Raw genomic sequence first — 82,475 nt, 5'->3', positions numbered from 1 at the left:
GTGACGCGTTGAGCTGACTGGTACTAATCGCTCGATTGGCTTGATTGCTCTCATGATCACTGTCCGTGATCATTTTTAAGTTGGCCTCAGACGCCGGCGGGAACGTCCGTTCCCTTGGCTGTTCGCCGAATGATCGGCGGCGGCCGGTCGGCCTTGCGGAACCTGACGGTTCCGGGGGGCGCCAACTTTGACAAGAAAGACCTTTGACCTTGGAGCTGCAAAGTTCCGGGTGGGGCCCCTGGCCCCCTTGCCTGCTGTTTGTCCTTCGCCGGTCCGGTGATTTGAGCGAGGAGCTAAAGAACCCGATCCCATCTCGAACTCGGCCGTTAAACTCCTCAGCGCCGATGGTACTGTGTCTCAAGACCCGGGAGAGTAGGTCATTGCCGGGCCTGCCAAGGACAAACACAAACAAGCCTCTTTACAATCTCAACGCATCTCGCGGCGCTTCTTCATCAAGGGCGCCGCGTTTGCATTTGTAAGCGACCGCTTGCAGCTGCAGAGTTCGCCTTCAAAGCCTGCTTTGAAGGCCATCATTGACGCGGGGTGGAGCAGCCCGGTAGCTCGTCAGGCTCATAACCTGAAGGTCACAGGTTCAAATCCTGTCCCCGCAACCAACACACAAAACCCCTGGACGCACCAAGCGCCAGGGGTTTTTGCTTGTCGAGCACCAGTCAATCAGAAACAGGGAAAACGGCCCCCACCAGAGCCGTAGACGAAGACAGAATTCCCGCTAGAGTGGGGCAGAGCCGTATCAGAAACGGTCTATCCTTCACGAGGGGAGTACATGTTCATGACAATGACACGCCGCGACTTGGCCAAGACGGGCCTCGGACTGGGTGCTGCAGTGGCTCTGGGCCGGAGCGCTTTCGCCCAGGCACCGGCTTTCTTCCGTATTGGCACGGGTGGGACGGCCGGTACGTACTACCCGGTCGGCGGGCTAATCGCCAATGCCATATCCAATCCGCCTCGCCTCGTCCTGACGGCCCAGGCTTCCAATGGCTCAGTGGCCAATGTGAACTCCATCGCCTCGGGGGCTCTCGAATCCGGCTTCAGTCAGGCTGATGTGGCCTATTGGGCCTATAGCGGAACGGGCCTGTTCGAAGGCAAAGGCAAGATGGAGGATCTCCGACTTCTTGCCAATCTGTATCCTGAAAGCATTCACCTCGTGGCGGCGAAGTCCGCCAACATCAAATCCGTGGCCGATCTCAAGGGCAAGCGCGTCTCCCTCGACGAGCCGGGCTCGGGCACGCTGGTCGACGCCCGGATCATCCTCTCCGGCTGGGGATTGAAGGAGACGGACGTGAAGGCCGACTTCCTGAAGCCCAACCAGGCAGCGGAGCGCATGCGCGACGGTGGCCTCGACGCTTTCTTCTTCGTCGGCGGCTATCCCACGAGCGCCATCACGGAACTCGCCGCGACGGGCGGAGGCGTTGAGATCGTGCCATTGTCGGGAGCCGAGGCTGACGCGATCCGCAAGCAGTACAGCTTCTTCGCAGCCGACGAGATCCCGGGCGGCACCTACAAGGATGTCGGCGCGGTCAAGACGCTCGCGGTGGGGGCCCAGTGGATCACTTCGGCGAAAGTCCCGGAGGCTGTTGTCTACGATGTTGTGAAAGGCCTGTGGAGCGACAAGACCCGCGGCGCGCTGGATGCCGGACATGCCAAGGGCAAGCTGATCCGCAAGGAAAGCGCGCTCGCCGGCGCCGGCATCCCGGTGCATCCGGGCGCAGAGCGCTTCTACAAGGAAGCCGGTCTCCTCAAGAGCTGACCGACGACAGCCTAATTTCCAGCCTCCCGCGACAGCCGCCGCGGGAGGCGCTTTGTTTTTTCCCTGCGAGAATGCCATGACCGCCACCCCCGCCGACATGATCATCGAGAGCCGCAGCCTCGAGGAGAAGTTCGATCCAGAGATGCGCTTCAGGCCCTTGCCGACGGGGACCGCATGGCTTGTCGCGGGCCTGCTTCTCGCCCTCTCGTTCTTCCACTACTACACGGCGGGCTTCGGATTGCTGCGCGAGGCGACCCATCGCGGCATCCACATGGCCTTTGTGCTCGGCCTGATCTTCCTCGTCTTCTCGGCCTCGAAGAAGGATTATGAGCGGATCGCCCCGTCGAACTGGTGGCGGCCGGGCAGCATTTCCCTTGTCGATTGGGGGCTCACCATCGCGGCAGCCGTCGCCAGCCTCTACGTTCCATGGATTTTCAACGAGCTGGCGTTCCGCGTCGGCAATCCGTCAACGACCGACGTGGTCATGGGCACGATCCTGATTGTCGTGCTGCTGGAGGCAACGCGCCGCTCGGTCGGCTGGCCGCTGCCGGTCATCTCGATCTTCGTGATGCTCTATGCGTATTTCGGGCCGTCCATGCCGGGCATTCTGCAGCATCCCGGCGCGTCGTGGTCCAACATCGTCAACCACCTCTACCTGACGAGCCAGGGCATCTATGGCATCGCCCTGGGAGTTGTTGCCACTTACGTCTTCCACTATGTGCTCTTCGGTGTGCTGGCGACGCGGGTGGGGCTGGGCAAGCTGTTCATCGATCTCGCCACCGTTGTCGCGGGACGCTTTGCGGGCGGGCCCGCGAAGGTCTCGATCTTCGGCTCCGCCCTGTTCGGGATGATCTCCGGCTCCTCCATCGCCAACACCGTGACGGTGGGTTCGCTGACGATCCCGGCCATGATCCGGGTTGGCTACCAGCGCCATTTCGCGGCGGCCGTCGAATCGGCGGCTTCCACCGGCGGTCAGATCACGCCGCCGATCATGGGCGCGGCCGCGTTCCTGATGGTCGAGTTCCTCAACGTTTCCTACCAGACCGTGATCCTGGCCGCGATCGTGCCGGCGTGCATGCATTTCTTCGGTGTGTTCATGCAGGTCCATCTCGAGGCCAAGCGCGCCGGCCTGAAGGGCTTGCCGGCGGAGGAACTGCCGAACGCTGCCAAGGTCATCCGTGAGGGATGGCAGACGATCATGCCGCTGGCGGTTCTGCTGATCGTGCTGTTCTCCGGATTTACGCCTTATCTCGCGGCCTTCTGGGGCATCACCGCCTGCCTCGTCGTCGGCGCCTCGCGGGTGCCAGCTATCACCCTTGGCTTCCTCGCTGCCGTCATTGCAGGCATCGCCCTAGGCGTGCTCACGCAGCTCATCTTCGTGGGACTGGTGCTCGCGTTCGTGCTGGCGCTCCTCGTCTATACCTATCTCAGGAGCGAAGCCGGCAAGGCGGTGGTGTTCGACCTGATCGACGCCTTCGTGGTGGGGGCGAAATACGCCATCGGCGTGGGCGCGGCCGCGGCCACGGTCGGCATCATCGTCGGCATCGTCACGCTCACGGGGGTAGGCTTCAAGATCTCCTTCATCGTCACGTCGTTTGCGGCTCAATTGGCGCAAGGGTTCATGGATCTGGTGCCGGCTGGCCTTGCCGACCTGAACGCCATGACGCTGTTCTTCACCCTGCTGATGACGGCCATCGTCTGCATCCTGCTGGGCTGCGGCGTGCCGACGACGGCGAACTACATCATCATGGTGACGGTCGCGGCGCCGGCGCTCGGTCTTCTCGGCGTCCAGCCGCTCGTGGCGCATTTCTTCGTGTTCTATTACGGGGTGCTCGCCGACATCACGCCTCCGGTGGCGCTGGCGGCCTATGCGGGTGCCAGCATGGCGGGGGCCGATCCGTTCAAGACCGGCAACACGGCTTTCCGCCTCGGGCTCGGCAAGGTGCTGGTGCCGTTCGTCTTCGTCTACGGTCCCGCCATGCTGATCGTCACGCCCGAGTTCACGTGGCCCGGTTTCTTCTTCGTCACAGGCGGCGCCGTCATCGGCATCATGTTCCTGTCGGCAGCCTTTGCCGGTTTTGGGCTCACTGTGATGCGGACCTGGGAGCGCTGGCTCATCGGCCTGGCGGCTCTGCCCATTATTGCTCCCGATCCGGAAACAACCCTGATCGGCCTTGCCATGGCGGCTCCGGTCGTCGTGTCCCAGATCCTCAAGGCTCGAACAGCCATTGTGCCGAAGCCCGCCTGAAGGTGACGGGCGTTGCTGCGTACCCTTGCTCTTTGGAGAACCTGAACCATTCGGCGGCGCTCCCGTTGTTCTTGGCTTGGTTCAATGATCGCAGGAGGGCCGCATGGTCGATTACCGGAAACTGTTGGATGCATTCATCGGAGCCATCGGCCGCCCCGATCAGCAGAATCCGGGGCAACCGGCTCAAGGAGGCGTGCGGCAGCAGGTCGAGAGGAGCGTAACCCAGGTCACCGGTCAGTCGCCCGATCAGCTCCTGCAGAAGGCCAAGGATTTCGCCACCCAGCATCCGGGCCTGACCCAGACGGCTCTCGTCGGCTTGGCCGGTCTCCTGTTCAGGGGGCGCAAGAAGAGCAAGCTGACGGGCAATCTGGTCAAGCTCGGTGGTCTCGCGGTGATCGGCGGCCTAGCCTACAAGGCCTATCAGAACCAGCAATCGGTCAAAGGCATCGCCGGCGGGGCAGGTGCCACGGCCATCCCGACCATGGGCGGAGTACAGGCTGCTGCGGTGGAGACGCCTGCATCCCAGCCGGACGAAGGGGTCGCGGAGTCGGCCCTCAGCGTGCCGGAAACCTCGCGCTTCCATCCGGTGTCGCAGACCGAGGATGATGCGCTCCTCTTCCTGCGCACCATGGTGGCGGCTGCGGCGGCCGACGGGCAGATCGACGATGCGGAGCGGTCGCGAATCACCAAGGGACTGATGGAGGCAGGCATCGATCCGGATGCCACCCGTTGGCTCGATACCGAGATGGCCTCTCCCGCCGACGTGGACGAGCTTGCCGCCAATGTGAATGATCCGGAAAAGGCCGCTCAGGTGTACTCGGCCGCCAGAATCGCCATCGATCCCGACACGATCCAGGAGCGCGAGTTCCTGAACCAGCTGGCCGAGGCGCTCGATCTCGATTCGGTTGTGAGATCCCAGATCGACAACACGGCAGGCGCGCTGAGCTGAGGCGCCTATAGCGGCGCGGTTTTCCCCAAGGGCTTGATGCTCTGGTACTTCATGGTGCTCTGTGCTCCGCCTCTTTCGTCATAGCGCTTGGCCAGAATGAAGCCGAGCTCAGGCGAGTAGAGATCCGTGTGCTCGGACGTGACCTTGCCTGTTGCGTTGAGGTAGCGGTTGCGAACGATCAGCACATTGTAAGAGCAGGTGCCGAGCTGCATCTGCTCCTGGCCTGTGACCGTCAGCTCGAGCGAAATCAGGGCCCCCACCTTGTCGGGCTGAGCCGGCGCATAGGTGAGGGCACGGCGGGCTTTCAGCTCAAGCGGAAAGACCGTGCGTATGTCGGACACGGGAATGTTGATGCTGCGGGCCGTGTCATCAAAGCGGCTTATGGGGAAGAAGCCCCGGTAGTAGATCACATTCTGTGTCTTCCCGCCGGGATAGGAATTCACCACGTGGACAAAATTATCTGACGAAGGCCGAACTTCGGCTCTCGTGCCCTGGCGCTCCAGGATAAAGCCGAGCTTCGCCGTCTGGGCGTTGGGACAGTCGTCGGCATAGGCCGGACCGGCAAGCTTGGCCGAGATGATCAGGAGGAGGGCAAGTCGAAGCATCGTTTTTTCATGGAGCGGAGTAGGGGGCTCCAAACGCGAAGCCATTGAGACTTGCAATAGCATAACAAGTCGTCGCCTGCCAGAAGAGGATGCGGGACCTCCTCGGAAAGGCTTGACGGGAAGTTTCTCGTGAGGCGAGGACGACTTTTGTCAAAGGGATGGTTGATCTCGGCCGCCGCTCCGGATCAAATACCCGTCAATTCGGTCACCGATCCAAAAGGACATCAAGAATGGCTGAGAGGCCTCACCGTCGTACTCCCGATCAGCTTCGCTCACGGCTCTGGTTCGACAATCCGGACAATCCGGGCATGACCGCGCTGTATCTGGAGCGCTACCTGAACTTCGGCCTCACGGGCAAGGAGCTGCAGGGCAAGAAGCCGATCATCGGCATCGCACAGACCGGGTCTGATCTGTCGCCCTGCAACCGGCACCACCTGGATCTCGCCAAGCGCGTGCGCGACGGCATCACGGCGGCCGGCGGCGTCGCCTTCGAGTTCCCGTGCCATCCGATTCAGGAGACCGGCAAGCGCCCGACCGCCTGCCTCGACCGAAACCTCGCCTATCTCTCCCTCGTCGAGGTGCTCTACGGCTATCCGCTTGACGGCGTCGTCCTGCTCACCGGCTGCGACAAGACCATGCCGGCTTGCCTGATGGCAGCGGCGACGGTGAACATTCCTGCGATCTCGCTCAATGTCGGGCCAATGCTGAACGGCTGGCACCAGGGTGAGCGCACCGGCTCCGGCACCATCGTGTGGAAGGCGCGCGAGCGTCATGCGGCAGGCGACATCGATTACCAGCAGTTCATCGACATCGTCGGCTCGTCGGCGCCATCCGTCGGCCATTGCAACACCATGGGCACGGCCTCGACGATGAATGCATTGGCCGAGGCGCTCGGCATGTCCCTGCCGGGTTCGGCGGCGGTGCCTGCGCCTTACCGTGAACGCGGTCAGATGGCCTATGAGACGGGCCGCCGCATCGTCGACATGGTGTGGGAAGACCTGAAGCCCTCCGACATCATGACCCGCGAGGCGTTCGAGAACGCCATCGTGGCCAATGCGGCCATCGGCGGCTCCACCAATGCGCCGGTCCACATCAATGCGATCGCCAAGCATATCGGCGTCCCGCTCGATTGCGACGATTGGGAGCGCATCGGTTTCGAGATCCCGCTGCTCGTGAACGTGCAGCCTGCGGGCGAATATCTCGGCGAAGAGTATTATCGCGCGGGCGGCTTGCCGGCCGTGCTCGCGGAGCTGATCGGCGCGGGCAAGATCCACGAGGATGCGATCACCTGCACCGGCACCACCATCGGCGAGAACTGCCGCGGCAAGCACACCTGGGACCACGACGTGATCCGCTCCTACGACAATCCGTTGAAGGAGAAGGCAGGCTTCCTGAACCTGAAGGGCACGCTGTTCGATTCCGCGATCATGAAGACGAGCGTGATCAGCCCGGAATTCCAGGAGCGTTATCTCAACAACCCGAAGGATCCGAACGCCTTCGAGGGCCGCGTCGTGGTGTTCGACGGCCCGGAGGATTACCATCACCGCATCGACGATGCGTCGCTCAACATCGATGAGCACACGATCCTGATCATGCGCGGCGCTGGTCCTGTGGGCTATCCGGGCGCCGCGGAAGTGGTGAACATGCAGCCGCCGGGCGCACTGATCAAACGCGGTGTTCTCTCGCTGCCCTGCATCGGCGATGGCCGCCAGTCCGGCACATCCGGCACGCCGTCGATCCTCAATGCATCGCCGGAGGCTGCCGTGGGCGGCGGGTTGGCGCTGCTGCAGTCGGGCGACCGCATCCGCATCGATCTCAACAAGCGCACCGCCGACATTCTCCTGTCGCCGGAAGAGCTGGAGAAGCGCCGCGCCGATCTCGAAGCCCGGGGCGGCTATGCCTATCCGGCGAGCCAGACGCCCTGGCAGGAGATCCAGCGCTCCATGGTCGACCAGCTCTCCGAGGGCATGACCCTGAAGCCCGCCGTGAAGTACCAGAAGGTTGCGCAGACCTTCGGCGTGCCGCGCGACAATCACTAGCCAGCAGCGAGGGCAGTCATGAACAGGCTTCAAGGAAAGACCGCCCTCGTCACGGCGGCCGGGCAGGGCATCGGACGCGCCATTGCGGAGGCTTTCCTCCGTGAAGGCGCGACTCTCTGGGCGACGGATCTCGATGTGGCGAAGCTGGAAGGCCTCGAGGGCGCAGAAAAGCGCAGGCTCGACGTGCTCTCGAACGCAGGGGTCGAACAGCTCGTCACAGAGGCCGGATCCTTCGACATCCTCGTCAATGCGGCGGGGTTCGTGCATCACGGCACGATCCTCGAATGCTCCGACAAGGACTGGGACTTCTCCTTCGATCTGAACGTGAGGTCCATGCACCGCACGATTCGTGCGGTGCTGCCGGGCATGCTGGAGAAGGGCCGCGGCTCGATCGTCAACATCGCGTCCGGCGCGTCCTCGGTGCGCGGCATTCCCAACCGCTATGTCTACGGCACGACCAAGGCGGCGGTGATCGGCCTCACCAAGGCCGTGGCGGCCGATTTCATCAAGCGCGGCGTCCGGGCCAATGCCATCTGCCCGGGCACGATCCAGTCGCCGTCGCTCGACGAGCGAATCGCCGCTCAGGCCGAGAGCACCGGCCAGAGTGTGGATGTTGTGCGTCAAGCCTTCGTCGACCGGCAGCCCATGGGCAGGCTCGGTACGGCCGAAGAGGTGGCGGCGCTCGCCGTGTATCTCGCATCGGACGAGGCCAGCTACACGACCGGGCATATTCATCTGGTCGATGGTGGGTTCGCGCTCTGAGAAGCAAGCACCTAGCGCCGCATGTGGGACGCTAGACGAGGCGCTGAATTGATGTAACTGTATTCCTTGGATTGACAGGTCAGGAATGCGATGGCGCCTCCAGAGCCCCAGAACAAGCAGCAGCTGATCACGAGTCGGAATACGCCCTCGGATGATCGACAGCTGATCACACGGCGTGCGTTCTTGTTTCTCGCCTATGGCGTACCGGCAGGAATCAATGGGAGCTGGTCGGCTTACATCTTCTCGAAAAGGGGCATTGCCGGATCCATCATCATGGGGTTTTTCGGCGCTCTATTCTGGCCGCTGCTCATGCTGGTCAATCCGCTGTTCCTCACATGGCCATATGGCGGCGGACGCCGCTATCGCAGACGAAGGGGATCGCCAGGCATGCCTCCCGATGTTGCTGTTAAAGGCTTTGTCAGCGTTCTCCTCATCGCAGTGAATTTTATGATACTTGGTCGAGGTATGACCAAGTACAGGGCTTTAGGAGAACGTAAGTCTCTCTAGAGCCCTGTTCCCAATCATAGCTTGATAGAGCAAGCGCTCCTCAAGCCACCTGTGCCTTGTAAGGCGTCTCCGGCACCGGCGTCAGCGGTCCCTTGCCTTCGACCCACGAGACGATGTTGTCGGCCACGAGCTTGCCCATGGCGTTGCGGGTATGGACCGACGCGGACGCGATGTGGGGCAGGAGCACCACGTGCTCCATGTCGATCAGTTCCTGCGGCACGCGCGGCTCATCCTCGTAGACGTCGAGGCCTGCGCTCAGAATCGTCCCGGACCTGAGAGCCTCGATCAGCGCCTGCTCGTCCACGACGGTGCCGCGCGCCACGTTGATCAGCACCCCGTTTGGGCCGAGAGCCTTCAGCACATCCGCATTGATCAGATGGCGGGTCGCGGCGCCCCCGGGCGTGATGACGATGAGCACGTCGCAGGCTTCCGCGAGCCCCACGACAGTCGGGTGATAGGCGTAAGCCACGTCGTCCTGCTGCGTGCGCCCGTGATAGGCGATGCTCACATCGAAACCCGCGAGGCGCCGTGCGATGGCCTTGCCGATGCGCCCGAGCCCGACGATGCCGACCTTGCGGTCACGTAGGGTAGTGGAGAGCGGAAAGGAGGCTTTCAGCCATTGCCCCTCGCGCAGGTAGCGGTCGGCCTGCGGGATCTTGCGCAAGGTCGCGAGCAGCAGGCCGAGGGTGAGGTCGGCCACCTCGTCGTCGAGCACGCCTGGCGTGTTGGTGACCACGATGCCGCGTTTTCCGGCTTCCACCGCATCCACGTTGTCGTAGCCCACGCCGAAGCTTGAGATGATCTCCACGTTCGGCAGCCGGTCGAGGAGCGAGGCCTCGAGGCGGCCGTAGAGGGTGCTGGTGGCAACGCCGCGGATGCGCGGCCCGACCTCCTTCAGAAACGCCTCCTGGTCGGTCTGCTCCCACAGGCGGTGCAGCGTGCAGGCTTTCTCCAGCGTCTCGATGACGATCGGCATCATCGGGGCTGTCATGAGGATGTCGGTGCGGCTCATGGGGTGTCCTGTTGTTGTCTGGGTCAGGGGATGGCGCAGCGTGCGGCGGCACCGCGGCGCAGGGCCTCGTCCATGGTCCTGGCCTGCTGCTGGAGCGAGGTCTTCACATCCTGGGGCAGGTCGAGCCAATGGCAACCGCGCAGGGCCGCCTCCAGGGCATAGAGAGCGTTGAGGTTGACCTGGCGGGGCACCATGAACTTGAGGCGGCGATAGGCCTCGACGGCGCCGATGGAGCGGAGTTCGCCCTCGGTCCGGATGCCAGCCTCCTTCAGCCAGCCCTGCGTGACGGGGCCGATTCCTGGCAGGGTATCGACGCGGGCATCGCTCATGAAGACGTCTCCGGCTGGTTTCGTTTCGCGCGTTCGCGGGAGAGCAAGTAGAGCCCCGATGCGATCACGATTCCAGCCCCGACGAAGGTCCAAGCATCGGGCCAGTCGCCGAACAGGATGTACCCCAGGGCGAGCATCCAGATGATCTGGCTGTAGATGAAGGGCGCCAGGATCGCCGCCGGCGCCCGGGCATGGGCGAGAACGAGGAGCCAATGGCCGAAGGCGCCATAGAAGCCCGTTGTGGCCAGAAGAAACCAGACGAGCGGCGAGGAGGGCGTGGACCAGATCCAGGGCAGGGCGGGCGTCACGAGGACGATGCCGGCGACGCTCGAATACAGCGTCGTGGTGGCAATCGAATCGCTCGAGGCGAGCATCCGGGTCACGATGTTGTAGAAGGCATAAGCCACGGAGCCGGCGAGCGACAGAAGGGCTGCGGGATGCATGGTGCCGAGGCCCGGCCGCGTGATCACGAGGATCCCGACAAAGCCGACGCCGATGGCGGTCAGCCGCTGCCAGCCGATGCGCTCCCCCAGGATGGGGGCTGCCAGCAGCGCCACGAGCAGAGGCGTCGCGAAGATGATGGACTGGGTCTCGACCAGCTGCAGGTATTTCAGGGCGAGGAAATTGCACAGGGTCGAGGCGAGGAGCAGGAAGGAGCGGAGGAGTTGGAGGGGGAGGCGGCGGGTCCTGAGCGCTCCCGGCTGGGTGCGCGGGTTGATGACCATGAACGTGAGCAGGGCCGCCGACATGTAGCGGGCCCACACCGTCACCATGGGATCGACGGATTGGTTCACCCATTTAGCCGTGGCATCAAGGCAGGAGAAGCAGAACAGTGCCGCGCACATGAGGCCGATGCCGATCATGCGGTTCCGGCGCTGGGACACTGGTTTGGTGAGGGACGTGGAAACGATATCGGCCATCGGGAGATGCTAGCTGCAGCTTCTTCCCGATGCGAATACCCACAGCGCACGCCCCTCGTGCTCCGCATACAGGGCTGGTGTCTTGTCAGGCCGTTGCCGCGAGTTCCGGTTCGCTGACTTCCAGGCCTTCGACCTCATCATCCGTGTCGAAGCCGGTCTGGTCGGCTCCCGTGAGCCCGGCAAGGTTCTTGGCGGCCCGGCGCAGGAGCTTGCGCAGGCGCTTGCGGTCCTTGTTGTCGAAGCCCTGGAGCAGCTCGCCCTCGACCTCGTTCCAGAGGTCGTCGATGGCGGCGGCCTTGCGCTTGCCCTCCTTGGTGAGCTTTACGCGCACGACCCGGGCGTCGCCGGGCTCCGTGTGGCGCTCCACCAGCTTGAGGGCGGACAGGCGCGACACGGTCTTGGATGCCGTCGGCGGCCGCACTCGCAGGATGGCGGCCAGTTCGCCCATGGTCATGGGACCGGACGTGCCCAGCGCCTGCAGCACCTGCTCCTGGCCGGCGAAGAGGCCGAGCTCGGAGAGCTTGTCGCCCGTACGGCTCCGATGCAGGCGCGAGGCTTGAACCAGAGCCCATCCGACGCTTTTGATGCTCGGATGCTTGTTGTCGGTATTCATGGTTCCTCGCTGCTGGAAGCGTTGCCTTTGATACCATGACCCCGTCTCATGACGGTACGATGACAAGCCGGCACATTATTAACAGGCTAAGGAAATTCTTGCCTCACCCCTCGTGCCCGAGAGCGCTTTCGTGCCACCGGCGCAGCAGAAGATGGCTGATGCCGGCCAAGAGGAGATAGAGAACGATTCCGGCAGCCGCGAGAAGAACGAGAGCCGCAAAGAGCCGCGGGATGTTGAGGCGGTACTGGCTCTCGATGATGCGATAGGCCAGTCCCGAGCCCGCACCGGCTGAGCCCGCCGCCATCTCGGCCACCACGGCGCCGATGAGCGAGAGCCCGCCGGCGATCCGCAATCCCGCGAGGAAAGCCGGCAGGGCGGCCGGGCAGCGCAGATACCACAGGGCCTTGAGCTGTGATCGGAGGCGCGCAAAGGGCTTGCGGGATGCAGGCGCGCCGTAGAGCGCGAACAGGTCCATCAGGTTGCGGTCGACCGATTGGAGGCCAAGCATCGTGTTCGAGAGGACCGGAAAGAAGGCAACGAGCCAGGCGCAGGCGAGAACCGCCACGTCCTGCGGCAGGTAGATCAGGAGCAGCGGCGCGATGGCGATGACCGGCGTGACCTGCAGCACGACCGCGAACGGATAGAGCGAGTATTCCACGATTCGCGACAGGCTCAAGACGACCCCCAGGAAAACGCCGCCGAGCACGGCCAGGGCGAGGCCGAGAAGCGTCGTCTTCAGGGTCGTCAGTAATGAGGCCTGCAGGAGCGGCCAGTCGGCCACCATGGTCGTGCCGATGAGGCTCGGAGCCGGCAGGATGTAGGGCGGGATGGCTTGCAGGCGCACGGCGGCTTCCCAGGCTCCGATCGCCGCCGCAAAGATCAGAAGGGGCAGGACAAGCCTCAAGGGATTGGAGGATGCTGCCATTAGGCGCGCTCCTCCGCATCCTGCTCCAGCAGGATCTGCGAGATTTTTCCGCACAGGAACGCATAGCGGGGGCTCGTGCGGAAATCTCGTGTGCGTGGCCCTGGCGTCTCGCCGGCGACCTCCGCAAGGATACGTCCGGGACGCGGGGACATGACCGCGATGCGGCTCGACAGATAGGCGCTCTCATAGACCGAGTGCGTCACGAACATGATCGTGCTACGCAGTTCGTTCTGAAGCTTGAGAAGATCGTCGTTCAGTTTGAAGCGCGTGATCTCGTCGAGGGCCGCGAAGGGTTCGTCCATCAGCAGCAGGCGCGGCTTCAGGGAGAGCGCGCGCGCGATCGACACGCGCATCTTCATGCCGCCAGAGAGTTCACGCGGATAGGCCTTCGCGAAATCCTGCAGGCCGACGAGGGCGAGACTCTCGGCGATGCGCTCCTGCGCGTCCCGCCGCGACAGGCCGCGCAGGCGCAGCGGCAGCCAGACATTATCCGCCACATTCGCCCAGGGCATCAGGGTCGGCTCCTGAAATACGAAACCGATCTCGCTGCGGTGATCCTCATGAGCGGAGCCCGGCCATGTCACGTGCCCTGCGGTCGGTTCGGCCAGTCCGGCGATGAGGCGCAGCACCGTCGATTTTCCGCAGCCGGAGGGGCCGAGGAGCGACAAGAACTCGCCCGTGCGTATATCGAGACCGAAGCCGGACAGCGCCGTCACGCCGTTAGTGAAGACCTTGCTGACGCCATGCAGGGAAACGAGCGTGGATGTGGGCGCGTTCATGAGATGCGGCAGCGCCGTGTGAGCCGACGCCGCACTCCTCTACTTTCTCAAGCTCAAGCCCACGCTCTTGTTCACGAACTGGAGCGTATAGGCTTTGCGGTAGTCGAGATCCGGTTTGAAGAGGCCGGCCTTCACCATCTTGTCGAAGAAGTCTTTCATGCGCGCATCCGTCATGGCGCCGATGCCGAGGGTCTGCGCGTCGCCGGAATCGACGATGCCGTATTCCTTCATCTTGGCGTGGGAATAGACTAGCAGCTCGTCGCTCATCTCCGGGTTGTCGCGCTTGATGAGCTCCCTGGCTTTCGTGTTGTCACCATAGAGATAAGTGTACCAGCCGATGGTCGAGGCATCGACGAAGCGCTGCACGAGATCGGGGTTCTTCTCCACCACCTCGCGGCGCGTCTCGACCGTGGTGGAATAGGTGCTGAAGCCGTGATCGGCGAGCAGGAACACGTTGGGCTTGAAGCCTGCGGCCTTCTCGATGGTGAGAGGCTCGGAGGTGACATAGCCCTGCTGCACCGCTCGCCTGTTGGCGATGAAGGGAGCAGGATTGAAGCCATAGGGCTTCACCTGCTCGTCCCTGAAGCCGTGCTCGGCCTTCATCCACTGGAAGAAGGTGGCGGCCGCATCCTTGGAGAGCAGGATGTCGTTGGATGTCTTCAGATCCGCGAAGGTGTCGAGCCCCTGGCCGGGATGGCTCATGAGCACCTGTGGCTCCTTCTGGAAATGGGCCGCCACCACGACGGTGGGAATATCCTTCTCCACCGCCGAGAAGGCCTGGATCATGCTGCCGCCCATATAGAAGTCGAGCTTGCCGACGGTCATGAGCATGCGGTTGCTAGCGCGCGGGCCGCCCGGCACGATGGTGACCTTCAAGCCATACTTCTCGTAAGTGCCGTCGGCGAGCGCCTGGTAGTAGCCGCCGTGTTCGCCTTGCGCGAGCCAGTTGGTGCCGAAGGTCACCTCGGTGAGCGGCTGCGCCAGGGCGTTCCCGCTCCAGCAGGCTGCAAGCGCTCCCATGATCCAGGCGTTCAGGTTCATCGGCACCCACCTTCCGCTGGGCAAGGTCAACGGCCAGCTTTCCGAGGCACAGCTTCTGCGCGGTTCAGCTGTGCTTGGCAAGGGTGGTTGTCATCCCCGGCGAGCGAAGCGAGGGAAGGGGATCCACTCACACGCTCAGTACTATGGATTCCCTTCCCCTCCGCTACGCTCCGGCCGGGAATGACACCGAGGGAATCACTCCACGAACCAGGGGTAAGTCCAGGTCTCGGTCAGGGCCCGGTTGCCGGCCCGCAGGAAGGCGCGCAAATCCGTCGACTGGCCCGGCTCCAGCCGCACGTCGATAGCGGCGCGGAAGCCTTCGATGTGAGGGTTGGGCATGAGGAAGGTGTTGGTGATCTGGCCCGTGGACGTGGAGGGGACCAGCTGCACCTGATCCGGAGCGCTGAGGTAATAGGGCAGGTTGCCTCCCGCGAAATCGACGATGAAGCGGCGATGCCGGGGGTCGCTCGGCGCGTTCGACCCGCTGGCGCGCGGCGGCGTCTGGAAGGTGTTCACCGCCTTGCCGCCCGGGTGCATGGCGCCGATCGCGGCCGCAGCCCGCAGACGATAGGAGATCACGACCTCCTGACCCGGCTCGTAGGGCCGATTCGGCTGCCAATAGGCGACGATGTTGTCCTGGGTCTCGTCCGCGGTCGGAATCTCGACCAGCTCGACCCAACCCTCGCCCCATTGCCCGACGGGCTCGACCCAGTAGCCAGGCCGCTGGTGGTAGTGCGCCTCCAGATCCTGATAGTGCTCGAACACCCGGTCGCGCTGCATCAGGCCGAAACCGCGCGGATTGTTGTCGCTGAAGGACGAGATCGTCTTCTTGGCGGGATTGCGGATGGGGCGCCAGATCCATTCGCCGGCGCCCGAATGGATGAGAAGGCCATCCGAATCGTGCAGCTCCAACCGGAAATCATCAGTGGGCTTCCGGTCGTTCTCGCCTCCGAAATACATGGAGGTGAGGGGAGCCAGGCCCACATTGGTGAGAGGCTGGCGCGGGAAGAGCGTGGCCGTGACGTCGATCGTCGTTTCCTTCGACGGATAGATGTCGAACCGGTAGGCTCCGGCGACCGACGGGCTGTCGAGAAGGGCGAAGATCACCGCACGGTCGTCGTTGGGCTTCGGCATCTCGACCCAGAACTCGCGGAAATGCGGGAACTCCTCCGCCTGGCCGCCCTCCACGTTGATCGCAAGCCCCCGGGCCGAGAGCCCGTATTTCTGGTCGACTCCGAGGAAGCGGAAATAGCTCGCGCCCAGGAAGGCGATGAGCTCGTCCATCACCTTCGGGTCGTTGAGCGGGTAGTGCAGCCGGAAGCCGGCAAAGCCGAGATTGACGGGGAGGGGCCGCTCGATCTTGTTGCGGCCGTAATCGAACAGCTCCCGCTGGTAGGGCACCGGATTCGGCACGCCGTCGCGGATGATGTTCACCGTCACCGGACGCGGGTAGAGGAAGCCGAGATGGAAGAGCTGCATCCGGAACGGCCCATTGCCCGAGGCGAGCAGGGCCCGGTCAGGCCGAAAGCGGATGTCGCGGTAATCGTCGAAGCTGAGCCGGTTCAGGGGCTCCGGCAGCTGGGAGGGCGGTGCCTCGAAAGGAGCCATCGACAGCTCCCGCGCCCGGCGCACCACATCCTCGTAGCGGAACGGGTTGGGCTGCGGCACTCCATTCTGCTGCTGCGCTGAAGCTTGGCTTGATGCGGACAGCGCCGTGGCTGCGAGCAGGCTTTGCAGGAGAGTGCGGCGGGACAGGTTCATCATGGCGGTGGAGCGGTTCTCGTCTTGGAAAAGGCGGGGCTCTGGAGCCCGGGATATGGGGCTTTACCCCTCATCCGTGTAGCTCGGCCGCTTAATGGAGGCTGAATGGTGATGCGGGCAAGACACAGCTCCCAGCAGGGTTAAAAAAATTCCCCGGAGGGCGTCAAAAACTCTTGTGGTCCGGGGCGAATATGCTTATCTCCCGCTTGCCCAATTTCGCACGTGCCTGTGGTCGTGTGTCGGTTGGTGGGCATCCGGACAAGAGGCCGGACAGCCGCCCGAGAGCGCTCTAGCTCTCGATACCCCTAACCGGCAGCCGGAGGCGAAAACCGGCGCACCTCGTTCTCAACGGGGGACGCGACTTAAAGCAACGACGAACGGGCTTTTTTGGTCTCGTTGGCCCTCCAAAGGTCAACACCGAAGAGGCTTGTTTATCATTGCCAGGCGTGCGGATGGAGTATCCCCATCCAATCCAAGGCAGCATCTCCGGGTGAAGAGCCCATCGCGCTTGTCGTGTCTCCATCGCACGAAGCGGGATGCCATCTTCCCTCGCTGACGCCGGACGGCAGGAAACCCTGATCGTCTGAATTTCAATCCGGAGGCTCCACAAGACCTCCATTGAACCTTTGGTGGGGAGAGCGCCATGACTCAGCGCATCCGTGAATTTCTGCGCAACCGACGTGAGGATGGCCCGTGCGTGGTCGTCGACCTTGAGGTCGTGCGCGACAACTACTCGAAGTTTGCCCGTGCGCTCCCCGACACGCGTGTGTTCTACGCCGTGAAGGCGAATCCGGAGCCGCAGGTGCTCAAGCTCCTGGCCGAGCTCGGCTCGTGCTTCGACACGGCCTCCGTGGTCGAGATCCAGCTTGCGCTGGATGCCGGCGCCACGCCCGACCGCATCTCGTTCGGCAACACGATCAAGAAGGAGCGCGACATCGTTCGTGCGCTCGAGCTTGGCGTGCGCCTCTATGCGGTCGATTGCGAGGTCGAGGTCGAGAAGATCGCCCGCGCTGCAGAGACGGCTGGCATTGAGGCCTCTGACGTGAAGGTGTTCTGCCGCATCCTGTGCGATGGCGCCGGCGCCGAGTGGCCGCTCTCCCGCAAGTTCGGCTGCGTGCCCGAGATGGCCGTGGACGTGCTGGAGCATGCCTATCGTCAGGGCCTCGAGGCTTACGGCGTGTCGTTCCACGTGGGCTCGCAGCAGCGCAACACGGAGGCCTGGGATCAGGCTCTGGGTTCGGCTTCCGCGATCTTCCGTGAATGCGCGCATCGCGGCATCCACCTGTCGATGGTCAACCTCGGCGGCGGTTTCCCGACGAAGTACCTGAAGACGGTCCCGATGGTCGAAGCCTATGGCGAGTCGATCTTCCGGGCGCTGTCGAAGCACTTCGGCAACCGCATCCCGGAGACGATCATCGAGCCGGGTCGCGGCATGGTCGGCAACGCCGGCATGATCGAGGCAGAGGTCGTCCTGATCTCGAAGAAGAGCCAGGACGAGGACGAGGTGCGTTGGGTCTATCTCGACATCGGCAAGTTCGGCGGTCTCGCCGAGACGATGGACGAGTCGATCCGCTACCCGATCCTCAGCGAGCGCGACCACGACCGCAAGGTGCCGTGCGTGCTCGCCGGTCCGACCTGCGACTCGGCCGACGTGCTCTACGAGAAGGAGCCTTATCCGCTCCCTGTCTCGTTGGAGATCGGCGACAAGGTGCTGATCGAAGGCACGGGCGCCTACACGACCACCTACTCGGCGGTCGCGTTCAACGGCTTCCCGCCGCTGAAGTCCTACGTGATCTAACTCACGTCCCGCCTGTCCCGCGAAATGGGGCAGGCACCAACCTCAAAGAAGTTGTCCCGGACGGCCGGCTTAAGGCTTTAAGGACGCATCGGATAACCACAAAACCGGTATCCACTTTTGCGTCCGATGCTGCGAGCCGGTGCGAGGGCTGTCGCTCACCCCACGTATTGGGAGGCCACGGCCATGATCACGATTCGCGAAGAAACCTTCCACGATGTCGACGCGCGCGAGGCGTTGCTCGATGCCTGCTTCGGACCTGCACGGTTCCAGAAGACCTGCGAGCGCCTGCGCGAGGGCAGGCTGCCGGCCGACGGCCTGTCGCTGGTCATCGACCGCGATGGCGAGATCATCGGCACGGTGCGCCTGTGGCATGTCTCGGCCGGTCCGAACCGCTCCGCCCTGATGCTCGGCCCCATCGCCATCGATCCGTCCGTGCAGAGCCTCGGTCTCGGCGGCAAGCTCATGCGCGAGGCGCTCAAGCGTGCAGGCCGGTTGGGCCACAAGGCGGTGCTGCTGGTGGGCGATGCGCCCTATTACGAGCGCTTCGGCTTCTCCACGCAGAAGACCGGCTCGCTGTGGCTGCCCGGTCCTTACGAGCGCGACCGTTTTCTCGCGCTGGAGCTTGAACAGGGCTCTCTCGACAATGCACGCGGTCTCGTTTCCGCGACGGGCGCATTCGAGCAGAAGCCCGATCTCGGCGCTCTCGTGGCCGCTGCCGCGCAAGGTGCCTGGAACGGCATGCACCTAACCCAGTAAGCCTTACCCTTCCGAGGGCCGCAACCGTGCGGCCCTCGGGTTCGGCAGCACGAAAGTGATGGCGGCGGCTGCGGTCATGTAGGCGGCAAAGCCGAGGCAGATTGCCTCCAGGCTAATTCCGGCATCGAACAGCACGCCGATGGCGCCGGGAGTTGCGGCTGATGCCACCACCATGATGGCGCCCGCAAGCGCGCGGATCTTGCCCAAATGCGTGGTGCCGAACAGTTCCGCCAGAACGGCTGCGATCACCACGTTGGTGCAGCCCGAGGTGAGGCCGATCAACCCGAAGAACACGAGCGGCAGGAACGGTGCGTCGAACAACGCGAGCGTGAGCGACGCTGCCGTCATGCCGGCGAGATAGAAGTGGCTGAGCCGCACCGCTCCGAATCGGTCCACGAAGCTGCCCGCCGACATGGCGACGACCACGGAGACCAGGGCGAAGAGCGTGATGCTGCTTGCCAGAAGCTCCAAAGACCAGCCCTTCACTTCGGCAATGAAGCGCTGGTGGAAGAAATAGGCCGTCATGATGGCCGGGTAGCCGATCATGGTGGGAATGAGCGCGAGAAAGCGCCAGTCGCGCAAGGTGTCGCTCCAGCGCGGCCCCGCTTCGCCGGCAATCTTCTTGCGCGCGGCGGCGCCGAGGTCTGGATTCTTGCGTCCGATGAGCAGCCCGGCGAGCCAGCCGAGCCCAAGGGCCACGATGATGGCAAAGGCGGCGATGCGCCAGGTGCCGGTCCAGTCGACAGCTGCAATCAGCGTGATGGCAGCAGCCGGAAAGAGTGCTTCGCCCGCCGGGAAGCCCAGGGCCGCGACGCCGAGCGCTCTTCCGCGTACACCTTCGTCGAGGCGGGCAGTGCTCATCACACCTGCATGGCTCAGCATGCCCTGGCCGAAGAGGCGCAGGGCGAACAGGCTCAGGCCCAGCACGATCACGTTGGGAGCCAGCGACAGGCTGAGCGCTGCCGCCGCGAGGCCCAGCATGGCCGTGGTGGCGTAAAGCCGGATATCGACCCGGTCGATGACGCTGCCGACCCAGATCATCAGCAGACCCGAGGACAGGGTCGCCAAAGAATAGATGGAGCCAAAGGCGCCATGGGTCAGCCCAAAGGCATTGCGGATGTCGGGACCCGACAGAGAGATGAAGAAGGTCTGGCCGAAGGAGGACAGGAAGGTCAGGGCGAAGCCCAGGCTGATCACGCGCCCATGGCGCATGAGAAGGTCGTGAAATTTCATCAGTTACGGTCAGCCAGAAGATGCCAAGGCCGGCCATCATGAAGCCTTGTTGCGCGATGTCGAGGGCGAAATCCGCATGGCTGTAATGACGTCTGTCACGCTGCCTTCGTGGTCCTCAGGGGAAATTGCCCTTCGATCCGCATCTGGACCCCTGGGCATTGACCCCGGGGGCTCCGCAATCCTAGATGCGGCCAAATCCGCCATCCGGCGTTACCCATTTTCCATCGCTGCTTTCGTGAAGGAGACAGACCCGATGACCACTTGGCCCGTTCACGGCCGCATCAGCGGCCCCATTGTCATGATCGGCTTCGGCTCGATCGGCCAGGGCACCCTGCCGCTCATCGAACGCCACTTCGAGTATGACAAGAGCCGCTTCGTGGTCATCGATCCGCAGGAGAAGCACAAGGAACTCCTCGACGAGCGCGGCATCCGGTTCATCCAGCAGGCTGTGACCAAGGACAATTACCGCGAGCTGCTCACCCCGCTGCTCACGGCCGGCGGCGGGCAGGGCTTCTGCGTCAACCTCTCGGTGGACACGTCCTCGGTCGACATCATGGAGCTGTGCCGTTCCCTCGACTGCTTCTACATCGACACCGTGAACGAGCCGTGGGCCGGGTTCTATTTCGACAAGAGCAAGGGGCCGGAATCGCGCACGAACTTCGCGCTCCGCGAGATCACCATGGACGCGCGCAAGCGCAATCCGGGCGGCACCACGGCAGTGTCCTGCTGCGGCGCCAATCCGGGCATGGTGTCCTGGTTCGTCAAGCAGGCGCTGGTGAACGTCGCGGGCGACCTCGGCATTGCTTATGACGAGCCGAAGAGCCGCGAAGACTGGGCGCGCTTGGCGCAGCAGGTGGGCGTGAAGGGCATCCACATCGCCGAGCGCGACACGCAGCGCGCCAAGTCCGAGAAGCCCATGGGCGTCTTCGTGAACACCTGGTCGGTGGACGGCTTCGTGTCGGAGGGCCTGCAGCCGGCCGAACTCGGCTGGGGCACGCACGAACAATGGATGCCGGAGAATGCCGGCACGCTCGGACCGGATGCGCAGGCGATCTACCTGCTCCAGCCCGGCGCCAATACCCGGGTGCGCACCTGGTGCCCGACGCCCGGTCCGCAATACGGCTTCCTGGTCACGCACAACGAGTCGATCTCGATCTCGGATTATTACACCGTGCGCGACAACGGGAAGGCCGTGTACCGCCCGACCTGCCACTACGCCTATCATCCCTGCAACGAGGCTGTGCTCTCGCTGCACGAGATGTTCGGCAGCGCCGGCAAGTTCCAGGAGGAGCAGCACATCCTCGACGAGAACGAGATCGTGGACGGCGTCGACGAGCTCGGCGTGCTGCTCTACGGCCACGGCAAGAACGCCTATTGGTACGGCTCGCAGCTTTCCATCGAGGAAACCCGTCGCGTGGCGCCTTACCAGAACGCCACCGGCCTCCAGGTGACCTCCGCGGTGCTCGCCGGCATGGTTTGGGCTCTGGAGAACCCGAATGCCGGCATCGTCGAGGCCGACGAGATGGACTTCCGCCGCTGCCTCGAGGTGCAGCTGCCCTATCTTGGCCCGGTGAACGGTTATTATACCGATTGGACCCCGCTCACCGACCGTCCCGGCTTCTTCCCGGAGGACATCGATTCGTCCGATCCGTGGCAGTTCCGGAACGTTCTGGTGCGGTAAGGATCAACATCCTGGCCGGCCTTGAGCCGGCCAGGATCGATATAGAGCACGCCCGCATGCCCCATTTCGACGAATTCTACGCCAGCAAGCTCCGTGGCGGCCTCGGCGTCACCGATGCCGATTCCGTGCTCGACCTGCGCGGAGCCTCGCGGGAGAAGGCGGCTGCCTCGATCCAGGATATGCTGGAGCGCAGCCGCTTCGCTCAGGCCAAGGCGGTGGCCATTCGGCTCGATCCGCCCCCGGAGGGCGGGGGCGAGACGCTGTTCCAGCCGGTCGGCAAGGCGCTGCTCGAGGCCAAGAAGCGTGGCTGGATCGACCGGCTGCAGACCCTGCCGGCGCAGGACGGCCTGGGCTTCTATGTGGTTCTGTCCGGCAAACCGGAGCGGGAGGCCTGAAGGCCCTCAGACCTGAACCGGGTTCTGCGGCCGGCAACGGCGCCGAAACAGGCTGCGCAGGAAGCCCGCCAGTAGAAGCAGTCCGCCCCAGACGGCGATGAAGCCGGCGGCTGCGGAAAGGATGCCTTCCTCGGTAACCGGCAGGGCCGGCTCGAAGTCGCGGGAGACGGCTTCCATGATGTCCGTATCGCCGTCGCGGACCATCAGGGCGACGCGGGAAAAGGAGCCGGCCTCCAGCATCGCCATGTGATGGGATTCAAGTCGGCCCAGGCGCTCTACATTGGCCTGCATGGCCGCGCCCTGGCGGCTGACGAAATCGTCTGAGTTGGAGCGCAGGCGCGCGATCGCGCTCTCCCGCGTCTCGCCGCTCGCTTGCGCATCCCCGTCGAAGCGGGTGATCACCTGCCGCAGTTCGTCGATCGCGCCGCCGAGACGCTGACGATATTGCTGGGCGAATTCCGGCCCCTGCGAGGCGGTGACGCCGCCGAGCAGGCCCAGGCCGAAAGCGATGATGCGGACGATCCGGGACAAGCCTGGCCTCCTCAGCCTTTAAGAGCGGCGAGGATATCCTGTTCCACGACCTCGTCGAGGGGCTTGGGGACCTTCAGAGCGCGTGTCTTCTGCCCCGGCTCCATCACGAGGATGACCGTCTCGAGACCGGGGCAGCCGGGATCGTTGCAGGCGATCTCGTTGACCGCGAAAGCCATATCCGGCGAGCCCCGAAGGGCCGAGCGGGCGAGTTCCTTCACCCGGTCGATGGCTTGCTTGTCAGGATTGGGCAGACCGAATGTTCCCCGCATGAAGGCGCCGAAGAGAGCCACCGGCGACCTCATGCGGGCAGGGTCAGGATGCCGGCCTGCCCGTCCTCGCACCCGAAGGCGAGGCGGCGGCCCCCCTTGTCCCAGGCCATGGCCGTGATGCCGCTCTCCTTGACGGCCGGGCGTACCAGAAGCTCGGAGGCATCGTTGAGGCGGATCAGCAGGATGCAGCCGTCCTCGTAGCCCACCGCCAGCACATAGGTGTTCGGGTGGAAAGCCACCCGGCTGACCTTGGCCGGTCTGACGCCACATTCCCGGGGCGCCTTGCCCATGGGGCCTTCCTTCGACTCGAAGGGCCAGATGATGGCGGCTTCCGCCCCGGAGGTGGCGAGCCATTTCCCGTCGCCGGACCAGGCGAAGGAGCGCGTCTTCGACGGATAGCCGCTCATGCGCATGTGCCCCTTGTCGGGGATGAGCCGCCAGCCGTGGAGCGCGTTCTCCTGCATGGAGGTCACCACGAAGCGGGCATCCGGCGACCAGGTGACGTCGATGTGCGAGCCCTTCCATTCGAGCCCCTCGGGCTTCGCCTCCACGTTGGGAAACCACAGGGTGGCGCCGTTGTAATGCGAGATCGCCAGTCGGTAGCCCTTGGGCGCGAAGGCAAGGCCGCGCGCGCTGGAGGGAACCTCGAGACTCTTCTCCCGTCCCTTGTCGTCCCGGGCGATGACGCGCTTGCCGGCCGCATAGGCGAAGGCGCCCCCCGCATTGACGGCGAGGGCGTCGATCCAGGCGCCTTTGCTTTCCGCCAGGGTCTTGGTGGAGCCGTCAGCCCCCGTGACGGCCACACGGCCGTCGTCACCGCCGGTGACGAAGCGTTCGCCATCGCAGGCTCCGGCCAGAATCCCCGCATCCGGATGCGCCTCGACGCGATGGGGCTCGCCGTCCTTCGCCAGCACCACGCCGCCGTCGCCAAGGCCGAGGGCCAGCGTGCCCTTCATCCAGCCGATGGCCGTCACATGCGCGCCCGCATTCAAGGGCAGCACGCTTTGCGTCAGGGATGGAGCGGTTCCTGCAGTCATTGAGCAATTCCTTCAGATGGCTGCCCATAGCACAAATCGGCAAAACGGGAGAAAGATCGTCGTGACGCCGGGGCCGGCAGGGTAGATGGCCGGAAGAGCTAAGACCTTTGCCCCTTAGACCCGGCGGGACGCCGGACCCATGATGCGCGTTCTTAAATCATGAGCAACATTATGCGGATCTTACCTCTGATCACCCTTACGATCGCGATCACCATCCCCGTGGGCCTTGCCGCCCAGGAGCAGGGCGACGCCAAATCGGCGAGGGAGGTTCTGAAGGCTGCCTGCGAAAGGGACGCCCGCCTGACCTACAGGACCGGCGTCAGGACGCTTCCTGAGGTTCGCGAGCAGATGATGGCTGCCCGCAAAACCTATGTCAGGGACTGCTTGGCGAAAGCGAGTGCCGCCGCCAGCTGAGCCGCAAACCCTCGTCGAACCTTCCCGCTTCCCTCACACCACGCAGGCGAGGAAGCCTTCGCGGATCGCTTTCTCGTTCAGGTCGCGGCCGATGAACACGACCTTGGAGGTGTGCTTCTCGCCCGGCTTCCACTCGCCCTGCACGTCGCCGTCCAGGATCATGTGAACGCCCTGGAACACGAAGCGCTTCGGCTCGTCCGGGAAGGCAACAATACCCTTGCAGCGCAGGATGTTCGGGCCCTCGACCTGGGTCAGGTTCGAGATCCACGGCATGAACTTCTCCGGGTCGACCTCGCCATCGTGGTGCACGGCGACGGACTGCATCTCCTCGTCGTGATGATGGTGGTGGCCCTCTTCCAGGAAGCTGGGCTCGATCTCCATGATGCGGTCGAGATCGAAGGCCTTGCGGTCGAGCACCTCGGAGATGGGGATCGCCGCGTTCTGCGTGCGATGGAGCTTGGCGTAGGGATTGATGGCGCGGATGCGGGCCTCGACCTCCGTAAGCTCCTGCTCGGACACGAGATCGATCTTGTTGAGGATGATCACGTCCGCGAACGCGATCTGGTTCTTGGCTTCGGGCGCATCCTTGAGCCGGTCGGACAGCCACTTGGCATCGGCCACCGTCACTACCGCATCGAGGCGGGCGGCGTCGGAGACGTCCTGGTCCATGAAGAAGGTCTGGGCGACGGGGGCCGGATCGGCAAGGCCCGTGGTCTCGACGATGATGGCGTCGAACTTTCCTTTTCGCTTCATCAGCCCGTCGAGGATGCGGATCAGGTCGCCGCGCACGGTGCAGCAGATGCACCCGTTGTTCATCTCGAACACTTCCTCATCGGCGCCGACAACGAGCTCGTTGTCGATGCCGATCTCGCCGAACTCGTTGACGATCACGGCATATTTCTTGCCGTGCTGCTCGGTGAGGATGCGGTTGAGAAGGGTGGTCTTGCCGGCGCCGAGATAGCCTGTGAGGACGGTGACGGGGATCTTGTCGGTCATCGCGTTCATCCGCAACGTTCATCCTCCCCTTGAGGGGGAGGATCGGCCGAACAGGCCGAGGTGGGGTGGTGGCACGAACACCGGGAGGTCGAGTTTCCACCCCACCCCGCTCGCGATGCTCGCGACCCTCCCCCATGCAAGCCGGGTGTTCCCGGTTTGCACAGCTAGTCGGATCTTGGGAACACCCAAGATCCGTGGGAGGGTAGGAAACAGTCAGCTCGACAAAGCCGCGCTGAAAGCCCTTATATTGTGTCGCATCATGTCAATGTAAGTACCGGCCGGGCCGCTGGGCTCGGACAGGGCGTCGGAATAGACCTGGGACCCGACTTTCGCGCCGGTCTCCTTGGCGATGCGCTCCATGAGGCGGGCATCGGAGACGTTCTCCACGAAGACGGCGGCGATTGTCTCGCGCTTGATCTGCTGGATGATCCGGGCCACGTCCTTGGCCGAGGCCTCGGACTCGGTGGAGACGCCCTGGGGCGACACGAAGTCGATGCCGTAGGCCGCCTCGAAATAGCGGAAGGCATCGTGGGAGGTGATGATCCGGCGGCGCTCGGCGGGAATGCGCGCCACCAGGTTCTTCACCTCTGCTTCCAGTTGGTCGAGCTGCTTGAGATAGGCGCTCGCATTGGCCTCGTAGGTGCCCTTGCCCGGCGCATCGGCGGCGATCAGCGCATCCCGGATGTTGGCCACATAGATCTTGGCATTGCCGATGCTCTGCCAGGCGTGCGGATCGGAGCTGCCGTGATCGTGATGATGGCCGTGGCCGCTTTCCTCACCCTTCAGCGGCGTCACACCCTTGGCGGCTTCGACCCTTGCAGCCTTCGTGCCCGAGGATTTGACGAGCCGGTCGATCCAGCCTTCGAACTTGAGTCCATTGGTGAGGACGACCTTCGCTTCCGTCAGGCGGCGCCCATCTGCCGGTGTCGGCGAATAGACATGGGCATCGCCGTTCGGGCCGACGAGGGTCACCAGTTCGATGCGCTCACCGCCGATGTTGCGCACCATGTCGCCGAGGATCGAGAAGGTGGCGACGACCTTCAGCTTCTCGGCCGTCTGAGCGGCTGCGGGAAGCGCGGACGCGGCAAGGGTGAGGCATCCTGCCAGCAGGGACACGGCAGTTCTTCTCGTCAGCATGGGTCGATCCTTTTGAGAGGTCAGGCTTCCAGATGCCGGCCGGGCCAGGCGAGCCACAGAAGGCCGCCTTCGCGGCCGAGCACGAGGGAAACGACGTAGATGGCGCCGGCCGAGAGGATGATCGCCGGACCGGCGGGCAGTTCCGCATGGAAGGAGAGCAGCAGGCCGCTGAATCCTGAGACGATGCCGACCGCGATGGAGACGATCATCATCATGGTGATGTCGCTGGTCCAGAAGCGGGAGGCGGCCGCCGGCAGCATCATCATCCCCACCGCCAGCAGGGTCCCGAGCGCATGAAAGCCGCCGACCAGGTTCATGACCACGAGGCCGAGAAAGATCAGGTGCGTGGGCGTGCCGGAGCGGCTCACCGAGCGCAGGAAGATCGGGTCCACGCATTCGAGCACGAGCGGGCGGTAGAGCACCGCCAGCGCTAGCACGGTGGCGGTCGAGATGGAAGCGAGCAGCAGAAGCGTGCTGTCGTCGAGCGCCAGGACCGTGCCGAAGAGCACGTGCAGCAGGTCCACGTTCGAGCCGCGCAGGGACACGATGGTAACGCCGAGCGCCAGGGAGAGGAGGTAGAAGGCCGCGAGCGACGCGTCTTCCTTGAGCGCCGTGAAGCGCGAGACGAGGCCCGCCGCGACCGCCACGATCACGCCCGCGAACAAGCCGCCGACCGTCATGGCCGGCAGGGAGAGGCCGGCGAGCAGATAGCCCACGGCGGCGCCCGGCAGGATGGCGTGGGCCATGGCGTCCCCGGTGAGGCTCATGCGCCGCAGCATCAGGAAGACGCCGACCGGTCCACCGCCCAAGGCAATGGCGATCACGCCCACGAGGGCGCGCTGCATGAATTCGAATTCGGCGAAAGGCGCGTAGAGCAGGTCGAGCATGGGAGCGGACGGTCTTAGGCGGCGCTGCGGTGGCACACATCCGCATGGGGATCGTGCGCCTCGACCATGCGCCGGGCCCTCAGGAGATTCTCCGGGCTCAAGACCTCGCCGGTCTCACCCCAGGCCACAGGCTCGCGGGCGATGAGCAGGGTCTGCGGGAAGGTGCGGCGGACCATGTCGAGATCGTGCAGCACGGCCACGACCGTGCGGGACTCGTCATGCCAGCGGCGGACGAGAGCGAGCAGGTCGGCGGTGGTCTTGGCATCGATGGCCGTGAAGGGCTCGTCCAGCAGGATCACCGGAGCATCCTGGAGCAGGAGGCGTGCGAACAGCGCTCGCTGCATCTGCCCGCCCGACAAGGTGGAAATAGGACGGCGCTCGAAGCCGATCAGGCCCACGGCCGCCAGCGCCTCTTCGATTCTGGTGCGGTCGCGGCGCGAGATGCCGCCGAACAGGCCGGAGCGGGTCCAGAGGCCCATGGCCACGAGATCGTAGACGGAGAGCGGGAACGACCGGTCGATCTCGGCGGCTTGAGGCAGGTAGGCGATGCCCGAGGCGGGGCCCTTGAGGCGGATATGGCCGTCAAGCGGCTTGAGCGTCCCGACGATGCCTTTGAGCAGGGTGGACTTGCCGGCTCCGTTCGGCCCGACCACGGCCATGAGGCTGCCGGCCGGGATCTCTCCATCGAGGTGATGCACGGCGGGCCTGCGGCCATAACCGAGGGTGACTTCATCGAACCGGACGACAGTGGATGCTAAAGTCATGCGCTACCCCATCACGCCGAGAACCATCAGCCACAAGCCCGCCAGGACGACGGAGGTTCCAGCCAATCGCTGCCCGACCGAGAGGCGCAGGAGCGAGAAGGTCGGAGCAGCCGCGACTGCCCGATGTGCGTGGGCATGCGTGTGGCTGTGATGGTGATGGCCATGTGACATGACCTCCTACATAAACCCATCCGCGTGCGATTTCCAGAGGCGTATAGTATTTTATACGCCCCCTTCAACAGCATGGCTTTGCAGGGTTAATCCGAGCGCATCGTGCGGCCCGCTCGGTCCGCGCTCAACGATGCTCTCTTGAAGGAGGAGGCATCGGATGAGTTCCAAAACTGCAAATCCACTTTTGGGTCCGATGCCTTAGAAAGCTGGATGGTACTGGTACAGCCAGGTCTCGCTCAGGACCTCGTTCTCGTTGCGCAGGTAGCAGCGCATCTCCACCGGTTCGGTTCCGGTCACGGTCAGGTCGAATTGGGTGCGCCAATGGCCGGGCACGTTGTTCGGGACCGCCTCGGTGAGGATGTTCGAGAACTCGCCCCGGGAGGCGGTGAGCACGGGCCGGGGGATCACCCCGCTCGGCAGCCGGGTCAGGGGCTGGCCGATGAACTCCACCATGAATTTGCGCACGCCCTTCGGCCGGTCGGTGCCGGCCTGGCCGCCATTGCCGAAACGGGTGGCGATCACCCGGGCGAGCGGCGTCGGATAGGGCTCCTCCGCCGACCAGTGCATGCGGTAGCGCAGTTCGAGCGCCTGACCGGCCCGGACCGGGTCGGCCGGCACCCACATGGCCACGATGTTGTCATGGATCTCGTCGTCGGTCGGGATCTCCACGAGCTGGATGGAGCCACGGCCCCAGGTGCCCTGCGGCTCGATCCAGAGAGAGGGGCGCCGGTCGTAATAAACGCCGTCGAGATAATGATCGAAGTTCCGGTCGCGCTGGAGCAGGCCGAAGCCCTTCGGGTTCTCGTCGGCAAAGGCCGAGGTGATGGTGCGCGGCGGGTTGTTGAGGGGTCGCCAGATGCGCTCGCCGGTGCCGGTCAACAGGGCCAGACCGTCCGAGTCGTGGATCTCCGGGCGCCAGTCCACCGCTGTAGTCTTGGCCTTCTCCGAGTACCAGTACATGGAGGTGAGCGGCGCGAGGCCTAACCGGCTCACGTCCTGGCGCATGTAGACCGCGCTGTCGATGTCCATGATGATCGCGGAGGCCCGCTGCATCACGAAGCGGTAGGCGCCGGCGACGCTCGGACCGTCGAGGAGCGCGTAGACCGTGACCGTGTTCGAGCCTGCTTGAGGCGTCTCGAAATAGACGTGGGTGAAGTCGGGGAACTCCTCGTTCTTGCCGAACACCGCCACGTCGACCGCAAGACCACGGGCGGAGAGGCCATACTGGTAGAGCTCGCCGATGGCGCGGAAATAGGAGGCGCCGAGGAAGGCCACCCAGTCGTTCTTCTTCCAGTCGAGCTTGCCGGTGCGGGCCTCCTGGAAGCGGAAGCCGGCAAAGCCGGAATTGTCGGGGAGCTTCCGGCCGGGCGAATCCGCCGGCATGTCGAAGTAGTCGCTGTCGTAGACGATCTCGCGGGCCTGTCCCCCCTCGACCACGTGCATGCGCACCGGCTTCTGGAAGAAGCGGCCCATGTGGAAGAAGGTGACCGGGAACTCGCTGGGGCCGTTGGCCCAGAGTGCCAGATCGGTCTTGAACCGGATCTTGCCGTGGGCGTCATAGTCGATCTGGTAGAGTACATCCGAGGAGGGGCTCGGTGGCGCCACGTAGGGAGAGCGCGCCATGTCCTGCGCCCGCTTCTTCAATTCCTCGAACGAGAAGGGGGCAGGGGCTCCCATCTTCAGGCCCTGCTGCGCCAGGGCGGGGGCGGAAAAGCCCTGGGCGGCCAGGGCGGCCGTGGCGGTTGCGGTCTGGAGGAACTGGCGGCGATTGATCATGGATGAGCGCATGGCTTTTTGTGAAGGGACGCACCCCTACCGACCAAGGTGGCAGGATTAAGTCCCTCTTAGCCTCTTGAGAATTCTTCGTCAGCGGTCAAAGTAGCCCCACACACAGGCACAGCGATGACTGGGCCGTAAATTAGGGAGTACGCTATGCATCGAACAATCATGCGCCGCCTCATCGGCGCTGCGGCCGCCGCCGCGCTGGCCGGAGCCAGCATCCCGGCCCAAGCCCAGGATTTCATCAACGTCCTGACCGGCGGCACCTCCGGCGTCTATTACCCGCTGGGCGTCGCGCTCTCCAAGGTCTTCACCGACAAGGTGCAGGGCTCCCGTCCGTCGGTCCAGGCCACCAAGGCGTCCGTCGAGAACCTCACCCTGCTGCAGCAGGGCAAGGGCGAGATCGGCTTCACCCTCGGCGACAGCCTCGCCATGGGCTGGGCCGGCGACGAGGAGGCCGGCTTCAAAGCTAAGCAGGACAAGCTGCGCGGCATCACGGCGATCTATCCCAACTACATCCAGATCGTGGCCACGCAGGAATCCGGCATCAAGTCGCTGGCTGATCTCAAGGGCAAGCGCCTCTCCGTCGGCGCGCCGAAATCCGGCACCGAGCTCAACGCCCGGGCGATCCTCCAGGGCGCGGGCCTGTCCTACAAGGATCTCGGCAAGGTCGAGTATCTGCCCTTCGGCGAGTCGGTCGAGCTCATGAAGAACCGCCAGCTCGACGCCACCCTGCAATCGGCCGGCCTCGGCGTGTCCTCGATCCGCGATCTCGCCACCTCGGTGCCGATCGTCGTGGTGGAAATCCCGGCGGCTGTCGTGGAGAAGGTCGGCACGCCCTACATCAAGGCGACGATCCCGGCCAACACCTATGGCGGCCAGACCGCTGCCGTGCAGACGGCGGCCGTCGTGAACTACCTCGTCACCCATTCCGGCGTGAAGGATGAGACCGTCTACCAGATGACCAAGGCGATCTATGACAGCCTGCCGGATCTGGCCGCAGCGCACGCCGCCGCCAAGGACATCAAGCTGGAAAGCGCACTCTCCGGCATGCCGGTCCCTATGCATCCGGGCGCGCAGCGCTACTTCGACGAGAAGGGCGTGAAGAAGCAGGGCTCGTAACCTGCGCCTTCATTGACAATCAAGCCGGGGCAGGTGAACTGCTCCGGCTTTTTCGTGACAAGAAGAACAATCGGTGAGGAGCCGCAGATGAGCCAGGGCGTCAACACTTCCGAGCTCGCGCAGATGGAAGCGCCATCCGAATCCGTGAACCCGGAACACGGTTTGCCGGAAAGCTTCGGCGAAGGCTTCCTCGGCAGGCTCCTGTTCTGGATTGCGGTCTCCTTCTCCACGTTCCAGATCATCACCTCTTTCGGCATTCCCCTCGACCAGCCCTTCATCGCGTCTTTAAGCCTTACGCATCTTTTCGCCGTCACCATGGTGGCCTGGGCCGCATGGCTGATCGGGCTCGCGGTGCGCCGGCGCAGCATCGTCGATGGCGCCATGGCCTGGGTTGCCGTTGCCGTGGCGTTCGGGCTGGTGCTCTGGTTCGGAGGCAGCATGCCGAGCCAGGTGGTGCGCACCATCCATGTGGGCTTCCTGTGCCTCGTGGCCGGCGCGATGATCGCCAACCACCGCTCCGGCTCGTCGTCCTTACGCGCCGTTGGCTGGATCGTCGGCATCGCCAGCTTCCTGGTGGGGCTCTATCATTGGGCGAATTACGAGGAGTTGCTCGTTCGCGCCGGCGATCTCACCACGCTCGACCTCGTCGTCGGCATCGCGGCGCTCGCCATCCTCATCTATCTCGTCTGGCGCGTAATGGGTCCGGCCCTTCCGATCGTCGCGGGCCTGTTCCTGTCCTACTGCCTATTCGGCAATTACCTGCCGGCGCCTCTCGATCATCGCGGCTACTCTCTCGAGCAGGTGATCGAGCACATGTCGTTCGGAACGGAAGGCATCTACGGCACGCCGACGCTGGTGTCTGCCACCTACATCTTCCTGTTCATCCTGTTCGGCGCCTTCATGGAAAAGGCCGGCGTCATCGATTTCTTCAACGATATCTCGATGGCGGTGTTCGGCGACAAGCAGGGCGGCCCCGGCAAGGTCTGCGTGGCGTCGTCTGCGCTCATGGGCACCGTCTCGGGCTCCGGCGTTGCCAATGTCGTGGCCTCGGGCCAGTTCACGATCCCGCTCATGAAGCGCTTCGGCTTCAAGTCCGCCTTCGCCGGCGGCGTCGAGGCGACCTCGTCGATGGGCGGCCAGATCATGCCGCCGGTCATGGGTGCGGTTGCCTTCATCATGGCCGAGACCATCGACGTGCCATACTCGAAGATCGTCGAGGCGGCGATCATTCCGGCCATCCTCTATTTCGCAGCCTGCTATCTCGCGGTGCATCTGGAGGCCGGCAAGAGCCATCTGAGAGGCCTGCCGAAATCCGAGCTGCCGAATGCCTGGACGGAGATGAAGAAGAAGTGGTTCCTCCTCGCCCCGCTCGGCGTGCTCGTCTACCTGCTCTTTGCTGGTTACACGCCCCTTTTCGCCGGCGCGGTCGGCCTGTCGCTCACCGTCGCGCTGATCCTCGGCACCGCCATCGCGGCGGGCTTCGGCACGCCGGCCTTGCGCATCGCGTTCTGGATCGGGCTTGCCCTGGTGGCTGCCTATTCCCTGGCCTCGACCGTGACGCTCGTCGTGCTGGTTGTTGCGGCGCTCTCGCTTTGGAACGCGTTCACGGGACGCGGACGCACGACCTTGCAGGCTTGCATCGACGCCATGGCGGACGGCGCGCGTCAGGCGCTTCCCGTAGGCCTCGCCTGCGCGGTGGTGGGCATCGTGATCGGCACCATGACGCTGACAGGCCTCGGCACCATCGTGGGCACCTGGATGATCTCCATCGGCAAGGAAAACATTTTTGCCGCGCTCGTGCTCACCATGATCTTCAGCCTGATCCTCGGCATGGGCATCCCGACGATCCCGAACTACATCATCACATCGTCGCTGGCGGCTCCCATCCTGCTGCAGCTCGATGTGCCGCTCATCGTCTCGCACATGTTCGTGTTCTACTTCGGCATCATGGCGGACCTGACGCCGCCGGTGGCGCTGGCCGCTTTCGCGGCAGCCCCCATGGCGAAGGAGTCCGGCCTCAAGATCGGCATCCAGGCGGTGAAGATCGCGCTGCCGGGCTTCGTCATTCCCTACATGGCCGTCTATGACCCGACCCTGATGCTGCAGCCGGTGCCGGGCCTGGAGGGAGCGGGCTACTGGCTTGCGGTGGTCTATATCGTGGTGAAGGCCTCGCTCGCCATGGTGCTCTGGGGCGTGGCCTCCGTGGGCTACTTCCTGAAGCCTCTGGCCTGGTGGGAGCGGATCTGGGCGGCTGTGGCCGCGGGCTTCCTCGTGGCGGCGATCCCGCTCACCGACGAGATCGGCTTCGTGCTCTCGGCTCTCTTCGTCGGATATCACGTCTGGCAGACGCGCCGGGTCGCCACGCCCGCCGTCAGCTGATGATCTGCCTCCTGGCCGGCTCCGCGATTGCGCCCCTCCTAGCGGGCGCAATCACCCTGGCCTGGACCCATTCGGTCGAGAAGATCGTCTGGGAGGAGGATTGGCGCTCAGGTCCTGCGGGTTTGGAACTCGTCGAGGCGCGGGTGCGCGGCTCAGGCGCCGGGATGGAGCCGCCTCCGGATGCAAGGCTTAAGAATGGCGTCTGGTTATGGAAGCCGAACCTGCCGCCGCAAGCCCAGGTGGTCATGCGCCGCTCGGGAGCCACGGCGGACTGGCGGATCTGCAAGGCGGGCGAGTGCCGTCCCATGGATGCCTATGTGCCGGCGGCAGCCGACCCCATCGTGATGAAGGTGTGCGAGGGCATTCGACAGCCCTGACAAACACCGCCCTTATCCTGAGAAGCAGACGCAGCCTGCGTCTCGAAGGAGGGTTCAGTGCTCTCTGGAACCTCCTTCGAGACGGTCGCTCCGCAACCTCCTCAGGATGAGGCTCTTGGGATGGATTTTCCCGAATGTTGATTAAGCGCGACCGGTCAGAGGCTCGACGGCCACGCAGCGGCGCCAGAGGTTCGCCAGGATGTAGAGGGCAAACAGGCTGAACAGGGCCATGAGGGCATAGCCCACGTAGTCGCCGAGTTCGAACAGCCCAGCAATGGCCCAGCCGGCGGCGATCGCGACGCCGAAGACTTCCGCCCCCACCAGGATCATGATGCTCATGATGGTGATCACGTTGCGCCAGTTGGTGCTTTTCGCCTGAGCCACTGCTGCCTCACTCCATTCCTTGCACAGGGGACTACCCTAAACGCCCCCTCGGGTGCAAGCTCTGCCCGAATCTCATTCTGTCGCGCCCTACATTCAAGAGCCCATGCCCGAAACCCCCGTCTTCTCGACAGCCGCCGTGGCGGCTCCCCACAATCTCGCCTCCGAGACCGGTCAGACCATCCTGGCCGCGGGCGGTAACGCTATCGAGGCCATGGTCGCCATGGCGGCAACCGTCGCGGTGGTCTACCCGCACATGAACGGCATTGGCGGAGACGGGTTCTGGCTCGTGCGCGAGCCCAAGGGGCGCATCCATGCCCTCGACGCCTCAGGACCCGCTGGCTCGCTCGCAACCATCAAGAGCTACCGGGAGAAAGGCTATGATGCCATCCCGCCGCGCGGACCGGATGCGGCGCTGACCGTGGCCGGGGCCGTCAGCGGTTGGGGCCTCGCGCTCGAACTGTCCCGGGCCCTCGGCGGGCAGCTGCCGCTCGATCTGCTGCTTGGAGATGCCATCAGCCACGCCCGCGATGGATACCCGGTCTCCCGCTCCGAGGAGCGGTTCGTGACCGGCGAGGAAGCCGCCCTCTATGAGGTTCCCGGTTTTGCCGAGGCCTTTCTGGTGGAGGGCAAGAGAGCGCCGGAGGGCACGCTGAGGCGGACGCCGCGCCTCGCCGACACCCTGGAGCGGCTCTCCCATGCAGGCCTTGCCGATTTCTATCGGGGCGATGTGGGGCGGGAGATCGCCCTCGACCTGGAGCGGATCGGCAGCCCCATCACCCGCAAGGATCTCGAGACCTATCGCGCCCGCGTGGTGGAGCCTCTGTCCGTCCGGCTGAAGAGTTCGACGATCTACAACCTGCCGCCGCCGAGCCAGGGATTGGCCACCCTGCTGATCCTCGGCATGGTCGAGCGCCTCAAGGATCTCCGGGGCGAGACGCCTGAACGCCACCATGCCCTCATCGAGGCCGCAAAGCGCGCCTTCTCCCTCCGTGACCGGGTGGTGGCCGATCCGCGCAACCTCGCCCATGACCCGGCCTCCTTCCTGACGCCTCAGGCGTTGGAAAAGGAGGCTGCCCTCATCGACATGAAGCGGGCCGCCGCCTTTCCCCTGCCGCGCCCGATCGAAGGGGACACGATCTGGATGGGCGCCATCGACCGTGACGGGCTTGCCGTGTCCTATATCCAGTCCGTGTTCTGGGCCTATGGCTCCGGCTGCCTGCTCCCGGCGACGGGGGTCCTCTGGCACAATCGCGGCACGGCGTTCTCGCTCGATCCTGCGAGCCGCAACCGGCTGGAGCCCGGCCACCGGCCGCTCCACTCCCTCAATCCGGCCATGGCGGTGTTCGACGATGGACGAGTGCTGTCCTTCGGGGCCATGGGCGGCGAAACCCAACCGCAGTTCCTCAGCCAGATCTTTTCGCGCTACGCAGAGGCCGGCATGGGGCTGGCGGACGCGGTTGAAGCACCCCGCTGGCTGCTCGATGCGAAGCCGCGCGAGCGCGAGGCCGTGCTGAAGGTGGAGAGCCATTTCGACCCCGGCCTGATCCGCGGCCTCTCACGGCTCGGCCATCGGATCGAGGAGGTGGACGAGGCTTATTCCGGACGCTTCGGCCATGCGGGCATGCTGGTGAGGCACCCCCGCAATGGACGCGTCGAGGCCATGCACGATCCGCGCTCCGATGGCGGAGCGCTGGGGCTCTAGCCGGTCGTCCAGAGGCCGTAGAGAAGGCTGAGGCCCAGCACCAGCACGAAGGCGGCGGCGAGCAGTTCCAACCCCGCAATGGCGATGGCGCCTGCGGCTCCGCGGCCGCCCGCGAGCTTAAGGGCCATGGCCTTGAAGAAGACCGCGAGCGCCGCGATGGCGCTGGTGGTCAGCGCCGTGCCGAGCGCCATGGCGAAGGTCGCCGCGATGCCGGCGGCGAACAGGCCCTGGGACAGGGCGAAGACCAGGACGATGAGGGCGCCTGCGCAGGGGCGGATGCCGGCGGCAATCGCCACGCCCGCCATGTCGCGCCAGCGTGTGAGACGGCTGAGCTCTTCAGGAGGCGGCAGGTGGGCGTGATCGCAATTCTCCTGCACCGGGGCGAAGGGATTGCGCGCAAGCGCCAGGACGCCCAGAACCTTACCGGCCTTGCGCCAGGTTATGACGGCGCCGAGCAGGGCGACCGCAACGAAGCTCGCCAACTCCACGTTCAGGGCAAGTTTGTTCATGGTGGAGGCGGTGGCGCGCAGAACGAGGCTCACGAGCGACACGATGCCGATGGCCACCAGCGCCTGCACCAGGGCAGCCGCCAGACTCAGGAGGAAGCCTTTGCGCAGCGCCTTTTCGTCGGCCACCAGATAGGCCGAGATCACGCCCTTGCCATGGCCGGGGCCGGCAGCGTGGAAGATGCCATAGGCGAAGCCGACGAGCAGAAGAGGGAGAAAGGCCGAGCCGTTTTCCTTCAGCTCCCGCACGCTGGCTCTCAGGCTCCCATAGAAGTCGGATTGAACCGACAGGATCCAGGCACCGATGCTGCCGGAGGGCGTCGCTTCCCGCAGGCCCATGCCGAACGGATTGCGCGGCGGCGGTTTGCTCACCGGACCGAGCCACAGGCCGATCAACCCCATTACGGCGGCCACGATTGCGATGGCTGCCAGCATGATACCGAGGCGCCGCCACAGCAGCACCCGTCCAGTGCTCGGAAGGGCAGGGGCGTCGGAGGTCAGGGACATGCGATGATGGCCCTGTTGGAATATTCGATGCCGATATCCTGCGGCTGGATGGCGCCCTCGTCCTGCAGGATTTGCTGCATGGTGGAATCAAGCGGCTTGGCCTTGGCGATACTGGTTACACAGCCCTGGGGCGCATTGGCCAGCGAGATGGCCGCCTGGCCTTCCGTCAGGCTGAAATAGACGAAGAAGGTCGGGTCCTCGATCTCGATGGACACGGCGCCCGAGGGCGCCACCGGCGCCTTGAGGGGCAGGAGGAAGGACATGGACACTTGCGTCTTCTCCATGCTCATCCGGGCCTCCCGCGGCGCGTCGAAGGTCTGGGGCTTGCCGCGCGCCTTCAGCACCGTGAAATAGTCGAATTCGTTGAGGGAGGCGGCGTTCTCGTCGGCGAGCTCCTGCAGCTCTTCCGGCGCCAGCTTCCCGTCGTTGTTCTTGTCCAAACCTTGCGTGACATAAGCCGTGTAAGCCTCGTCGAAGGTCCAGTGGTGGCGAACGCCCGTCACCCGTCCGTCGGGGGCGAAGACAACCTCCGCCTTGGCGGTGATCCACACATGCGGATGCGCGAGGGCCGGCGCGGACAGGCCCAAACACAGGGCCGTCAGGGCGGATTTCAGACCGAGATGGCGTGTCATGTGGTGACTCTGGAACAGCGACGCTCCCGGCGAAGGCCGGTGATGAGAGGCGATATGAGCGTTGTATGGTTAACAGAGGCGAAACAAAGGCGTGACCGAGGGAGCTCGATTGACGGGCTTCGGCATTTATGTCAGCATTACTGACATATTCCATAAAAACGAGACCGGATTACCGGCAGCGGGGCCAAGCCCCAGGAGGAACACGGATCATGGCCGAAGGTTCTGGCGCGCTTCGTCACGTGACGCTCGACGACAAGTACGATCTTTCCAAGGATCACGTCTTTATTACCGGAACGCAGGCCGTCATCCGCATGCTGCTGATGCAGCGCGAGCGCGACCGGCTGGCCGGCCTCAACACTGCTGGCCTCGTGTCCGGCTATCGCGGCTCGCCCATCGGCGGTCTCGACCAGAACCTGTGGCGCGCCCGCAAGTGGCTGGATCAGTCCAATATCGTGTTCCAGCCCGGCCTCAACGAGGAACTTGCCGCCACGGCCATCTGGGGGGCGCAGCAGGCGGAGGTTCGTGGCGAAGGCAAGTATGACGGCGTCTTCGGCCTCTGGTACGGCAAAGGCCCGGGCGTCGACCGCTCCGGCGACGTGTTCCGGCATGCCAACATGGCCGGCTCCTCGCAACATGGCGGCGTGCTGGCGCTCATGGGCGATGATCACACGGCCGAATCCTCCACTGTCGCGCACCAGTCCGAGTTCCACTTCGTCGACGTGATGATGCCGATCCTGAACCCGGCAGGCGTTCAGGAGATCCTCGATTACGGCCTCTACGGATACGCCATGAGCCGCTTTTCCGGAACATGGGTTGCCTTCAAATGCGTGAAGGACAACATCGAATCGACTTCCTCCGTCGATGCATCGCTCGACCGCGTGAAGATCATCATCCCTGACGATTTCACGATGCCGCCGGGCGGCCTCAATATCCGCAACCGCGACGGCGTGCTCGACCAGGAGGCGCGGCTTCAGGACTTCAAGCGCGACGCCATGCTGGCCTTCGTGCGGGCCAACAACCTCAACCGCATCGTGCTCTCCGGCGGCCGCAATCCGAAGATCGGCATCATCACGGTGGGCAAGTCCTATCTCGACGTGCGCCAGGCTCTCGACGAGCTCGGCCTCGACGAGGTGAGGGCCAACGACATGGGCCTGCGCCTCTACAAGGTCGCCTGCCCTTGGCCGCTGTCTCAAGCCGAGCTGGTGGATTTCGCCCGCGGCCTCGACAAGGTGATTGTGGTCGAAGAGAAGCGCTCCCTCATCGAGGTCCAGCTGCGCGAAGAACTTTACGGCACCGCCAATCAGCCGGTCTGCATCGGCAAGAAGGACGAGGAGGGCCGCTGGCTCTTCCCCGTGAAAGGCGCGCTCGATCCCAACGACATCGCCATTGCCATCGGCGAGCGCCTGCTCGCCTACCACAACAACGACGACCTGCGCGGCCGCGTAGCGCGGCTTCGCCATGCGCAGGAGGTGCTCATCGCCACCAGCGACGTCGCAACCCGCACGCCGCATTTCTGCGCCGGCTGTCCGCATAACTCCTCCACGAAGGTGCCCGAGGGCATGCGCGCCTATGCGGGCATCGGCTGCCACTACATGGTGCAGTGGATGGACCGCTCGACGGAGGGCTTCACCCAGATGGGCGGCGAGGGCGCGAACTGGATCGGCGAGTCGCCGTTCTCCAAGCGCGGACACGTGTTCCAGAATCTCGGTGACGGCACCTACAACCATTCCGGCGTTCTGGCCCTGCGCTGGTCGATCCACACCAAGACCAACGTCACCTACAAGATCCTCTTCAACGACGCGGTTGCCATGACCGGCGGGCAGAAGCATGAGGGCGGGCTTACCGTCGACATGATCGCCCGCCAGGTGCGAGAAGAGGGCGTCGAGCGCATCGCCCTCGTGACCGACGAACCGCACAAATACCCGACGGAGATCCGCTGGCCGGCTGGCATGACGATTCATCACCGCAGTGAGCTGGAGGCCGTGCAGCGCCAGCTCGCCGAAGTGCCCGGCGTGTCGGTGATGGTCTACGACCAGACCTGCGCCTCGGAGAAGCGCCGACGCCGCAAGCGCGGCGAGTTCCCGGACCCTGACAAGCGCGTCATCATCAACGATCTCGTGTGCGAAGCCTGCGGCGATTGCTCGGTGCAGTCTAACTGCGTGGCCGTGCAGCCGGTGGAGACGGAGTTCGGCCGCAAGCGCCAGATCGACCAGTCGAACTGCAACAAGGACTTCTCCTGCGTGAACGGCTTCTGCCCGTCCTTCGTGACGGTGCACGGCGCCAAGGTGAAGAAAGCCGTGCCGGAGACCGTCTCGACGGAGGGCATGACGTTCAAGCCGCTGCCCGATCCGGTGATCCCCGCCATCGACCGCACCTTCAACGTCATCGTGACCGGTGTTGGCGGTACGGGTGTCGTGACCATCGGGGCGATCCTCGGCATGGCGGCGCATCTCGAGGGCAAGGGTCTGGGCATGATCGACATGGCCGGCCTCGCCCAGAAGGGCGGAGCGGTCTACAGCCACGTGCGCCTTGCCAACAATCAGGACGACATCCACGCCATCCGCGTGAGCGCGGAGTCAGCCCATCTCGTCCTCGGCTGCGATCTCGTGGTGACCGGCACCAAGAAGGTGCTGGCCGCCGTGAAGGAGGGTCAGACCGCGCTCGTGGTGAACACCGCGGAGGTAATGCCGGGCGACTTCACCCGCAACGCCGACTTCTCCCTGCCGACGGAGCGCCTCAAGCGCGCCATCAGGTCGGCGGCAGGCCAGGAGGGCGTGTCCTTCGTGGATGCAACGGCCATTGCCACCGCGCTTCTCGGCAATGCGATCGCGGCCAACATGTTCATGCTGGGCTATGCCTACCAGACCGGCCGCGTTCCGCTCTCGGGCGCTGCCATCGAAAAGGCCATTGAGCTCAACGGCGAAGCGGTGAAGATGAATCTCGCTGCCTTCACCTGGGGCCGCCGCGCGGCCGCCGAGCCGGAGGTGATCGCCGCCATGATCGGCGAGCTGAAGGCGCCGACGGAATCGCGCAAGCTGTCCGAGACCCTGGATGAGGTGATCGAGCGTCGTGTGACCTTCCTGTCCGGGTATCAAAGCAGGCGCTATGCCCGGCGCTACAGCAATCTCGTCGAGCGCGTGCGCGCGGCAGAGGACAAAGCTGTGCCTGGCTCGACGGCGCTCACCGATGCGGTGGCGCGCTCGCTGTTCAAGCTCATGGCGTACAAGGATGAGTACGAGGTGGCGCGTCTCTACACGAACGGTCACTTCGAGAAGCAGGTCGCCTCTGCCTTCGAGGGTGAGAACCTGCGCTACGAGTTCCACATGGCGCCGCCCGTTCTCGCCAAGAAGGATCCGGTCACCGGCCTGCCGCGCAAGATGAGCTTCGGGCCGTGGATGCTCAAGGCCATGGGGGTTCTGGCGAAGTTCAAGCCGCTGCGCGGCACGCCGCTCGACGTGTTCGGCTACACCCACGAGCGCCGCACCGAGCGCGGGCTCATCCGCGAGTTCGAGGGACGGATCGAGGAGATCGTGGCGAAGCTCAATGCGGGCAACCACGCCACGGCCATCGGGCTCGCCGGCATCCCGCAGAAGATCCGCGGTTTCGGTCACATCAAGGAACGGAACTTGAAAGCCGCGAAGGCGGAAGAGGCCGATCTGCTGGCCAAGTTCCGCGCCGACCCGCAGCCGATGGCTGTTGCAGCGGAGTAACCTGAAACGTCATCCCGGACGGCGTCAGCCGATCCGGGATCGTCCTCAGAATATGGCGCGTGCCTCCCTCTCCCTGAGGGAGAGGGGTGGGGTGAGGGGTTACAGGTTCATCCGGAAACGGCGTAACCCCTCACCCGCGCCTGAAGGCGCGACCTCTCCCACCGGGAGAGGTGAAGGGAGCCACACTCGTCCTGCGATCCCGGATCTGCGCTACGCTTCGTCCGGGATGACGCGGTTGGTGGGGTTGTTCAGCCTCGTCCCTGACTCACCTCGACGAAGCTCTTTGCGACTGTCTGTACGTTCGCCTCGTTGAGACCCGCCACGCACATGCGGCCCGAGCCCACGAGGTAAACTCCATCCCGCTCGCGCAGGGTCGTGACCTGCTGCTCGTTCAACCCCGTGTAGCTGAACATCCCGCGCTGGTTCGTGAGGAAGCCCACGTCCACCTCGTTCGACAGGGAGCGGATCTCGTCGGCGAGGCGCTTGCGCATGGAATCCATGCGGGTGCGCATGGTCTCGACGTCGCGGGTCCATTGCGCGCGCAGGTCGTCATTGCCGAGCACCGTGGCGACAAGCAGGCCCGCGGTCATCGGCGGGCTCGAATAGCTGCGGCGCACCGCGAGCTTGAGCTGCCCCAACACGCGCTCGGCCTCGTCGCTGTCGCGACACACGACGCTGAGGCCCCCGCAACGCTCGCCATAGAGCGAAAAATTCTTCGAGAAGGAATTGGCCACGAGGCAGCTGGCGCGCTCCGCATAGCGGCGCACGAACGCGGCATCCTCGTCGAGGCCGGTGCCGAAGCCCTGATAGGCCATGTCGAACACCACGATGTGACCCTTGGCGACCAGCACGTCCGTGACGGCCGCCTGCTGGCGCTCGTCGAGGTCGACGCCGGTCGGGTTGTGGCAGACGGGCTGGATCACCACGATGGAGCCGGCCTGTGCGGCCTCAAGGGCTTGCACCATGTCGTCGAAATCGACTGAGCGGCTGGTGCGGTTCCAATACGGGTAGGTTGCCGTCTTGAAGCCGGCCCGCTGGAACAGGCCGTGATGGTTGTCCCAGGTCGGGTCGCTGACGAAAACGGTGCGGCCGGGGCAGTGCTTGGCGAGAAAGTCGGCCGCGATGCCCACGGCTCCCGTGCCGCCGAGGGTCTGGATGGTCGCGATGCGCTTGCCGGCAAGCGCGGGATGCTTGTCGCCGAAGATGAGCGTCTGCACGCCCTCGCGGTAAGCGGCATGGCCTTCCATCGGCAGATAGGGACGCTCCGCGAAGCCGTTGCGCTCATGGGCAGCCCGCACGGAACCCAGCACCGGGAGGCGCCCCTGCTCGTCGGTGTAGACGCCGATGCTGAGGTTCACCTTCTCAGGGCGTGGATCGGTCTTGAAGCTGTCATTGAGAGACAGGATCGGGTCGCCCGCGAAGGCTTCCACCCGGCCGAACAGGGATTCCGTCATGCTGATCTCCAAGCCTGTCGCGGCAGCCTGCCTGCGACGCATCGTCGGTGCCGCGAGACCTAGCCCCTGTGAGGGGCACTCGGCAAGGTGCTTCGTGGCTTCTCACGCATCCAGCCGCCAATCGATCGGCTCGAGGCCCTTCTCCGCCAGCCAGGCATTGGCGCGACTGAAGGGCTTCGTGCCGCGGAAGTCGTTGAGGCGATTGAGCGGAGAGGGATGTCCGGCTTCGATCACGAGATGCTTCGCCCGGTCCACGAGCGCCGCGCGCTTGCGGGCTGGGCCGCCCCAGAGCAGGAACACGACGGCGGGCTGCTGCTGCGAGATGGCCGTGATGGCCTGATCGACCAGGGCCGACCAGCCGAACTTCATGTGGGCTCCCGATTTGCCAGCCTCCACCGTCAGCGCCGTGTTGATGAGCAGCAAGCCCTGCTTGGCCCATTTCGAGAGGTCGCCCGATGTGGGCATCGGCACGTCCAGATCCTCCGCCATCTCGCGCAGGATCGTCCTTAAGGAAGCGGGCAGCCGCCGCGATCCGCGATAGGAGAAGGCGAGCCCATGGGAATCGCCCGGCGTGGGGTAGGGGTCCTGACCGAGGACAACCACCTTGACCTTCTCCAGGGGCGTGAGGCTGATGCTGGTGAACACGGCCTCCGGGGGGGGCAGCACCTCGCCGCCCGAAGCAATCACCGCATCGACCTTGGCCGCAACCACCTCGGCGCTCCCATCCTGGAAGAAGGGCAGGCTGAGCCACCCATCGGTTTGGAGTTTGGCGCGGAACTCGGAAAGAGCTTGGCTGATGGGGCCGGTCATGGAGCGTTCATGCCTTTCTTTGAAGTCGAGGCGCCGACCCTATGCCGGCTAAAGGATGTGGCGGGATCGGTCAAAAAGCCGTCAGGAATGACTTCCGTAGGAGCATCGACAGGATGTTACTTCTGTGACACGTTCCCGGTCTAGGCTCCACGCCTCCCATCGTGGATCCCACCTGCTACGAGGACTTTGCATGATGCTTCAGAGCCGCCCTTCCGCCGCCCTGCGCGCCGGCTTTCTTGGACTATCCCTGCTGCTGTCGGGCACGGCCCTGGCGCAGGAGGCCGTGACGATCCGCTTCGTCCATACCAACGACATCGATCGGATGAGCGCCGAGAAGGGCCGCGGCGGCTTTGCCCGCTTGGCCACGGTCGTCAAGGAGGAGAAGGCGAAGGGCAATGCCTTCTTCATCCATGCAGGCGACACGATCTCGCCCTCGCTCCTCTCGGGCTTCGACAAGGGTGCCCATATCATCGACATCCTGAACCGGATGGGCGTCGACGCCATGGCGCCGGGCAACCATGAGTTCGATCTCGGCGACGCGGCCTTCCGCGCCCGCATGGCCGAGGCCAAGTTCGACGTGCTCGCCACCAACATCGTGGACGGCAACGGCCTGCCGGCCAACACCAAGGCCGACAAGATGGTCGAGGTTCAGGGCGTGAAGATCGGCTTCTTCGGCCTCACCACCGAGACAACGCCGATCGAGTCGAGCCCCGGCACGATCAAGTTCTCCCCCACCGTCGATACCGCCCGCGCGAAGGCCAAGGAACTGCGCGAGAAGGGTGCCGACATCGTGGTTGCCATTGCCCACACACCGCTGGCCGTGGACATGATCATTGCACGGTCGGCCGGGGTGGACGTGGTTATCGGCGGTCACGACGAACACCTGCTCGCCTTCTACGACGGCAAGGTCGTCCTGGCGGAATCCGAGTCCCAGGCCAACTTCGTCAGCATTGTCGAACTCTCCGTGACCAAGGCCACGAAGGACGGCAAAACCACCGTGACCTGGTCGCCGAACTTCCGCATCGTCGATACGGTCAACGTAAAGCCTGACGCCGACATTGAGGCCGTGGTGAAGGGCTACGAAGACAAGCTCTCCAAGGAGCTGGATGTCGAGATCGGCGTGACGGAGACGGCCCTCGACAGCCGCCGCGCGACGGTGCGCGGAGGCGAGGCCGCCATGGGCAACCTGATCACCGATGCCCTCAAGGCTGCCGTCGGGGCCGATGTGGCTCTCACCAACGGCGGCGGCATCCGGGCGGACAAGCAGTACCAGGCCGGCCAGAAGCTGACCCGTCGCGACATCCTGTCGGAAATGCCCTTCGGCAACACCACCGTGCTGCTCGAGGTTACCGGCGCGCAGATCAAGGATGCCCTCGAGAGCGGCGTCAGCCAGGTCCGCGAGCTCGGCGGCCGCTTCCCGCAGGTCTCCGGCATCGTGGCCGAGGTGGATCTGAAGGAGCCGGTCGGCAGCCGCGTGAAGTCGGTCCAGATCAACGGCCAGCCGCTCGACCCGGCCAAAACCTACAAGCTCGCCACCAACGACTTCGTCGGCCGCGGCGGCGACGGCTATCGCTCGTTCGTCGGCGCCAAGTCGCTCATCGACGTCTCGGCCAGCCAGCTGATGGCGACCCAGGTCATCGATTACGTAGCCAAAGCCGGCAAGGTGGCGCCGAAGGTCGAGGGACGCATCGTCCTGCGCTGATCCAAGGGATTTTCCATCCTAAGGCCGGGCTCCAAGGGGCCCGGCTTTTTTTATGGCTGGCGGAGGCGGCGCGACGTCCGGGCGCATCCCGCTTGCGCCTGAGGCAGGATAGGTCGCACTCCCCTGGTCAACGGGAGGGCGAGACGTAAATTCCCACTCCATTGATGGCATTTGCTGTGCCATCCTGCCCACGCAACGCCGAATCTCAACCATCAAAGCGGCCTTTCCTTGCAGTTTCACGCGCCCTCAGAATCGGTCAGCCTGTCGCAGAAGCGCCGCCGTCGTTCTCTTGCGCGCGGTCGGCTGACCCTTGCCATGGGGCTGTTCGGGGTTGCCTTCATCCTGCTGACCTTCGGCTACATCGCCTGGGAACAGCGCACTCGCCTCATCCAGCGCAACGAGGACGACCTTCGGAACGCAGCCTTCTTCCTGGCCGATCACACCGCAAGGCTCATGGAGGTCACCGACCTGACCCTGAAGCAGGCCACGGCGCTCATGCAGGGGCAGAGCTGGGACCAGGTGGAAGCATCGCAGCCGCTCTGGCGGCAGATCCGTGCCGTCGATGAAGCTCTGCCTTACATCGACGGTGTCTGGCTCAACGATCCGAGCGGGCGCCTTCGACTGACATCCGCTCAGTTTCCGACTCCGGAGTCGAATGCCTCCGGACGCGACGCTTTCGCCGTGCAGGTGAACGGAGATCAGGGCTTGTTTGTGGGCGAGCCGATCCTCGGACGCGTCACGAAGGTTCCGACCTTCATGATCAGCCGCCGCCTGCAAGGCGACGATGGGGCCTTCAGCGGCATTGCGTCCGTGACCGTAACCCTGTCGTATTTCTACGATTACTGGTCCAAGGTGCGGTTGCCCCGTGGGAGCCGGGTTGTGCTCATGCGGGGCTCGGACGCGGAGGTGATCGCCCAGCATCCTCCACCGCCGGACGGGCTGTCGTTCGCGCCGATCGACAAATCCGCTTTCGATGCGGCTTCGCGCACCGCCTCCCAGGCGGGCCTCTATTCCTTCATGAGCATGGGCCGCGAGCGCGTGGGAGCCTACCGCCAGGTCGGCGGGATGCCGCTCTACATCAATGTGAGCATGCCGCAGGATGCCTATTGGACGCCCTGGTTCGTCCAGACGCGGCTCTACGGCGCCTTCGCCCTTGTGGCTCTGCTGGCCCTTCTTGCCCTCACGGCCCTGGCCTCGCAGCAGTTCCACGAGCAGGCGGCGAATGCGGCTCTCCTCGAGAGGCAGGTTGCCCTGCGCACCCATGAGCTGCGGACCGAGAGCGCGGCCCTGGAGGTTCTCAACCGGACCGGCAGCGCTCTTGCAGCGGAACTCGATCTGGACCGCATCATTGAAAGCGTGGTCGGTGCCGGTGTCGAGCTGACCAACGCACAGGCAGGAGCCTTCTTCTGCGGTGCCGCTCAGGGCGGAAAGGCCCATTACAGCAAGTTTGCCTTCGAGGGTCTGGACGAGGCCTTCGCGGCCCTGGACATCCGGGCCATCTGTGCGCCAGCCTTTACGGAAGGCAAGACAGTCCGCCTGGACAACATCGCCGTCGAGCAAGGCTATGACGGCACACCCTTCACGGCGGACGCCACGCTGGACCGCCCCGTGCTTCGCAGCCTCATGGCGGTTCCCGTGCTGCTGCGGAATGGCGAGACCCATGGTGTTCTCGTGTTCGGCCACCAGAGGCCCGGGGAGTTCACCCAGCGGTCCGAGCGTCTGCTCGCGGGTCTCACGTCACAGGCCGCCATCGCGCTTGAGAACAGCCGCCTCTACCGCAATGCCCAGAACGAGATCGAAGAGCGCAAGCAGGCCCAGACCCAGCAATCCCTGCTGATCCGCGAGCTTCATCACCGGGTGAAGAACACGCTCGCCACCGTTCAGGCCGTGGTGGGCGCGACCGCGCGCTCGGCTCTGAACATCGACGATTTCTATCAGGCCTTCGTGGGGCGCATCATCTCGCTCGCCAACACCCATTCCCTGCTGACCGAGGCCGTCTGGCAGACTGCGTCCCTGCGCGAGATCCTGGAGAAGGAGCTGCGCCCCTACAACGATGTGAGGGGCCAGCGGATCTCCCTGAACGGGCCTGCGGTCGAGCTGCCCTCGGATGCGGCCGTGCCCATCGGCATGGCGATCCACGAACTGACCACCAACGCGGCCAAGTACGGCGCCTTGTCGGCGTCCCGCGGCAAGGTGTTCGTCTCCTGGCAGGTGGAAGCGGCCGAGGAGGGCACAAGGCTCAAGCTGGTCTGGGAGGAAACCGGAGGCCCCGAGGTCTCCGCTCCAACCAGGCAGGGCTTCGGCTCACGTCTGCTGCACCGGGTGCTGGCAACACAGCTCAATGCCAAGGTGGACATGGATTTCCGGCCGGAAGGCCTTAAGGTGGCTCTCGACACCGTTCTCAAGCACGAGCCCAACAAGGGCCCGGCGCTCTAAAGCATCGATCCCAAAAGTGGACTTGCACTTTTGGGATCGAACCCGATGCTCTAGACGTGTTCGTTTCCTGCAAACGCGGCTTGCGGCCGAGCGCGTCAATGTGATGGCGGTTTCGGTTGGCGGATTGGCCTGAAACTCTTATCTAGGCGGCATCAAAGGGCGGAATTCGGGATGAACTCCGCGGCCAGGGGCTTTTCTTATGAACGAGACCGTCAATCTGAACGATCTGCGCCAGGGCGTCCGCCCGGTGGACCACCCACCCGTGAGGGCCGGGCGGATCGGCGTGCTTCTGATGAATCTGGGCACCCCCGAGGGCACCAGTTACTGGCCCATGCGCCGCTATCTGAAGGAGTTCCTCTCCGACCGTCGCGTGATCGAAACCCCGCGCCTTCTGTGGTGGCCGATCCTCAACCTGATCATCCTGACCAAGCGCCCCGGTCCCAAGGGCCGCGACTACGCGTCGATCTGGAACAACGACCGCGACGAGGGTCCGCTCAAGACCATCACCCGCAACCAGGCGGAGAAGGTCACGCAGCATCTGAAGAGCATCGCGGGCGACAGGATCACGGTCGACTGGGCCATGCGCTATGGCAAGCCCGAGGTCCGCGAGCGCATCCAGGCGCTCCTCGACCAGGGCTGCGACCGCATCCTCCTGGTGCCGCTCTATCCGCAATATGCCGCCGCCACCTCGGCCACCGCCTGCGATCAGGCTTTCCGGGCCCTGATGGACATGCGCTGGCAGCCGAGCGTGCGCGTCTCGCCGCCCTACCACGATGACCCGGTCTATATCGATTCCGTGGTCTCCTCCATGAAGAAGGAGCTGGCGAAGCTCCCCTTCGAGCCCGAGGTCGTCCTCGTCTCCTTCCATGGCGTGCCGAAGGAATACCTGCTGAAAGGCGACCCCTATCACTGCCAATGCGTGAAGACCTGGCGCCTGATGCGCGAGGCCTTCGGCTGGTCGCCCGACCGGTTCCGCATGAGCTTCCAGTCCCGGTTCGGCACGGCGGAATGGCTTCAGCCCTATACGGACAAGACCGTGGAGGCGCTCGCGAAGAGCGGCGTGAAGCGCATGGCCATCGTGGCCCCTGGCTTCTCGGCGGATTGCCTGGAGACCCTGGAAGAACTCGACGGCGAGAACCGCGAGATTTTCATGCACAACGGCGGCGAGCAATTCGCCTATCTGCCCTGCCTCAACGACAGCGACGACGGCATGCGCGTCATCAACCACATTGTGGAGCGCGAGCTTCAGGGTTGGCTCTAGGACTCCAAGCCTGTTTGGGATAGCGTGAGCCCTCTGCAACGACGTTGCCTGGGGGACTCATGCTGGTGGGTGGTTTCGACATCTTCGTCATCGTTCTGGTGCTGGTCGTTATCGTGACGATCGCCATGGGCATCCGGACGGTTCCGCAGGGCTATGCCTATACCGTGGAGCGGTTCGGGCGCTACTCGCGCACGCTCACCCCCGGCCTTGGCTTGATCGTGCCGTATATCGACCAGATCGGCAAAAAGGTGAATGTCATGGAGCAGGTGCTCGACATTCCGAGCCAGGAGGCCTTCACCCGGGACAATGCAGGCGTTACCATCGATGCTGCCGCGTTCTATCAGATCCTCGACCCGGCCCGTGCTTCTTACGAAGTCTCGGACATGAACCAGGCCCTGCTGGTTCTGACCATGACCAACATCCGCACGGTGGTCGGCTCCATGGATCTCGACCAGCTGCTGTCTCATCGCGACGAGATCAACGAGCGGCTCCTGCGCGTGATGGATGCCGCAGCCTCCCCCTGGGGCGCCAAGGTCACGCGCGTCGAGATCAAGGACATCCTCCCGCCGCAGGACTTGGCCGGCGCCATGGCGCGTCAGATGAAGGCCGAGCGCGAGAAGCGCGCCGCGGTGCTCGAAGCGGAAGGCCTGCGCCAGGCGGAAATCCTGCGTGCCGAGGGCCAGAAGCAGTCGCAGATCCTGGCCGCCGAGGGCCGCAAGGAAGCGGCGTTCCGCGATGCGGAGGCCCGCGAGAGGCAGGCCGAAGCCGAGGCGAAGGCCACCGGCATGGTCAGCGAAGCCATCACCAAGGGCGATCTGGCGGCGGCGAACTTCATCGTGGCGGAGAAATACATCGATGCCATTCGCGCCCTCGCATCGGCCCCCAACCAGAAGGTCGTGATCGTGCCCATCGAGGCGGCAGGTCTCGCCGGGACGCTGGGCGGCATCGCGGAACTCACCAAGTCGGTGTTCGGCGAGGGTGGAGCGGGTCTCAACAAGCCGGCGCGCAGCGTTCCCAAGATAACGGGAGGAGGCGAGCGCTCATGATCCAGGACGCGTTCATCAGCCTCGGCGCCTGGGCCTGGATCATCCTCGGCGTGCTCCTGATCGGGGTCGAGCTGCTGGCGCCGGGAGCGTTCTTCCTCTGGCTCGGATTGGCAGCCATTGCCACGGGATTGATCGATGCGGTGCTGGACCTCTCCTGGCAGGCCTCGGCCCTGCTCTTCGCGCTGCTCTGCGTGGCGGCGGTGATCGTGGGACGAGCTATTACCCGGTCCAAAACACGGGACGAGCCTCAGGCCGAGACGCTCAACCGGCGCGGCCAGTCCCTCGTGGGCCGGGTGTTCACCCTTGAAGCGCCCATCAAGGATGGGGAAGGCCGCATCCGGGTCGATGACAGCTCCTGGCGCGTGACGGGCGCCGACCGCTTCGCCGGCGCCAAGGTGCGCGTGGTGCGGATCGAGGGCTCGACCTTAGTCGTCGACGATCCCTGATCAGGCTGCGCCCGCGCGCAGCAGGTCGAGGTAGTGCACCAAGCCGACGGGCCGGCTGTTCTCGACCACGATCAGGGCCGTGATCCGGGAGGCTTCTTCCATCTCGAGAGCGCTGGCCACGAGGGCATCCGGCGCGATGGTGCGCGGCGTCTTCGTCATGATGGCCGTGACCGGCAGAGTCGCGAGATCGGGCCTCAGGTTACGGCGCAGGTCGCCGTCCGTGACGATGCCGGCGAGGGTGCCGTCGCCGTTCACCACGATCACTGCACCGAACCCCTTGCGGCCGATCTCCTCGATGGCTTCGCCCATGCGGGCCTCGACGCCGACCACCGGCAGGCGCTCGTCCTTATGCATGATCTCGCGCACGAGCTTGAGCCGCGCCCCGAGCTTTCCGCCCGGATGGAAGACCCGGAAATTGTCGGCCGTGAACCCGCGCCGTTCCAGCAGGGCGACGGCCAGGGCATCGCCCAGCGCCAACTGAACGGTCGTCGAGGTGGTGGGCGCCAGCCCGTTGGGGCAGGCTTCCTTCGCCTTCGGCAGGGTCAGACAGATGTCGGCGGCGCGCCCCAGGGTCGACTCTGCATTGGACGTCAAGGCGATCAGGGGAACCCGGAAGCGCCGCGAATAACCGATGATATCGGCAAGCTCCGCCGTCTCTCCCGACCATGACAGGGCGATGATCACGTCGTCGGTTTGGATCATGCCCAGATCGCCGTGGCTCGCCTCCGCCGGGTGGACGTAATGGGCCGGGGTACCGGTCGATGCGAAGGTGGCGGTCATCTTGCGGCCCACATGGCCGGACTTGCCCATGCCGGTGACGATCACCCGGCCCTTGGCAGCGGCAATGGTCTCAACGGCCGCCGTGAAGAAGGAGCCGAGGCCGTTGCCGATGGCCTCCATCAGGATCGTCAGACCGTCGCGCTCGGTCTCGAGCGTGCGCAGGGCCGACTGGACCGCCTGATCGGGCGAGTGGGGTGCTGGTTTTGCAAGTGCCATGGCCGCCCTTTAGCATAGGCGGGCGGCCATACGGAACCCTTTGGCGGAAACCCGATGCCGCTTACTTCTGCCGCAGCAGCGCTTCGATTTCTCGGCGGAACTCAGCCGAAAGCTCCTCGCGCTCCAGGGCATAGGCCACGTTGGCCATGAGGAAGCCGATCTTAGAGCCCGTGTCGTAGGTCTTGCCCTGGTACTTCATGCCGAAGAAGGGCTGCTCCTTCATCAGGCGGATCATGGAGTCGGTCAGCTGGATCTCGTTGCCGGCGCCGCGCTCCTGGGTGGAGAGCAGGTCGAAAACCTGGGGCTGCAGAATGTAGCGGCCGGAGATGATGTAGTTCGACGGGGCCGTGCCCTTCGGGGGCTTTTCCACCATGCCGGTGATCTCGAAAGTCTGGCCGAATTCCTGGCCCACCGACACGATGCCGTATTGGTGGGTCTGGTCCTCGGGCACCTCTTCCACGGCGATGATGTTGCCGCCGTGCTTGTCATAGGCTGCGATCATCTGCTCCATGGAGCCGCGGCTGAGCATGTCGGGCAGGATCACCGCGAAGGGCTCGTCGCCCACCAGCTCCCGGGCGCACCAGACCGCATGGCCCAGGCCGAGCGGCTCCTGCTGGCGGGTGAAGCTCGTCTGGCCGGCCTGGGGCTGGTCCTTGGCCAGGATTTCCAGCTCCTTGGTCTTGCCGCGGCCCTCAAGGGTGCGGTTGAGCTCGTAGGCGATGTCGAAATGGTCCTCGATCACGGCCTTGTTGCGGCCGGTGACGAAGATGAAATGCTCGATTCCGGCGGCGCGCGCCTCATCGACCACGTGCTGCACCACGGGACGGTCGACGACGCACAGCATCTCCTTGGGCACGGCCTTGGTGGCGGGCAGAAACCGGGTGCCGAGACCGGCGACGGGCAGGACTGCTTTGCGGATACGCTTCATTGAATGAGCCATGAGTGAGCAGAAAGGTGGATGAGTAATCTAAGACAAGACCCGGAAAAGGAAACCGACAAAGGCCAAGCTTCGGTGACCCATAACGTATCACGTCCTGCCTTGTTTCATCGGCCATGCTTCTTCATTGAAGCTCGGGACCTGAATTGAACCTGAAGCGTTGTGGTTAAGCTGCCGGGCGGAGCAGTTTTTCGGAGATGGACATGGCGGTACTGGTGACAGGCGGCGCGGGCTATATCGGCAGCCACATGGTGCTCGAGCTTCTGGATGCCGGCGAGACCGTAGTCGTGCTCGACAACCTGTCGACGGGCTTCCGCTGGGCCGTGCCGCAGGAGGCTGCCTTCGTCACCGGCGACGTGAGCGACCAGGCCCTCGTGTCCAGTATCATCGACGAGCACGGCATCGACAGCATCCTGCATTTCGCCGCCAAGATCGTGGTGCCGGAATCCGTCACGGACCCGCTGGGCTACTACTTCGGCAACACCGTGAAGACGCGGGCGCTGATCGAGACGGCGGTCCAGAAGGGGATCAGGAACATCGTCTTCTCCTCGACGGCCGCCGTCTATGGCAATGCCGAGGCGCCTTTTCTGACCGAGGACATGCCGCTCGTGCCGATCAACCCTTACGGCCGCAGCAAGCTCATGTCTGAGTGGATGCTCCAGGATGCCCACACGGCCCATGGGCTGCGCTATGCCATCCTGCGCTATTTCAACGTCGCCGGGGCCGACCCCAAGGGACGTTCCGGCCAGTCGACCCCGCAGGCGACGCACCTCATCAAGGTGGCGGCTCAAGCCGCGCTCGGCCAGCGCCCCCATCTCGATGTGTTCGGAACGGATTACGCGACGCCGGACGGCACCTGTGTGCGCGATTACATCCAGGTCAATGACCTCGCCCGGGCGCATCTCGTGGCCCTTCAGCATCTCCGAAATGGCGGCGACTGCACGATCATGAATTGCGGCTATGGCCACGGCGCCTCGGTTCTGGAGGTTGTCGATGTGGTCAAGAAAGTATCGGGAGTGGACTTCGAGGTTCGCCTGAGCCCGCGCCGGCCAGGCGATCCGGCCCAGCTCGTTGCAAAAGTCGATAGAATCCGTGAGCTCGGCTGGACGCCGCAGCACGACGATCTGGAGGCCATCGTCGACCAGGCGCTGCGCTGGGAGCAGGCTCTGGCGGGTCGAAAAGCCGCATAGGAGCCTATCTATAAGGCTAGCTGTCAACCGGCTGTTAACTCTCGTAGTGTCGCAATGGCAGGACGATCTGTCCTGTTTCCGTGAGCGACCCCTATGCGCCAGCTTCTGGTGCGCCGCCTGTCCGGCGCCCTCCTTCTCGGTTTGAGCTTCACCGCCGGTGTGGGGCTCACGGCAGCGCCCGTCCAAGCGCAGGAGGCGTCACAAGCCGCGTTCCAGCGCTTCGTCCAGGGCCTCTGGCCCGAGGCCAAGGCGCGGGGCGTCTCACAGGCTACCTTCAACGAGGCGTTCCGGGGCGTCGAGCCCGACGCCAAGATCATCGCGCTCACCAAAAAGCAATCCGAGTTCGTTCGCCCCATCTGGGACTACATCAACGGCTCCATCTCGAATGAGCGCCTGAAGCGCGGCCGGGACGTGGCCGCCGAGTGGTCGAAGACGCTGGCAGTCGTGGAGAAGACCTACGGCGTTCCGCGCTCCGTGGTGCTCGGCGTCTGGGGCATGGAGACCAATTACGGCAGCTTCACCGGCTCGATCTATGCCATCCGGGCCCTGTCGACCCTGGCCTATACCGGCTATCGCCCCGAGTTCTTCCGGGAGGAGCTGCTCACCGCGCTCCAGATCCTCCAGCAGGGCCACGTGGATCCCTCCCGGATGCTGGGATCCTGGGCCGGCGCCATGGGTCAGACCCAGTTCATGCCCTCGAGCTTCATGAAATACGCCGTCGACGGCAACGGGGACGGGATGCGGGACATCTGGTCCTCTGTTCCCGACGCCATGGCCTCCACGGCCAACTATCTGCGCCAGCAGGGCTGGGAGCCGGGTCTTCCCTGGGGCTTCGAGGTCCAGCTGCCGAAGGGCTTCGACTTCCGCTATCTGAAGCAGAACTTCGCTCAGTGGCAGACCCTGGGCTTACGCCGAATCGACGGCAAGGCCATGCCGCGCGCGGGCGAGGCCACGCTGTTCCTGCCGGGCGGCGCGGGCGGTCCGGCCTTTCTGGTCACCAAGAACTACGACGTGATCAAAACCTACAACTCCTCCGATGCCTATGCCATGGGCGTGGCGCATCTCGGCGACCGCCTCATGGGCGGGCAGCCGATCCAGGCCGCGTGGCCCAAGGAGCCCATGCTGGACAAGGATCAGCGCCAGGAATTGCAGGAGCGCCTGGCCCGTCTCGGTTTCTATGAGGGCAACACCGACGGCAAGTTCGGCTCCAAGACCCGGGACGCCGTTCGGAACTTCCAGCTCCGGCGTGGTTTGATCCCGGATGGCTATGCGGATTATGCTGTGCTGCGCGAACTGCGCGCGACCCGCTGACGGAGCTGCCCTACGGCCGGCTCCACCTCCAGGCTGGTCCTGATTAGGATGGAACCGCCTATGAGAATAGTGCCGATTCTTCACCGTGTGACCCTGACCCTGCTCCTTGTGGCCGGCGGGGTTGATGCAGCGCTGGCGCAATCCGGCTACTACCAGCAGCAGCCGGCCTACCGGGATCAGCGGGCCTATCCCCCCGGCTACTACCCCGGAAAGCTCGTGCAGCCGGCGCAGCCCCAGCCGCAGCAGGGCTTCAGCTTCAGGCGCTTCTTCGGCGCTCAGGAGCCCCCTCCGCCGGCGCGGGCTCCCGTCTCCAGGCCCCGCAGGTCTGCTCCTCCTCCGGCGGCCGTCGCCAAGCAGGAGAAGCCCAAGCTCAATCCGAACACCCATGTGGTGGTGTTCGGCGACGCCCTGGCAGGCTATGCCCGGCAGGGACTCGATGCCCATTTCAGCGACGACCAGGACGTTGCCGTCGTCTCCAAGGTCAGAAACGACACGAACCTCGTTCGCACGGACCCGGCCGACTGGCCCAACTTCATCAGGACAACGCTCGACAGCGGGCAGAAAACCTCCATCGCGGTCGTCATGCTGGGCACGAACGACCGCCAGTCGATCCGGGATGGCGATAACAGCCTGGAGCCCCTGTCCGACCGCTGGAAGGAGCTCTACCGGCAGCGGATCGACGCGATTACGGGCGTTCTGAAGGAACGCAAGGTTCCCTTCGTGTGGATCGGCCTGCCGCCCATGAAGAACAGCAAGATTTCCGACGATCTCGTGGCCATGAACGAGATCTACAAGGAGAGCGTCCAGCGCAACGGCGGCGTCTATGTAGACATCTGGCCGGGCTTCGTGGACGAGGACAACCGCTACACCGATATCGGCCCGGACGTGGATGGGGACCCCACCAAGCTTCGGACCAATGAAGGGGTATTCTTCACCCGGGCCGGCGCGCGGAAAGTGGCCTTCTTCGCCGATACGGAGATCAAGCGGGTCCTGGGCCTGGGCGGAACGGCCACCGCGACCGCGCCTAATCCCGTACAGATCGCGCCTGCCGATGGGGCAGCCGCGCCTACCATTGAGGCGGCACTGCCGCCTCCGCCGGATGCTGCCACTCCGGCTGCGCTGCCGCAGAAGCCGCTCGTCGGGCCGGTCCTGCCGCTCACCCGCCAGGACGTTGCGCCAGGAGGCACCCTCCTGTCGGCGCCGCCGAAGCTGACCGGCGACAATGCCTATTCCGTTCAACGGGCCATGCGGGCCGGGATTGCCCCCAACTCACGCCCCGGCCGGGCGGATGATTTCCGCTGGCCCAATCCATAGGGACGGTCCTGCAACGAAAAGCGGCGGCTCACTTGGGGTGAGCCGCCGCTTTTCGTTTGATGAAAGATTGTGTGCTCAGACCGGCAGAGTGCTGGCGCCCATCAGGAAGGTGTCGATGGACCGGGCGGCCTGACGGCCTTCACGGATCGCCCACACCACCAGCGACTGGCCGCGGCGCATGTCGCCGGCGACAAACACCTTGTCGTTCGAGGTCCTGTAGCTCCTGTCGTCGGCCACCACGTTGCCGCGCCGATCCATGGCGACGCCCGACTGCTCGAGCAGGCCTTCCTTCACCGAGCCGGCGAAGCCGATGGCGATGAAGACGAGGTCGGCCTTCAAGATGAACTCACTGCCCGGGATGGGCTGGCGCTTCTCGTCGACACGGGCGCATTGCACGCCGGAAACGCGGCCCTTCTTTCCGACAACGCCGAGCGTTGCCGCCTGGAACTCGCGCTCCGCGCCTTCGGCCTGGCTGGAGGAGGTGCGCATCTTGGTGGGCCAGTAGGGCCACACCGTCAGCTTGTCCTCCCGCTCCGGCGGCTTGGGGCGGATGTCGAGCTGGGTGACAGAAAGTGCGCCCTGGCGGAACGCGGTGCCAACACAGTCGGAGGCCGTGTCGCCGCCGCCGATCACCACCACATGCTTGCCGCCTGCAAGGATCGGCTCGTCCGTCACGTCCTCACCGTTGACGCGCTGGTTGGACTGCGTGAGATACGGCATCGCATAATAAACGCCTGCCAGATCCTGCCCCGGCAGGTTCGGGTTGCGCGGATCCTCGGCACCGCCGGCGAACAGCACCGCGTCGAACTCGTTGTGAAGCGAGGCGAAGCTGCGGTCGACGCCGATGTTGACGCCGCAATGGAAGATCACGCCCTCGGCTTCCATCTGCTTCACGCGCCGTTCGATGTGATACTTCTCCATCTTGAAGTCCGGGATGCCGTAGCGCAGGAGGCCGCCGGGCTTTGCCTGACGCTCGAACACATGCACCTCATGGCCTGCGCGCGCGAGCTGCTGGGCGGCCGCCATGCCGGCAGGGCCTGAGCCGATCACGGCCACGCGCTTGCCCGTCTGGACTTCCGCCGGCTCCGGCTTCACGAAGCCCATCTCCCAGGCCTTGTCGGCGATGGCCTGTTCAATGGTCTTGATCGTGACCGGCTGGTTTTCGAGGTTGAGCGTGCAGGCTTCCTCGCACGGCGCCGGACAGATGCGGCCCGTGAATTCGGGGAAGTTGTTGGTGGTGTGGAGATTGCGCGCAGCCTCCTCCCAGTCGTCCTGCCAGACCAGATCGTTCCAGTCCGGGATCTGGTTGTGCACCGGGCAGCCCGTCGGCCCGTGGCAGAACGGGATGCCGCAATCCATGCAGCGTCCCGCCTGCTTGCGCAGATCGTTGGTGTCGAGCGGCAGCGTGAACTCGCGGAAGTGGCGCACGCGTTCACCGGCGAGCTGATACTTCTGCTCCTGCCGGTCGTATTCGAGAAAGCCTGTGACCTTGCCCATGGGTTTGCCCCTTACAATCCTTATTCCGCCGCCTGCAGGTTCCGGAGACGATCCATCTCCTGGAGCGCGCGGCGATACTCGACCGGCATGACCTTCACGAACTTGGTGCGGTAGGTCGTCCAGTTGTCGAGGATCTCCTTGGCGCGCGTCGAGCCCGTGTAGGTGTGGTGATTGGTGATGAGCTGCATTAGGCGCTCTTCATCGGGGCCGGACATGTTGGCCATGATGTCGATGCGGCCCTTGGTCTCCAGATCGCCGCCGTGATGGTGGAGGCGGCGCATCAGGTCCTCCTCCTCCTCGACGGGTTCGAGATCGACCATGGAGAGGTTGCAGCGCTTGGTGAACGTGCCGTCCTCGTCGAGCACATAGGCGATGCCGCCGGACATGCCCGCCGCGAAGTTGCGGCCGGTCTGGCCGAGCACCACCACGAGGCCGCCGGTCATGTATTCGCAGCCGTGATCGCCCGTGCCCTCGACCACCGCGATGGCGCCCGAGTTGCGCACGGCGAAGCGCTCGCCCGCCACGCCGCGGAAGTACGCTTCGCCTGCAATTGCCCCGTACATCACCGTGTTGCCGACCACGATGGATTTCTCAGGTAGTGCCTTGGACCGAGTCGAGGGGCTGATGATGATCTTGCCGCCCGACAGGCCCTTGCCGACGTAGTCGTTCGCTTCGCCTTCCAGATTCAGCGTCACGCCCGCCGCCAGCCACGCGCCGAAGCTCTGGCCTGCAGTGCCTTTGAGCTTCACGGTGATTGTGTCGTCGGGCAGCCCCTCATGGCCGTAGCGCTTGGCGACCTCGCCGGAGAGCATGGCACCCACGGTACGGTCGGAGCTTTTCACCTTCGACTCGATGGTGACAGGCTCGCCGCTCTCCAGGGCTGCGCCTGCCTGCGCGATGAACGCGCGGTCGAGCACATCGGCAATCGGGTGAACCTGACGCTCCAGATGGCGGGTTGCCACGTTCGCGGGCACTTCCGGCTTGTGGAAGAGCTTGGTGAAGTCGAGGCCCTTGGCCTTCCAGTGATCGATGGCCTCGTTCTTGTCGAGGAGATCGGACTGGCCGATCAACTCCTCCACTGTGCGGAAGCCCATCTCGGCCATCAGCTCGCGCACTTCCTCGGCGACGAAGAAGAAGTAGTTGATCACGTGCTCCGGCAGGCCCTTGAAGCGCTTGCGCAGCACCGGGTCCTGCGTGGCCACGCCCACCGGGCAGGTGTTGAGATGACACTTGCGCATCATGATGCAGCCGGCTGCAATAAGCGGCGCGGTCGAGAAGCCGTATTCATCGGCACCGAGCAGCGCTGCAATCACCACGTCGCGACCGGTGCGCAGTCCGCCATCGGCCTGGAGCGCCACGCGGCCGCGTAGGCGGTTGAGCACCAGGGTCTGCTGGGTTTCGGCCAAGCCGATCTCCCAGGGCGAGCCCGCATGCTTGAGCGAGGTGAGGGGAGACGCACCCGTGCCGCCCTCGAAGCCCGAGATCGTGATGTGATCGGCGCGCGCCTTGGCGACGCCCGCCGCTACCGTGCCGACGCCCACTTCCGCCACGAGCTTCACCGACACGTCGGCGGAGGGGTTCACGTTCTTCAGGTCGAAGATCAGCTGAGCGAGATCCTCGATGGAATAGATGTCGTGGTGCGGCGGCGGCGAGATGAGGCCGACGCCGGGAGTCGAGTGGCGTACGCGGGCGATCTTCGCATCGACCTTGTGGCCGGGCAGCTGTCCGCCTTCGCCGGGCTTCGCGCCCTGCGCCACCTTGATCTGCATCATGTCGGCATTGACGAGATATTCCGTCGTCACGCCGAAGCGGCCCGAGGCCACCTGCTTGATCGCCGAGCGCTTGGACATGCCGTTTGCAAGCGGACGGAAACGCTCCGGCTCCTCGCCGCCTTCGCCGGTGTTCGACTTGCCGCCGATGGCGTTCATGGCGAGCGCCAGGGTCTCATGCGCCTCCTTCGAGATCGACCCGAACGACATGGCTCCGGTGGAGAAGCGCTTCACGATCTCCTGCGCGGACTCGACTTCGCTCAGCGGCACGGGCGCACGCCCTGTCTCTTCCGCCGCCTTGATGCGGAAGAGGCCGCGAATGGTTTTCAGCTCGTTGTCCTGCTCGTTCACCAGGCGGGCATATTCGCGGTAGCGGTCCTGCGCATTGAGGCGCACGGCATGCTGGAGCGTGGCGACCGTGTCCGGGTTCCAGGCATGCACCTCGCCGCGCGTCCGGTAGGCGTATTCGCCGCCCACATCGAGGGCGTTGCGGTAGATCGGCGCGTCGCCGAACGCGTCGCGGTGACGGCGCACGTTCTCCTCCGCCACCTCGTCCATGCCGATGCCTTCGATGGTGGTGGCTGTGCCGAAAAAGTCGCGGGCCACGAAGTCAGACTTGAGGCCGACCGCGTCGAAGATCTGCGCGCCGCAATAGGACTGGTAGGTGGAGATGCCCATCTTGGACATCACCTTGAGCAGGCCCTTGCCGATGGACTTGATGTAGCGCTTCACCGCCTCGTCCGCGTCCACCTCCTGCGGCAGCTCGCCGGCAGCATGCATGTTAGCGATCGACTCGAACGCGAGATACGGGTTGATCGCCTCCGCGCCGTAGCCGGCCAAGCAGGCGAAGTGATGGATCTCACGCGGCTCGCCGCTCTCGACCACGAGGCCGACTGAGGTGCGAAGCCCTTTTCGGATCAGGTAGTTGTGAACGGCCGCGGTGGCGAGCAGCGCCGGGATCGGGATGCGGTCCGGGCCCACCATGCGGTCGGATAGGATGATGATGTTGTAGCCACCATGCACGGCCGCTTCGGCGCGGTCGCAGAGGCGGTCGACGGCGCCGTCGAGGGCTGATGCGCCGAGCTCCGCGTCATAGGTGATGTCGAGGGTCTTGGTATCGAAACGGTCCTCAAAGTGGCCGATGCAGCGGATCTTCTCCAGGTCCACATTGGTGAGGATCGGCTGGCGCACTTCGAGACGCTTGCGGCGCGAGGTGCCCTCGAGGTCGAGGATGTTCGGGCGCGGGCCGATGAACGACACGAGGCTCATGACGAGCTCCTCGCGGATCGGGTCGATCGGCGGGTTCGTCACCTGGGCGAAGTTCTGCTTGAAATAGGTGTAGAGCAGCTTCGACTTGTCGGAGAGCGCGGAGATCGGCGTGTCCGATCCCATGGAGCCCACCGCCTCCTGGCCGGTGACGGCCATGGGCTGCATGAGGAGCTTGAGATCCTCGGTCGTGTAGCCGAAGGCCTGCTGGCGGTCGAGGAGCGACACGTCGGTGCGCGACTCGCGCGCCTGCACGGGCTTCAGGTCCTCCAGCACGATCTGCGTGCGCTTCAGCCATTCCTTGTAGGGATGCGCGTTCGAGAGCTGCTGCTTGATCTCGTCGTCGGAGACGATGCGGCCTTCCTCCAGATCGATGAGCAGCATCTTGCCCGGCTGGAGGCGCCACTTCTCGACGATCTTCTCTTCCGGGATCGGCAGCACGCCCATCTCGGAGGCGAGCACCACGAGCCCGTCATCGGTCACGAGATAGCGCGCGGGGCGAAGGCCGTTGCGGTCGAGCGTCGCGCCGATCTGCTTGCCGTCCGTGAAGCACACGGCGGCAGGGCCGTCCCACGGCTCCATGAGAGCCGCGTGGTACTCGTAGAATGCGCGCCGGTCGTCGTTCATGAGCGGGTTGCCGGCCCAGGCTTCCGGGATCAGCATCATCATGGCGTGCGAGAGCGTGTAGCCGCCGCGCACCAGGAACTCGAGAGCGTTGTCGAAGCAGGCGGTGTCGGACTGACCTTCGTAAGAGATCGGCCACAGCTTCGAGATGTCATTGCCGAACAGCTCGGAATCGACGGAGGCTTGGCGGGCCGCCATCCAGTTCACGTTGCCGCGCAGCGTGTTGATCTCGCCGTTATGGGCGACCATGCGGTACGGGTGCGCGAGCTGCCAGGTCGGGAAGGTGTTGGTGGCAAAGCGCTGGTGCACGAGGGCGATGGCGCTCTCGAAGCGCGGATCCTGCAGGTCGAGGTAATAGTCGCGCAGCTGCGTGACGAGCACCATGCCCTTGTAGACGATGGTGCGCGATGACAGGCTGACCGGGTAGTAACCCTTCGTGCGCTCGTCCTTCATGTCGTAGACGGCGTTGGAGATGACCTTGCGGGCGATGAACAGGCGGCGCTCGAAGGTCTCGGCGTCGTCCATGCCCTTGCCTTTGCCGACGAAGATCTGCCGGTGCAGGGGCTCGGTGGCCTTCACGCTCTCGCCGAGGTCGCTGGAATCCACCGGCACGTCGCGCCAGCCGAGCACCTGCAGGCCCTCGTCGGTGATCGCCTTGGTGACGATCTCCTCCACGAGCCGGAAGCCCTCCGGGTCGCGGGGCATGAACAAATGGCCGGCGCCGTACTGGCCGGCCTCGGGCAGCCAGATGCCGACCTTGGCGCATTCGGCGGCGAAGAACTTGTGCGGGATCTGAACGAGAATGCCACAGCCGTCACCCATCTTGGGGTCGGCTCCCACCGCGCCGCGATGGTCGAGGTTGTGCAGGATGGCCAACCCCTGCTCGACGATCTCGTGCGACTTGCGGTTCTTCATGTCGGCGATAAAGCCGACACCGCAGGAATCCTGCTCGTTGGAAGGATCGTAGAGGCCTTGGGCTGCGGGCAAACCCGGATCGCGCACGACTTTGACCATATCGGCTGCATTGGCCGTGCGGCTTGGCACTTGGGCTTCCAGGCTCTTGGTCGGCACGTCGCTCATGGCAGATCCTTACATCCGAACGCGTCATCAAGGTTTTTTGGGGCGGCTTTGAGGCCCGCCGGATGATCGGATCGTCCGGAGTGCCCGCCGCTTCTTCGGTCTTGTCGAGGGGTGGGTCCGGCAGGGGAGCCCGCTCCTCGCGGGCATCCTTTGGGCTTGAGTTCAGCCCAGAGTCGCCCGTCCCGCCCGCGTTTTGCGAGCGGCTTTCGTGGTATCTCGTTTCGTTCGCGTCAGGCGAAGCATCAAGAAAACCCCAGGGCGTCAAAGACAGGGTGCAGGCACCCCAAAAGGGACAGTATCGCTGTCCTAATGAAAGCAACCTGCCAGAGTTTGTTGCAGGGCACAAGTGGGTCTGGCGAAATTTTAGACAAAAGTTACAAGGCGGCGACTAGGGATGTAACAAAAGCAGCTTTTCGACCCATCGGGACGCAAGTCTCAGCCGATGGGTCAATGTTCTTGACATGTCGGCAGCCTTCGCCAGGGTGCGCTCCCAAGGAGACAAGAGATGAACTTTGCGAGCGACAACATTGTGGGCGCCAGCGCCCCGGTTCTCCAGGCCATCGTGCAGGCCAATGCCGGAGCCATGACGGCCTATGGAAACGACGAGATCTCGAAGCGGGTGAGGGCACGCTTCAGCGAGATCTTCGAGCGCGAGGTGTCCGTGTTCTTCGCCGCCACCGGCACCGCCGCCAATGCCCTGGCGCTTTCATCCGCCGTGCCGCCCTATGGCCTCTGCGTCTGTCACCGGGAAGCTCACATCATCGACGACGAATGCGGGGCGCCGGAATTCTTCATGCACGGCGCCAAGCTCGCGGGCCTTCCGGGTGTCGGTGCCAAGCTGAAGGCGGACGACGTTGCCGCTTATCTGAACGGCTTGCCCAAGGCCGTGAAGCAGATGCCCCCGAAGGCTCTCTCGATCTCCCAGGTGAGCGAAGGCGGCCTCGTCTACAGCCTCGACGAGTTGGCTGCCCTTAGACAGGTCTGCCGCGAGCATGGCCTGTCCTTCCATATGGACGGCGCGCGCTTCGCCAATGCCCTGGTGGCCCTCGGCTGCACCCCGGCCGAGATGACCTGGAAGCAGGGTGTCGACATCCTCTCCTTCGGCGCCACCAAGAACGGGGGCCTCATGGCCGAGGCCATCGTGGTGTTCAAGCCCGCGCTGGCGGAGGCTTTGGATTACCGTGCCAAGCGGGCAGGCCAGATCATCTCCAAGGGCAGGCTCATCGGAGCACAGTTCGAGGGCTACTTCGCGGACGATCACTGGCTCGCCAACGCCCGCCATGCCAACCGCATGGCAGAGCTTCTGTCGGAGGGGCTGGTGAAGCTCCCCGGCGTGCGCCTTGCCTGGCCGACCGAGGCCAACGAAGTGTTCCCGATCATCCCGCAGGCGCTGGACCAGGCGCTCAAGGCAGCCGGCATCCTCTACAGCCCCTGGACCGAGCTGAGCCTGCCGGAAACGGAGCGGGTTGCAGAGACAGAGGTTCTGATCCGTCTTGTCGCCTCCTGGGCCACAAAAGAAGAGGATGTGCGCAGGCTTCTGGAGATTGCCTCTTCCGGGGTATCGCGTCAGGCCGCGGAGTGATTGCCCTAACCCTGCCGCATTCCCGCGCGAATGATCATTTCAAGAGACCCTTGACCCCCGGGGCAGCCCTCCAGCCCCAGCGGGAATTTACCAAGGACCAGGACTAACAATAAAAAAGCGCCCCGGCATGTACCGGGGCGCTGTTCGTTTAAGCCTTGGTCAGACGTTTAGGCAGCCTTTGCCTCGATGGTCTGAGCGGCATTCGTGGAAATCGGGATGAGCTTCGGCTTCTTGGCCTCGGGCGTCTCGCGCACGAGGTCGAGGTGAAGCAGGCCATGCTCGAGGGCTGCACCCACCACCTGCACGCCATCGGCCAGCTGGAAGCGCCGGTCGAAGCTGCGGGCGGCGATGCCCTGGTGGAGAACGTCGACTTTGCGCTCTTCCGAAGGCTTGCGCTCACCGCGCACGGAGAGGGTGTTTTCCTTCACCTCGACCGTCAGGTCGCGATCGGTGAAGCCGGCAACCGCGATCGAGATGCGATAGGCATTCTCGCCGGTGCGCTCGATGTTGTAGGGCGGGTAGCTCGGGGCCGCATCGACGCCGACCATCTGGTCGAGCATCGAGAACAGACGGTCGAAGCCGACCGTGTTGCGGTACAGGGGAGCAAGATCAAACTGTCGCATGGCATATCCTCCGCTTGAAGCGACATGCAGTCAGGGAAGATCCACCTTCAAAAGGCTGGATCCGGGTTGTCGTGCCGCCGTCATGGCCGGCACGCCCTCGATTTGGGAGCGGATACGGTTGCTTTCAAGAGGGGCGTTTTCTCAGCCCAAGATGCCCTATAAAGAGGTCACGTCTTCGCGTTGGAACCCCGAGTTGGACCCCACTGTGGAATTCATCACCACCCCTGACAATCCCGTACCCGGCGAGCCGAAGCTGGTCAGCGTGACCACCCGCGACGGCATCGCGCTGCGGGCCGCCACCTGGATGCCTGAGACCGAGAAGCCGCAGGGCACGGTCTGCATCCTGCAGGGCAGGGCGGAGTTCATCGAGAAGTATTTCGAGGTGGTGGGCGAGCTCCTCGCCCGCGGCTTTGCCGTCGTGGCCTTCGACTGGCGCGGGCAGGGGCTCTCGGGCCGGCAGGTGAGCAACCCGCGTAAGGGCCATGTCCGGCGCTTCTCCGATTATCGCCACGACCTTGAGGCGATCCGCGACCAGATCCTTGTGCCGCACATGCCCGAGCCGCATTTCGGCCTCGCCCATTCCATGGGCGGAGCCATCGCGCTGAATGCGGCCTATGAGACATGGATCCCCTTCCGCCGCCTCGTGACCACCACGCCGATGATCGCGCTGTGCATCATCAAACGCACCCGCATCTCGGCCTTCTTCGCGCGTTTCCTGCGGCTCTTCGGCATGGGCAAGATGTTCGTGCCCGGCGGGGGCGAGACCTCCATCTCCACCATGCCGTTCAAGGGCAATCGCCTGACGGGAGATCCCGTCCGCTATGGCCGGAACGCCGAGGCCGCCCATGCCATCGGGGTCGGGGCCATCGGGGCGCCCACCGTCGCCTGGATCGACGGGGCCTTCCGGTTCATGAAGCGCTTCGCCGATCCCCGCTATGCCATCAGGATCCGCCTGCCCACGCTGATCGTGGCGGCCGGCGCGGATCCGGTCTGCGCGACGCCGGCGACGGAGCGCTTTGCCTCGCGGCTCAAGGCAGGCCGTGTGATCGTCATCCCAGGTGCCCGCCACGAAATCCTCATGGAGCGGGACGTGATCCGCGAGCAGTTCTGGGCCGCTTTCGATGCGTTCATTCCAGGCACGCCCGATCCGGTCGCACCTGGAAAACGCGATCTGGCGGAGCTAGGGCTAGCGGCTGAGCAGCTCGACCGCGGCGGCGTGGACCCGGCGGTCGCCCGCGGCGACGATGCGCCCGCCCTCGGCGGCGGAGCCGCCGTCCCAGGCGGTGACGATGCCGCCGGCGCCCTCGATGATCGGGATCAGGGCCGCGATGTCGTAAGGCTTTAGCCCCGACTCAACCACAAGGTCGATGTGGCCCGCTGCCAGCATGCAATAGGCATAGCAATCGCAGCCGTAGCGGGCGAGGCGTGCAACGCTCTCCACCCGGTCGTAGGCGCGCAGCTCGTCGCCGGCGAAGATGCGTGGGCTCGTGGTGGAGATCACCGCATCCTTGAGCGAGGCGCAGCGGCGCGCTTTGAGCTTGCGGTCGCCGCCGGGGCCGCGATAGGTCGCGCTGCCGGTGTCGCCGAAGAAGCGCTCGCCCGTGAAGGGCTGGTGCATCATGCCGAAGACCGGCTGCTTCTTGTGGGTCAGGCCGATCAGCGTGCCCCAGGTGGGAAGGCCGGCAATGAAGGCGCGGGTGCCGTCGATGGGATCGAGAACCCAGACGTAATCCGCATCCGGTCGCTCAGCGCCGAATTCCTCGCCGATGATACCGTGGGTAGGAAAGCTGCGCTTGATGAGGTGGCGCATGGTCGCCTCACCGGCCCGGTCGGCCTCCGTGACCGGATCGAAGGCGCCGCCGCGGGACTTGTCTTCTGTTGCGATGGCGGTGCGGAAGAACGGGAGGATCGCCTGGCCTGACTGGGTCGCGAGCTCGTTGACGAATTGCGTGAAGTCGATGAGCGCCATGGCGTCCCAATCCCCTGAAAGAATAATGCGGGCGGCCTTGGCCCGCCTGCGGTGAGCTTTTATCAAGCGCCTGTCGCGCGGCAAGAGAGCGGCGGCGAATAAGGATCGAGAACGCATGGATTTTGCGCCCAAGCCTGGCCCGACCCGCTCCGAAACGGCTCTGCTTCTCATTGCGGCGCTGGTGTCGATCTATGCGGTCAGCCAGTTCCTGCGCAACTCCATCGGGGTCATCGCCAACGATCTGGCGCGGGAACTCAGCCTCTCGGCCACCCAGACGGGGCTTCTCTCCAGCGCGTTCTTCTTCTCCTTCGCGGCCGTGCAGATCCCGATCGGCATCCTGATCGACCGCTATGGCCCCAAGCGCACCATGCTGGCGACGGCCGTGCTGACCGTTCTCGGTACTGTCCTCTTCGCGCTCGCCCCATCGGCCTCCCTTTTGATTGCCGCCCGGGTGTTGATGGGGCTCGGCTGCTCCACCTTCTTCATGGCGCCGCTCGTGATCTATGCGCGGCGCTTTCCGCCGGAGCGCTTTGCCGGGCTCACCAGCCTGCAGATGGGCTTGGCCAATATGGGCACCCTGGCGGCCACGGCACCCCTGGCCGCCTCGGCCGCGGCCTTCGGCTGGCGGTCCTCGTTTCTGGCTGTCGCCGTCCTGACGGTCGCCATCGCCCTCATGATCGTCTTCCTCGTCCCCAAGGATTCAGGAACGGACAGGCCGAAGGAAACCTGGGCCGCCGCGTTCCGGGGCGTGGCGGCTGCCCTGAAGGTGCCGTCCTTCTGGCCGGTCTTCTTCATGCACCTGGCCACCTACGGCTGCTTCGTCTCCGTCATCGGGCTCTGGGCCGGGCCGTGGCTGTCGGACGTGCACGGGGCGGATCTGGCCACCAGGGGGAATGTTCTGCTCCTGGGCGCATCGGCGCAGATCTGCGGCATGCTGCTGTGGGGGGCGATGGATCGGTTCTGGGGGAGCTACAAGAAGCCGGTTATGATCGGCGGCACGGTGACGGTCCTGCTTCTCGCCGTTCTGGTGTTCGTGCCCCTGCCTCAGCCCTGGGCCACGCTCTGGTTCGTGCCCTTCGGCCTCTTCGTCGCCTACACGCCCATTCTCACCAGCCACGGCAAGTCGCTGTTCCCGTCTGCCCTGACGGGGCGGGGCATCACCCTGATGAACATCGGCACGATGGGCGGGGCATTTCTGTCCCAGAGCGTCACCGGCATGCTCATCGACCTGGTGGGGCGCTCGGACCAGGGTCTTTATCGGCCCGAGGGCTACCGCTTCGTCTTCGGAGCTTTGGCGGCAGCCCTTCTGCTCAGCCTGATCTTCTATGTCAGAGCCATCGATCCGCATCCGAGCAGATATGCAACAAAGTCATAACTCGGAGCGAAATTTTGGTTGCAATTTGTGCGCTGCGGCGTAATTATTGCAGTGCGATATGGCGATGGCGTCGCTGTATCGCATGCCCTTCTTGGGCGTTTCCTCCCTAAACTTCGGGCCGCTGGCAACAGTGGCCTTTTTCTTTTTGTGGTCCGGCTTACTCCGCCGCGATGGGCCGGGTGGTCAGTTCCCCCGCGATATCCCCGATCACCTGGGCAAAGGCCTGGGTCAGGTCATCCGCCAGCACCGGAAAGGCGGTCTTTTTCGCCATGCTGCGCTCGTCCATATAGAGCGCGCGGTTGATCTCGATCTGCAGGGCATGCCGTCCGAGGGCGGGCTCGCCGTAATGTTCGGTGATGAAGCCGCCCGCATAGGGCTTGTTGCGCACGACCGTATAGCCGCGCCCCCTGAGGGCCGCCTCCACGAGATCGATCAGCAGGGTGGCGCAACTCGTCCCGTAGCGGTCCCCCAGCACGATATCGGCCTTGACCCCGTCCTCCCGGCTGACGCTGGAGGAGGGCATGGAATGGCAATCGATGAGGATCGCATGGCCGAAGAGCTGCGACGTGCGGCGCACCAGATTCCGCAGGGTGCGGTGATAGGGCTTGTAGAGCCACTCAATCCGGTGAAGGGCCTCGTCCACCGGCAGGCGCGAGCGGTAGATCTCCTGGCCGTCGGCGACGATCCGCGGGATTGTGCCCAAGCCCCCTGCCACCCGCATGGAGCGGGTATTGGCGAAGGACGGCAGGCGCCCGTCGAACATCCGGGAATCGAGCTCGTAAGGCTCCCGGTTCAGGTCGAGAAAAGCCCGTGGAAAATGCGCCGTCATCAGGGGAGCGCCAAGCCCCATCACCGAGGCGAACAATTCATCGACGAAAGCGTCCTCAGACCGCCTCAGCGCAACGGCGTCGAGCCGGGACGAGGCCAGGAAGGAGGCCGGATAGATGGCGCCCGCATGCGGCACATTGAACACGAAGGGGACCGTCTGCATGGCAGGTTCGGTGACGGTGAAGGGAGGATCGAACTCATCGACAATGGCTGGCCGCATCAGGAAATGAACTTGACTATGGTGGAAGAAATGCCGGTCTTCAGGCTAGTGTAAGGCAGCGCCGTCGCCTGTCCATGACAATATCGTATCAGGACCGCGTCGTTCTTTCACGGCTTGTTTACTCCCAGTCCGGCATGAAGGACTGAACCCATTCGCCACGATTCGGGGCTGGCAACCGATGAAGATCCTTCTCGCCGAAGACGACAACGACATGCGCCGCTTCCTCGTGAAGGCGCTGGAGAACGCAGGCTATGACGTGGCCTCGTTCGACAACGGCCTTTCCGCCTATAACAGGCTGCGCGAGGAACCATTCGAACTGCTGCTGACGGACATCGTCATGCCCGAGATGGACGGCATCGAGCTGGCCCGCAAGGCCACGGAGCTCGATCCGGACATCAAGGTGATGTTCATCACGGGCTTCGCCGCCGTCGCGCTCAACCCGGATTCCCAGGCTCCTCGCGATGCGAAGGTCCTGTCGAAGCCGTTCCATCTGCGCGATCTGGTGACCGAGGTCGATAAAATGATGGCGGCCTAAAAAAGGCCTCCCATCAGGCTTGCGCCCGCGCCCGCTTGTGGGTATATCGCCCCCACAGCCGAGACGGGACCTCAAAATCACCGTTTCCCGGGCGCGTAGCTCAGCGGGAGAGCACTACGTTGACATCGTAGGGGTCGCTGGTTCGATCCCAGCCGCGCCCACCATTTTTTCTTTTTTCCGGCCTTCCCGAGAGGCCGCAGGAGACCGGATATGAAGATCCGTAACTCGTTGAAGTCGATCCGCGGCCGTCACCGCGACAACCAGCTGGTTCGTCGCAAGGGCCGGGTCTACATCATCAACAAGACCCAGAAGCGGTACAAGGCTCGTCAGGGCTAAGTTGGCGGGTGCGGCGATGCCGCACACGAGAATCTGAATTGACCGCGCATGCCGGGACCCTAGTATTCCCGGCATGCGCTTTTTCGCGTCTGCCCTGATCCTATCCCTGAGCCTCCTGTCCCCCTCCGTCGGTGCGCAGGAGCCTGCGCGTCCGAAGGATGCTTCGAGGGACGCCCCGAAGGATCAGGCCCAGCCGTCCAAGCCCAATCCCCCGAAGGCATCCAGCCTCGACGAGCTGTTCGAGCGCCTCGGCAAGGCCCAGAGCGAGCGGGAGGCCGCGGGCATCGCGTCCCTGATCGAGCGGCGCTTTTCCCGCTCCGGCTCCGACACCGCCGATCTCCTGCTGAGCCGGGCCGCCGAAGCATTCGGGAAGAAGGACTTCCCTCTCGCCATCGAACTGATCGACCGCGTCCTGGCGCTCCAGCCCAACTGGGCGGAGGCCTGGTACAAGCGCGCTACGGTGTTCTACCAGATCGACGACCCGGTGGGCGCCATGGCGGACCTTCATCGGGCGCTGAAGATCGAGCCCCGGCATTTCAATGCCTGGACGGGCCTGGGCCACATCCTGATGGCCTCCGACGACAAGGCGAGGGCGCTTCTGGCTTACCGGAAGGTGCTGGAGATCAATCCGCAGATGGATGACGTCAAGACCATTGTCACCCGCCTGGCCCCAGAGGTTGACGGCCAGGATCTCTGACCCAGCTTGCGGGGATGACCCTGCTCCTTGTTCTGGCTGCTCCTTTCCTTCTTCTGATCCTGGGAGCCGCCTTCACCTATCTCTATGCCTGGACCATCGAGCGGCGCTTCCCGCCGACCGGCCAGTTCCTGGATGTCGAGGGCTGCAGGCTTCACTACCGGGAGGAGGGCCCCCAGGGTAACCCGTCCCACGGAACCATCGTCATCCTGCACGGCGCCTCCTCGAACCTCGTCGAGTCCATGCTGGGCATGGGAGCGGCGCTCTCGCAGCGTTACCGGGTGATCGCCATCGACCGCCCCGGCCATGGCTGGAGCGACCGAAAGCCCGGCTTGGCCGAGGCCGAGCCGGCCCGGCAGGCGGAACTCATCGCCGGCGCCCTGCGCCAGCTCAACGTCCGCAGCGCGGTGATCGTGGGACATTCCTGGTCAGGAACCATCGTGCCGCATTTCGCCCTCGATCACACCGACGTGGCCGGCGCGATCGTCGTTCTCGCCGGCATCACGACCCCCTGGCCCGGCGGCACCATCGGCTGGTACCGCCGGCTCATCGAGTCCTGGACGAGCTGGCTCTGGTTCCGCACGCTGGCCGTGCCGATCCTGCTCGTGCTCCGGCCCTGGATGAAGAAGAAGACGTTCTGGCCGCAGCGGCCGCCCAAAGGCATCGTGACGAAGGGCTTCATCCCCCTGGCCTTCCGTCCAAGGGCCTACGAGGTCAACATGCAGGACTTCGCCGTAATGTATGACGGCGTTCTCAGGCAGAGCGGGCGCTACAAGGAGATCCGGCTGCCCACATTGGTGATTGCAGGCGATGCGGATGAGATCGTCTGGACGGACCTGCACAGCCGGTGCTTCGCCCGCGAGGTGCCGGGCGCGGAGCTGATCCTGATGCCAGGCATCGGCCACATGCCGCAATATGCGGATCAGCAAACGGTGCTCTGTGCCATCGAAGCTTTGGCTGAACGAACTGCTCCCGCAGCACTCCCAAAAGCCTCCTTGGAGGCTAGCCGATAATCGATTGAGCGCGAGTTTCCCCTGCCCCTTGTGGGGAGGGGCAGGGGTGGGGGGTGTGAGCGCTGGACTGGACCAGCGTGGCGCCAACACCCCCACCTCCAACTCCTCCCCACAAGGGGGAGGAGGGCTTATCGAGCCAAGCTCTCAGACGGTCGAGAAAGTTGCCAAGCGTGTTCTTTAGGCCTGAGCGGCGTGCTCCTGGCTGATGAAAGCGATGCGCACCATGTTGGTGGCGCCCGGCGTGCCGAAGGGCATGCCGGCCACGATGATCACCCGGTCACCGACGTTGGAGAAGCCTTCGCGCACGGCGAACTTGCAGGCGCGGAACGCCATGTCGTCGATGTCGCTGGCATCCTTCGTGCGGATCGAATGCACGCCCCAGACGAGAGCCAGACGACGGGCGGTGTCGATGCTGGGGGTCAGCGCAATCACCGTGGAATTCGGCCGCTCGCGGGCGATGCGGAAGGCCGTCGAGCCCGAGAAGGTCCAGGCGGCCACCGTCTTGAGGTTGAGGGTGTCGGCGATCTGGTGAGAGGCCGCCGCGATGGCGTCCGATCCTGTCGCCTCCGGCTCTGCATTGAGGGTGCGCATGATCGACCAGTAGTTCTGGTCCTGCTCCACCTCTTCCGCAATACGGTTCATGGTGGAAACGGCATCGACCGGGTACTGGCCCGAGGCGCTCTCGGCTGACAGCATCACCGCGTCGGCTCCGTCATAGACGGCTGTCGCCACGTCCGAGACCTCTGCGCGGGTCGGCACCGGGGAGGTGATCATGGATTCCAGCATCTGGGTTGCCACCACCACCGGCTTGCCGAGGCGGCGCGCGGTGCGGATGATGCGCTTCTGGATGCCGGGCACCTTTTCCAGCGGCATCTCGACGCCGAGATCGCCGCGGGCGACCATCACGGCATCGGAAATCTCGATGATCTCGTCGAGGCGGGAGATCGCCTGCGGCTTCTCGAGCTTCGACATCACGAGAGCCCGGCCGCGGGCCACCTTCTTCACCTCGGCCACGTCCTCGGGCCGCTGCACGAAGGACAGCGCGATCCAGTCCACGCCGGCATCGAGCGCCGCTTCAAGGTCGGAGCGGTCCTTCTCGGTCATGGCCGCGACCGGAATCGTGGTGTCGGGCAGGCTCACGCCCTTGCGGTTGGAGATCTTGCCGGCAACCTCGACCGAAGTCGTTGCCGAGCCCTGCTTCACGCTCTTCACGCGAAGCCGCAGCTTTCCGTCATCGATCAGGACCGTATGTCCGGGCTCGAGCGACGAAAGGATCTCCGGATGAGGCAGGTGCACCCGGTCGATGGTGCCGGGGGTCAGATCGGCATCGAGGGTGAAGGACTGGCCCGGCACGAGCATGGCGCCGTCACCCTCGAAGGCGCCGACGCGCAGCTTCGGGCCCTGGAGATCGGCCAGGATCGCGATGGGCCGGTTGAACTTGGCCTCGACGGCGCGGATCATGGCAACCCGCTCCTTCAGCTTCTCGCGCGGCAGATGGCTCATGTTCAGGCGGAACACATCGGCTCCCGCCTCGAACAGCTTCTCGATCATCTCCGAATTCTCGGAAGCCGGGCCTAAGGTTGCGAGGATCTTCGTGCGGCGTGCGCGTCTCATTATGGCTGCCCCCCTGGGCGGTTTGTTTCGGTGAGCTGAATGGTCCAGCTCTTCTGTTCTCCGGTGTCGACTTCGAAGAAGCCGCTGCGATCAAAGCCTCGGGCGAGGCAATCCTCCGTGCCGCGAATCGTGAATTCGCGTTCCCGCGTGCACATGAAGGAGCGGCCGCTCCACTCGCCGCCACGGTCGTAATCGATGGCGTAGACGTAATAGAAGCGCCCGGCGAGCTGGCCCTTCAGCAGGGTCTCGCAGCCACGGGCGGTGAGATTCCACCAGCCCTCCGTCACCCACCCTTGCGCGTCCCGATAGCCGAGCGCGATGCCGACCCGGCTCGAGGTCATGTTGCACAGCCGCAGGTCCGCCTTCGCGGGAGAAGCGGCCATGAGGCACCCGCTCAGGACAAACGCCGCGAGTGCAAGGCTTCGCCGGCAGACAGCAGACGATGGGAGGGTGAAGGCCTTCATGGATTTGGTTTGGTCGAATCGAAAGGAATGAAATCGCACAATGGGTCAAGAACTTTGGCGAATCGTTGTCGGCCAGATGCGCCCCAGGAGCAAGACCTTCGAGCCGGCGGGTGGAAGAATTTGCCGCCTGCATGGCCTCAGCGACACAGGGAGCGGGTTCGAAGGCGGATGTTGCTCCCCGTTCGGGGAGGCTCGGTGCGGCTTAACTGGCCTGCGCTTCGGGTTTTGGGCGAGCCACCCAGATGCCGAACAGGATCAGGGCGCCGCCCAAGGCCTGGACCGGCGTCAGCGCCTCCCCCAGCACGGCCCAGCCGAACACGGCTGCGGCAATCGCCTCCAGGAAAATCACCAGGGACGAGAAGGTCGCCGGCAGCCGTCCGAGCGCGATGGCGAGAAGACCCTGGCCTCCCGCATGGCTGACATAGGACATGGCGAGCAGCGCCGCGATGCCTTGCCCCGTCTGCGGGATCACCCGCGTGTCGAACAGGACGGCGATAACGAGAAGAATGGCCGAGGTGATGAGCCCCGCCTCAAAGGTTATCCGCGCGGCGCCCGCCGTCTTGCGCGCCCGACTGGCGGCCAGGAAATACATGCCGAAGAAGAAGGCCGTGGCGACCCCGTAGAGATCGCCCTCGATCCGGGCCGGATCCGCCTGGAGGCTCTGGCCGATCAGGGCTGCGCCGCCGAGGAGGCAGAGGCCCAAGCCGAGGAACGTGCCTCGCGAGACCCGCTGGCGGAGCACGAGCCAAACGGTCAGCACGACGAAGAGCGGCGCCATGGTGGCAAAGAACGTGGCGTTGGCCACCGTCGTCTTGAGAATCGCCAGGTGCCAGAAGAACAGATCGCCGGCAAAGACGATGCCGCCGAAAATACTGGCCTTGGAAAAGCGAACCCTCGGCGTGCCGGCCGGCGCGCGCCTCTCCTCGATGCGCATCCAGGCATAGAGCAGGGGCAGGCAGAGCGAGACGCGCCAGAAGGCGCTGGCGAAGGGCCCCACATCGGCCGGGGTTCCGCCCATGTCGGCGGAGGCGAAGCGGACGAAGATCGGGGAAATGCCCATGGCCACGGCGCCCAGGCAGAGGGCGGCAAAAGCGGAGGCGAAGCCCGGCTCAAGACGGGCCGTGGTGGATGTCGGGGACATGTGGAACGTGAAAGTGTGTTGCGCGGAAGGTCGCGTTGTCAGGGTTGGAGGGGCAGGATAAGGCTTTTCCTCCGCCGTTCAATCCATCCTGATCCGAAACCCATCTCTTCATGCCTGCTTCCGCCGCACTCAAGCTCGAAGAGCCTTCCCTTGAGGTTCATCCGGTCGAGGTCATTCCCGGTTCCATCGAATCGGGAATCCTGATTCTGTGCGACCATGCCTCTAATGCGGTGCCGCCAGATTTAGGCGACCTCGGCCTGCCGGAAGCCGAGTTCCAGCGCCACATCGCCTATGACATCGGTGCCGCGGCCGTGACCCGCTCGCTGGCCCGACGCCTTGGAGCCCCGGCGCTTCTCACCCAGTTTTCCCGGCTGATCATCGACCCGAACCGGGGACGGGACGATCCGACCCTTGTGATGCGCCTCTCCGATGGCGCGGTGGTGCCGGGCAATGCCCGTGCGGACGAGGCGGAGGTGCAGCGGCGCATCGCCCGCTTTTACGACCCTTATGATCACGCCATTGCGGAGGCGATCCACAGGGCCATGGCGGCCGGCCATCCGCCGGTGATCGTGACGGTCCACAGCTTCACGCCGGTCTGGCGCGGCTGGCCCCGGCCCTGGCATGTGGGCATCCTCTGGGATGCGGACGACCGCTTCGCCAGGCCGCTCCTGGAGGGGCTGCAGGCCGAAGACGGACTCGTCGTCGGCGACAACGAGCCTTATGATGGGGCGCTGGCCGGCGATACAATCGACCGCCATGCGACGGTGCGGGGCCTGGCCAATGCCCTCATCGAGATCCGACAGGACCTGATCGCCTCCGACGAGGGCGCCGAGGAATGGGCCGAGCGCTTCGCCCGGCTGATCGAACCGCTGGCAGACCTGACGGAGCTTCGGGCGCCCCGGATTTTCCGCACCCGCACCCGGGACCGCCTGCGCCAGCATGGAGGATCGAGCCAATGAAGGACATCGACGACAGGACCCGCACGGAGCTGGAGGCGGCCGCCTTCCGCCGGCTGGTCGAGCATCTGCGCGAGCGCACGGACGTTCAGAACATCGACCTCATGAGTCTGGCAGGCTTCTGCCGCAACTGCCTGTCCAACTGGTTGAAGGATGCGGCCGACGAGCGGGGCGTCGCCCTCTCCAAGGAGGACAGCCGGACCCATGTCTATGGCATGCCCTACGAGGAGTGGAAGCTGCGCCATCAGGGCGAGGCGAGTGCGTCCCAGCTCGCGAATTTTGAGAAATCGAAGCCGGGGCATTAAAGCGGCTTCAACCAAATGACCATAACACTGGCACCAACGCCATCAATCAGGGGCTTCATTCATGGATGACGCAGCTTTCAACACCGAATCCGTCGCCGCCGACCAGCTGAAGGCCTTCATCGAGCGCATCGAGCGCCTCGAGGAGGAAAAGGCCGGCATCGCGGGAGACATCAAGGACGTGTACGCCGAGGCCAAGGGCAACGGCTTCGACACCAAGGTCCTGCGCAAGATCATCTCCTTACGCAAGCGCGACTACGCCGAGCGCCAGGAGGAGGAGGCGATCCTCGAGCTCTACATGCAGGCGCTCGGGATGGCGTAGCGCCGTCCTGTCCGTCATAGGACGTTCCAAGGCCCTGCAGCGTGACCTGCGGGGCCTTTGCCATTTCTGGGAGGTACACTCCTGGCTAATCCTCGACCTCATCCTGAGGAGCAGCGCAGCTGCGTCTCGAAGGAGGCTCCAGAGAGCACCGGAGACGCCCTCGTCCTTCGAGACGGATTGCTGGCGCAATCCTCCTCAGAATGAGGGCTTATGGTCTTAGGTATTGTCCGCCAGCATCATGCCCTGCAGGATCTCGACTGTCGCAGCCGGCAGCGGTGTCGAGCGGCGGGTTTCCTTGTCCACCATGACGATGGTGGCTTCCGTCGTGGCGACGAGCCGCCCGTCGTTGAACATGCCCTGGGCCAGGGTGAACGAGCTGCGTCCGACCCTCACCACGCCCGTGCCGATGTCGACCTGGCCTGGCCAGAAGAGCTCCGCCCGGAAATCGATGAGCAGCCGGGCGATGACGAAGCTCCGGCCCTCTGACGCGAGCGGCCTTGCCGGATCGTACATGAAGGCAACCCGCCCGACTTCCGAGAAGGTGGCGAAGACCGCGTTGTTCACATGCCCCTGCCGGTCGAGATCCGCATAGCGGATGTCGGTGGAGGTGCGGCTCGGATAAGCCTCCAGCGGGCGCAGGGCATTCAGGCTGTTCATCGTCCGGTCCTTGTCATGGGGCCATAGAATACGAAACGCTGTGTGGCTCAAGAGAGTGAAGCCTTCTCATCCTCGACGATCTGCCATGCAGCCCGCGCCCTCGCTCCGGGCGTTCCGGTTCTCTATAGATTCCAGGAGATTCGCCGCGGGAGGGATGCATGAAGCGCGCAGCACACGAAGTGACGGAACCTCAGGACGCCGAAGCGCGCCGGAGGATTGCACCTGTCATCTGCTATCCCGTCGAGACCCTGCCGCGGCCCGATCTTGCCGCCTATCAGGCCGCCCGCGACGGTTGGGAGAAGGTGGACGAGGTCGTGGTGCCGCCTCGCGAAGCGCGCTCCTTCCACGTGCCGGCGGGCTCGTTCTTCCGCATCGTCAGCATCGAAGGCCCGCAGGTGGGCGACCTCAATCTCTGGTCGGCCGACGACGTCAACGAGCGCTTCTTCTCGGGCAAGACGCGGGCGCTGCACGGCACGCATCTCTCCACCGGCGATCAGCTCTGGTCGTGCCTGCCATACCTGCGCCCCATGGCGACGATCACCCACGACACCCTCGACTGGTACGGCTTCGATGAATTCGGCGGCTCCGTTCACGACGTGATCGGCACGCGCTGCGACCCCTACACCCACAAGCTCCTCTCAGGCCACGAGTACCACCATTGCTGCCACTCGAACCTGACCCGCGCCCTGAGCGAGCGCCTGGGCAAGCCGAAGCAGGAGGTGGAGCCTGCCGTGCATGACGTGCTCAACGTCTTCATGTGCACGGGCTTCACCCGCGACACAGGGCAGTACTTCATGAAGGCGAGCCCTGTGCGGCCGGGCGACTATCTCGAGTTCTTCGCCGAGATCGATCTTCTGGGCGCGCTCTCCGCCTGTCCGGGCGGCGATTGCAGCGCGGAGCATTCGAGCGACACGGCCGCCTGCCATCCGCTATTGGTGGAGGTCTACAGGCCGAAGGCGGCGCCCTCCGGGTGGTCGTCGCCAGCCCGCAACGGCTACAGCCGCAAGCACGAGGATTGAAACGAAAAGGGCCCCATCGGGGCCCTTTCTTATTGCACCACTTTCAGCGGCTTGACCGCCGGTCCCGTGAACCGGTTCGTCGCCAGATCGGCCACCGGCTTCTTCGAGAAGCCCATATGCAGGCTTGGCTCCGCCGTCATGAGGGCCGTGAGCGCCGTGGCAGGCGGCTCCTTCGCCGCGGCTGCCGGGGCCTTGGGTAAAGCAGCAGGCTGAGGCTTCGCCGGCTTGGTGTCCTTGGGCGTGGAGCCGGTGGTCGCCACCGGGATATCGACTGGAGCCGCTGCTGCAACCTGGATGGGGCGTAGATCCGGGCGCGGCGGAGGCAGGGGAGCCGCGGAGATGGATGCGGTGCTGGTCGTGCCGCGCAGGTCAGCAAGCACCGGGATCGGGTTCGTGGCCGAAAGCGATCCGGGCCGGGCCGGCGGGAGCGGCGCATAGGCCAGGGCGACGGTGCCGCCGAGAGCCTCGATGCCGGTGTCATCCGATTCGGGCCGGCGCGGCGGCATGGGCGCAAAGGCCATGCCCTTGGCAATCGACATCTCCGATGCGCCAGGGACTTGCTGCCAGCCCAGGGCCGGGCCGGATGCAGTCTGGACCGTGCCCGGCGCTCCGGTGATCCGGGGTGGCGGCGCTGGCGGTGGCGTCAGGTCCTCGCGCAGGGCCGGGGCCATGGAGGCCACGACGGCGGGTGCCGGCGGCTCGGGCCGCGGCTGGATCGCCACCGGCGCGCGGCGCGCTGTCGGGGCCGGGCTGCCGTAGGATTGCATGGCTGCGTAGACCGAGGAGTTGGAATCGCTCGCGTAATTGTCCGCAGGCGATGGCTGCTGGCGGGACGCGATGAGCGCCCGGCCCGGCCGCGACGCAACACGGATCTCCTCCGCATCCTCGTCCTCGTCGTCACCACCGCCGAACAGGGTGGCCCAGAAGCTCTTGCGGCGCGGCTGGCTGGCGACGGCCTCTTCCGCATCGGCGTAAGCCGTGTAGCCGGCCACCGTGCCGCCCTTGGCCAGCACCTCGGCGCGGGCGAGCTCATAACCGGCCAGGGGCTGGCCGTCGGCGGGAATATGCACGGTCTTCCCGTCGGGGAAGATGCTGGCGAGCTGCGACCGGGTCATGCGCGGCCAGGCGCGCACGCTGCCCACATCGAGATGGATGAAGGGCGTATAGGCATTGGGATAATAGCCGACGCCGCCGTTCTGGAGCCGCATGCCGATGGCCCGGATACGGGAGGCGGACACGTCGGGCAGGTAGAAGTCCAGCGCCTTGCCCTGCATGTGCTGGCTGTTCTTGGCGACCGCGCTGGAGCGCCGGCGCAGCATCGAATTGGTATGCGGGGAGCGGTAGGCCGAGTTCACGTGAACGGGCGCGTCCGACCCGGCTTCGCGATAGACCTCCCACACCGTATCGAACAGGCGCGGGTCCATGCGGGTCGACTCGGCGCGCCGCCAGTCGCGCAGGAACCAGTTCAACTGCTGCAGGGCGCCCGAGTCGTACTGCCCGTTGCGCCTGAAGGTGACGGTGAGGCTTTCCTTGGTGTTGTTATGGTAGAATGTCAGTGTGCGGGTGTCGCCGTTGGCCACGGCATCCTGCGTGCCGCGCACGCCGCCCACCATGACGGCCAGAAAGGCCGCAAGACCAATGCCGACGCGATGCGCCAGGCGGTCGGTACGCATTACTCTCACTGTGATACTCGTCTTTACCGGGCGGCATCCGTGGATGCAGCGATCCTTATAGTGAAAGGATCTTTGCCGAAGACGGTTACGTTCCCGTTAAGTGAGCGAGGGAAAGCGGCAGAAAAACAGCCAAAACGTCGGGATCATTCGGACAGGTTCAGGGCGGCACGGACCTTGCGGTCGAGGCCATAGATATCCTCGAAGCGCTTCATCTCGCCCTTCTCGTCAACCGAGAGGGTGAAGTAGGTCAGGTGCACGGGCAGGGGATCCGTGAGGTGAACAGTGCGCTCGCCCTTGCCGATGAGCCCACGCAACTTCTCCTCGGTCCACTTGCCGTCCTTGCCCATGATCTCTTCCGCAAGCTCGAAGGGCTTGTCGACGCGCACGCAGCCATGGCTGAAGGCGCGCTTGCTGGCGGAGAAGAGGTTGCGGTTCGGCGTGTCGTGCAGATAGACCGCATGCTGGTTGGGGAACATGAACTTCACGTAGCCCAGCGCATTGCGCTCGCCCGGCGGCTGCTGCACCGAGATCTGGTTGCCGCGGCGGATGACCTTGTAGCCCTTGCGCGCGGCATAATAAGGATCGTTGGCCAGCGCCGGCAGGATCTCCTTCTTCATGATGGAAGGCGGGATCGTCCAGGACGGGTTGACCACGAGATACTTCATGGTCTCGGAGAAGATCGGCGTCTGCGACTGCTCCTTGCCGACGATGACACGGGTCTGATGGACCACGTTGCGGCCCTCGACCAGCTGAAGACGGTACTCGGGGACGTTCACGGCGATATGCCGGTCGCCCAGATCCGCCGGCAGCCAGCGCCAGCGCTCCATGTTGGCGATGATCTCGGATTCGCGCTGCGCAACGGACGGCCCGGAGAGCGCCGCCACCGTCTGGGCATTCAGCACCCCCGTATCCGGCAGGCCTTTTTCCTTCTGGAAGGCCGCCACCGCAGAAGCGACGCGCTCGTCATAGACGGCCTGGTTGTCGGAACCCTTGGCAAGATTGAAGCGCGCGCGAATCAGGGGCACGCGCGGATCCGTCATGCCCACGCGCAGGATCGGCCCCTTGGGAAGGCGCACGCTGGGTTGCGACGGATGGTTTTCGCGCAGCTGCGCCAGCCGCTCCTTCAAAGCCTTGTAGCCGGCATGCGGAGGGTTATAGGCCGCCAGTGCCGCGCCGGCGTTTTTCGCCGAGGCGACCTTGCTCAGCACTTCCCCGATGTCCGGCATGGCGAGTTTCGGCGTCACGAGCGGCGAAAGGCGCGGAAGATCGATGCGGGCGCCTCGTGCATCGCGGGCATAGCGGACCACGGACAGGGAGAGCTTCACATCGGCCCTGGCCCATTGCGCCAGCGGTGCATCCTTGCGCAGCCCTGAATCGCGGAGAACGTAGTCGGCGGGATCGAGGCCGTCCTCGTCCGCAGCCTTCAGGCGCTCCATGGCGGCCTGAGCCGCCGGGGTCCAGGCCCCGTCCTGCGACCAGACCAGCGGGCGCTCGGCCTGTGCGTAATAGGCAGACAGGGCCTCGCGATCCTTGGCGCTCACGCGCAATTCGCGCATGGCCGCATCGTCGGCGAACAGGCCTGCCACCGTCATGCGGCCGATGTCGGCCTGCATGAGCGCGGTGACGGGAGCCGCGTCCGGCAGGGGAATCTCGATGGCGGGAGCAAGCCTCAGATCGGCGGCCTCGATCGACACGGGTGCCGGCTCGGCAGGCGGGATGGCCTGCGAGGCGACGTCCTTCGGTGCTGGTGCACCCTGGAGCGCCGCATCGTGAAAGGATGGCTGCGCGGGGCTTTCAAGAGCGACGGGTTCGACGCGATCGGCCTGTGGGCTGATGGCGATGTCGTTCGCCGAAGCGACGAGAGGCAGGAGGGAAACCGATCCGATCAGACCGAGCCAAACGGCTGTCTTGCGCAATCCACGCATGACCATGCTCCTCGTCGCAATGAAGGTGGAGGACTTCACCAATCCTCCATCGAATGAAATTCGTCCGTGTGCGGGCACACGTCTGTTACGCTTAACGCGCAAAACGTCTTGCGGCTTCATCGTCTAGGCCAAGTTCTTTCATTTTTCTTTAAAGAGTGAAGCCCGCCGATGCCGGGCCGGTGCGGCATCGGCCGACATATGTCCTTGAAAACAAAGGAGCGCGAAGCCAATCGCCTGTCCGTCCAGAGCGGCCGGAATCCCCATTTCACCGGAAAGGTTAATCGGCGGTAAAGCATGCGGATCGAGCCTTACGCTGCGTCTATGCCGAAGATGACACGCGATCCTTCGGTGCCCGCCGGGCAGGGGAGGGAAAACGGGTCTTGACGGCAGCCTTCATGACGGCCCGGCACGGGTTGATCCCGGTAGGCCGGCGGCCAATATGTGTGCAGTATCTCCGACCCTCGATTTCCGGACAGGCCTTTGCCCGTGACCTCCCAGACAATCTCCTCCCTGCATACCCCCTTGTCCTCCGGTGCGGCGCAGACCGAATTGGGCATGCTGCCCGAATGGAACCTGTCCCACCTCTATCCCGGCATGGACAGCGAGGAGTTCAGGCGCGATCTAGCCAAGGCCGAAGCCGAGTGCAAGGCGTTTGCCGCCGCT

Annotated in this window: 72 protein-coding genes, 2 tRNA genes, 1 rRNA gene and 1 pseudogene (1 of these 76 only partly in view); 39 read left to right on the top strand and 37 right to left on the bottom strand. The window is 64.7% G+C overall.

Annotated features, from left to right (window positions below; genetic code table 11):
- The first annotated feature begins 272 nt into the window (after positions 1–272).
- The 5 genes from rrf (at position 273) to IC232_RS17170 (ending at position 4,965) form a co-directional block, all read left to right on the top strand.
- A 5S ribosomal RNA gene (rrf, locus tag IC232_RS17190) occupies positions 273–389 on the top strand.
- Positions 390–537: 148 nt separating this feature from the next.
- Positions 538–614 (top strand) — tRNA-Met (locus IC232_RS17185).
- 176 nt (positions 615–790) lie between these two features.
- The gene (locus IC232_RS17180; protein ID WP_190846198.1) at positions 791–1,768 is read left to right on the top strand and encodes a TAXI family TRAP transporter solute-binding subunit; all 978 of its coding nucleotides are present in this window, start codon (positions 791–793) and stop codon (positions 1,766–1,768) included.
- Between the two features lie 76 nt (positions 1,769–1,844).
- Positions 1,845–4,016, top strand: coding sequence for a TRAP transporter permease (locus tag IC232_RS17175; protein WP_190846197.1), 2,172 nt, complete (start codon positions 1,845–1,847; stop codon positions 4,014–4,016).
- Between the two features lie 103 nt (positions 4,017–4,119).
- A complete protein-coding gene (locus tag IC232_RS17170) occupies positions 4,120–4,965 on the top strand; it encodes a tellurite resistance TerB family protein (RefSeq protein WP_190846196.1) in 846 nt (281 codons plus the stop codon).
- A gap of 5 nt (positions 4,966–4,970) precedes the next feature.
- Here the strand turns inward: IC232_RS17170 and IC232_RS17165 are convergent, their stop codons facing one another.
- Positions 4,971–5,570, bottom strand: a complete 600-nt coding sequence (locus IC232_RS17165) for a hypothetical protein (protein WP_190846195.1) — start codon at positions 5,568–5,570, stop codon at positions 4,971–4,973.
- Between the two features lie 230 nt (positions 5,571–5,800).
- Here IC232_RS17165 and IC232_RS17160 point away from each other — a divergent pair, with 230 nt between their 5' ends.
- The 3 genes from IC232_RS17160 (at position 5,801) to IC232_RS17150 (ending at position 8,878) form a co-directional block, all read left to right on the top strand.
- Positions 5,801–7,609: an IlvD/Edd family dehydratase gene (locus tag IC232_RS17160; protein WP_190846194.1), complete on the top strand. Its 1,809-nt coding sequence runs from the start codon at positions 5,801–5,803 to the stop codon at positions 7,607–7,609.
- 18 nt (positions 7,610–7,627) lie between these two features.
- Positions 7,628–8,371, top strand: coding sequence for an SDR family oxidoreductase (locus tag IC232_RS17155; protein ID WP_190846193.1), 744 nt, complete (start codon positions 7,628–7,630; stop codon positions 8,369–8,371).
- A 183-nt stretch (positions 8,372–8,554) separates the two neighbouring features.
- On the top strand, positions 8,555–8,878 hold the full coding sequence (locus IC232_RS17150; protein ID WP_190846192.1) for a hypothetical protein: 324 nt from the start codon (positions 8,555–8,557) through the stop codon (positions 8,876–8,878).
- 40 nt (positions 8,879–8,918) lie between these two features.
- Here IC232_RS17150 and IC232_RS17145 read toward each other — a convergent pair whose 3' ends face one another.
- From IC232_RS17145 to IC232_RS17110, 8 genes are all read right to left on the bottom strand, one after another.
- Entirely contained in the window at positions 8,919–9,890 is a 972-nt protein-coding gene (locus IC232_RS17145; RefSeq protein ID WP_190846191.1) for a 2-hydroxyacid dehydrogenase, read from the bottom strand.
- Positions 9,891–9,913: 23 nt separating this feature from the next.
- A complete protein-coding gene (locus tag IC232_RS17140; protein WP_190846190.1) occupies positions 9,914–10,219 on the bottom strand; it encodes a TfoX/Sxy family protein in 306 nt (101 codons plus the stop codon).
- Complete coding sequence (locus IC232_RS17135; protein ID WP_190846189.1) at positions 10,216–11,139, bottom strand: DMT family transporter; 924 nt, start codon at positions 11,137–11,139, stop codon at positions 10,216–10,218. Before IC232_RS17135 ends, IC232_RS17140 begins: the two co-directional genes overlap by 4 nt.
- 85 nt (positions 11,140–11,224) lie before the next feature.
- Positions 11,225–11,752, bottom strand: a complete 528-nt coding sequence (locus tag IC232_RS17130) for a MarR family winged helix-turn-helix transcriptional regulator (RefSeq protein ID WP_190846188.1) — start codon at positions 11,750–11,752, stop codon at positions 11,225–11,227.
- A gap of 103 nt (positions 11,753–11,855) precedes the next feature.
- Positions 11,856–12,677, bottom strand: coding sequence for an ABC transporter permease (locus tag IC232_RS17125; RefSeq protein WP_190846187.1), 822 nt, complete (start codon positions 12,675–12,677; stop codon positions 11,856–11,858).
- Complete coding sequence (locus IC232_RS17120; RefSeq protein WP_190846186.1) at positions 12,677–13,456, bottom strand: ABC transporter ATP-binding protein; 780 nt, start codon at positions 13,454–13,456, stop codon at positions 12,677–12,679. The genes IC232_RS17125 and IC232_RS17120 overlap by 1 nt, the downstream gene beginning before the upstream one ends.
- Before the next feature lie 39 nt (positions 13,457–13,495).
- Entirely contained in the window at positions 13,496–14,497 is a 1,002-nt protein-coding gene (locus IC232_RS17115) for an ABC transporter substrate-binding protein (RefSeq protein WP_190846185.1), read from the bottom strand.
- A 195-nt stretch (positions 14,498–14,692) separates the two neighbouring features.
- Positions 14,693–16,261 carry a glucan biosynthesis protein gene (locus tag IC232_RS17110; protein ID WP_190846184.1) on the bottom strand — a complete coding sequence of 523 codons (1,569 nt, stop codon included), beginning with the start codon at positions 16,259–16,261 and terminating at the stop codon, positions 14,693–14,695.
- Between the two features lie 640 nt (positions 16,262–16,901).
- On the opposite strand from IC232_RS17110, the gene IC232_RS17105 reads away from it, so the two are divergent.
- Positions 16,902–18,056, top strand: a complete 1,155-nt coding sequence (locus tag IC232_RS17105) for a type III PLP-dependent enzyme (RefSeq protein WP_190846183.1) — start codon at positions 16,902–16,904, stop codon at positions 18,054–18,056.
- Between the two features lie 183 nt (positions 18,057–18,239).
- The gene (locus tag IC232_RS17100; protein WP_190846182.1) at positions 18,240–18,812 is read left to right on the top strand and encodes a GNAT family N-acetyltransferase; all 573 of its coding nucleotides are present in this window, start codon (positions 18,240–18,242) and stop codon (positions 18,810–18,812) included.
- A 3-nt stretch (positions 18,813–18,815) separates the two neighbouring features.
- On the opposite strand, the gene IC232_RS17095 is transcribed toward IC232_RS17100, so the two are convergent.
- Complete coding sequence (locus IC232_RS17095) at positions 18,816–20,045, bottom strand: MFS transporter (RefSeq protein WP_190846181.1); 1,230 nt, start codon at positions 20,043–20,045, stop codon at positions 18,816–18,818.
- Between the two features lie 253 nt (positions 20,046–20,298).
- Here IC232_RS17095 and IC232_RS17090 point away from each other — a divergent pair, with 253 nt between their 5' ends.
- A complete protein-coding gene (locus IC232_RS17090; protein ID WP_190846180.1) occupies positions 20,299–21,726 on the top strand; it encodes a homospermidine synthase in 1,428 nt (475 codons plus the stop codon).
- Positions 21,727–21,782: 56 nt separating this feature from the next.
- Positions 21,783–22,121: a hypothetical protein gene (locus IC232_RS17085; protein WP_190846179.1), complete on the top strand. Its 339-nt coding sequence runs from the start codon at positions 21,783–21,785 to the stop codon at positions 22,119–22,121.
- A 6-nt stretch (positions 22,122–22,127) separates the two neighbouring features.
- Here IC232_RS17085 and IC232_RS17080 read toward each other — a convergent pair whose 3' ends face one another.
- From IC232_RS17080 to IC232_RS17070, 3 genes are read right to left on the bottom strand one after another with little or no spacing between them, the layout of a single operon-like run.
- Complete coding sequence (locus IC232_RS17080; RefSeq protein WP_190846178.1) at positions 22,128–22,652, bottom strand: DUF2937 family protein; 525 nt, start codon at positions 22,650–22,652, stop codon at positions 22,128–22,130.
- A gap of 11 nt (positions 22,653–22,663) precedes the next feature.
- A complete protein-coding gene (locus IC232_RS17075; protein WP_190846177.1) occupies positions 22,664–22,942 on the bottom strand; it encodes a hypothetical protein in 279 nt (92 codons plus the stop codon).
- Between the two features lie 8 nt (positions 22,943–22,950).
- Positions 22,951–23,958, bottom strand: a complete 1,008-nt coding sequence (locus tag IC232_RS17070; protein ID WP_190846176.1) for a WD40 repeat domain-containing protein — start codon at positions 23,956–23,958, stop codon at positions 22,951–22,953.
- A gap of 171 nt (positions 23,959–24,129) precedes the next feature.
- Between IC232_RS17070 and IC232_RS17065 the strand changes: the two genes are divergently transcribed.
- Positions 24,130–24,372 carry a hypothetical protein gene (locus IC232_RS17065; RefSeq protein ID WP_190846175.1) on the top strand — a complete coding sequence of 81 codons (243 nt, stop codon included), beginning with the start codon at positions 24,130–24,132 and terminating at the stop codon, positions 24,370–24,372.
- Positions 24,373–24,405: 33 nt separating this feature from the next.
- Here IC232_RS17065 and IC232_RS17060 read toward each other — a convergent pair whose 3' ends face one another.
- The 6 genes from IC232_RS17060 to IC232_RS17035 form a co-directional block, all read right to left on the bottom strand.
- Positions 24,406–25,368, bottom strand: coding sequence for a CobW family GTP-binding protein (locus tag IC232_RS17060; protein ID WP_190846174.1), 963 nt, complete (start codon positions 25,366–25,368; stop codon positions 24,406–24,408).
- Between the two features lie 213 nt (positions 25,369–25,581).
- Complete coding sequence (locus IC232_RS17055; protein WP_190846173.1) at positions 25,582–26,505, bottom strand: metal ABC transporter substrate-binding protein; 924 nt, start codon at positions 26,503–26,505, stop codon at positions 25,582–25,584.
- A 20-nt stretch (positions 26,506–26,525) separates the two neighbouring features.
- On the bottom strand, positions 26,526–27,392 hold the full coding sequence (locus tag IC232_RS17050) for a metal ABC transporter permease (protein WP_190846172.1): 867 nt from the start codon (positions 27,390–27,392) through the stop codon (positions 26,526–26,528).
- A gap of 14 nt (positions 27,393–27,406) precedes the next feature.
- Positions 27,407–28,156, bottom strand: a complete 750-nt coding sequence (aztA, locus tag IC232_RS17045) for a zinc ABC transporter ATP-binding protein AztA (RefSeq protein WP_190846171.1) — start codon at positions 28,154–28,156, stop codon at positions 27,407–27,409.
- A gap of 3 nt (positions 28,157–28,159) precedes the next feature.
- Complete coding sequence (locus tag IC232_RS17040) at positions 28,160–28,327, bottom strand: hypothetical protein (protein ID WP_190846170.1); 168 nt, start codon at positions 28,325–28,327, stop codon at positions 28,160–28,162.
- A 198-nt stretch (positions 28,328–28,525) separates the two neighbouring features.
- Entirely contained in the window at positions 28,526–30,103 is a 1,578-nt protein-coding gene (locus IC232_RS17035; protein ID WP_190846169.1) for a glucan biosynthesis protein, read from the bottom strand.
- Between the two features lie 168 nt (positions 30,104–30,271).
- Between IC232_RS17035 and IC232_RS17030 the strand changes: the two genes are divergently transcribed.
- The 3 genes from IC232_RS17030 to IC232_RS17020 all read left to right on the top strand — a co-directional run bounded on the left by IC232_RS17030 (position 30,272) and on the right by IC232_RS17020 (position 33,984).
- Complete coding sequence (locus tag IC232_RS17030) at positions 30,272–31,228, top strand: TAXI family TRAP transporter solute-binding subunit (RefSeq protein WP_190846209.1); 957 nt, start codon at positions 30,272–30,274, stop codon at positions 31,226–31,228.
- An 87-nt stretch (positions 31,229–31,315) separates the two neighbouring features.
- Positions 31,316–33,607 (top strand): TRAP transporter permease, encoded by a 2,292-nt coding sequence (locus IC232_RS17025; protein ID WP_190846168.1) that lies wholly within the window; start codon positions 31,316–31,318, stop codon positions 33,605–33,607.
- Positions 33,607–33,984 (top strand): DUF1850 domain-containing protein, encoded by a 378-nt coding sequence (locus IC232_RS17020; RefSeq protein ID WP_190846167.1) that lies wholly within the window; start codon positions 33,607–33,609, stop codon positions 33,982–33,984. The genes IC232_RS17025 and IC232_RS17020 overlap by 1 nt, the downstream gene beginning before the upstream one ends.
- Before the next feature lie 141 nt (positions 33,985–34,125).
- On the opposite strand, the gene IC232_RS17015 is transcribed toward IC232_RS17020, so the two are convergent.
- Positions 34,126–34,323 (bottom strand): hypothetical protein, encoded by a 198-nt coding sequence (locus IC232_RS17015; RefSeq protein WP_190846208.1) that lies wholly within the window; start codon positions 34,321–34,323, stop codon positions 34,126–34,128.
- A gap of 148 nt (positions 34,324–34,471) precedes the next feature.
- On the opposite strand from IC232_RS17015, the gene IC232_RS17010 reads away from it, so the two are divergent.
- Positions 34,472–36,070 (top strand): gamma-glutamyltransferase family protein, encoded by a 1,599-nt coding sequence (locus IC232_RS17010; RefSeq protein ID WP_190846166.1) that lies wholly within the window; start codon positions 34,472–34,474, stop codon positions 36,068–36,070.
- Here IC232_RS17010 and IC232_RS17005 read toward each other — a convergent pair.
- Both IC232_RS17005 and IC232_RS17000 read right to left on the bottom strand, forming a co-directional pair.
- Positions 36,067–37,083, bottom strand: coding sequence for a nickel/cobalt transporter (locus IC232_RS17005; RefSeq protein WP_190846165.1), 1,017 nt, complete (start codon positions 37,081–37,083; stop codon positions 36,067–36,069). The genes IC232_RS17010 and IC232_RS17005 overlap by 4 nt on opposite strands.
- A complete protein-coding gene (locus IC232_RS17000) occupies positions 37,074–37,715 on the bottom strand; it encodes a DUF1007 family protein (RefSeq protein ID WP_190846164.1) in 642 nt (213 codons plus the stop codon). Before IC232_RS17000 ends, IC232_RS17005 begins: the two co-directional genes overlap by 10 nt.
- A 209-nt stretch (positions 37,716–37,924) precedes the next feature.
- Between IC232_RS17000 and IC232_RS16995 the strand changes: the two genes are divergently transcribed.
- Positions 37,925–41,425 (top strand): indolepyruvate ferredoxin oxidoreductase family protein, encoded by a 3,501-nt coding sequence (locus tag IC232_RS16995; RefSeq protein WP_190846163.1) that lies wholly within the window; start codon positions 37,925–37,927, stop codon positions 41,423–41,425.
- Positions 41,426–41,673: 248 nt separating this feature from the next.
- On the opposite strand, the gene IC232_RS16990 is transcribed toward IC232_RS16995, so the two are convergent.
- Together IC232_RS16990 and ung are read right to left on the bottom strand one after the other, a co-directional pair.
- A complete protein-coding gene (locus tag IC232_RS16990; RefSeq protein ID WP_246812257.1) occupies positions 41,674–42,879 on the bottom strand; it encodes an aromatic amino acid transaminase in 1,206 nt (401 codons plus the stop codon).
- A gap of 102 nt (positions 42,880–42,981) precedes the next feature.
- On the bottom strand, positions 42,982–43,689 hold the full coding sequence (gene ung / locus IC232_RS16985; RefSeq protein WP_190846162.1) for a uracil-DNA glycosylase: 708 nt from the start codon (positions 43,687–43,689) through the stop codon (positions 42,982–42,984).
- Positions 43,690–43,879: 190 nt separating this feature from the next.
- On the opposite strand from ung, the gene IC232_RS16980 reads away from it, so the two are divergent.
- From IC232_RS16980 to IC232_RS16960, 5 genes are all read left to right on the top strand, one after another.
- Entirely contained in the window at positions 43,880–45,391 is a 1,512-nt protein-coding gene (locus IC232_RS16980) for a bifunctional metallophosphatase/5'-nucleotidase (RefSeq protein WP_246812256.1), read from the top strand.
- 228 nt (positions 45,392–45,619) lie between these two features.
- Positions 45,620–47,827 carry a sensor histidine kinase gene (locus IC232_RS16975; protein WP_190846161.1) on the top strand — a complete coding sequence of 736 codons (2,208 nt, stop codon included), beginning with the start codon at positions 45,620–45,622 and terminating at the stop codon, positions 47,825–47,827.
- Between the two features lie 199 nt (positions 47,828–48,026).
- Positions 48,027–49,088 (top strand): ferrochelatase, encoded by a 1,062-nt coding sequence (hemH, locus tag IC232_RS16970; protein WP_190846160.1) that lies wholly within the window; start codon positions 48,027–48,029, stop codon positions 49,086–49,088.
- A gap of 59 nt (positions 49,089–49,147) precedes the next feature.
- A complete protein-coding gene (locus tag IC232_RS16965) occupies positions 49,148–50,134 on the top strand; it encodes an SPFH domain-containing protein (RefSeq protein ID WP_190846159.1) in 987 nt (328 codons plus the stop codon).
- Complete coding sequence (locus IC232_RS16960) at positions 50,131–50,580, top strand: NfeD family protein (protein WP_190846158.1); 450 nt, start codon at positions 50,131–50,133, stop codon at positions 50,578–50,580. The genes IC232_RS16965 and IC232_RS16960 overlap by 4 nt, the downstream gene beginning before the upstream one ends.
- Here IC232_RS16960 and IC232_RS16955 read toward each other — a convergent pair whose 3' ends face one another.
- Positions 50,581–51,576, bottom strand: coding sequence for an SIS domain-containing protein (locus tag IC232_RS16955; protein ID WP_190846157.1), 996 nt, complete (start codon positions 51,574–51,576; stop codon positions 50,581–50,583).
- 61 nt (positions 51,577–51,637) lie between these two features.
- Positions 51,638–52,504 carry a UTP--glucose-1-phosphate uridylyltransferase gene (locus IC232_RS16950; RefSeq protein WP_190846156.1) on the bottom strand — a complete coding sequence of 289 codons (867 nt, stop codon included), beginning with the start codon at positions 52,502–52,504 and terminating at the stop codon, positions 51,638–51,640.
- 212 nt (positions 52,505–52,716) lie between these two features.
- On the opposite strand from IC232_RS16950, the gene galE reads away from it, so the two are divergent.
- The 3 genes from galE to IC232_RS16935 all read left to right on the top strand — a co-directional run bounded on the left by galE (position 52,717) and on the right by IC232_RS16935 (position 56,328).
- Entirely contained in the window at positions 52,717–53,703 is a 987-nt protein-coding gene (galE, locus tag IC232_RS16945) for a UDP-glucose 4-epimerase GalE (protein WP_190846155.1), read from the top strand.
- A 93-nt stretch (positions 53,704–53,796) separates the two neighbouring features.
- Positions 53,797–55,014, top strand: coding sequence for a lytic murein transglycosylase (locus IC232_RS16940; protein WP_190846154.1), 1,218 nt, complete (start codon positions 53,797–53,799; stop codon positions 55,012–55,014).
- Positions 55,015–55,083: 69 nt separating this feature from the next.
- Positions 55,084–56,328: a DUF459 domain-containing protein gene (locus tag IC232_RS16935; RefSeq protein ID WP_190846153.1), complete on the top strand. Its 1,245-nt coding sequence runs from the start codon at positions 55,084–55,086 to the stop codon at positions 56,326–56,328.
- Between the two features lie 75 nt (positions 56,329–56,403).
- On the opposite strand, the gene IC232_RS16930 is transcribed toward IC232_RS16935, so the two are convergent.
- Together IC232_RS16930 and gltB are read right to left on the bottom strand one after the other, a co-directional pair.
- A complete protein-coding gene (locus IC232_RS16930; RefSeq protein ID WP_190846152.1) occupies positions 56,404–57,825 on the bottom strand; it encodes a glutamate synthase subunit beta in 1,422 nt (473 codons plus the stop codon).
- 20 nt (positions 57,826–57,845) lie between these two features.
- Positions 57,846–62,564 carry a glutamate synthase large subunit gene (gene gltB, locus IC232_RS16925; protein ID WP_190846151.1) on the bottom strand — a complete coding sequence of 1,573 codons (4,719 nt, stop codon included), beginning with the start codon at positions 62,562–62,564 and terminating at the stop codon, positions 57,846–57,848.
- 505 nt (positions 62,565–63,069) lie between these two features.
- On the opposite strand from gltB, the gene IC232_RS16920 reads away from it, so the two are divergent.
- Positions 63,070–64,146: a threonine aldolase family protein gene (locus IC232_RS16920; protein ID WP_190846150.1), complete on the top strand. Its 1,077-nt coding sequence runs from the start codon at positions 63,070–63,072 to the stop codon at positions 64,144–64,146.
- 167 nt (positions 64,147–64,313) lie between these two features.
- Here IC232_RS16920 and IC232_RS16915 read toward each other — a convergent pair whose 3' ends face one another.
- On the bottom strand, positions 64,314–64,769 hold the full coding sequence (locus tag IC232_RS16915) for an Hsp20 family protein (protein ID WP_190846149.1): 456 nt from the start codon (positions 64,767–64,769) through the stop codon (positions 64,314–64,316).
- Between the two features lie 193 nt (positions 64,770–64,962).
- Here IC232_RS16915 and IC232_RS16910 point away from each other — a divergent pair.
- A pseudogene (locus IC232_RS16910) lies at positions 64,963–65,907 on the top strand (alpha/beta fold hydrolase); the annotation flags it as partial.
- A gap of 48 nt (positions 65,908–65,955) precedes the next feature.
- Here the strand turns inward: IC232_RS16910 and hisN are convergent.
- Positions 65,956–66,738, bottom strand: a complete 783-nt coding sequence (gene hisN / locus IC232_RS32455) for a histidinol-phosphatase (RefSeq protein WP_312895187.1) — start codon at positions 66,736–66,738, stop codon at positions 65,956–65,958.
- A 115-nt stretch (positions 66,739–66,853) separates the two neighbouring features.
- On the opposite strand from hisN, the gene IC232_RS16905 reads away from it, so the two are divergent.
- Positions 66,854–68,113 carry an MFS transporter gene (locus IC232_RS16905; protein WP_190846147.1) on the top strand — a complete coding sequence of 420 codons (1,260 nt, stop codon included), beginning with the start codon at positions 66,854–66,856 and terminating at the stop codon, positions 68,111–68,113.
- Between the two features lie 157 nt (positions 68,114–68,270).
- Here IC232_RS16905 and IC232_RS16900 read toward each other — a convergent pair whose 3' ends face one another.
- Positions 68,271–69,161, bottom strand: a complete 891-nt coding sequence (locus IC232_RS16900) for an N-formylglutamate amidohydrolase (protein ID WP_190846146.1) — start codon at positions 69,159–69,161, stop codon at positions 68,271–68,273.
- Positions 69,162–69,339: 178 nt separating this feature from the next.
- On the opposite strand from IC232_RS16900, the gene cpdR reads away from it, so the two are divergent.
- The 5 genes from cpdR to IC232_RS16875 all read left to right on the top strand — a co-directional run bounded on the left by cpdR (position 69,340) and on the right by IC232_RS16875 (position 71,739).
- Positions 69,340–69,696 carry a cell cycle two-component system response regulator CpdR gene (gene cpdR / locus IC232_RS16895; RefSeq protein ID WP_036355105.1) on the top strand — a complete coding sequence of 119 codons (357 nt, stop codon included), beginning with the start codon at positions 69,340–69,342 and terminating at the stop codon, positions 69,694–69,696.
- An 89-nt stretch (positions 69,697–69,785) separates the two neighbouring features.
- A tRNA-Val gene (locus tag IC232_RS16890) sits at positions 69,786–69,860 on the top strand.
- A gap of 46 nt (positions 69,861–69,906) precedes the next feature.
- A complete protein-coding gene (gene ykgO / locus IC232_RS16885; protein ID WP_009763379.1) occupies positions 69,907–70,032 on the top strand; it encodes a type B 50S ribosomal protein L36 in 126 nt (41 codons plus the stop codon).
- A 73-nt stretch (positions 70,033–70,105) separates the two neighbouring features.
- Positions 70,106–70,729, top strand: a complete 624-nt coding sequence (locus tag IC232_RS16880) for a tetratricopeptide repeat protein (protein WP_190846145.1) — start codon at positions 70,106–70,108, stop codon at positions 70,727–70,729.
- A gap of 14 nt (positions 70,730–70,743) precedes the next feature.
- The gene (locus IC232_RS16875; RefSeq protein ID WP_190846144.1) at positions 70,744–71,739 is read left to right on the top strand and encodes an alpha/beta fold hydrolase; all 996 of its coding nucleotides are present in this window, start codon (positions 70,744–70,746) and stop codon (positions 71,737–71,739) included.
- Positions 71,740–71,916: 177 nt separating this feature from the next.
- On the opposite strand, the gene pyk is transcribed toward IC232_RS16875, so the two are convergent.
- The 3 genes from pyk to IC232_RS16860 all read right to left on the bottom strand — a co-directional run bounded on the left by pyk (position 71,917) and on the right by IC232_RS16860 (position 74,958).
- A complete protein-coding gene (pyk, locus tag IC232_RS16870; RefSeq protein ID WP_190846143.1) occupies positions 71,917–73,353 on the bottom strand; it encodes a pyruvate kinase in 1,437 nt (478 codons plus the stop codon).
- Positions 73,353–73,736 carry a DUF1036 domain-containing protein gene (locus IC232_RS16865; protein ID WP_190846142.1) on the bottom strand — a complete coding sequence of 128 codons (384 nt, stop codon included), beginning with the start codon at positions 73,734–73,736 and terminating at the stop codon, positions 73,353–73,355. Before IC232_RS16865 ends, pyk begins: the two co-directional genes overlap by 1 nt.
- 283 nt (positions 73,737–74,019) lie before the next feature.
- On the bottom strand, positions 74,020–74,958 hold the full coding sequence (locus IC232_RS16860; protein WP_190846141.1) for a DMT family transporter: 939 nt from the start codon (positions 74,956–74,958) through the stop codon (positions 74,020–74,022).
- A gap of 110 nt (positions 74,959–75,068) precedes the next feature.
- On the opposite strand from IC232_RS16860, the gene IC232_RS16855 reads away from it, so the two are divergent.
- The 3 genes from IC232_RS16855 (at position 75,069) to IC232_RS16845 (ending at position 76,538) form a co-directional block, all read left to right on the top strand.
- Entirely contained in the window at positions 75,069–75,917 is an 849-nt protein-coding gene (locus IC232_RS16855) for an N-formylglutamate amidohydrolase (RefSeq protein ID WP_190846140.1), read from the top strand.
- The gene (locus tag IC232_RS16850) at positions 75,914–76,219 is read left to right on the top strand and encodes a DUF1244 domain-containing protein (protein WP_190846139.1); all 306 of its coding nucleotides are present in this window, start codon (positions 75,914–75,916) and stop codon (positions 76,217–76,219) included. Before IC232_RS16855 ends, IC232_RS16850 begins: the two co-directional genes overlap by 4 nt.
- Positions 76,220–76,280: 61 nt before the next feature.
- Entirely contained in the window at positions 76,281–76,538 is a 258-nt protein-coding gene (locus tag IC232_RS16845) for a DUF2312 domain-containing protein (protein ID WP_036355032.1), read from the top strand.
- A gap of 216 nt (positions 76,539–76,754) precedes the next feature.
- Here the strand turns inward: IC232_RS16845 and IC232_RS16840 are convergent, their stop codons facing one another.
- Positions 76,755–77,195, bottom strand: coding sequence for an acyl-CoA thioesterase (locus IC232_RS16840; RefSeq protein WP_190846138.1), 441 nt, complete (start codon positions 77,193–77,195; stop codon positions 76,755–76,757).
- 158 nt (positions 77,196–77,353) lie between these two features.
- Here IC232_RS16840 and IC232_RS16835 point away from each other — a divergent pair, with 158 nt between their 5' ends.
- Positions 77,354–78,214 (top strand): urea carboxylase-associated family protein, encoded by an 861-nt coding sequence (locus tag IC232_RS16835; RefSeq protein ID WP_190846137.1) that lies wholly within the window; start codon positions 77,354–77,356, stop codon positions 78,212–78,214.
- Positions 78,215–78,243: 29 nt separating this feature from the next.
- On the opposite strand, the gene IC232_RS16830 is transcribed toward IC232_RS16835, so the two are convergent.
- Positions 78,244–79,887, bottom strand: a complete 1,644-nt coding sequence (locus IC232_RS16830; protein ID WP_190846136.1) for a DUF882 domain-containing protein — start codon at positions 79,885–79,887, stop codon at positions 78,244–78,246.
- Between the two features lie 143 nt (positions 79,888–80,030).
- A complete protein-coding gene (locus IC232_RS16825) occupies positions 80,031–81,812 on the bottom strand; it encodes a L,D-transpeptidase family protein (protein ID WP_190846135.1) in 1,782 nt (593 codons plus the stop codon).
- A gap of 555 nt (positions 81,813–82,367) precedes the next feature.
- On the opposite strand from IC232_RS16825, the gene IC232_RS16820 reads away from it, so the two are divergent.
- Positions 82,368–82,475: the start of a M3 family oligoendopeptidase gene (locus IC232_RS16820; protein ID WP_246812262.1), read on the top strand. The gene runs 1,674 nt beyond the window's last position; 108 of the gene's 1,782 nt are visible here — the first part of the coding sequence; it begins with the start codon at positions 82,368–82,370; the stop codon falls past the right edge of the window.

Origin of the sequence: Microvirga sp. (assembly GCF_014699075.1) — a bacterium.
GTDB lineage: Bacteria > Pseudomonadota > Alphaproteobacteria > Rhizobiales > Beijerinckiaceae > Microvirga.
Note: the sequence above shows the minus strand (reverse complement) of the source record. Positions and strands in the feature narration are given on the sequence as shown.

Coding starts and splice junctions, on each gene's coding strand:
- IC232_RS17180 (WP_190846198.1), top strand. CDS start 791: ATGACAATGACACGCCGCGACTTGGCCAAGACGGGCCTCGGACTGGGT.
- IC232_RS17175 (WP_190846197.1), top strand. CDS start 1,845: ATGACCGCCACCCCCGCCGACATGATCATCGAGAGCCGCAGCCTCGAG.
- IC232_RS17170 (WP_190846196.1), top strand. CDS start 4,120: ATGGTCGATTACCGGAAACTGTTGGATGCATTCATCGGAGCCATCGGC.
- IC232_RS17165 (WP_190846195.1), bottom strand. CDS start 5,570: ATGCTTCGACTTGCCCTCCTCCTGATCATCTCGGCCAAGCTTGCCGGT.
- IC232_RS17160 (WP_190846194.1), top strand. CDS start 5,801: ATGGCTGAGAGGCCTCACCGTCGTACTCCCGATCAGCTTCGCTCACGG.
- IC232_RS17155 (WP_190846193.1), top strand. CDS start 7,628: ATGAACAGGCTTCAAGGAAAGACCGCCCTCGTCACGGCGGCCGGGCAG.
- IC232_RS17145 (WP_190846191.1), bottom strand. CDS start 9,890: ATGAGCCGCACCGACATCCTCATGACAGCCCCGATGATGCCGATCGTC.
- IC232_RS17140 (WP_190846190.1), bottom strand. CDS start 10,219: ATGAGCGATGCCCGCGTCGATACCCTGCCAGGAATCGGCCCCGTCACG.
- IC232_RS17135 (WP_190846189.1), bottom strand. CDS start 11,139: ATGGCCGATATCGTTTCCACGTCCCTCACCAAACCAGTGTCCCAGCGC.
- IC232_RS17130 (WP_190846188.1), bottom strand. CDS start 11,752: ATGAATACCGACAACAAGCATCCGAGCATCAAAAGCGTCGGATGGGCT.
- IC232_RS17125 (WP_190846187.1), bottom strand. CDS start 12,677: ATGGCAGCATCCTCCAATCCCTTGAGGCTTGTCCTGCCCCTTCTGATC.
- IC232_RS17120 (WP_190846186.1), bottom strand. CDS start 13,456: ATGAACGCGCCCACATCCACGCTCGTTTCCCTGCATGGCGTCAGCAAG.
- IC232_RS17115 (WP_190846185.1), bottom strand. CDS start 14,497: ATGAACCTGAACGCCTGGATCATGGGAGCGCTTGCAGCCTGCTGGAGC.
- IC232_RS17110 (WP_190846184.1), bottom strand. CDS start 16,261: ATGATGAACCTGTCCCGCCGCACTCTCCTGCAAAGCCTGCTCGCAGCC.
- IC232_RS17105 (WP_190846183.1), top strand. CDS start 16,902: ATGACTCAGCGCATCCGTGAATTTCTGCGCAACCGACGTGAGGATGGC.
- IC232_RS17100 (WP_190846182.1), top strand. CDS start 18,240: ATGATCACGATTCGCGAAGAAACCTTCCACGATGTCGACGCGCGCGAG.
- IC232_RS17095 (WP_190846181.1), bottom strand. CDS start 20,045: ATGAAATTTCACGACCTTCTCATGCGCCATGGGCGCGTGATCAGCCTG.
- IC232_RS17090 (WP_190846180.1), top strand. CDS start 20,299: ATGACCACTTGGCCCGTTCACGGCCGCATCAGCGGCCCCATTGTCATG.
- IC232_RS17085 (WP_190846179.1), top strand. CDS start 21,783: ATGCCCCATTTCGACGAATTCTACGCCAGCAAGCTCCGTGGCGGCCTC.
- IC232_RS17070 (WP_190846176.1), bottom strand. CDS start 23,958: ATGACTGCAGGAACCGCTCCATCCCTGACGCAAAGCGTGCTGCCCTTG.
- IC232_RS17065 (WP_190846175.1), top strand. CDS start 24,130: ATGCGGATCTTACCTCTGATCACCCTTACGATCGCGATCACCATCCCC.
- IC232_RS17060 (WP_190846174.1), bottom strand. CDS start 25,368: ATGACCGACAAGATCCCCGTCACCGTCCTCACAGGCTATCTCGGCGCC.
- IC232_RS17055 (WP_190846173.1), bottom strand. CDS start 26,505: ATGCTGACGAGAAGAACTGCCGTGTCCCTGCTGGCAGGATGCCTCACC.
- IC232_RS17050 (WP_190846172.1), bottom strand. CDS start 27,392: ATGCTCGACCTGCTCTACGCGCCTTTCGCCGAATTCGAATTCATGCAG.
- aztA (WP_190846171.1), bottom strand. CDS start 28,156: ATGACTTTAGCATCCACTGTCGTCCGGTTCGATGAAGTCACCCTCGGT.
- IC232_RS17040 (WP_190846170.1), bottom strand. CDS start 28,327: ATGTCACATGGCCATCACCATCACAGCCACACGCATGCCCACGCACAT.
- IC232_RS17035 (WP_190846169.1), bottom strand. CDS start 30,103: ATGATCAATCGCCGCCAGTTCCTCCAGACCGCAACCGCCACGGCCGCC.
- IC232_RS17025 (WP_190846168.1), top strand. CDS start 31,316: ATGAGCCAGGGCGTCAACACTTCCGAGCTCGCGCAGATGGAAGCGCCA.
- IC232_RS17020 (WP_190846167.1), top strand. CDS start 33,607: ATGATCTGCCTCCTGGCCGGCTCCGCGATTGCGCCCCTCCTAGCGGGC.
- IC232_RS17015 (WP_190846208.1), bottom strand. CDS start 34,323: ATGAGCATCATGATCCTGGTGGGGGCGGAAGTCTTCGGCGTCGCGATC.
- IC232_RS17010 (WP_190846166.1), top strand. CDS start 34,472: ATGCCCGAAACCCCCGTCTTCTCGACAGCCGCCGTGGCGGCTCCCCAC.
- IC232_RS17005 (WP_190846165.1), bottom strand. CDS start 37,083: ATGTCCCTGACCTCCGACGCCCCTGCCCTTCCGAGCACTGGACGGGTG.
- IC232_RS17000 (WP_190846164.1), bottom strand. CDS start 37,715: ATGACACGCCATCTCGGTCTGAAATCCGCCCTGACGGCCCTGTGTTTG.
- IC232_RS16995 (WP_190846163.1), top strand. CDS start 37,925: ATGGCCGAAGGTTCTGGCGCGCTTCGTCACGTGACGCTCGACGACAAG.
- IC232_RS16990 (WP_246812257.1), bottom strand. CDS start 42,879: ATGACGGAATCCCTGTTCGGCCGGGTGGAAGCCTTCGCGGGCGACCCG.
- ung (WP_190846162.1), bottom strand. CDS start 43,689: ATGACCGGCCCCATCAGCCAAGCTCTTTCCGAGTTCCGCGCCAAACTC.
- IC232_RS16980 (WP_246812256.1), top strand. CDS start 43,880: ATGATGCTTCAGAGCCGCCCTTCCGCCGCCCTGCGCGCCGGCTTTCTT.
- hemH (WP_190846160.1), top strand. CDS start 48,027: ATGAACGAGACCGTCAATCTGAACGATCTGCGCCAGGGCGTCCGCCCG.
- IC232_RS16965 (WP_190846159.1), top strand. CDS start 49,148: ATGCTGGTGGGTGGTTTCGACATCTTCGTCATCGTTCTGGTGCTGGTC.
- IC232_RS16960 (WP_190846158.1), top strand. CDS start 50,131: ATGATCCAGGACGCGTTCATCAGCCTCGGCGCCTGGGCCTGGATCATC.
- IC232_RS16955 (WP_190846157.1), bottom strand. CDS start 51,576: ATGGCACTTGCAAAACCAGCACCCCACTCGCCCGATCAGGCGGTCCAG.
- IC232_RS16950 (WP_190846156.1), bottom strand. CDS start 52,504: ATGAAGCGTATCCGCAAAGCAGTCCTGCCCGTCGCCGGTCTCGGCACC.
- galE (WP_190846155.1), top strand. CDS start 52,717: ATGGCGGTACTGGTGACAGGCGGCGCGGGCTATATCGGCAGCCACATG.
- IC232_RS16940 (WP_190846154.1), top strand. CDS start 53,797: ATGCGCCAGCTTCTGGTGCGCCGCCTGTCCGGCGCCCTCCTTCTCGGT.
- IC232_RS16930 (WP_190846152.1), bottom strand. CDS start 57,825: ATGGGCAAGGTCACAGGCTTTCTCGAATACGACCGGCAGGAGCAGAAG.
- gltB (WP_190846151.1), bottom strand. CDS start 62,564: ATGAGCGACGTGCCGACCAAGAGCCTGGAAGCCCAAGTGCCAAGCCGC.
- IC232_RS16920 (WP_190846150.1), top strand. CDS start 63,070: ATGAACTTTGCGAGCGACAACATTGTGGGCGCCAGCGCCCCGGTTCTC.
- IC232_RS16915 (WP_190846149.1), bottom strand. CDS start 64,769: ATGCGACAGTTTGATCTTGCTCCCCTGTACCGCAACACGGTCGGCTTC.
- hisN (WP_312895187.1), bottom strand. CDS start 66,738: ATGGCGCTCATCGACTTCACGCAATTCGTCAACGAGCTCGCGACCCAG.
- IC232_RS16905 (WP_190846147.1), top strand. CDS start 66,854: ATGGATTTTGCGCCCAAGCCTGGCCCGACCCGCTCCGAAACGGCTCTG.
- IC232_RS16900 (WP_190846146.1), bottom strand. CDS start 69,161: ATGCGGCCAGCCATTGTCGATGAGTTCGATCCTCCCTTCACCGTCACC.
- cpdR (WP_036355105.1), top strand. CDS start 69,340: ATGAAGATCCTTCTCGCCGAAGACGACAACGACATGCGCCGCTTCCTC.
- ykgO (WP_009763379.1), top strand. CDS start 69,907: ATGAAGATCCGTAACTCGTTGAAGTCGATCCGCGGCCGTCACCGCGAC.
- IC232_RS16880 (WP_190846145.1), top strand. CDS start 70,106: ATGCGCTTTTTCGCGTCTGCCCTGATCCTATCCCTGAGCCTCCTGTCC.
- IC232_RS16875 (WP_190846144.1), top strand. CDS start 70,744: ATGACCCTGCTCCTTGTTCTGGCTGCTCCTTTCCTTCTTCTGATCCTG.
- pyk (WP_190846143.1), bottom strand. CDS start 73,353: ATGAGACGCGCACGCCGCACGAAGATCCTCGCAACCTTAGGCCCGGCT.
- IC232_RS16865 (WP_190846142.1), bottom strand. CDS start 73,736: ATGGCCGCTTCTCCCGCGAAGGCGGACCTGCGGCTGTGCAACATGACC.
- IC232_RS16860 (WP_190846141.1), bottom strand. CDS start 74,958: ATGTCCCCGACATCCACCACGGCCCGTCTTGAGCCGGGCTTCGCCTCC.
- IC232_RS16855 (WP_190846140.1), top strand. CDS start 75,069: ATGCCTGCTTCCGCCGCACTCAAGCTCGAAGAGCCTTCCCTTGAGGTT.
- IC232_RS16850 (WP_190846139.1), top strand. CDS start 75,914: ATGAAGGACATCGACGACAGGACCCGCACGGAGCTGGAGGCGGCCGCC.
- IC232_RS16845 (WP_036355032.1), top strand. CDS start 76,281: ATGGATGACGCAGCTTTCAACACCGAATCCGTCGCCGCCGACCAGCTG.
- IC232_RS16840 (WP_190846138.1), bottom strand. CDS start 77,195: ATGAACAGCCTGAATGCCCTGCGCCCGCTGGAGGCTTATCCGAGCCGC.
- IC232_RS16835 (WP_190846137.1), top strand. CDS start 77,354: ATGAAGCGCGCAGCACACGAAGTGACGGAACCTCAGGACGCCGAAGCG.
- IC232_RS16830 (WP_190846136.1), bottom strand. CDS start 79,887: ATGCGTACCGACCGCCTGGCGCATCGCGTCGGCATTGGTCTTGCGGCC.
- IC232_RS16825 (WP_190846135.1), bottom strand. CDS start 81,812: ATGCGTGGATTGCGCAAGACAGCCGTTTGGCTCGGTCTGATCGGATCG.